General features: G+C 72.8%; 108 protein-coding genes, 7 tRNA genes and 1 pseudogene (2 of these 116 running past the window's edge). 24 read left to right on the top strand and 92 right to left on the bottom strand.

Going from position 1 to position 112,994, the window contains the following annotated elements; translation table 11 throughout:
• The 15 genes from E4198_RS24125 to pgsA all read right to left on the bottom strand — a co-directional run.
• On the bottom strand, positions 1-1,514 hold the 5' portion of the coding sequence (locus E4198_RS24125) for a bifunctional (p)ppGpp synthetase/guanosine-3',5'-bis(diphosphate) 3'-pyrophosphohydrolase (RefSeq protein ID WP_136185012.1). 1,018 nt of this gene lie to the left of the window's left edge; the window shows 1,514 of its 2,532 coding nt (coding positions 1-1,514); the start codon lies at positions 1,512-1,514; its stop codon lies beyond the left edge, outside the window.
• A gap of 141 nt (positions 1,515-1,655) precedes the next feature.
• Positions 1,656-2,207 (bottom strand): adenine phosphoribosyltransferase, encoded by a 552-nt coding sequence (locus E4198_RS24120; RefSeq protein WP_136185011.1) that lies wholly within the window; start codon positions 2,205-2,207, stop codon positions 1,656-1,658.
• 5 nt (positions 2,208-2,212) lie between these two features.
• A complete protein-coding gene (gene secF / locus E4198_RS24115) occupies positions 2,213-3,325 on the bottom strand; it encodes a protein translocase subunit SecF (RefSeq protein WP_136185010.1) in 1,113 nt (370 codons plus the stop codon).
• Positions 3,326-5,119, bottom strand: coding sequence for a protein translocase subunit SecD (secD, locus tag E4198_RS24110; protein WP_136185009.1), 1,794 nt, complete (start codon positions 5,117-5,119; stop codon positions 3,326-3,328). It lies immediately after the preceding gene.
• Between the two features lie 135 nt (positions 5,120-5,254).
• Positions 5,255-5,719 (bottom strand): preprotein translocase subunit YajC, encoded by a 465-nt coding sequence (gene yajC, locus E4198_RS24105; RefSeq protein ID WP_281728002.1) that lies wholly within the window; start codon positions 5,717-5,719, stop codon positions 5,255-5,257.
• 172 nt (positions 5,720-5,891) lie between these two features.
• Entirely contained in the window at positions 5,892-6,974 is a 1,083-nt protein-coding gene (gene ruvB / locus E4198_RS24100; RefSeq protein WP_136185007.1) for a Holliday junction branch migration DNA helicase RuvB, read from the bottom strand.
• Positions 6,975-7,046: 72 nt separating this feature from the next.
• Positions 7,047-7,676 (bottom strand): Holliday junction branch migration protein RuvA, encoded by a 630-nt coding sequence (gene ruvA / locus E4198_RS24095; protein WP_136185006.1) that lies wholly within the window; start codon positions 7,674-7,676, stop codon positions 7,047-7,049.
• A complete protein-coding gene (gene ruvC, locus E4198_RS24090; RefSeq protein WP_136185005.1) occupies positions 7,673-8,239 on the bottom strand; it encodes a crossover junction endodeoxyribonuclease RuvC in 567 nt (188 codons plus the stop codon). The genes ruvA and ruvC overlap by 4 nt, the downstream gene beginning before the upstream one ends.
• Positions 8,240-8,396: 157 nt before the next feature.
• A complete protein-coding gene (locus tag E4198_RS24085; protein ID WP_136185004.1) occupies positions 8,397-9,149 on the bottom strand; it encodes a YebC/PmpR family DNA-binding transcriptional regulator in 753 nt (250 codons plus the stop codon).
• A gap of 56 nt (positions 9,150-9,205) precedes the next feature.
• Positions 9,206-9,796 carry a pyridoxal 5'-phosphate synthase glutaminase subunit PdxT gene (gene pdxT / locus E4198_RS24080; protein ID WP_136185003.1) on the bottom strand — a complete coding sequence of 197 codons (591 nt, stop codon included), beginning with the start codon at positions 9,794-9,796 and terminating at the stop codon, positions 9,206-9,208.
• 264 nt (positions 9,797-10,060) lie between these two features.
• Positions 10,061-10,984, bottom strand: a complete 924-nt coding sequence (gene pdxS / locus E4198_RS24075) for a pyridoxal 5'-phosphate synthase lyase subunit PdxS (protein WP_136185002.1) — start codon at positions 10,982-10,984, stop codon at positions 10,061-10,063.
• Between the two features lie 155 nt (positions 10,985-11,139).
• Positions 11,140-11,697, bottom strand: coding sequence for a hypothetical protein (locus E4198_RS24070; protein ID WP_136185001.1), 558 nt, complete (start codon positions 11,695-11,697; stop codon positions 11,140-11,142).
• Positions 11,698-11,704: 7 nt separating this feature from the next.
• Positions 11,705-12,868, bottom strand: a complete 1,164-nt coding sequence (locus E4198_RS24065) for a glycosyltransferase family 4 protein (protein ID WP_136185000.1) — start codon at positions 12,866-12,868, stop codon at positions 11,705-11,707.
• Positions 12,865-13,839 carry a phosphatidylinositol mannoside acyltransferase gene (locus E4198_RS24060; protein ID WP_136184999.1) on the bottom strand — a complete coding sequence of 325 codons (975 nt, stop codon included), beginning with the start codon at positions 13,837-13,839 and terminating at the stop codon, positions 12,865-12,867. The genes E4198_RS24065 and E4198_RS24060 overlap by 4 nt, the downstream gene beginning before the upstream one ends.
• Positions 13,839-14,534, bottom strand: a complete 696-nt coding sequence (gene pgsA, locus E4198_RS24055) for a phosphatidylinositol phosphate synthase (RefSeq protein WP_247597820.1) — start codon at positions 14,532-14,534, stop codon at positions 13,839-13,841. Before pgsA ends, E4198_RS24060 begins: the two co-directional genes overlap by 1 nt.
• A gap of 233 nt (positions 14,535-14,767) precedes the next feature.
• Between pgsA and E4198_RS24050 the strand changes: the two genes are divergently transcribed.
• Together E4198_RS24050 and E4198_RS24045 are read left to right on the top strand one after the other, a co-directional pair.
• Positions 14,768-16,966, top strand: a complete 2,199-nt coding sequence (locus E4198_RS24050) for an elongation factor G-like protein EF-G2 (protein ID WP_136184997.1) — start codon at positions 14,768-14,770, stop codon at positions 16,964-16,966.
• 140 nt (positions 16,967-17,106) lie between these two features.
• Positions 17,107-18,783, top strand: a complete 1,677-nt coding sequence (locus tag E4198_RS24045) for a hypothetical protein (RefSeq protein ID WP_136184996.1) — start codon at positions 17,107-17,109, stop codon at positions 18,781-18,783.
• A gap of 47 nt (positions 18,784-18,830) precedes the next feature.
• Here the strand turns inward: E4198_RS24045 and E4198_RS24040 are convergent, their stop codons facing one another.
• From E4198_RS24040 to E4198_RS24015, 6 genes and pseudogenes are all read right to left on the bottom strand, one after another.
• Complete coding sequence (locus E4198_RS24040) at positions 18,831-19,394, bottom strand: HIT domain-containing protein (RefSeq protein WP_136184995.1); 564 nt, start codon at positions 19,392-19,394, stop codon at positions 18,831-18,833.
• 81 nt (positions 19,395-19,475) lie between these two features.
• On the bottom strand, positions 19,476-21,449 hold the full coding sequence (thrS, locus tag E4198_RS24035) for a threonine--tRNA ligase (RefSeq protein WP_136184994.1): 1,974 nt from the start codon (positions 21,447-21,449) through the stop codon (positions 19,476-19,478).
• Between the two features lie 181 nt (positions 21,450-21,630).
• Positions 21,631-21,702 (bottom strand) — tRNA-Val (locus E4198_RS24030).
• 60 nt (positions 21,703-21,762) lie between these two features.
• On the bottom strand, positions 21,763-22,257 hold the full coding sequence (locus E4198_RS24025; protein ID WP_136184993.1) for a polyketide cyclase: 495 nt from the start codon (positions 22,255-22,257) through the stop codon (positions 21,763-21,765).
• A gap of 79 nt (positions 22,258-22,336) precedes the next feature.
• A tRNA-Val gene (locus E4198_RS24020) sits at positions 22,337-22,408 on the bottom strand.
• Between the two features lie 94 nt (positions 22,409-22,502).
• Positions 22,503-22,773: pseudogene (locus E4198_RS24015) on the bottom strand (TIGR02611 family protein); the annotation flags it as partial.
• Positions 22,774-22,969: 196 nt separating this feature from the next.
• On the opposite strand from E4198_RS24015, the gene E4198_RS24010 reads away from it, so the two are divergent.
• Both E4198_RS24010 and E4198_RS24005 read left to right on the top strand, forming a co-directional pair.
• A complete protein-coding gene (locus tag E4198_RS24010; RefSeq protein WP_003959770.1) occupies positions 22,970-23,383 on the top strand; it encodes an SsgA family sporulation/cell division regulator in 414 nt (137 codons plus the stop codon).
• 174 nt (positions 23,384-23,557) lie between these two features.
• Positions 23,558-24,121, top strand: coding sequence for a CGNR zinc finger domain-containing protein (locus E4198_RS24005; RefSeq protein ID WP_136184992.1), 564 nt, complete (start codon positions 23,558-23,560; stop codon positions 24,119-24,121).
• A gap of 40 nt (positions 24,122-24,161) precedes the next feature.
• Here E4198_RS24005 and E4198_RS24000 read toward each other — a convergent pair whose 3' ends face one another.
• Both E4198_RS24000 and E4198_RS23995 read right to left on the bottom strand, forming a co-directional pair.
• Positions 24,162-24,425 (bottom strand): hypothetical protein, encoded by a 264-nt coding sequence (locus tag E4198_RS24000; RefSeq protein WP_136184991.1) that lies wholly within the window; start codon positions 24,423-24,425, stop codon positions 24,162-24,164.
• 69 nt (positions 24,426-24,494) lie between these two features.
• Positions 24,495-25,043, bottom strand: a complete 549-nt coding sequence (locus E4198_RS23995; protein ID WP_136184990.1) for a hypothetical protein — start codon at positions 25,041-25,043, stop codon at positions 24,495-24,497.
• 117 nt (positions 25,044-25,160) lie between these two features.
• Here E4198_RS23995 and E4198_RS23990 point away from each other — a divergent pair, with 117 nt between their 5' ends.
• Positions 25,161-25,679, top strand: coding sequence for a DsbA family protein (locus E4198_RS23990; protein ID WP_136184989.1), 519 nt, complete (start codon positions 25,161-25,163; stop codon positions 25,677-25,679).
• 28 nt (positions 25,680-25,707) lie between these two features.
• Here the strand turns inward: E4198_RS23990 and E4198_RS23985 are convergent, their stop codons facing one another.
• The 3 genes from E4198_RS23985 to E4198_RS23975 are packed head-to-tail and all read right to left on the bottom strand — an operon-like array spanning position 25,708 to position 28,491.
• A complete protein-coding gene (locus E4198_RS23985) occupies positions 25,708-26,565 on the bottom strand; it encodes a GNAT family N-acetyltransferase (RefSeq protein WP_136184988.1) in 858 nt (285 codons plus the stop codon).
• 4 nt (positions 26,566-26,569) lie between these two features.
• Positions 26,570-27,391, bottom strand: a complete 822-nt coding sequence (locus E4198_RS23980) for an aminodeoxychorismate lyase (protein ID WP_136184987.1) — start codon at positions 27,389-27,391, stop codon at positions 26,570-26,572.
• Positions 27,388-28,491, bottom strand: a complete 1,104-nt coding sequence (locus E4198_RS23975) for a chorismate-binding protein (RefSeq protein WP_168711496.1) — start codon at positions 28,489-28,491, stop codon at positions 27,388-27,390. The genes E4198_RS23980 and E4198_RS23975 overlap by 4 nt, the downstream gene beginning before the upstream one ends.
• Positions 28,492-28,644: 153 nt before the next feature.
• On the opposite strand from E4198_RS23975, the gene E4198_RS23970 reads away from it, so the two are divergent.
• The 5 genes from E4198_RS23970 (at position 28,645) to E4198_RS23950 (ending at position 29,089) form a co-directional block, all read left to right on the top strand.
• Positions 28,645-28,717, top strand: a tRNA-Gly gene (locus tag E4198_RS23970).
• 26 nt (positions 28,718-28,743) lie between these two features.
• A tRNA-Cys gene (locus E4198_RS23965) sits at positions 28,744-28,814 on the top strand.
• A gap of 1 nt (position 28,815) precedes the next feature.
• Positions 28,816-28,887 (top strand) — tRNA-Val (locus E4198_RS23960).
• A 48-nt stretch (positions 28,888-28,935) separates the two neighbouring features.
• Positions 28,936-29,007, top strand: a tRNA-Val gene (locus E4198_RS23955).
• 10 nt (positions 29,008-29,017) lie between these two features.
• A tRNA-Val gene (locus E4198_RS23950) sits at positions 29,018-29,089 on the top strand.
• Between the two features lie 54 nt (positions 29,090-29,143).
• Here E4198_RS23950 and E4198_RS23945 read toward each other — a convergent pair.
• The 3 genes from E4198_RS23945 to E4198_RS23935 all read right to left on the bottom strand — a co-directional run bounded on the left by E4198_RS23945 (position 29,144) and on the right by E4198_RS23935 (position 30,890).
• Positions 29,144-29,422 (bottom strand): zf-TFIIB domain-containing protein, encoded by a 279-nt coding sequence (locus tag E4198_RS23945; protein WP_136184985.1) that lies wholly within the window; start codon positions 29,420-29,422, stop codon positions 29,144-29,146.
• Between the two features lie 45 nt (positions 29,423-29,467).
• Positions 29,468-30,505, bottom strand: a complete 1,038-nt coding sequence (locus E4198_RS23940) for a phosphotransferase (RefSeq protein WP_136184984.1) — start codon at positions 30,503-30,505, stop codon at positions 29,468-29,470.
• A 172-nt stretch (positions 30,506-30,677) separates the two neighbouring features.
• Positions 30,678-30,890, bottom strand: coding sequence for a hypothetical protein (locus E4198_RS23935; RefSeq protein WP_136184983.1), 213 nt, complete (start codon positions 30,888-30,890; stop codon positions 30,678-30,680).
• 588 nt (positions 30,891-31,478) lie between these two features.
• Between E4198_RS23935 and E4198_RS23930 the strand changes: the two genes are divergently transcribed.
• Positions 31,479-32,717, top strand: coding sequence for a serine/threonine-protein kinase (locus tag E4198_RS23930; RefSeq protein WP_136184982.1), 1,239 nt, complete (start codon positions 31,479-31,481; stop codon positions 32,715-32,717).
• Between the two features lie 92 nt (positions 32,718-32,809).
• Here the strand turns inward: E4198_RS23930 and E4198_RS23925 are convergent, their stop codons facing one another.
• The 6 genes from E4198_RS23925 to E4198_RS23900 form a co-directional block, all read right to left on the bottom strand.
• Positions 32,810-33,925, bottom strand: a complete 1,116-nt coding sequence (locus tag E4198_RS23925; RefSeq protein ID WP_136184981.1) for a MerR family DNA-binding transcriptional regulator — start codon at positions 33,923-33,925, stop codon at positions 32,810-32,812.
• A 70-nt stretch (positions 33,926-33,995) separates the two neighbouring features.
• A complete protein-coding gene (locus tag E4198_RS23920; RefSeq protein WP_136184980.1) occupies positions 33,996-34,814 on the bottom strand; it encodes an RNA methyltransferase in 819 nt (272 codons plus the stop codon).
• Positions 34,815-34,821: 7 nt separating this feature from the next.
• On the bottom strand, positions 34,822-36,036 hold the full coding sequence (cobA, locus tag E4198_RS23915; protein WP_136184979.1) for a uroporphyrinogen-III C-methyltransferase: 1,215 nt from the start codon (positions 36,034-36,036) through the stop codon (positions 34,822-34,824).
• 238 nt (positions 36,037-36,274) lie between these two features.
• On the bottom strand, positions 36,275-39,532 hold the full coding sequence (gene cobT / locus E4198_RS23910) for a nicotinate-nucleotide--dimethylbenzimidazole phosphoribosyltransferase (RefSeq protein ID WP_136184978.1): 3,258 nt from the start codon (positions 39,530-39,532) through the stop codon (positions 36,275-36,277).
• 281 nt (positions 39,533-39,813) lie between these two features.
• Positions 39,814-41,037, bottom strand: a complete 1,224-nt coding sequence (gene cbiE / locus E4198_RS23905; protein ID WP_136184977.1) for a precorrin-6y C5,15-methyltransferase (decarboxylating) subunit CbiE — start codon at positions 41,035-41,037, stop codon at positions 39,814-39,816.
• 160 nt (positions 41,038-41,197) lie between these two features.
• Positions 41,198-41,836: a GNAT family N-acetyltransferase gene (locus tag E4198_RS23900; protein WP_136184976.1), complete on the bottom strand. Its 639-nt coding sequence runs from the start codon at positions 41,834-41,836 to the stop codon at positions 41,198-41,200.
• A 345-nt stretch (positions 41,837-42,181) separates the two neighbouring features.
• Between E4198_RS23900 and E4198_RS23895 the strand changes: the two genes are divergently transcribed.
• Together E4198_RS23895 and E4198_RS23890 are read left to right on the top strand one after the other, a co-directional pair.
• The gene (locus E4198_RS23895) at positions 42,182-42,550 is read left to right on the top strand and encodes a hypothetical protein (protein WP_136184975.1); all 369 of its coding nucleotides are present in this window, start codon (positions 42,182-42,184) and stop codon (positions 42,548-42,550) included.
• Between the two features lie 31 nt (positions 42,551-42,581).
• Complete coding sequence (locus tag E4198_RS23890) at positions 42,582-43,016, top strand: hypothetical protein (RefSeq protein WP_136185592.1); 435 nt, start codon at positions 42,582-42,584, stop codon at positions 43,014-43,016.
• Positions 43,017-43,067: 51 nt separating this feature from the next.
• Here the strand turns inward: E4198_RS23890 and E4198_RS23885 are convergent, their stop codons facing one another.
• From E4198_RS23885 to E4198_RS23875, 3 genes are all read right to left on the bottom strand, one after another.
• On the bottom strand, positions 43,068-43,577 hold the full coding sequence (locus tag E4198_RS23885; protein ID WP_136184974.1) for a GNAT family N-acetyltransferase: 510 nt from the start codon (positions 43,575-43,577) through the stop codon (positions 43,068-43,070).
• Positions 43,578-43,662: 85 nt separating this feature from the next.
• Positions 43,663-44,232: a sigma-70 family RNA polymerase sigma factor gene (locus E4198_RS23880; protein ID WP_136184973.1), complete on the bottom strand. Its 570-nt coding sequence runs from the start codon at positions 44,230-44,232 to the stop codon at positions 43,663-43,665.
• A gap of 164 nt (positions 44,233-44,396) precedes the next feature.
• The gene (locus E4198_RS23875) at positions 44,397-45,548 is read right to left on the bottom strand and encodes a glycerophosphodiester phosphodiesterase (protein WP_136184972.1); all 1,152 of its coding nucleotides are present in this window, start codon (positions 45,546-45,548) and stop codon (positions 44,397-44,399) included.
• Between the two features lie 252 nt (positions 45,549-45,800).
• Between E4198_RS23875 and E4198_RS23870 the strand changes: the two genes are divergently transcribed.
• Entirely contained in the window at positions 45,801-46,481 is a 681-nt protein-coding gene (locus E4198_RS23870; protein WP_136184971.1) for a lysophospholipid acyltransferase family protein, read from the top strand.
• A 70-nt stretch (positions 46,482-46,551) separates the two neighbouring features.
• On the opposite strand, the gene E4198_RS23865 is transcribed toward E4198_RS23870, so the two are convergent.
• The 14 genes from E4198_RS23865 to E4198_RS23800 form a co-directional block, all read right to left on the bottom strand.
• Positions 46,552-46,818 (bottom strand): DUF4235 domain-containing protein, encoded by a 267-nt coding sequence (locus E4198_RS23865; RefSeq protein WP_136184970.1) that lies wholly within the window; start codon positions 46,816-46,818, stop codon positions 46,552-46,554.
• Positions 46,819-46,830: 12 nt separating this feature from the next.
• The gene (locus E4198_RS23860) at positions 46,831-47,127 is read right to left on the bottom strand and encodes a DUF3618 domain-containing protein (protein ID WP_136184969.1); all 297 of its coding nucleotides are present in this window, start codon (positions 47,125-47,127) and stop codon (positions 46,831-46,833) included.
• The gene (locus E4198_RS23855; RefSeq protein ID WP_136184968.1) at positions 47,124-47,546 is read right to left on the bottom strand and encodes a phage holin family protein; all 423 of its coding nucleotides are present in this window, start codon (positions 47,544-47,546) and stop codon (positions 47,124-47,126) included. The genes E4198_RS23860 and E4198_RS23855 overlap by 4 nt, the downstream gene beginning before the upstream one ends.
• Positions 47,547-47,650: 104 nt before the next feature.
• Positions 47,651-49,120: an MFS transporter gene (locus E4198_RS23850; RefSeq protein ID WP_247597981.1), complete on the bottom strand. Its 1,470-nt coding sequence runs from the start codon at positions 49,118-49,120 to the stop codon at positions 47,651-47,653.
• Between the two features lie 71 nt (positions 49,121-49,191).
• Positions 49,192-49,743 (bottom strand): TetR/AcrR family transcriptional regulator, encoded by a 552-nt coding sequence (locus E4198_RS23845; protein ID WP_136184966.1) that lies wholly within the window; start codon positions 49,741-49,743, stop codon positions 49,192-49,194.
• Positions 49,744-49,807: 64 nt separating this feature from the next.
• Positions 49,808-51,241, bottom strand: coding sequence for an argininosuccinate lyase (gene argH, locus E4198_RS23840; RefSeq protein ID WP_136184965.1), 1,434 nt, complete (start codon positions 51,239-51,241; stop codon positions 49,808-49,810).
• Between the two features lie 98 nt (positions 51,242-51,339).
• Positions 51,340-52,539: an argininosuccinate synthase gene (locus tag E4198_RS23835; RefSeq protein ID WP_136184964.1), complete on the bottom strand. Its 1,200-nt coding sequence runs from the start codon at positions 52,537-52,539 to the stop codon at positions 51,340-51,342.
• A 118-nt stretch (positions 52,540-52,657) separates the two neighbouring features.
• The gene (locus tag E4198_RS23830; RefSeq protein WP_136184963.1) at positions 52,658-53,029 is read right to left on the bottom strand and encodes a DUF488 family protein; all 372 of its coding nucleotides are present in this window, start codon (positions 53,027-53,029) and stop codon (positions 52,658-52,660) included.
• Between the two features lie 72 nt (positions 53,030-53,101).
• Positions 53,102-53,629 carry an arginine repressor gene (locus E4198_RS23825; protein ID WP_027762691.1) on the bottom strand — a complete coding sequence of 176 codons (528 nt, stop codon included), beginning with the start codon at positions 53,627-53,629 and terminating at the stop codon, positions 53,102-53,104.
• Positions 53,630-53,658: 29 nt separating this feature from the next.
• The gene (locus E4198_RS23820) at positions 53,659-54,846 is read right to left on the bottom strand and encodes an acetylornithine transaminase (RefSeq protein WP_281728001.1); all 1,188 of its coding nucleotides are present in this window, start codon (positions 54,844-54,846) and stop codon (positions 53,659-53,661) included.
• The gene (gene argB / locus E4198_RS23815) at positions 54,843-55,775 is read right to left on the bottom strand and encodes an acetylglutamate kinase (protein WP_136184962.1); all 933 of its coding nucleotides are present in this window, start codon (positions 55,773-55,775) and stop codon (positions 54,843-54,845) included. Before argB ends, E4198_RS23820 begins: the two co-directional genes overlap by 4 nt.
• Positions 55,772-56,923 (bottom strand): bifunctional glutamate N-acetyltransferase/amino-acid acetyltransferase ArgJ, encoded by a 1,152-nt coding sequence (gene argJ, locus E4198_RS23810; protein WP_136184961.1) that lies wholly within the window; start codon positions 56,921-56,923, stop codon positions 55,772-55,774. Before argJ ends, argB begins: the two co-directional genes overlap by 4 nt.
• Positions 56,920-57,948 (bottom strand): N-acetyl-gamma-glutamyl-phosphate reductase, encoded by a 1,029-nt coding sequence (gene argC, locus E4198_RS23805; RefSeq protein ID WP_136184960.1) that lies wholly within the window; start codon positions 57,946-57,948, stop codon positions 56,920-56,922. Before argC ends, argJ begins: the two co-directional genes overlap by 4 nt.
• Positions 57,949-58,414: 466 nt before the next feature.
• Complete coding sequence (locus E4198_RS23800; protein WP_136184959.1) at positions 58,415-58,981, bottom strand: histidine phosphatase family protein; 567 nt, start codon at positions 58,979-58,981, stop codon at positions 58,415-58,417.
• A gap of 144 nt (positions 58,982-59,125) precedes the next feature.
• On the opposite strand from E4198_RS23800, the gene E4198_RS23795 reads away from it, so the two are divergent.
• On the top strand, positions 59,126-59,329 hold the full coding sequence (locus tag E4198_RS23795; protein WP_027762698.1) for a DUF1918 domain-containing protein: 204 nt from the start codon (positions 59,126-59,128) through the stop codon (positions 59,327-59,329).
• A 69-nt stretch (positions 59,330-59,398) separates the two neighbouring features.
• Here the strand turns inward: E4198_RS23795 and E4198_RS23790 are convergent, their stop codons facing one another.
• On the bottom strand, positions 59,399-60,664 hold the full coding sequence (locus E4198_RS23790) for a family 10 glycosylhydrolase (protein ID WP_136184958.1): 1,266 nt from the start codon (positions 60,662-60,664) through the stop codon (positions 59,399-59,401).
• A 275-nt stretch (positions 60,665-60,939) separates the two neighbouring features.
• Between E4198_RS23790 and E4198_RS23785 the strand changes: the two genes are divergently transcribed.
• Together E4198_RS23785 and E4198_RS23780 are read left to right on the top strand one after the other, a co-directional pair.
• Positions 60,940-61,800, top strand: coding sequence for a 3-hydroxybutyryl-CoA dehydrogenase (locus tag E4198_RS23785; protein ID WP_136184957.1), 861 nt, complete (start codon positions 60,940-60,942; stop codon positions 61,798-61,800).
• A 131-nt stretch (positions 61,801-61,931) separates the two neighbouring features.
• A complete protein-coding gene (locus tag E4198_RS23780) occupies positions 61,932-63,476 on the top strand; it encodes an MFS transporter (protein ID WP_136184956.1) in 1,545 nt (514 codons plus the stop codon).
• Positions 63,477-63,548: 72 nt separating this feature from the next.
• Here the strand turns inward: E4198_RS23780 and E4198_RS23775 are convergent, their stop codons facing one another.
• The 12 genes from E4198_RS23775 to infC form a co-directional block, all read right to left on the bottom strand.
• Positions 63,549-66,446 (bottom strand): NHLP bacteriocin export ABC transporter permease/ATPase subunit, encoded by a 2,898-nt coding sequence (locus E4198_RS23775; RefSeq protein ID WP_247597980.1) that lies wholly within the window; start codon positions 66,444-66,446, stop codon positions 63,549-63,551.
• A 64-nt stretch (positions 66,447-66,510) separates the two neighbouring features.
• Complete coding sequence (locus tag E4198_RS23770; RefSeq protein WP_247597819.1) at positions 66,511-68,628, bottom strand: NHLP family bacteriocin export ABC transporter peptidase/permease/ATPase subunit; 2,118 nt, start codon at positions 68,626-68,628, stop codon at positions 66,511-66,513.
• Between the two features lie 191 nt (positions 68,629-68,819).
• Complete coding sequence (locus E4198_RS23765) at positions 68,820-69,626, bottom strand: HlyD family efflux transporter periplasmic adaptor subunit (protein WP_136184954.1); 807 nt, start codon at positions 69,624-69,626, stop codon at positions 68,820-68,822.
• 212 nt (positions 69,627-69,838) lie between these two features.
• Entirely contained in the window at positions 69,839-70,030 is a 192-nt protein-coding gene (locus tag E4198_RS23760; protein WP_136184953.1) for a type A2 lantipeptide, read from the bottom strand.
• A gap of 406 nt (positions 70,031-70,436) precedes the next feature.
• A complete protein-coding gene (locus E4198_RS23755; RefSeq protein ID WP_037789200.1) occupies positions 70,437-70,661 on the bottom strand; it encodes a hypothetical protein in 225 nt (74 codons plus the stop codon).
• A 317-nt stretch (positions 70,662-70,978) separates the two neighbouring features.
• Positions 70,979-73,489 carry a phenylalanine--tRNA ligase subunit beta gene (gene pheT, locus E4198_RS23750; protein WP_136184952.1) on the bottom strand — a complete coding sequence of 837 codons (2,511 nt, stop codon included), beginning with the start codon at positions 73,487-73,489 and terminating at the stop codon, positions 70,979-70,981.
• Positions 73,489-74,619 carry a phenylalanine--tRNA ligase subunit alpha gene (gene pheS, locus E4198_RS23745; RefSeq protein ID WP_136184951.1) on the bottom strand — a complete coding sequence of 377 codons (1,131 nt, stop codon included), beginning with the start codon at positions 74,617-74,619 and terminating at the stop codon, positions 73,489-73,491. The genes pheT and pheS overlap by 1 nt, the downstream gene beginning before the upstream one ends.
• A gap of 147 nt (positions 74,620-74,766) precedes the next feature.
• Entirely contained in the window at positions 74,767-75,897 is a 1,131-nt protein-coding gene (locus E4198_RS23740) for an ATP-binding protein (protein WP_136184950.1), read from the bottom strand.
• 51 nt (positions 75,898-75,948) lie between these two features.
• Complete coding sequence (locus tag E4198_RS23735; RefSeq protein ID WP_136184949.1) at positions 75,949-76,791, bottom strand: RNA methyltransferase; 843 nt, start codon at positions 76,789-76,791, stop codon at positions 75,949-75,951.
• A gap of 124 nt (positions 76,792-76,915) precedes the next feature.
• The gene (gene rplT, locus E4198_RS23730) at positions 76,916-77,299 is read right to left on the bottom strand and encodes a 50S ribosomal protein L20 (protein ID WP_136184948.1); all 384 of its coding nucleotides are present in this window, start codon (positions 77,297-77,299) and stop codon (positions 76,916-76,918) included.
• Between the two features lie 77 nt (positions 77,300-77,376).
• Positions 77,377-77,571: a 50S ribosomal protein L35 gene (gene rpmI, locus E4198_RS23725; protein ID WP_027762709.1), complete on the bottom strand. Its 195-nt coding sequence runs from the start codon at positions 77,569-77,571 to the stop codon at positions 77,377-77,379.
• Between the two features lie 105 nt (positions 77,572-77,676).
• On the bottom strand, positions 77,677-78,309 hold the full coding sequence (gene infC / locus E4198_RS23720; protein ID WP_027762710.1) for a translation initiation factor IF-3: 633 nt from the start codon (positions 78,307-78,309) through the stop codon (positions 77,677-77,679).
• Between the two features lie 394 nt (positions 78,310-78,703).
• On the opposite strand from infC, the gene E4198_RS23715 reads away from it, so the two are divergent.
• Positions 78,704-79,021 carry a DUF1844 domain-containing protein gene (locus E4198_RS23715; RefSeq protein WP_247597979.1) on the top strand — a complete coding sequence of 106 codons (318 nt, stop codon included), beginning with the start codon at positions 78,704-78,706 and terminating at the stop codon, positions 79,019-79,021.
• 59 nt (positions 79,022-79,080) lie between these two features.
• Here the strand turns inward: E4198_RS23715 and E4198_RS23710 are convergent, their stop codons facing one another.
• The 4 genes from E4198_RS23710 to E4198_RS23695 form a co-directional block, all read right to left on the bottom strand.
• Entirely contained in the window at positions 79,081-79,833 is a 753-nt protein-coding gene (locus E4198_RS23710; protein WP_136184947.1) for an MIP family channel protein, read from the bottom strand.
• A gap of 138 nt (positions 79,834-79,971) precedes the next feature.
• Positions 79,972-80,712: an SseB family protein gene (locus E4198_RS23705; protein WP_136184946.1), complete on the bottom strand. Its 741-nt coding sequence runs from the start codon at positions 80,710-80,712 to the stop codon at positions 79,972-79,974.
• Positions 80,713-80,736: 24 nt separating this feature from the next.
• Positions 80,737-81,987, bottom strand: a complete 1,251-nt coding sequence (gene mycP, locus E4198_RS23700; RefSeq protein WP_136184945.1) for a type VII secretion-associated serine protease mycosin — start codon at positions 81,985-81,987, stop codon at positions 80,737-80,739.
• Positions 81,988-82,737: a hypothetical protein gene (locus E4198_RS23695; protein WP_136184944.1), complete on the bottom strand. Its 750-nt coding sequence runs from the start codon at positions 82,735-82,737 to the stop codon at positions 81,988-81,990.
• Between the two features lie 713 nt (positions 82,738-83,450).
• Here E4198_RS23695 and E4198_RS23690 point away from each other — a divergent pair.
• Complete coding sequence (locus tag E4198_RS23690) at positions 83,451-84,665, top strand: amino acid deaminase/aldolase (RefSeq protein WP_210732889.1); 1,215 nt, start codon at positions 83,451-83,453, stop codon at positions 84,663-84,665.
• Between the two features lie 34 nt (positions 84,666-84,699).
• On the opposite strand, the gene E4198_RS23685 is transcribed toward E4198_RS23690, so the two are convergent.
• The 4 genes from E4198_RS23685 to E4198_RS23670 are packed head-to-tail and all read right to left on the bottom strand — an operon-like array spanning position 84,700 to position 89,276.
• Positions 84,700-85,623, bottom strand: a complete 924-nt coding sequence (locus E4198_RS23685; RefSeq protein ID WP_168711495.1) for a DUF2510 domain-containing protein — start codon at positions 85,621-85,623, stop codon at positions 84,700-84,702.
• A gap of 58 nt (positions 85,624-85,681) precedes the next feature.
• Positions 85,682-86,491, bottom strand: coding sequence for a 3-oxoacyl-ACP reductase (locus tag E4198_RS23680; RefSeq protein WP_136184942.1), 810 nt, complete (start codon positions 86,489-86,491; stop codon positions 85,682-85,684).
• The gene (locus E4198_RS23675; RefSeq protein ID WP_136184941.1) at positions 86,488-87,900 is read right to left on the bottom strand and encodes an aldehyde dehydrogenase family protein; all 1,413 of its coding nucleotides are present in this window, start codon (positions 87,898-87,900) and stop codon (positions 86,488-86,490) included. Before E4198_RS23675 ends, E4198_RS23680 begins: the two co-directional genes overlap by 4 nt.
• A gap of 8 nt (positions 87,901-87,908) precedes the next feature.
• Positions 87,909-89,276, bottom strand: coding sequence for a glutamine synthetase family protein (locus E4198_RS23670; RefSeq protein WP_136184940.1), 1,368 nt, complete (start codon positions 89,274-89,276; stop codon positions 87,909-87,911).
• Between the two features lie 82 nt (positions 89,277-89,358).
• Here E4198_RS23670 and E4198_RS23665 point away from each other — a divergent pair, with 82 nt between their 5' ends.
• From E4198_RS23665 to E4198_RS23655, 3 genes are all read left to right on the top strand, one after another.
• Positions 89,359-90,102 carry an FCD domain-containing protein gene (locus tag E4198_RS23665; RefSeq protein WP_136184939.1) on the top strand — a complete coding sequence of 248 codons (744 nt, stop codon included), beginning with the start codon at positions 89,359-89,361 and terminating at the stop codon, positions 90,100-90,102.
• A 138-nt stretch (positions 90,103-90,240) separates the two neighbouring features.
• A complete protein-coding gene (eat, locus tag E4198_RS23660) occupies positions 90,241-91,710 on the top strand; it encodes an ethanolamine permease (RefSeq protein ID WP_136184938.1) in 1,470 nt (489 codons plus the stop codon).
• 8 nt (positions 91,711-91,718) lie between these two features.
• Entirely contained in the window at positions 91,719-92,471 is a 753-nt protein-coding gene (locus tag E4198_RS23655) for a gamma-glutamyl-gamma-aminobutyrate hydrolase family protein (protein ID WP_136184937.1), read from the top strand.
• A 67-nt stretch (positions 92,472-92,538) separates the two neighbouring features.
• Here E4198_RS23655 and E4198_RS23650 read toward each other — a convergent pair whose 3' ends face one another.
• Positions 92,539-93,279 carry a helical backbone metal receptor gene (locus E4198_RS23650; RefSeq protein WP_136184936.1) on the bottom strand — a complete coding sequence of 247 codons (741 nt, stop codon included), beginning with the start codon at positions 93,277-93,279 and terminating at the stop codon, positions 92,539-92,541.
• 82 nt (positions 93,280-93,361) lie between these two features.
• Between E4198_RS23650 and E4198_RS23645 the strand changes: the two genes are divergently transcribed.
• On the top strand, positions 93,362-94,270 hold the full coding sequence (locus E4198_RS23645) for a 5'-3' exonuclease (RefSeq protein WP_136185587.1): 909 nt from the start codon (positions 93,362-93,364) through the stop codon (positions 94,268-94,270).
• A gap of 12 nt (positions 94,271-94,282) precedes the next feature.
• On the opposite strand, the gene E4198_RS23640 is transcribed toward E4198_RS23645, so the two are convergent.
• The 12 genes from E4198_RS23640 to E4198_RS23585 form a co-directional block, all read right to left on the bottom strand.
• Positions 94,283-95,446, bottom strand: coding sequence for a phosphatidylinositol-specific phospholipase C1-like protein (locus tag E4198_RS23640; RefSeq protein WP_247597818.1), 1,164 nt, complete (start codon positions 95,444-95,446; stop codon positions 94,283-94,285).
• A gap of 132 nt (positions 95,447-95,578) precedes the next feature.
• Entirely contained in the window at positions 95,579-98,392 is a 2,814-nt protein-coding gene (locus E4198_RS23635) for a DEAD/DEAH box helicase (RefSeq protein ID WP_136184934.1), read from the bottom strand.
• A gap of 41 nt (positions 98,393-98,433) precedes the next feature.
• Positions 98,434-99,342 carry a diacylglycerol kinase gene (locus E4198_RS23630; protein ID WP_136184933.1) on the bottom strand — a complete coding sequence of 303 codons (909 nt, stop codon included), beginning with the start codon at positions 99,340-99,342 and terminating at the stop codon, positions 98,434-98,436.
• 18 nt (positions 99,343-99,360) lie between these two features.
• On the bottom strand, positions 99,361-100,305 hold the full coding sequence (gene tatC, locus E4198_RS23625; protein ID WP_136184932.1) for a twin-arginine translocase subunit TatC: 945 nt from the start codon (positions 100,303-100,305) through the stop codon (positions 99,361-99,363).
• A 56-nt stretch (positions 100,306-100,361) separates the two neighbouring features.
• The gene (gene tatA / locus E4198_RS23620; RefSeq protein ID WP_136184931.1) at positions 100,362-100,652 is read right to left on the bottom strand and encodes a Sec-independent protein translocase subunit TatA; all 291 of its coding nucleotides are present in this window, start codon (positions 100,650-100,652) and stop codon (positions 100,362-100,364) included.
• A 166-nt stretch (positions 100,653-100,818) separates the two neighbouring features.
• Positions 100,819-101,010 (bottom strand): hypothetical protein, encoded by a 192-nt coding sequence (locus E4198_RS23615; RefSeq protein ID WP_136184930.1) that lies wholly within the window; start codon positions 101,008-101,010, stop codon positions 100,819-100,821.
• A 34-nt stretch (positions 101,011-101,044) separates the two neighbouring features.
• Entirely contained in the window at positions 101,045-101,995 is a 951-nt protein-coding gene (locus E4198_RS23610; RefSeq protein WP_136184929.1) for a WYL domain-containing protein, read from the bottom strand.
• 18 nt (positions 101,996-102,013) lie between these two features.
• Positions 102,014-102,988 (bottom strand): WYL domain-containing protein, encoded by a 975-nt coding sequence (locus E4198_RS23605; RefSeq protein ID WP_136184928.1) that lies wholly within the window; start codon positions 102,986-102,988, stop codon positions 102,014-102,016.
• Between the two features lie 139 nt (positions 102,989-103,127).
• Positions 103,128-103,502: an FKBP-type peptidyl-prolyl cis-trans isomerase gene (locus E4198_RS23600; protein ID WP_136184927.1), complete on the bottom strand. Its 375-nt coding sequence runs from the start codon at positions 103,500-103,502 to the stop codon at positions 103,128-103,130.
• Between the two features lie 61 nt (positions 103,503-103,563).
• Positions 103,564-104,505 (bottom strand): FKBP-type peptidyl-prolyl cis-trans isomerase, encoded by a 942-nt coding sequence (locus E4198_RS23595; RefSeq protein ID WP_136184926.1) that lies wholly within the window; start codon positions 104,503-104,505, stop codon positions 103,564-103,566.
• A 158-nt stretch (positions 104,506-104,663) separates the two neighbouring features.
• Positions 104,664-106,025 (bottom strand): Pup--protein ligase, encoded by a 1,362-nt coding sequence (gene pafA / locus E4198_RS23590; RefSeq protein WP_136184925.1) that lies wholly within the window; start codon positions 106,023-106,025, stop codon positions 104,664-104,666.
• A 9-nt stretch (positions 106,026-106,034) separates the two neighbouring features.
• The gene (locus tag E4198_RS23585) at positions 106,035-107,339 is read right to left on the bottom strand and encodes an MFS transporter (protein WP_136184924.1); all 1,305 of its coding nucleotides are present in this window, start codon (positions 107,337-107,339) and stop codon (positions 106,035-106,037) included.
• Between the two features lie 117 nt (positions 107,340-107,456).
• On the opposite strand from E4198_RS23585, the gene E4198_RS23580 reads away from it, so the two are divergent.
• Positions 107,457-108,515 (top strand): LacI family DNA-binding transcriptional regulator, encoded by a 1,059-nt coding sequence (locus tag E4198_RS23580; protein WP_247597817.1) that lies wholly within the window; start codon positions 107,457-107,459, stop codon positions 108,513-108,515.
• A 57-nt stretch (positions 108,516-108,572) separates the two neighbouring features.
• Here E4198_RS23580 and prcA read toward each other — a convergent pair whose 3' ends face one another.
• From prcA to arc, 6 genes are all read right to left on the bottom strand, one after another.
• Positions 108,573-109,337 (bottom strand): proteasome subunit alpha, encoded by a 765-nt coding sequence (gene prcA, locus E4198_RS23575; protein ID WP_136184922.1) that lies wholly within the window; start codon positions 109,335-109,337, stop codon positions 108,573-108,575.
• A gap of 32 nt (positions 109,338-109,369) precedes the next feature.
• Positions 109,370-110,215, bottom strand: coding sequence for a proteasome subunit beta (prcB, locus tag E4198_RS23570; protein WP_027762736.1), 846 nt, complete (start codon positions 110,213-110,215; stop codon positions 109,370-109,372).
• Positions 110,167-110,598, bottom strand: a complete 432-nt coding sequence (locus E4198_RS23565; protein ID WP_348771320.1) for an endonuclease VII domain-containing protein — start codon at positions 110,596-110,598, stop codon at positions 110,167-110,169. Before E4198_RS23565 ends, prcB begins: the two co-directional genes overlap by 49 nt.
• Positions 110,599-110,802: 204 nt before the next feature.
• Complete coding sequence (locus E4198_RS23560) at positions 110,803-111,021, bottom strand: ubiquitin-like protein Pup (RefSeq protein WP_136184920.1); 219 nt, start codon at positions 111,019-111,021, stop codon at positions 110,803-110,805.
• Positions 111,022-111,174: 153 nt separating this feature from the next.
• Positions 111,175-112,686: a depupylase/deamidase Dop gene (dop, locus tag E4198_RS23555; protein WP_136184919.1), complete on the bottom strand. Its 1,512-nt coding sequence runs from the start codon at positions 112,684-112,686 to the stop codon at positions 111,175-111,177.
• 88 nt (positions 112,687-112,774) lie between these two features.
• Positions 112,775-112,994, bottom strand: the end of a protein-coding gene (gene arc, locus E4198_RS23550) for a proteasome ATPase (RefSeq protein ID WP_136184918.1). It continues 1,547 nt past the right edge of the window; 220 of the gene's 1,767 nt are visible here — the last part of the coding sequence; its start codon lies beyond the right edge, outside the window — the gene reads right to left on this strand; it ends in the stop codon at positions 112,775-112,777.

The raw sequence follows: 112,994 nt of genomic DNA, 5'->3' as shown, positions 1-112,994 counted from the left end.
AAGACCTCGTGGCGCGACAGGTCGAAGCGCAGGGACTCCAGGAACTCGCCGGGGTCCTCGGTCTCCTTCTGCCAGTCCAGCAGCTGCCGCAGCCAGGCCATGTCGTTGACGGCGTCCTTGTCGCCGCCCTTGCCGGCCTTCTTCGGGACGTCGGTGCGCACCTTGGAGGTGCCGGCGACGGCTTCCTGCTTGTACTTCCAGTGCGCGGCGATGCCGTACTCGGCGCGGCGGTGCATGTCGAAGGTGCGGATCTGCAGCTCGACCGGCTTGCCGCCGGGCCCGATGACCGTCGTGTGCAGCGACTGGTACATGTTGAACTTGGGCATCGCGATGTAGTCCTTGAACCGTCCGGGCACCGGGTTCCACCGGGCGTGGACGGTGCCGAGCGCCGCGTAGCAGTCGCGGACGGTGTCGACGAGGACGCGGATGCCCACCAGGTCGTAGATCTCGGCGAAGTCGCGGCCCCGCACGATCATCTTCTGGTAGACGCTGTAGTAGTGCTTGGGACGTCCGGTGACGGTGGCCTTGATGCGGGCGCCGCGCAGGTCGGTCTGGACCTCGTCGGTGACGATGGCGAGGTACTCGTCCCGTTTGGGGGCGCGCTCGGCGACGAGGCGGACGATCTCGTCGTACATCTTGGGGTAGAGGATCGCGAAGGCGAGGTCCTCCAGCTCCCACTTGATGGTGTTCATGCCCAGCCGGTGGGCGAGCGGGGCATAGATCTCGAGGGTCTCGCGGGCCTTCTGCTCCTGCTTCTCCCGGCGCAGGTAGCGCATGGTGCGCATGTTGTGCAGCCGGTCGGCGAGCTTGATGACCAGCACCCGCGGGTCGCGGGCCATGGCGACGACCATCTTGCGGACGGTCTCGGCCTGTGCGGCCTCCCCGAACTTGACCTTGTCAAGCTTGGTGACGCCGTCGACCAGCAGCGCAACCGAGTCCCCGAAGTCCCGGCGCAGCGTGTCCAGGCCGTACTCGGTGTCCTCGACGGTGTCGTGGAGAAGGCCGGCCATCAGCGTCGCGGGGTCCATGCCCAGCTCCGCGAGGATGGTCGTGACGGCGAGCGGGTGGGTAATGTACGGGTCGCCGCTCTTGCGCTTCTGGCCGCGGTGCCAGCGTTCGGCGACCTGGTAGGCCTGCTGGATCTGCCGGAGCGTGGCCGACTCGATCTTGGGGTCGTTGCCGCGGACGATGCGCAGCAGCGGCTCCAGGACCGGGTTGAAGGGGCTGGAGCGCTGGACACCGAGGCGGGCCAGGCGGGCGCGGACCCGGTTGGAGGAGCCGGAGCGGCCGGAGACGCCGGAGACCGGCCGGGGCGGGGCGTTCCGGCCGCGCGAACCGTCACCCCCGCGCCCGGACGCGGCCGTGCCCGCCGGGGCCTCCTCGCGGCCGGTCGGCGGGGCGGTCCGGTCGGCGCCGCCGCCCTCCGCCGACACCTCCGCGGGGGACGCGGCGGCGTCGGCAGCCTGCGCGTCCCGGCCCTGGGAGGCGGTGAGCGGCTGGGCCTCGTCTGGCACGTGCACTCCTCGTTGGACACCAGGTCGGAATGCCATGGTAGCGATCCGGCCGCGGCCCGCCGCGAGGACGGCCCGGCCGGACGACCGCGGGCCGGCCCGGAGCTGCCTCCGTGACCGGCCCGCGCGCGTGTACGGTCCGCCCTACACGGTGACCAGGGCCTCCAGGGGGGCGCCGTCGAGGGAGGGCTCCAGCCGGGAGCGGCCCTCGAGGAAGCCGAGCTCGAGGAGCACCGCGACGCCCGCGACCTGTGCCCCGGCCCGCCGGATCAGCTCCAGCGAGGCCTCGGCCGTGCCACCGGTGGCGAGGACGTCGTCGATCACCAGCACGCGGTCGCCTGCGCCGAGGTCCTCCGCATGCACCTCGATCTCGGCGGTGCCGTACTCCAGCTCGTAGGCCTGGCCCAGAGTGGCGCCGGGCAGCTTGCCGGCCTTCCGGACCGGGATGAAGCCCACCCCGGCCCGTACGGCCGCGGGAGCGGCGAGGATGAAGCCGCGTGCCTCCAGGCCGACGACCTTCGTCGCGCCGTGCTTCTCGCACAGCGCGGCCAGGGCGTCGGTGAGCGCGGAGAACGCCTCGGGGTCCGCGAGCAGCGGTGTGATGTCCTTGAACATCACACCGGGCTTGGGGTAGTCCGCGACGTCTCGGATGCGGCTGAGGAACAGGTCGCGATCGCCACGCGTCAGGGCGCTCATGCGGCTCACCTTCCCCGGCCCGTGGCGGAACCGGCTCCGTGGCCTCCGGCCACGCGGCGCTCCGCGAGGCCCGTACGGCCGGAACCTCCCGCTCCGGCCGCTCCGCCGCCGGCTGCGGTGTCCTCACGCTCGTCGGCGCCGCCGCGGGCGTCGGCGCGTGCGCGGCGGGCGAGGATCCGGCGGTCGTGGTCCTTGATCTCCGGCTGGCGCAGCTTCAGCTCGGTGGCGACCGGTGTGGCGAGCACGATGGAGGAGAGCGTTCCGGCGGCGAGGCCGATGAACAGGGGGAGCGAGATGTCCGTGAGCGTACCGCCGCCCAGCAGACCGCTGCCGATGAAGAGCAGGCCGGCGACGGGCAGCAGGGCGACGATCGAGGTGTTGACCGAGCGCACCACGGTGGCGTTGATGCCCAGGTTCGCCAGCTCCCCGTACGTGTAGCGGTCCTGCTTGGTGAGGTTCTTGGTCTTCTCCTTGACCTTGTCGTAGACCACGACCGTGTCGTAGAGCGAATAGCCGAGAATCGTCAGCATGCCGACCACCGTGCCCGGCGTCACCTCGAAGCCGACGAAGGCGTAGACGCCGATGGTGATGATGAGGTCGTTGAGCAGAGCGACGAGGGCGCCGACCGCCATCCGCCACTCGAAAGCGAAGGCCAGATAGAGCGTGACCAGCGCCAGGAAGATCAGGATGCCCTTGACCGCCTGGTCGGTCACCTGTTCGCCCCAGCTGGGCCCGACCAGGTCGGCGTTGATCTGCTGCGTCGGGACGCCGAGTTCCTCGGCGAGCGCCGCCCGCGTCTCTCCGGACTCCTCGGTGTCCAGCCCGGTCACCTGGATGCGCAGGGCCCCGCTGCCCAGCTTCTGGACGTCGGCGCTGCGGCCCGAGGTGTCCTCGGCGACCTCTCGCGCGTCCGCCTCCGAGAGCGAGGTGGGGGGTGTGGTGAGGACCGCTCCGCCCTGGAAGTCGATGCCCATCGTCAGCCCGCGGACGCCGAGGCCCATGAGGGCGGTGACGACGAGGAGCAGCGTGATCCCGTACCAGAGCTTGCGCCGGCCGACGAAGTCGTAGGAGGTCTCTCCCCGGTACAGCTTGGCGCCGAGGTTACCCAGCCTGGACATTCAGGCCTCCTTCGGTTCGGCGGAAGTGGTGAAACGACGGCCGCGGCCGCGCAGCGGCGGCCGTGCGCCGAGCCGCTTGGGGTCGAGCCCGGACCAGGGACGTCCCTGAGCGAAGTACTTCCGCCCCGACAGGATGACCATGAGCGGCTTGGTCAGCAGGAAGACGACGGCCACGTCGATCGCCGTGGTGAGCCCGAGCACGAAGGCGAAGCCCTGCACGGAGCCCACCGAGACCGCGAAGAGCACGACGGCCGCGAGCACCGAGACCACGTCCGAGACGACGATGGTCCGCCGCGCGTGCGGCCAGGCCCGCGTGATGGCGGAGCGGACGCCGCGCCCGTCCCTGACCTCGTCCCGCACTCTCTCGAAATAGACGATGAACGAGTCGGCGGTGATGCCGATGGCGACGATGGCGCCGCAGACCGCGGGCAGGCTCAGCGCGAAGCCGACGGCCGGGCCCAGCAGGGTCATGATCGTGTACGTGAGAATGGCGGCGACCACCAGGCTCCCGATGGCGACCAGGCCCAGCAGGCGGTAGTAGAACATCAGGTAGGCCACCACCAGTGCCAGTCCGATCGCGCCGGCGATGAGCCCCGCCTGGAGCTGGTCGGAGCCGAGCGAGGGCGAGATGGTGGTGACGTTGCTCTCCTCGAAGGTCAGCGGGAGAGCGCCGTAGGACAGGATGTTCGCCAGGTCCTCGGCGGACTGCTGGGTGAAGCTGCCCGAGATCTGGGCGTCGCCCGCGAGCCTCTCCCGCACGCTGGGGGCGGAGACGACCTCGCCGTCCAGCACGATGGCGAACTGGTTCTGCGGCTGGGGGTTCTTGGAGAGCTTGCCGGTGATGTCGGCGAAGGAGTCCTGACCTTTGCCGTTGAACGACATGTTGACGATCCAGCCCTGGCCCTGCTGGCTGTCGAACACGGCGCCGGCGTCGTCCACGTTCTTGCCCTTCACGGCCACCGGGCCGAGGGCGTACTTGAACAGGGGCTGGTCCTTCTCCTTGGCCCCGCAGTTCACACTCGCCTCGCCGGGCTTGGCCTGGGCCGCGGCTCGGTTGGCCTTGGCGCGCTTCTCGGCCGTGGAGCAGTCCAGCTTCTGCAGCTTCTCGGCCACGTCGGCCGGGACCCCGCCCGGCGGGGCCGGTGCGTTCGGTGAGGGCTCGGGGTCGGCGGCGCCGGAGGCGCTGGGGCTGGGAGATCCGGAGGGGTCGTCGGCCGTGAGGCCGTCGGTCACCGCGCGGCCCTGGGGCTCACCGGACGGGCTCGCCTCTGCCCCCTGGGAGGGATCGTCCGCGGGCTCGTCCCCGGGCTTGCCCTCCTCACCGGACTGCTCCGGGTCGCCGGCCGAGGGAGACGGGCTGGGCTGACCGGCGTCCGGCTTCGTGCCGGGCGCCACGGCGAGCACTGGGCGGAAGTTCAGCCGGGCGGTGGTGCCGACCTGCTCCCGGGCCTGCTCCTCGTCGGTGCCCTCCGGGATGTTGACGACGATGTTCTTGCCGCCCTGGGTCTGCACTTCGGCTTCCGAGACGCCGAGGCCGTTCACACGCCGCTCGATGATGCCCACGGCGGTGTTCATGCTCGTCGGGGTGATCGCGTTCTCCGCGCCCTGCTGTTCCCGCGCGGTGAGCGTGATGCTGGTCCCTCCGGCCAGGTCGATGCCCAGGCGCGGAGTCGTGGTCCCGGAGAGGAACATCCCCCCGGTGAGGCCCACGACGGCGATCAGCAGAATGACCAGGGACCGCCCCGGCTTTCCCTGCGCGCCCGGGGACCTGCGGCCCTTCTTCGGTGCTGCCACCTTGTCGTCTCTCCTGTCCGGCCGCCCGCACCGGCCCGGCCCGTGCCGGGACCGCAGCGCGAGGCGCGAAGTGGTCTGGTCGAGCCCGCGCGCCGGGGCCCGGCCGCGACGGCCCGGCCCCGGCGACGGCGGGTGTTACTTGGAGTCGGTGTCGCCGTCGCGCCTGGCGTCGGTCCCGGCGTCCTCGTCCGCCTTCGACCCGGAGTCCTTGCCGAGGTCGAGCTTGCCGTCCTCGGCCTGCTCGTGGGCGTCCGCCAGCTCGGACGCGTCGTCGGGGACGACCGGGGCGCTGCCGCTCTTGAGATCGCCGGAGGTGCCGCCGTGCACGATGCGCTCGTACTCCTCGGGCTCCAGTACGGCGCCGACGGCGTTCTTGGCGAAGAGGGAGTGCTGACCGGGGGCGACCTCGAGGAGGACCGTGTCCTCGCGGACCTCCTTGACGGTGGCGTACAAACCGCCGATGGTGCGCACGCCGGTGCCCGGCTCCATCTGGTCGCGCATCGCGGCGGCCTGCTGCTGCTTCCTCTTCGCCGAGCGCGTCATCAGGAACATGACCCCGATGAGCACGATGAAGGGGAGGAGGGTGACGAGTCCATTCACGGCGGGTAATCCTTCTTGCGACCGCCTGGGCGCGGCCTGCTGTGCGGGGGTGGGTATGCCGTCCCGGAGGTACGGCATCGGCGGAGTCTAAGCGAGCTGTCGCCGATGGAACAACGTCAAGCATGGCACTCGGGTTCCGGGTCCGGCGACCATGCAGGTCATCACCATCCGATCACGCTTCGAAGAGCCCGGTCTGCCCGGTTGCTCCCGGAGCGTTCTGAGGCGCGGGGAGGCCCAGGTGGGCCCAGGCGGCGGGCGTCGCTACGCGGCCCCGCGGCGTGCGGGCGAGCAGCCCCTCGCGCACCAGGAACGGCTCGGCGACCTCCTCCACGGTCTCGCGCTCCTCGCCGACGGCGACGGCGAGGGTGGACAGGCCGACCGGGCCGCCGCCGAAGAGCTTCAGCAGGGCGGAGAGCACAGCGCGGTCCAGACGGTCCAGGCCCCGCTGGTCCACCTCGTAGACCTCCAGGGCGCGGGCAGCGATCTCGCGGGTGATCCGCCCGTCGGCCCGGACCTGGGCGTAGTCGCGGACCCGCCGCAGGAGGCGGTTGGCGATACGGGGGGTGCCGCGCGAACGGCCGGCGATCTCCACGGAGCCGTCGCCGTCGGTGGTGACGTCCAGCAGCCGGGCGGACCGGTGGACGACCTGCTCGAGCTCCCCGGGGTCGTAGAACTCCATGTGCGCGGTGAAGCCGAAGCGGTCGCGCAGCGGCGGGGGCAGCAGCCCGGCCCGGGTGGTGGCGCCGACCAGGGTGAACGGCGGCAGTTCGAGCGGGATGGCGGTGGCGCCGGGGCCCTTTCCGACAATCACGTCGACCCGGAAGTCCTCCATGGCCATGTACAGCATCTCCTCGGCGGGCCGGGACATCCGGTGGATCTCATCGAGGAAGAGCACCTCCCCCTCCTGGAGGGAGGACAGGATCGAGGCGAGATCGCCGGCATGCTGGATGGCGGGCCCGGAGGTGATGCGGATCGGGGCGCCCATCTCCGCTGCGATGATCATGGAGAGGGTGGTCTTGCCGAGTCCGGGGGCGCCGGAGAGCAGCACGTGGTCGGCCGCCGCGCCGCGAGCCCGGGCGGCGCGGAGCATCAGGTCCAGCTGTTCGCGCACTTTGGGCTGGCCGACGAACTCGGCCAAATCCTTGGGGCGCAGGGCGGCCTCCACCGCGGAGTCCTCGCCGTCCGCGTCGGCTCCCACCAGGCGGCCGGCGGGGTCGGTGTCGGTGCCGGCGGCTTCGGCGTCGTCCCAGTTCATCGCGTGTGCCTCGGAGTCGTTCGGGCGTTCGGGCGTTCGGGGTGACCGGCGGACAGATGCGGCGGCGGCACGTCAGCGTGCGCGGTTCAGCGTCTGCAGCGCGGCGCGGAGGAGCTGCGGCACGGCGGGGGTACCGCCGTCCGCGGCGGCTGCCTCCGCCTGCGGCCGTACGGTCTCGACGGCGTCCTCGGCCTCGCGGGGCGCGTACCCGAGACCGACGAGGGCCTCATGCAGCTGATCGCTCCACGGAAGCGGTCCGGCCGCGGCACGGCCGCCGGACGGGCGGGATGCGGTGCCGAGAGGTTCGCCGAGCCGGTCCTTGAGTTCCAGCAGCAGCTTCTGAGCGCCCTTCCGGCCGATGCCGGGCACGGCGGTCAGCGCCTTCTCGTCCCCCGTGGCGACGGCGGTGCGCAGCGCGTCGGGCCGGTGGACGGCGAGCATCGCCTGCGCGAGCCGGGGACCGACGCCGCTGGCGGTCTGCAGCAGTTCGAAGACCTGCCGTTCGTCGTCGTCGGCGAAGCCGTAGAGGGTGAGGGAATCTTCCCGGACGACGAGGGAGGTCGCGAGCCGTGCGGCTTCCCCCGTGCGCAGCCCGGAGAGGGTGTCCGGGGTGCACTGGACAGCCATGCCGACACCGCCCACCTCGATGACGGCGGAGTCGGGCGCCAGGGCGGCCACGGGTCCGGAGACGAAGGCGATCATGCGGTGCGGCCTTTCGACGGTCCGCGCCCTGCCTGGCGGCGGGGCGCGCGGGAGACGGCGGCGGCTCGGGCCTGCTGGAGACGGTCGAGTGCGGGGGCCCGCCATATGTGGCAGATGGCGAGTGCCAGGGCGTCCGCCGCGTCGGCGGGCTTCGGTGGCGCGTCCAGCCGCAGGAGGCGGGTCACCATCGCGCCGACCTGGTCCTTCCCCGCGCGGCCGGAGCCGGTGACGGCGGCCTTGACCTCACTGGGGGTGTGCAGGGCGACGGGCAGGCCGCGCCGGGCGGCGCAGAGCATGGCGACCGCGCTGGCCTGGGCGGTGCCCATCACCGTGCTCACGTTGTGCTGGCTGAAGACCCGTTCGACGGCGACGACATCGGGCCGGTGCGCGTCCAGCCACTTCTCCACGCCGCGCTCGACGAGGACCAGGCGCTCGGCGACGGGCGCGTTCGCGAGGGTGCGGACGACGCCGACCGCGGCCATCCGCAGCGGGCGCCCGGCGCTTCCCTCCACCACGCCGAGACCACAGCGGGTCAGTCCCGGGTCCACCCCCAGCACGCGCACCTGCGTCTCCCCTTCCCCGTTCGACCGGCCGTGACGGCAGGCTATCGGCCGGGACCGACAACGCCGACGGGCCGCGCGGAGAGGGGACGCACACGGCGTGCCCGAGTGCCGCCACGCGGCCCCGTCGGGGCGTCGGGCTCGTGCCGGGCGCCGGGGGTCAGGTGTCGACCTTGGCCATCGTGTCGTCGTCGACATCGAAGTTGGCGAAGACGTTCTGCACGTCGTCGCTGTCCTCCAGGGCGTCGATCAGCTTGAAGATCTTGCGGGCGCCCTCCTCGTCCAGCTCGACCTGCACGCTGGGGAGGAAGTTCTGGTCGGCCGACTCATAGTCGATGCCGGCGTCCACCAGGGCGGTGCGCACCGCGACGAGGTCGGTGGCCTCGCTGATGACCTCGAAGTTCTCACCGAGGTCGTTGACCTCCTCGGCGCCCGCGTCGAGAACGGCCGCGAGCACGTCGTCCTCGGACAGCTCGGCCTTGGGGACGATCACGACGCCCTTGCGGTTGAAGAGGTAGGAGACCGAGCCGGGATCGGCCATCGAACCGCCGTTGCGGGTCATCGCGACACGCACGTCGGAGGCAGCGCGGTTGCGGTTGTCGGTCAGGCACTCGATGAGCACGGCCACGCCGTTGGGGCCGTAGCCCTCGTACATGATCGTCTCGTAGTCGGCGCCGCCCGCCTCGAGGCCGGCGCCGCGCTTGACCGCGCTGTCGATGTTCTTGTTGGGGACGGAGCTCTTCTTCGCCTTCTGGATCGCGTCGTACAGCGTGGGGTTGCCGTCGATGTCGGCGCCGCCCATCCGCGCGGCGACCTCGATGTTCTTGATCAGCTTGGCGAAGAGCTTGCCGCGCTTGGCATCGATCACGGCCTTCTTGTGCTTGGTGGTTGCCCACTTAGAGTGGCCGGACACAGCCTTGCTCCTTCACAGTCTCCAACAACGTGTTCCGGGATCCTACCGTCCTGCCGTCACCGGGCGGCCCGCACGAGGTCGGCGAAGGCCTCGTGCACGCGGTGGTCGCCGGTGAGTTCGGGGTGGAACGAGGTGGCGAGCAGGTTCCCCTGGCGCACGGCCACCGCGTGCTCCTCGTAGCGGGCGAGGATCTCGACCTCGGCACCGGTGGACTCCACCCAGGGCGCCCGGATGAACACCCCCTCGACGGGGCCACCGGGGACGCCTTCGACATCCAGGGCCGCCTCGAAGGACTCGTTCTGCCGGCCGAAGGCGTTGCGGCGCACGATCATGTCGATGCCGCCGACCGTCTCCTGCCCGGACCGCGGGTCGAGGATCTTGTCCGCGAGCATGATCATACCGGCACAGGAGCCGTAGGCGGGCATGCCCGCGCGGACACGGGCGCGCAGCGGCTCCATGAGGCCGAAAGCGTGGGCCAGCTTGGACATGGTGGTGGATTCGCCGCCGGGCAGCACCAGGCCGTCGACGCGCGCGAGTTCCTCGGGGCGCCGTACCTGCACGGCCTCGGCTCCCGCGCCGGCGAGGGCGGCGAGGTGCTCGCGCACGTCCCCTTGCAGGGCGAGGACGCCGATGACGGGTGAGCTCACGTGTCGTTACCTCTCCAGGACTCCAGGGCGTGTTTCGAAAGTAGCACCGTCCGCCCGGAGGGCGGGCGGGGCGGCGTCAGGTGCGCGCAGATGCTTGTGCAAGGCGGAGGGAGGAAAGCGCAGCGGGCTGCGCTGACGACGACAACGCAGCAGATGTGCGTGCATGGCGCCGCCCCGCAGTCGGGACCTTCGAACACGCCCCACACGCCCCAGGGAAGTACCGCGCGCGGTGGTCCGGGCCCCGGACCACCGCGCGGGAGGGCTTCACCAGCCGCGGGACGCGTACCGCTCGCTCTCGGGGAGGGTGTCGCAGTTGATGCCGACCATGGCCTCGCCCAGACCGCGGGAGGCATCCGCGATGATCTTCGGGTCATCGTAGAAGGTGGTGGCCTTCACGATGGCGGCGGCGCGCTTGGCCGGGTCGCCGGACTTGAAGATGCCGGAGCCGACGAAGACGCCCTCGGCGCCGAGCTGGCGCATCAGCGCGGCGTCCGCCGGAGTGGCCACGCCGCCGGCGGAGAAGAGGACGACCGGCAGCTTCCCCAGCGCGGCGACCTCCTCGACCAGCTCGTACGGGGCGCGCAGCTCCTTGGCGGCGGCGTACAGCTCGTTGTTGTCCAGGGCCTTCAGCCGGCCGATCTCGCCGCGGATCTGACGCATGTGCCGCACGGCCTCGACGACGTTGCCGGTGCCGGCCTCGCCCTTGGAGCGGATCATGGCCGCGCCCTCGGCGATGCGGCGCAGTGCCTCGCCCAGGTTGGTGGCGCCGCAGACGAACGGGGTGGTGAAGGCGAACTTGTCGCTGTGGTTGACCTCGTCGGCCGGGGTGAGGACCTCGGACTCGTCGATGTAGTCGACGCCGAGGGCCTGGAGGATCTGCGCCTCGACGACGTGACCGATGCGGGACTTGGCCATGACCGGGATGGAGACGGCCTCGATGATGCCCTCGATCATGTCCGGGTCGGACATGCGGGCCACGCCGCCGTCCTTGCGGATGTCGGCGGGGACGCGCTCCAGCGCCATGACGGCGACGGCGCCGGCGTCCTCGGCGATCTTGGCCTGCTCGGGCGTGACGACGTCCATGATCACGCCGCCCTTGAGCTGCTCGGCCATGCCGCGCTTGACGCGGGCGGTGCCGGTCTCGGGCGACGGGCTGGCGGCGGACGTGGCGGAAGACGTGCTCGACACGGTGGTGACCTCACTCGACGGTAAAAGTGCGACCGGACCATGGTAGGCCCGCTGTCTCACACTCTCCGATCGGGCGTCGGGCGGGAAAGGGCCAATCCGAGGCGGTGGCCTGCCGGGGCGGGCGGGCACGCTCGGCGGGCACCGGGGATGTCAGGTCAGGCCGCGTCGTCGGCGCGGGCGATGAGGGCGGGCGGTGGCTCGTCGTCCATCTCGAAGGCCAGCGGGAAGGGGGCGTGGCCCGCCAGCCGCAGCCAGCGGACCTTGCGGTGGCGGCGCAGGGCCCGCGCGGCCCGGACCGCGTCGTTGTGGAAGCGCCGGGCCATCGGCACCCTCCGCACCGCGGCAACGAGCTCGGCGGCTGACTCCTCGCCGCCCGGCGCCTCCCGGACGGCGTCGATCTGGGCGCGGTCGGCGAAGACGGCGCGCAACGCCTGGCTCAGCTCGCTCTCCGCGACCTCCCGGTGGTCCTCCTCGGCCTGCCTGGCGTCGTGGGCCGACTGGTAGAGCACGATGGAGGCCGCCGGGTCCAGGACGCCGGCGGTGGCCAGTTCCTGCGCGACCGAGGCCCGACGCAGCAGTTGGGCGTCCAGCGCGGCTTTCGCGGCGTCGATGCGGGCGTGCAGGCGGTCCAGCCGTCCGGCGGTCCAGCTGAGGTAGATGCCGACGAGGGCGAGTGCGACGACGGTCCAGAGCAGGGTCGTGAGTGCGGGCATCACGGCATCAGTCCCTGGCCAGGCCGAACCGGGCGCGCAGGCCGGTGCGTTCGTCGGGGGCGACGGAGGCGGCGCCGTCGGCGACCGTCTCGTAGACGGCGAGGATGTCCGCGCCGACGGTGTCCCAGTCGAAGCGGCGGACGTGGCGTTCGCCGCGCGCGCGCAGCTCCGCGAGCCGTTCGCGGTCGCCGAGCAGCCGTACCGCTTCGGCGGCGAGGGCGTCGGCGTCGCCGGCGGGGAAGAGTGCGCCGGCCTCTCCCCCGTCGAGCACCTGGGCAAAGGCGTCCAGGTCGCTCGCGAGCACGGGCGCGGAGGCGGACAGGGCTTCGACGAGGATGATGCCGAACGACTCGCCGCCGGTGTTGGGCGCGACGTACAGATCGACGCTGCGCAGCAGCCTCGCCTTGTCCTCGTCGCTGACCATGCCGAGGAACTCGACGCGGTCGCGCAGCCCTTCGTCCGGCAGGTGTTCGAGGGCCTCGTCGGTGTCGCCGCGGCCGGCGATGAGCACGCGAGTGCCGGGAAGTTCCTTCAGGATGCGGGGCAGCGCCCTCATCAGCACCGGAAGGCCCTTGCGGGATTCGTCGATCCGGCCGATGAAGCCGATCGTGCCGCCCTGCCACGCGGGCTCGGGTTCGGCGCGGGCGAAGAAGCCGACGTCCACCCCGTTGGGGATGACGACCGCGTCGCCGCCCAGGTGCTCGACGAGGGTGCGCCGGGCGTACTCGCTGACGGCGATGCGGGCGCTGATCTTCTCCAGTGCGGGCTGGAGGATCGGGTACGCGGCGATCATGGCGCGGGAGCGCGGGTTGGAGGTGTGGAAGGTGGCCACGATGGGGCCCCGAGCCGCCCAGCAGGTCAGCAGGGCGAGCGACGGGGTGGCGGGCTCGTGGATGTGGAGCACGTCGAAGTCGCCGTCGTGCACCCAGCGCCGGACGCGGGCCGCGGAGAGGAAGCCGAAGTTGAGCCGGGCCACCGAGCCGTTGTACGGCACGGGCACGGCGCGTCCGGCGGACACCACGTAGGGCGGCAGCGGCGTGTCGTCGTCGGACGGGGCGAGCACGGACACCTGGTGGCCGCGGCGCAGCAGGTGTTCGGCGAGGTCGCGGATGTGGAACTGGACTCCGCCGGGGACGTCCCAGGAGTAGGGGCAGACGATGCCGATCCTCACCGGCGCTCCTCCGTCCCCGAACCCGTGGTCTCCCTGCCCGCAGACCCGGCGTCCGGCTCCTTCGCGGGTTCCGGGCGGAGTGAAAGGTCGGCGGTCCAGAGCCGTTGCAGCATGTGCCAGTCCTGCGGGTGGGCGGCGATCCCGTGGGCAAAGGCGTCCGCCATGGCCTGCGTCATGGCCTGCGCCTTCTCCCGGCGGGTTCCGGCGGCGGGCGGTTCGAGCGGTGCGTGGACGCGGCCGCGCAGCACGGGCGCGTCGTCATACCAGAGGGTGACGGGGAGCAGCAGGGAATTCGTCTGGAGCGCGAGCATGGCGGGACCGGCGGGCATGCGTGCCGCCTCGCCGAAGAACGAGACCTCGACCCCGGAGGCGGACAGGTCACGGTCGGCGACCAGGCAGACCAGACCGCCGGCCCGGAGACGGCGTGCCAGGGTGCCGAACGCCTCGGCGCCCTGGTGGGCCAGGACCTCCATGCCGAGGCTCTCCCGGTAGGCGACGAACCGGTCGTACAGCGACTCGGGGCGGAGGCGTTCGGCGACGGTGGTGAAGGGCGTGCCGAGATGGGTGGTGACCCACGCGCCCGCCAGGTCCCAGTTGGCCAGGTGGGGCAGGGCGAGCACGACCCCGCGGTCGGAGGCGATGCCGTCGGTGAGGTGGTGGATGTCGTCCGGCACGAAGGAGTCCCGCACCCGCTCCGGGCTCCAGGCGGGCAGGCGGAAGGACTCCATCCAGTACCGCAGGTACGAGCGCATGCCGTCCTGCGACAGCGCGCGCAGCCGCTCCGGCGGGGCGTCGGGCACGACGCGCGCGAGGTTGCGTTCCAGCTGCAGCACGCCCTTGCCCCGGCGCTGCCAGGCGGTGTCGGCGATGCGGCGGCCCAGTGCGTTCGCGGCCGGCTCGGGCAAGCGCTTCACCCCGCCCCAGCCGGCCCGGTACAGCGCGTCCGTGACGCGCCCACCGAGGCCGCCCATCAGGCCTCTCCCTGCGGGGAGGCGGAGTTCCCCTGCTGCGGGGGCGTCTCTCCCGGCCGTGCCGCCGCGTCGGCCTCGGCGGCCTCCCGGCGCACCGTCACCACACGCTGGCCGAGGGTCACCAGGGAGCCCACGGCCACCACCCACAGGGCGATCGGCAGCAGCCACTCGATGTAGGGCACGCCGAAGGTCTCCAGGCCCGCGAAGCCGGCCGCGACGAGGGAAATCACCAGCCGCTCGGCGCGTTCCACCAGACCGTTCACCGCGACCGGCAGGCCGATGCTCTCGCCGCGGGCCTTGGTGTAGGAGACGACCTGGCCGCTGGCCAGGCAGAAGAGGCTGACCGCGCAGAGCGTCAGGTCGTCGCCGCCGCCCGCGTACCAGAGCGCGATCCCGCCGAAGATGGCAGCGTCGGCGACGCGGTCGAGTGTGGAGTCGAGAAAGGCTCCCCACCGGCTGGCCCGCCCGAGCTGGCGCGCCATGTTGCCGTCCACCAGGTCGGAGAAGACGAAGAGGGTGATGACGACGGTGCCCCAGAAGAACTCGCCCTGCGGGTAGAAGACCAGCGCTCCCGCCATCACCCCGCCCGTCCCGACCAGGGTCACCGCGTCGGGGCTGACGCCCAGACGCAGCAGGAGAGCGGCGAACGGTGTGAGAACACGCGTGAAGAAAGCACGCGCGTACGTGTTCAGCATGGCCTTCCCGAAGGTTCGAAGCGTGACCGGGCGGCCGAGACGCCCCCGGGCGCCCATCGTAGCCAGTGCTCCCGGCCCGGGTCCCGGTGCCCGGTGACCGCGCGGACACGGGGCGCGGCGTGCGACGTATGGACGCCCACCGATACCGGTGGAAAGCTGGAATTTCCGCGCATCTCTCGCGGGGCCCGGGCGCGGACAGGCAGCCGGCAGGTGTCGACCGGAAGGCGGGACACATGGGCGACAAGGCGAGCACGCACCCCGGGGCCGCCGGCAGGGCGACGGCGGCCGACCGGCCCTCCTCCCTGAGGAACGTGGTCCTGGTCGGCCACAGCGGCTCCGGCAAGACGACGCTGGTCGAGGCTCTGGCCCAGGCCACGGGCGCGGTGAAACGGCCGGGCAGAGTCGAGGACGGGGGCACCGTCTCCGACCACGACGAGATCGAGCACCGGCAGCAGCGGTCCGTACAGCTGTCGCTGGTGCCCGTCGAGTGGGACGGTATCCGCGTCAACCTGCTGGACACCCCCGGCTACGCGGACTTCGTCGGGGAGCTGAGGGCCGGTCTGCGTGCGGCGGACGCGGCCCTCTTCGTGGTCTCGGCGGCTGACGGCGTGGACGGGTCGACCCGCATGGTGTGGGAGGAGTGCGCCGCGGTGGGCATGCCGCGCGCCCTCGTCGTCACCCATCTGGACGCGGCGAGGGCCGATTTCGACGAGATGGTCGCCGTCTGCCGGCGCGTCTTCGGCGGTGACGACCCGGACGCGGTGCTGCCGCTGTATCTGCCGCTGCACGGGGAGGAGGGACGTGACGGCCACGCTCCGGTGGCGGGGCTGATCGGTCTCCTGTCGCAGCGGATCTTCGACTACTCCTCCGGTGAACGGACCGACCGGGAGCCGGACGCGGAGCACCTGCCGCTGATCGCCGAGGCGCGGAACCGACTGATCGAGGGCATCATCGCGGAGAGCGAGGACGAGTCCCTCATGGACCGGTATCTGGGCGGCGAGCCGGTCGACGTCGAGACGCTCGTCGCGGACCTGGAGAAGGCCGTGGCCCGCGGCACCTTCCATCCCGTGCTGGCGGCGGCGCCCGCGACCGACGGCGGACGGCAGGGGCTGGGCACGCTGGAACTGCTGGAGCTGGTCACCGGCGGCTTCCCGACACCCGAGGAGCACCCGGTGCCGGCCGTGACGTCGCCGGGCGGCGCCCCGCGCCCCCCGCTGACCTGCGACCCCGACGGCCCGCTGGCCGCGGAGGTGGTCAAGACCTCCTCCGACCCGTACGTGGGCCGGCTGTCACTGGTGCGGGTGTTCTCCGGGACGCTGCGGCCGGACGAGACGGTGCACGTGAGCGGGCACGGCCTGGAGGACCGGGGGCATGAGGACCACGACGTCGACGAGCGCGTGGGCGCGCTGTCCGCGCCGTTCGGCAAGCAGCAGCGCGGGCTGAGCCACGCAATCGCCGGCGACCTGGCCTGCGTGGCGAAGCTGACCCGCGCCGAGACGGGCGACACCCTGTCGGCGAAGGGCGACCCGCTGCTGATGGAGCCGTGGGTGATGCCCGACCCGCTGCTACCGGTGGCCGTGGTGGCGCACAGCAAGCCGGACGAGGACAAGCTGTCGCAGGGTCTGGCCCGGCTGGTCGCCGAGGACCCGACGATGCGGCTGGAGCAGAATCCGGACACCCGCCAGGTGGTGCTGTGGTGCCTGGGCGAGGCGCACCGGGACGTGGCGCTGGAGCGGCTGCGGGCCCGCTACGGGGTGCAGGTCGACGCGGTGCCCTACCGGGTGTCGCTACGGGAGACCTTCGCGGAGCCGTCGCAGGGCCGGGGGCGGCATGTGAAGCAGTCCGGCGGGCACGGGCAGTTCGCGGTCTGCGAGATCACGGTCGAGCCGCTGCCCGGCGGTTCGGGCATCGAATTCGTCGACAAGGTGGTGGGCGGCGCGGTGCCGCGGCAGTTCATCCCATCGGTGGAGAAGGGCGTACGGGCGCAGGCCGCGCGCGGTGTCACGGCGGGATACCCGCTGGTGGACGTGCGGGTGACGCTGCTGGACGGCAAGGCGCACTCGGTGGACTCCTCTGACGCGGCCTTCCAGACTGCGGGCGCGCTGGCGCTGCGCGAGTGCGCCGGGGCCGGGCGCATCCATCTGCTGGAGCCCGTCTACGAGCTGCGCGTGGTGGTCGCCGACGACTACGTGGGCCAGGTGATGAGCGACCTTTCCGGACGGCGGGGCCGGGTGATGGGCACCGAGCAGATCGCCGGCGGGCACACCCTGGTGCGGGCGGAGGCGCCGGAGGTCGAGATCGGCCGGTACGCGGTGGACCTGCGGTCCCTGTCGCACGGCACGGGACGGTTCACCCGCGCCTACGTCCGGCACGAGCCGATGCCCCAGCAGGTCGCCGACCGCGTCCGGTCCGAGCAGACGAACGAAGGCTGAATCCGTACGGTTTCCGCTTCGCCGCCCCCGACCCGGCCCGTACGCTGGGGTGCTGACCGGACATCAGGTGTGACGGCCCGGGCGCCGGGTAGAACGGCGGGAGCCGGCACGCTTCAGCACACGGCAAGGGTGGGGGCACGGTGGCGGGCTTCGACGACCGCAGCGAAAGCACCAGCGCGACGGGGTACGACTTCTCCCCCGGGGCGGAGATACCTCTCACCGGCTCCTCCGGCGGTACGGTCGCCACGCATGCGCTTGCCTCGGCCGCCTACCGGGACCGCCCGGTCAAGGACCTGCTGGCGGCCAACCCGGACACCAAGGTGAAGCCGCCGAAGCTGTCGCTCTTCGAACCCAACCTGGGCGAGGCGTTCTCCCGAGCGGTGCAGACCCGGCTGCTCGGGGGCGCACGGAAGGCGATCATCCAGTCGTTCGGCAGCGAGCCGGCCGCCGTGGTCGAGCACTGCCTGGCGGCCACCCGCATCCGCAAGGAGCGGGACGCCCACCTGACCGTGGTCATGCTGGTGTCCGGGCTGCTGTTCCTGCCCGGCGTGCTGCTGTGGCTGCTGGTCTTCCAGCTGCGCCGGTCCCTTGCCGGGGCGCAGAACAAGCGGGTCGGCGCGTTCGGCGTGGCGGCGATGGTCGCGCTGGGCGTGCTCGCCGTGGTCTTCCTGCTCCGGCTGCCGCTTGACGGGTTCTGGGCGCTCTACCTGCGGGCGATGCTGGTTGCTCCGGTGCTCGGCTGGCTCTGGGCCAAGCGGATCTGCGAGCGTTACGCCAAGGACCTTCAGGGCCGCTGGGCGGGTCTGCTCTCCGGCGGTGGCGTGGGCGCGAAGATCCCCGAGGCGGTGCCACGCACCCCGGGTGACGCCGGCGCCGAACGCATCCGGCTCGCCCTGCGGAAGCTCAGCGCCGAGCAAGCCAGCAATCTGGTCTTCTACGCCGGCCCCAAGGGGATTCTCGGCATGGGGACCCGCTGGGGAAGCTGGCAGCTCGCGGAGGAGCTGAGGCCGTCCGACCCGGCCAAGGACATCGACCCCTTCCGCAGCTGGGACGTGGTCCGCGCGATCCAGGACCGGCTGCGGATGCTGGAGCGCAGCCCCCTGCACACCGGCGGCTTCCCCCCGCCGACGATCCGGCACTGGGTCGTCTCGCCCATCGGCGAGAAGGCCACGGAGGTGGAGCGCCGGGAGGGCCAGGAGGTCGAGGCGTTCCGCATCAAGGACTTCGAGATCCAGCGGATCTGCGACCAGCAGCAGTTCGGCAGCGGCGACCGGCACTACCTGGGCGTGCAGTTCGTGCTCTGGGACGGGCAGTTGGTGATCACCATGCTGATCACGGTGACGATGCTGCACCACACGCTGCGGATCGAGGTGACCGGCCACGCCCTCGGGCCGGTGCACCCGCTGTTCACCACCAAGCCGAAGGCGCGGACCAAGGAGGTCTCCAAGAGCGTGCGCTTCTGGGAGACCAAGGAGGTCACCCTGCCGCTGGTGGAGACGAAGGAGGTGGTGCGCCTGGCCGCGCGCGCTCCGTTCACCTGGTACCCGCCGCTGCTGGACTTCCTCGGCGGCAAGCTCACGCTGCCGGAGCCGTTCGGGCTGCGCCACACCTGGGCGGACAAGCCGTGGCGGCACCGCTTCATGGCGGACGACGCGCTGCGTGCGGCGACCCCTGTGCTGCGGGCGGTGCACGCGGCGACGATCCACCTGCTCGAGGAGAAGGGCTGCGCGACGCAGCAGTTCGGCACCCGCTCGGACGTTCTCAGCGGCCTGGTGCAGGGCGTGGAGCCCAAGCGGGCGGACGTCTACGACGTCTGAGCGCGGGCGGAGGCCGTGGCCGTCGGAGGCCGCCCCCCGCCCGGCGGTCACGCCCCGGGCCAGGCCTCCGCGAGCAACCGCCGGGTGTCGGCGAGGAGCTGCGGAAGGATGCGGGTGTGGCCGACGACCGGCATGAAGTTGGTGTCGCCGCCCCAGCGCGGCACCAGGTGCTGGTGCAGGTGCGCGGCGATGCCCGCGCCGGCGACGGATCCCTGATTCATGCCGATGTTGAAGCCGTGCGCACCGGACACCTTCCGCAGCGTGGTCATCGCCCGCTTGGTGAACTCGGCGAGTTCGGCGGTCTCCTCGCGGTCGAGTCCGGTGTAGTCCGCGACGTGCCGGTAGGGGACGGTCATCAGGTGACCGCCGTTGTAGGGGTACAGGTTGAGGACGGCGTAGACCTGCTCGCCGCGGGCGACGATCAGCCCGTCCTCGTCGCTTTTGGAGGGGATCGAGCAGAACGGGCAGCCGTCACCGGAGCCCGGCCCGTTGGGCTTGTTCTCCCCCTGGATGTAGGCCATGCGGTGCGGGGTCCACATGCGCTGGAACGCGTCCGGCGCGCCCACTCCGATCTGCTGCTCGGGCTGCTCGCTGCTCATGGGTGCCAGCATATGGCGAGAGCCCCGGGGGGATGCCCCAGGGCCCTCACGTGATCGGTGCGTGTGCCCGGCACGCCTGCCGGTGCGCTGCGGTCAGGCCCGCTGCTCCACCGCGGCGCGCAGCTCGGCGAGGGCGTCCTCGCGGGCCACGCCGTTCTTCTGCGAACCGTCGCGGTAGCGGAAGCTGACGGCGCCGGCGGCGACGTCGTCGTCACCGGCGATGATCATGAAGGGGACCTTCGACTTCTGCGCGTTGCGGATCTTCTTCTGCATCCGGTCGGAGGAGCTGTCGACCTCGACCCGGAGCCCCTGCCGCTTGGCCTCGGCGGCGAAGTCCTCCAGGTACGGGACGTGGGTGTCGCCGATGGGGATGCCGGTGGCCTGGACGGGGGCGAGCCAGGCCGGAAAGGCACCGGCGTAGTGCTCCAGCAGGACGGCGAAGAACCGCTCAATCGAGCCGAACAGGGCCCGGTGGATCATCACCGGCGTCTGTCGGGAGCCGTCGGCCGCGGTGTACTCCAGCTCGAACCTCTTGGGCTGCTGGAAGTCGACCTGGATGGTGGACATCTGCCAGCTCCGGCCGATGGCGTCCTTGGCCTGCACCGAGATCTTCGGCCCGTAGTAGGCGGCGCCGCCGGGGTCCGGGACGAGCGGCAGCCCCTGCTTGTCGGCGGCCTGGCGGAGCGCCTCAGTGGCCTCCTCCCACTCCGCCGGCTCGCCCATGAACTTGTCCGACTCGTCGCGGGTGGACAGCTCCAGCTCGAAGTCGGTGAGACCGTAGTCGCGGAGGAGGTTCAGCACGAAGGTGAGCAGACCGTCCAGTTCGTCCGCCATCTGCTCCTTGGTGCAGTAGATGTGGGAGTCGTCCTGGGTGAAGCCCCGGGCGCGGGTGAGGCCGTGCACGACGCCGGACTTCTCGTACCGGTAGACGGTGCCGAACTCGAACATGCGCAACGGCAGTTCCCGGTACGACCGCCCGCGGGAGCGGAACACCAGGTTGTGCATCGGGCAGTTCATGGCTTTGAGGTAGTAGTCCTGCCCCTCGAACTCCATGGGCGGGAACATCGACTCGGCGTAGTTCGGCAGGTGGCCGGAGGTCTCAAAGAGACCCTTCTTGCTGATGTGCGGGGTGTTGACGAAGTCGTAGTCGGCCTCTTCGTGCCGCCTGCGCGAGTAGTCCTCCATCACGCGGCGGACGATGCCGCCCTTGGGGTGGAAGACCGCGAGGCCGCTGCCCAGCTCCTCCGGAATGGAGAACAGGTCGAGTTCGGCGCCCAGTTTGCGGTGGTCGCGCTTCTCGGCCTCGGCGAGGAACTCCAGGTGGGCCTTGAGCTCGTCCTTCGTGGGCCAGGCGGTGCCGTAGATGCGCTGGAGCTGCTTGTTCTTCTCGCTCCCCCGCCAGTACGCGGCGGCACTGCGCATCAGTTTGAAGGCGGGGATCAGGCGGGTGGTGGGCAGGTGCGGACCGCGGCAGAGGTCCTTCCAGCACAGCTCGCCGGTCTTGGCGTCGAGGTTGTCGTAGATGGTCAGCTCGCCGGCGCCGACTTCGGCGGAGGCGCCCTCGGCGGCGTCCGCGGCGGCGCCCTTGAGGCCGATCAGCTCCAGCTTGTACGGCTCGCCGGCCAGCTCCTCGCGGGCGTCGTCGTCGGTGGTGACGCGGCGGGAGAAGCGCTGGCCGCGCTTGACGATCTCCTGCATCTTCTTCTCGATGCGCTTGAGGTCGTCGGGGTGGAAGGGCTGCTCGACGTCGAAGTCGTAGTAGAAGCCGTCCTTGATGGGCGGGCCGATGCCGAGCTTGGCCTCCGGGAAGAGTTCCTGGACCGCCTGAGCCATGACGTGCGCGGTGGAGTGCCGGAGGATGTCCAGTCCGTCGTCGCTGCCGAGGACGACCGGCTCGACCTCGTCGCCGTCGGCGAGGGGGTGAGTCAGGTCGCGCAGCAGGCCGGCGACGCGGGCGGCGACGATCGTACGGTCGCCCTCGAAGAGCGCGGCGGCCGTGGTGCCCGTGGTCACCACGCGTTCTTCCCGCTCGGAATCGCGTCGGATGATCACACGGACGTCTGTCACCGGTCTCTCCTGAATGTCTCGACGTGACGGCGCCGGAACGCTCACCGGCCGCCGCGGGAATCGTACCGAGGGCTGGGGGCGCACTGCGAAAGCCCCACAGGACCCCGCCGGGCGCCGTACGCGGTCCCGGCACGCGAGAAGGCCGGCCCGTCGGACAACGGGACCGGCCTTCGGCTGAGGGTGGGCGATACTGGGTTCGAACCAGTGACCTCTTCGGTGTGAACGAAGCGCTCTCCCACTGAGCTAATCGCCCTCGAAGTGCGGCCCCGGAGGTGCTCCGGCGTCCGGCACGAGCAGCACCATACCCCGCTGGTCACCCTTCGTCCAAACCCCTTAGCCGGGCGGTGAGTCCACGGCGTCCGGCGCGCATCATCCATGCGTGGTTGGCGCGCAGCAGGGGGCGGGCGGGCAGCGCGACGAGCCGCAGCAGGGGCGTCGCCACCTCGGTGTACTGCTCGAAGTCCACGCGGCTCCCCCCGCCGGAATCAGCGCGCACCGTGCAACGGACCCAGCCCCGCATGTCCCCGTCCATGGCCACGGCCAGGTCACCGCCGTCCGGTCCGGGCGGGTGCGGCTCCCGTCGTTCGGCCCGCAGTGTGACGCGGTGCTCCAGCGGCAGGAAGGAGCGAAGGCGGATCTCGGCCGTCTCCCTGTTACGGACCGCGACCGCCGGTGACGCCGCCCGGGTCTGCGGCCACCAGACCGGGTAGTCCTCGACCCGCTGCAGCTCGGCGTAGATCCGGGCGGGCGGGGCCGGCAGGCGGCGCCAGGAGCTGCGGAAACGGAAGCGGTGCCAGGGTCTCGTCACGGCACCCTCCGGGACCTGGGGACGGCAGAAAAAAGCCGGGTGGCCGGAACCTTCCATTCCGGCCACCCGGCCTCGACTGTGGGCGATACTGGGTTCGAACCAGTGACCTCTTCGGTGTGAACGAAGCGCTCTCCCGCTGAGCTAATCGCCCGGGCGCGGCGCCCACATTACCGCATGTCAGGGGGTGCTCATGACCGCGCGCGAGCCGCACGTGCCGCCCGGCGGTGCTTGAGCCACTCCCTGCCCTGGTGGAGCTTCCTCCGGGCCCAGTGCATCACCAGCTGGGCCAAACGAACTCGGTCGCCCAGATGGCCATGCCCGCGAAGGCGGTGAGCCAGCCCGGCCCCGGAACCACCAGCATGACGACTCCGGCGACCACCACGGCCAGGCCGACCAGGAAGACTCCGACCTGCCAGCTCAGGTGGAGCGGACGCGCCCGCGGACGAAGCGCGGGGCACGGGAGCCCAGCGGCCGCTCGACCCTCGCCCCGGGCCCAGCATCCTGCTCCACACGCATGGGCACCAACCTACCGGACGCCGCTCACCCACACGTCACCCGAATGGACGTACGAGGAAAATGCCGATCGGCCACGCGAACGACCTCAAGCCTTACAAATCGGTCAGAGGGGTTTACAACCGGCCGGTAGGTGGCATGTCGATTGCGCCGACGTGCGAACCCCCGAGCGCACACTGAGCGAAAGGCCCTGGCGCTTATGAACACCACGGTCAGCTGCGAGCTGCACCTGCGCCTCGTTGTTTCGAGCGAGTCCTCACTGCCTGTACCCGCGGGCCTGCGGTACGACACGGCCGATCCCTACGCCGTGCACGCCACCTTCCACACCGGCGCGGAGGAGACCGTCGAGTGGGTTTTCGCCCGCGACCTCCTGGCCGAGGGCCTGCACAGGCCCACGGGCACCGGTGACGTCCGCGTCTGGCCGTCCCGCAGCCACGGTCAAGGAGTCGTGTGCATCGCCCTCAGCTCCCCGGAGGGAGAAGCCCTGCTCGAAGCGCCCGCCCGGGCGCTCGAGTCGTTTCTCAAACGGACCGACGCCGCTGTGCCGCCCGGCACGGAGCACCGCCACTTCGACCTGGACACCGAGCTCTCGCACATCCTCGCGGAGAGCTGAGACTCCGCCGGTCCGCCGCAGCCGTCCGACTCGGGGCGACGGCTGCGGTGGCCGGTGGCCGGGCCCGGCCGACGGCGCCGCCGCCGCGCGCACCGCGCGGGGGCGGCGCCGTCGCGCCCGGGCAGCGGCTAGGCTCGGGCGGCATCGGACACCCGCCGAAGGCCAGGAGCGACGGTGCAGATCAACCACGACACCCGGTGCGCACTCGACGACGTCGTCGACCTGCTCAACACCGCGCCGGACGGTGACACGCCCGACGGTCTGCTCTCCGTCGACGAACTGCGCGCATATGTGGACCGCAACGCGGTCAGCGACGTCGGCGCGCTCGGAGAGGACGACCTCAAGGCGGTCCGCTCGGTGCGGGACCGCTTCGCCGGCGTCTTCGCGGCGCCCGACGCCCGCACCGCCTCGAAGCTGATCAACGCGCTGGTCGCGGAGGCCGGCACGACGCCGCAGCTCACCGACCACGACGGCTACGACTGGCACGTGCACTACTTCGCGCCCGGCGCCTCCGTGGCGGACCACCTCGCCGCGGACGGCGGGATGGCGCTGGCGTTCATCCTCGTCGCCGGGGAGCGGGAGCGCCTGCGGCGGTGCGAGGCCCCGGACTGCGGGCGGGCCTTCATCGATCTCTCCCGCAACCGCTCCCGCCGCTACTGCGACAGCCGTACCTGCGGGAACCGGCTGCACGTGGCCGCGTACCGGGCGCGGCAGCGGGAGTCCGCGGACGCCGGCTGACCCGCCGGACGGCGCCGAAGGCGTCCGGGCCCCGCCGAGGTCACAGGATCAGCAGGTCGTGCACCCCGCACAGGCCCAGCAGCGCGCCGATCACGGCGAGGAAGAGCATCAGCGGCGGCTGGGAGAGCGCGAAGAGGCAGCCCCGCGCCTCCTCCTCCGGCTCCCGGCCGACGACCTCGGGCGGGACGGGGAGCGCCGCGGACGGCGGAACGGGGACCGGCGTCGAAGTGGGGGCGGGGGCCGGCGCGAGGGCTCGGCCCGGGTCGTCGATGTCGCCTGGAAGGGCGTGGGTGGTGCGCTGCATCTCGCGCCGATGATGACGCAGACGGACCCCGCGGCGCCGGTCAACACGCCCGGTGCCGCGGCGGGTTGGTCAGATGCCGTGCTTCTTCAGGATGGCCTCGATGTCGGAGAAATCGTCCTCGCCCCCCGCCGGACGGCCGCCCCTCGCTTCGCCGGAAGCCGTGGCCGGCTCCGCCGCACGGCCGGCCGCCTGTGCACCAGCTGTGGCTCCGGACGCGGTGCCCAGCGCTCCGGTGGACGCCTGCGGGGCACTCGCCGTGCCGAGCCCCTTCCGCTCGGCGCGGGCCGTGGCACGCCGCTCCCGGCGGGACGGCTGCCGCTCCCGGCCGGAGCCCCGGCCGGCGGCGACGCGAGCGATCACGTACAGGACGACCGCGAGAGCGAGCACGCCGAAGCCGGCCCAGACCTCCGGGTCGAGCACCAGGTCGGTGGCCCAGCCGCCGACAGCCCGGCCCACCTTCCCGGCGAGGCTGATCAGGCCCGCCATGGCCAGCCCGATCGGTACCAGAGCGAATGCCGCGATGCGCGTCGCAGCGGCGAACCGGCGCCGGTAGGCCGTGAGGAGGGCGATGGCGAGGCCGGCCGCGGAGAGGGCGGCGCACACGGTCGTGGTGAGCATGTCTCCATCGTGCACCCCGGACCGCCCGAGCGGCCATGCCTCCAGGGAACGCCGGGGGCGGAATCCGGGGGAAGTCAGGGTCCGGGGCGCCGCCCGCGGGGTGCGAGACTGTCCGCCATGAACGCTTCCTCCCCCGCCATTCCCCCGGTGCTCGACGTGTGGTGTGAGCTCCAGTGCACGGACTGCCGCCGCGCCCAGGACGACCTGCGTGCCCTGCGCGAGCGGTACGGCGACGCTCTGGAGATCAGGTGGCGGCACTTCCCGCTGGAGAAGCACAAGCACGCCTTCGCGGCGGCTCAGGCGGCGGAGGAGGCCTACGTGCAGGGCAGGGGCGACACATTCGTGGCGGCCGTGCTGGAGCGTGCCGAGGAGCTGGGCGGGCGCGGCGAGGAACTGCTGCTGGAGGTGGCCGCCGAGGTGGGGGTGGACCCCGACGAGGTCGCGACCTCCCTGGTGGACGGCCGGCACCTGCTGGTGGTGGACGCCGACCAGGCGGAGGGGCAGGCGATCGGCGTCACCGGCACGCCGACGTACGTCATCGACGGCGAGCGGATGGACGGCGGAAAGAGCCAGGAGGGCCTGCGGGAGCGCATCGAGGAGATCGCCGACCGGCTCCTCGGACGCGCCCGGTCGTGAGCCACTGGCCCGGGCCGGCTCCGGCCGGTCACAGCAGCGGCTTGGCCAGGTGGTGTTCCACGGGCCGGTAGCCGAGGGATGCGTACAGCTTGCGGGCCGGGGTGTTGCCGCTGTGCACGTTCAGGCCGAGTACCCGCGCGCCCGCCTCGCGGCACACGTCCTCGGCGGCCCGCATCAGGGTGCGGCCGTGGCCACGGCCGCGTTGCTCCGCGTCGACCTCGACCGCGTACACCCAGGCGTCGGCGTCCGGGCGTGGTGCCCCATCGAGACGCAGCCAGAGGACTCCGACCGCGCTGTCTTCGTGTAGCAGCTGGTGGAAGGACATCCCCGGCGTGTCGGGACCGTCCGGCAGCAGGGCGCGCTGGGCGCGTTCGGCGTCCAGCGCGGCGCGTTCCGGTGCGGCGCCGTCGGCGGTCAGCGCCGCGGCGAGCTGGGTCAGGTCGCGCGCGCTCCACTCCCGGAAGTGGTCGTCCGTCATCGGCCGCAGGCGGACGCCGTCGGGCGGGACGGCCGGCGGGCCGTGCGGGTGGAGCTCCGTGAGCAGGTGGCGAGCCAGCTCGGTGTAGCCGAGGGCTGCCGCCAGCCGCAGTGCGGGCTGTGCGGCGGCCGGGACGGCGAGGGCGAGGCGTACGCAGCCCCAGCCGCGCAGGAGTTCCTCGGCGGCCAGGGCGGCCACGGTCGCGCGGCCCCGGTGCCGGTCTGGCTCGTCCACCTCGATCGCGGCGATGCGGCCGGTGCGCAGCCCGTGCTCGTCGGCCGCGGTGACGTGGAGGCCGCCGGCCCGGCGCCCGTTGACGCAGATGTCGTAGCGGCGGCTGCGGGAGGTGCCCGGGGACGCGACGTCGCCGGGCTCCTCCGGGCCTGCGGGGCGGAGGGTGGTGGTCACCTGCTCACGGCTCCGGGACGGCGGCGGAGCGCTCCTCGAAGAGCCGCATGGCCTTGGCGGTGACCGGCCCGGGGGCGGCGCCCAGGGCGCGGGGCCCGACGCGGTGGACGGCCTGCACATCGCGCAGTGAGGAGGTCAAAAAGATCTCGTCGGCGCGGTCCAGGACGTCCATCGGGAGGTCGGTCTCGCGGGCGCCGGACCACTCGGCGACCAGGGCGCGGGTGATGCCCGCCAGGCAGCCGGAGGTGAGCGGCGGGGTGTGCAGTTCGCCGTCCAGGACGACGAAGACGTTCGAACCGGTCCCCTCGCACAGCCGGCCGGCGGTGTTGGCGAACAGCGCCTCGGTGGCGCCGTCCTGCCGGGCACGGGCGAGGGCGATGACGTTCTCACCGTAGGACGTGGTCTTGAGGCCGGCCAGGGCGCCGTGCTCGTTGCGCGTCCAGGGGACGGTGACGACGGCCGTGGTGTCCGGCCGGCGTGCGGCCTCGCCGAGCGCGACGACCAGGGTGGGGCCGGCGTCACCGCGGTCGGAGCCGAGCGGCGAGTGTCCGCCGGTGTAGGTGATACGCAGGCGGCCGAGCGGCATCGGATTGCCGTCGAGTACGGCCGCACAGGCACGGCGGACCTCGTCCAGGTCGGGTGCGGGCAGGCCCATGCCTCGGGCGGAGACGGCGAGCCGGTCGAGGTGGCGGGTGAGGGCGAAGGGGACGCCGTCGGTGGCCTTGACCGTCTCGAAGACGCCGTCGCCGACGGTCAGGCCGTGGTCGAACACGGAGACGCGTGCGTCGTCGACCTCCCGCAGGGAGCCGTCGAGCCAGATCCTCACGTGGTGGTCCTCTCCTCCTGCCGGTTGCCCGGTACGGGCTCCGCCGGGCCTGTACCCGACGCTACCGCGAGCAGCCGGGATGCCTTGAGCTCGGTCTCCGCCCATTCCCGCTCCGGGGCGGAGTCCCAGGTGATGCCGGCCCCGGTGCCGAAACGCAGCACGGGCCCGGCCGGGTGGGCACGGTCGATCCAGAACGTACGTATCCCGACGGCGAGTTCACCCGTTCCCCGGTCGGCGTCGACCCACCCGACGCCGCCGCAGTACGGGCCGCGCGGCGCGGTCTCCAGCGAGCGGATGACGTCCAGCGCGCTGCGCTTGGGGGCGCCGGTGACCGAGCCGGCCGGGAAGGTGCCGTCCAGGAGCCGGGCCCAGGTGCGGCCGTCACCGGCGTCGGCGATCCGGCCGCGAACGGTGGAGACCAGGTGGACGAGCCCGGGGTGCGCTTCTACCGCACACAGGTCGGGGACGGTCACCGAACCGGTGGCGCAGACCCGGCCGAGGTCGTTGCGGACCAGGTCGACGATCATCACGTTCTCGGCGTGGTCCTTCTCCAGCAGGTCGGCGGCGGTGCGGCCGGTTCCCTTGATCGGGCCGGAGGTGACCGTGTCCCCCTCGCGCCGCAGGTAGAGCTCCGGGGAGGCGGTGGCGACCTCGACGCCGTGGGCGGGGAGGCGGACGGTGCCCGCGTACGGCGCCGGGTTCCCGGCAGCGAGGAGCGCGCCGAAGGCGTCGACGTCGGATGCTTCGAGCCGCGGGTCGGGGAGCGGGGCAGTCAGGATGCGGCAGAGGTTGGCCTGGTAGACGTCGCCGGCGGCGATGTGCTCGCGGATACGGCGGACGCCCGCGGTGTAGCCGGCGCGGTCCAGGGAGCTGGTCCAGTCCCCGGGGGCGGGCCCCCGCCAGCGGGCGTGGTGCGGGCGCCGGGAACGGGCCGGATCGGACCGGACGTCACCGAAGCGGGCACAGGTCAGCCCGCCCTCGAAGTCCGCGACGACGGCCCACCAGCCCCGGGAGTCGAGGGCCTCGGGGTCACCGGTGACCTCGCGCAGGTCCGTGGCGAGGAGACCGCCGAAGCGGGCGAGAGGCGGCAGATCGTGCACGCGTACGAGTGTAGGAGGCGCGCCTGAGCGGCCACGCTGCGCAAACGGAATTTGAGCCTGGCCCGGAATCCGATAGAGTTCACCACGTCGCCGGGTCGCGGAAGTGGGCCGGAGGCGGGTGGCTTCCGGGCGCGCGGCCTGGTGGAGACCCACGCGGACGTGGCTCAGTTGGTAGAGCATCACCTTGCCAAGGTGAGGGTCGCGAGTTCGAATCTCGTCGTCCGCTCGGATGGGGCCCTGCGTCCCCGTCATGGTGGAGTGGCCGAGAGGCGAGGCAACGGCCTGCAAAGCCGTCTACACGGGTTCAAATCCCGTCTCCACCTCGGACGATTAGCTCAGCGGGAGAGCGCTTCCCTGACACGGAAGAGGTCACTGGTTCAATCCCAGTATCGTCCACTGGTCCTGCACTCCGCCGCCCTCGCGGGCGGTGGGGGTGACGGTCCCGCGCGATTAGCTCAGCGGGAGAGCGCTTCCCTGACACGGAAGAGGTCACTGGTTCAATCCCAGTATCGCGCACGCATGTCCCGGACGATTAGCTCAGCGGGAGAGCGCTTCCCTGACACGGAAGAGGTCACTGGTTCGATCCCAGTATCGTCCACGCGTCATGACAGCCCTCGGCTTTTCGGCCGGGGGCTGTCGTCGTTCCGGGGCGTCAGGAGGAGAAGAGCATCCTGCCGAAGCCGCGGTGGCCGTGTCCGCGATGGCCGTGGTGCGGAGCGCCCCAGGCGGGTGCGGCCGGGTAGGACTGCGGTACGGGGGCGGCGGGCGGCGCCGGCGGCGGCGCCTGGCCCGACCACTGCGACTCGAAGCGACTCAGCGCCTCGAGCTCCCCGTAGTCGAGGAAGATCCCCCGGCATCCGCTGCACTGCTCGATCTGCACGCCGTTGCGGTTGTAGGTCTGCATCGGCGCACGACACTTGGGACACTGCATCGTCTGCGTCAACTCCTCGCCTGTCGTTTCACTGGATCCCCCAGCCTACGGCCGGGCGGGGCAGGGGAGTTCGACGATTCTGCAACAAGCCTCGACGAGCGCGCGCTCGTCCACGTCGAGGGCCCGCACCTCCGGTGTCGCCTTGGCCACGGCGACCGCCGCGGTCTGCACCGTGAGAGCCCGCGCGGGCTCGTCGAGCCAGTCCCACAGGTCGTCCACCGGCGGGCGGCGGACGGCGAGGTAGCCCAAGAGCAGCCGCTCCCAGGCGGCGGGCGGCAACAGCCCGGCGGCGAACCAGGCGGCGGGCCGTGCCAGGTCCCAGGCGGGGTCTCCGAGCCCGAGGTCGTCGATGTCGATGAGCTGCCACCGGCCCTCCGGCGGGGGGTGGCGGACGAGTTGACCGAGGTGGAAGTCGCCGTGGCACAGCGCCCGGGGCCGACCCGGGGGCGGCGCGGCCTCCGCGCGGCACCAGGCGGGCAACCGCGCCCAGGCGCCTTCCACCGCGTGGCGCGCGGCGTCCAGCGAGGCGTGCGCATCCTCCGGTGCGGCGCGGCCCGTCGTCCCGCCGACGGGCGCGACCGGAGCAGCGGGCGCGGCATCAGCCGCCTGGGCGGCGCGCATCCGCGTCACGGCGGCCGCCGCCTTGAGGGGGCCGCGCATCGGCGGCAGCGGACCGTGACGGCGGGCGATCTCGTCGTGCGGCGCGGTGTGCAGCCGGGCAAGAAGCGTCCCGGCCTCCTCCCACGGCGCCGCCTCCGGATCGGCCGGGTCGACGGGGACGCCGTACGGCCAGGCCGTGGCCGGACGCCCGTCGTGGAGCAGGCCGACCGGTGCCGGGCACAGCGGCGGCAGCAGGACGCCGCGCAGGGCGGGGTCGGCGGCGACCCGCAGCCGTACGGCGAGCGCGGACGGGTCCACGTCGGGCGCGTGGGCCTTCGCCACCGCTCCCCCGGCACGGACGACCGTGCCGTCGGGGCGGTCGGCGAGCAGCACGGGCTCCCGGCGCGGCGGGGGCAGAAGGGCGGCGAGCTCCGCGGCCGGCGACGGGCGGGACGGCGGAGGAGACGGGGCGTGCTGCTGCATGCGCACGGATCGTACGCGGCGGCCGCGACGGACGGCACGGGCCTGGACGGCGTGGAGCCCGGGCAGCTCCCCAGCTGCCCGGGCTCATCTGCCGTCCGCCGCACCCCCGTCCCCACGGGGCTGATGGCCGGCTGTCCCCGGCTCGGGCCGCTCTCCCGAGCCCCGGGGCGCCTCAGCGCCCCAGTATTCCGGCCACGGACGACGCCTGGGTGACGACCGCCTCCACGCCGCCGAAGACGACGGCGAGGAGCAGGGCCATCGGAAGGACCATGACGGCGGCGGCAACGGGATGCCGGCGGCCGCCGCGGCGGGCGCCGAAGGCGGACGTCGCCGCCGCCAGTCGTCCCTGCACCCGGGACGCCGTACGCCCTGCTGTGTGCGCCATGGCTCCAGCTCCTGTCCGGTTCGGGGCGGCGGGCGTCTGACCTCGGGGGACGAGTACGTTCGCCCGCCGCAGGAAAACCACACTAGGCGCGGGAGGGAGCGGGTGCGTCATGCCCGCGTACCGACTGCGGGGCCTCCCGCAGGATGACGGCGCAGGCGGTGGACTACTCCCCTGGGTGGAGACGCGTCGCGCCAGGTCGGGGGTCTCCCGGAGGGGCAGGGCCAGGACGTGCGGGTCACCTCCTGCTGCCGGGGGAGCGTCGCCGTCGGTGACTTCGCTCACGGAAGCGGCGGATCAAGGCCACCGGGAGGGCGGAGGGCCCGGCGGTACGGAGACACCGGAGTCGCGCGATGCCAAGACGACGACCTGTCAGAAGAAGTCATGCGCGCGGCAGTTGGGACGCAGGGCGGCCGCGGGGGACGGCTCGGCCGGGCCAGGGAACGGCGGAGAAGGCCACCGGCCCGTACTGACACGGAGTCTGACGGCACGTGTGCCGCCTCTCGTTGCCGGGCGCCCGTAGTCCGTAAGCTGTCCTCGTCAGCAGGACGGCGGCGGTTGGGGTCTCCCACCGGAGGTAGGGGAACGACTATGGCGATGATGCGGCTCCGGCGCGAGGACCCGCGAGTCGTCGGCTCGTTCCGGCTGCACCGGCGGCTGGGGGCCGGCGGAATGGGCGTCGTCTACCTGGGGTCGGACAAGCGGGGCCAGCGCGTGGCACTGAAGGTCATCCGGCCCGACCTGGCCGAGGACCAGGAGTTCCGGTCCCGGTTCGCCCGGGAGGTGTCTGCCGCGCGACGGATCCGCGGGGGATGCACGGCCCGGCTGGTCGCCGCGGACCTGGACGCCGGGCGTCCGTGGTTCGCCACGCAGTACGTGCCCGGCCCCTCCCTCCACGACAAGGTGACCGAGGAGGGCCCACTGCCCGCCTCGCAGGTCGCATCCGTCGGCGCCGCCCTCGCGGAAGGGCTGGTCGCCGTACACGAAGCGGGGGTCGTGCACCGCGACGTGAAGCCGTCCAACATCCTGCTGTCCCCCAAGGGCCCGCGCATCATCGACTTCGGCATCGCGTGGGCCACGGGAGCGAGCACCCTCACCCACGTGGGTACGGCCGTCGGCTCGCCCGGTTTTCTCGCTCCCGAGCAGGTACGGGGCGCGGCGGTGACCCCGGCCACCGACGTGTTCTCGCTCGGTGCGACGCTCGCCTACGCCGCAACCGCGGACTCCCCCTTCGGCCAGGGCAGTTCGGAGGTCATGCTCTACCGCGTCGTCCACGAGGAACCGCACCTGGACGGGGTGCACGCGGCGCTCGCCCCGCTCATCGAGGCGTGCCTGGTGAAGAACCCCGAGGAGCGGCCGAGCACGTTGCAGCTCTCGCTGCGGCTCAAGGAAATCGCCGCCCGCGAGGCCCGCGGTCTGCCGGACGCCGCCGTGCCGGCGGAGCCGACCGCGGTGGGGCGCGCTCAGCGCCGGCCGACGGGGTCCCGGGCGGAGGAGTACGCGCGGCAGCGCACCGAGCACGACGGGGGCGGTCCGGCGTCGCGCACCGGTGCGTCGCCGCGCACGGGGGCACGGCGTCCGGCGCAGCGGCCGTCCGCGCAGCGCGGCGGCCCGGCGCGGAAGCCGGCCACCGCCGGCCGCTCGGGCGGCCGGCCCGCACCAGCGGCCCGCGGCGGCGGACCCGACCGGCGGCTGCTGCGGCAGCGGATCTTCGTCTTCGTCACGGTGACGCTGCTGGTCGCTCTGGGCATCGCGGCGGCCCAGGGCTGCGAGAGCTCCCTCGACGCGCTGGGCGCTCCCCGGCCCGCCCCGGCCACCGCGCCCCGCTGATCCCCCCGCCACGCGCACGGCGGCGTCCCGGCCATGGCCGTGGGGTGGCCGGTGAAGCCGTGGGGCGACTCGTGCCGTGCCGGCGCACGGGCTCAGGCCACGAGCAGGCGCAGGCCCAGCTCTGCCGCGTCGAGGGAGACGAGGTCCCGGTGACGTGCGGCCCAGCGGCCCGAGGAGAGGTCGTCGCGGAGGCTGTCCACCGCCCGCTGCTCAGCCTGAGGCCCGACCCTGGTCCATACCGATACCGCACGGCGCACAGGGTCCTCCAGGTACGCCTCGGGCCTGCGCCAGTGGGCCTCGAAGAAGCCGTCGGCACAGTCCCACGGGATCAGCACCGGCTGGGCGCGGCCCCCGATCGCGCGGGTCATGTCGGCCAGTGAGGGCCAGCCGACGAGAAGGCCGGCGAACTCGGGCAGGTAATCGCGGGTCAGCCAGAACCGGTCGAGTCGGCCCGGCGAGCCGGCGTCGTAGGTGAACACCACCACGCGCCGGGCCACTCGCCGCATCTCGCGCAGCCCGGCGATCGGGTCCGCCCAGTGGTGAACGGTGCTGACCGCCATCGCGGCGTCGAACGACTGATCGGCGAAAGGCAGGCGTTCCGCTCCGGCGGCCACGCACGGCGCCGCACCCGGGGGGCGCTGCGCCCGCATCACCGCCGACGGTTCCACCGCTGTGACCTCGCGGTCCGGGGGCTCGTAGGAGCCGGTGCCGGCCCCGACATTCAGGACCGTACGGGCTTCTCCGAGCGCATCCCAGATCCTCACGGCGATCCGCCGCTCCGTGCGCCGCGTCGCCGGGTAGGCGGACCCGATGGATTCGTACAACTGCGCGCCGAACACTGTCAGTTGATCCTCCGGCTTCGTCCGGATCCCCATCGCTCGTGCCTCCAGCTCCTCGTCGATGGCCGCCACCGTGGCGGCCAGACGGTCGCGCTGCTCCTGCAGCAGGCCGCGCAGTCGGCGCAGGCGGGCGACCGCGTCGGTGGTCGGGGCGTCCACCAGGTCCGCGATCTCCCGCAGGCCGAAGCCCAGCCGCCGGTAGCCGAGCACCTCCCGCAGCCGCTCCACGTCGCCCGCCGAGTAGGCCCGGTACCCGGTCGCGGTCCGCGCGGACGGCGGCACGAGACCGATTTCGTCGTAGTGATGCAGCGTGCGGACGCTCACGCCGGCCAGCTCGGCCACGCGGCCCACGGTCAGGTGTTCCTCCATGCCGACGACGATGCGGCATCACGCCGCGTGAGGGTCAAGCGGATGACCCGACCGGGCGGCCGCGACGGTGTCACCCGGGGGAGCCGGAGGCCACCGCGTAGAAGGCCACGGCGGCGGCCGCGGCGACGTTGAGGGAGTCCACGCCGGCCGCCATGGGGATGCGCACGCGCCGGTCCGCGGCACGCTGGGCGCGCTGTGTGAGGCCGTCGCCCTCGGCGCCGAGCAGCAGCGCGACCCGCGCGCCGGTCCGTACGGAGGCGACCTCGCCGAGCGGCTCCGCGCTGCCACCGGGGGTGAGGGCGAGCACCTCGAACCCGGCGGCGCGCACCGTGTCGAGACCTTGCGGCCAGGCGTCGAGGCGGGCGTAGGGGACGGAGAAGACCGCGCCCATCGAGACCTTCACCGAGCGCCGGTACAGCGGGTCCGCGCAGGACGGCGACAGCAGCACCGCGTCCATGCCCAGGGCCGCAGCGCTGCGGAAGATCGCACCGATGTTGGTGTGGTCGTTCACGGCCTCCATCACGGCGACGCGCTGCGCGCCGTCGAGGAGCCGGTCCGGTGCGGGAAGCGGTCTGCGTTCCATGGAGGCGAGGGCGCCGCGGTGCACGTGGTAGCCGGTGACCCGTTCGGCCAGTTCGGGGCTGACGACGTACACGGGGGCGGTCGCGGCGGTGATGACGTCGGCCATCGCGTCGGCCCACTTGGGCGTCAGCAGCATCGACCGCATGCGGTAGCCGGTCTGCAGGGCGCGGCGGACGACCTTCTCGCCCTCGGCGATGAAGAGGCCCTCGGCGGGTTCGCGGCGGCGCCGCAGTTCGACGTCGGTGAGGGAGGTGTAGTCGTGCAGACGGGGGTCGTCGGCGCGGGTGAGGGTGAGAGGTTCGGGCATCGGCCGGTCAGTCCTCCGCGCCGACGCCGACCACCGGGCCGACGACGATGACGGCGGGGGGCCGTACTCCCTCGGCCTCGATCACGCCGGCCACGGTCTCCAGTGTGGCGTCGACGCGCCGTTCGGCGGCCATGGTGCCTTCCTGGACGACGGCGACGGGCGTGCCCGGGGCGCGGCCGTGCCGGACGAGGGTGGCGGCGATGGCGCCGATCTTCTCGACGGCCATGAGCAGCACGAGGGTGCCGCGCAGCCGCGCGAGGGCCTCCCAGTCGACGAGGGACTGCGGGTCGTCGGGGGCGACGTGGCCGCTGGCGACGGTGAACTCGTGGGCGACGCCCCGGTGGGTGACGGGGATGCCGACGGCCGCAGGGACGCTGACGGAGCTGGAGATGCCCGGCACCACCGTGACCGGGATGCCTTCGCGGGTGAGCTGCTGCACCTCCTCCATGCCGCGGCCGAAGACGTAGGGGTCGCCCCCCTTGAGCCGGACGACGAAGCGGCCGGCGCGGGCGTGTGCGACGAGGGCGTCGTTGATGGCCTGCTGCGCCATGGCGCGGCCGTAGGGGATCTTCGCGGCGTCGATGACCTCGACGTGCGGCGGGAGTTCGTCGAGCAGGTCGCGCGGGCCGAGGCGGTCGGCGACGACGACGTCCGCCTCGGCGAGGAGGCGGCGGCCGCGCACGGTGATGAGGTCGGGGTCGCCCGGGCCGCCGCCGACGAGGGCGACGCCGCCGGAACGGGCGCGGCGGTGCGGCGCGCCGAGGCTGCCGTCCCGGAGGCCGTCGACGATGGCGTCGCGCAGCGCGGCGGAGCGGCGCGGGTCGCGACCGGTGAGGACGGCGACGGTGACACCGGAGGTGCGTCCTGTGGCGGGCGTCCAGGCGGTGGCGGCCTCGGCGTCGTCGCTGCGCACGGCCCACACACGGTGGGCCTCGGCCTCGGCGGAGGCGCGGGTGTTGGCGGCATCGTCGTCGGTGGCGATGAGCGCGTACCAGGCGTCGGCGAGGTCGCCTTCGCGGTAGCGGCGCCGCTCCCAGGTGATCTCGCCGGCTTCCGCCATGGCTTCGACGGAGGGAGTGACGGAGGGCGAGATCACGGTGATGTCCGCGCCCGCCACGACCAGCGCGGGGAGGCGGCGCTGGGTGACGGTGCCGCCGCCGAGGACCACGACGCGGCGTCCGGCCAGGCGCAGGCCGACGGGGTAGGCGGGGGTGTCGGGCATCGCGTGCGGCTCTCCTTGCGGGGTGGCGCGGTGCCGCTGCGACGTCGGAGCGGCGGGTGAGGTGCGGTCGGGCGGTGCCGCGCGCTCCCGGCGGTGCTCGCCCGGCCGGACGGTCCCGGCCTGCGGGAACGCGTGGGACACAGCTTATGGCGGGGCGGCTCGGGGTGCTGTACCGCGGATCACTCGCCGACGGGTCCGGGCGCCGGAGAGGTGCGGCGGTCCGGACCCGTCGGAGGGGTCAGTTCTTCTCGGTGACCCCCGCCGAGTCGAACGTGGCGACCTCGTGCATGGCGCGGGCGGCGCTCTGCACCATGGGGAGGGCGAGCAGCGCTCCGGTGCCCTCGCCGAGGCGCAGGTCGAGGTCGATCAGTGGGCGCAGGCCCAGCTTGGTGAGTGCGGCGACGTGCCCGGGTTCGGCGCTGCGGTGACCGGCGATGCAGGCGGCGAGGGCCTCGGGTGCGATCTGCCGGGCGACCAGGGCGGCGGCTCCGGCGCTGACGCCGTCCAGGACGACCGGGGTGCGCAGCGAGGCGCCGCCCAGGATCATTCCGGTCAGCGCGGCGTGTTCGAGTCCGCCGACGGCGGCGAGCATGCCGATCGGGTCGGCCGGGTCGGGCTGGTGCAGCGCGAGCGCCCGCCGGACGACGTCGATCTTCCGGGTGTGCGTCTCGTCGTCGATGCCCGTGCCGCGTCCGGTGACGTCGGCGGGGTCGGCACCGGTGCAGGCGGCGATCAGGGCTGCGGAGGCCGTGGTGTTGGCGATGCCCATCTCGCCGGTGACCAGCGCCTTGTTGCCGGCGGCGACGAGGTCGCGGGCGGTCTCGATGCCGACCTCGAGGGCGCGCAGCACCTCCTCGTGGGTGAGGGCGGGCCCCTGTGTCATGTCGGCGGTCCCGGGGCGGACCTTCCGCGGCAGCAGGCCGGGCGAGGCGGGGAGTTCGGCCGCCACGCCCACGTCGACGACGCAGACCTCGGCACCGACCTGACTGGCGAAGGCGTTGCAGACGGCGCCGCCACCGAGGAAGTTGGCGACCATCTGCGCCGTCACCTCCTGCGGCCAGGGGGTGACGCCCTGGGCGTGCACACCGTGGTCGCCCGCGAAGACGGCGACGGCGGCGGGCTCGGGCACGGGCGGCGGGCACTGCCGGGACAGCCCGCAGAGCTGCGCGGAGATGATCTCCAGCATGCCCAGCGCGCCGGCGGGCTTGGTCATCCGCTTCTGGCGTTCCCACGCTTCGCCGAGCGCCTTGGCGTCCAGGGGGCGGATCTTCTGGAGCGTCTCGGCGAGCAGGTCGTGTGGTTCGGCTCCGGGCAGGGCGCGGCGGCCGTAGGACTCCTCGTGCACGACCCAGGACAGCGGGCGGCGCTTGGACCAGCCGGCCTGCATCAGCTCGGGTTCCGCCGGGAACTCGTCGACGTAGCCGATGCACAGGTAGGCGACGACGTCGAGGTGCTCGGGCAGGTCGAGGGTACGGACCATCTCGCGCTCGTCGAAGAAGCTGACCCAGCCGACGCCGAGGCCCTCGGCGCGGGCGGCGAGCCACAGGTTCTCCACGGCGAGGGCGGAGGAGTAGGGCGCCATCTGCGGCTGGGTGTGGCGCCCGAGGGTGTGCCGGCCGCCGCGGGTGGGATCGGCGGTGACGACGATGTTGACCGGCGTGTCGAGGATGGCCTCGATCTTCAGTTCCTTGAACTGCTTGGCGCGCGCCTTGGGCAGCGTCCTGGCGTACGCCTCCCGCTGGCGCTGCGCGAGTTCGTGCATCGTCCGACGGGTCTCCTCCGAGCGGATCACCACGAAGTCCCAGGGCTGGCTGTGACCGACGCTGGGTGCGGTGTGCGCCGCCTCCAGGACGCGGAGCAGCACCTCGTGCGGGATCGGGTCGGGCCGGAACCCGTTGCGGATGTCGCGGCGTTCGCGCATGAGGCGGTGCACGGCCTCGCGGTCCGCCTCGTCGTAGCCGGGGGCGGCGGGTCCGCGCTCGGCCGCGGGCGTGGCCTCGGCGGGCGGCTCCTCGGTGGGATCGGGGGCCGGGTCGGTGGCCGGATCCTCCGTGGCCTCCGTGGCCTCGGAGGCCTCGGCCGGGAGCTCCTGGACGGTCGGCCCGTCGGTGGGAGCACCGCCGTCGGACGGCGCGGCGGCGGAAGCCGTGCCGTCCTCGCTTATGGGCGGAGCGGTGTCGGCCGGAACCTCGGGATCTGCTTCCGCGGCGGGTTCCGCCGGGGAGGGCGGGTCGACTTGTTCGGCGGGCGGTTCTTCGCCACCGGTCGCCGCCGGGTCGAGGACTGCCGCGGGCTCTTCCGCGACGGCGTCGTCGACCGGTGCCTCACCGACGGGGGCGTCGGGCGCCTCCGTCGCGATGGCGGTCTCGTGTGCGGCCGCCGAGTCGGGACCGTCGGCGCCGGGTGCCGGGCCGGGCCCGGGGGTGTCCGGCAGGTCGTCCCCGTGTGCGCGAGGCAGGGGGACGACTGACCCGGCCTGCTCGAGCGCGGGTTCCTCGGCCAGCGCCGGCGCCGGCACGTCGGCCGGCGCGCCGGCATGAGCTGCCGCGTCCTCGGCGCCGTGCGGCGCCACGGTCCCGGCGGGCCCGGACTGCTCGTCGGCGCCCTGCTCCGAAGCCTGCTCAGGGGCTTCATGCTGCGTCTCGGTGGGTGCCGCCGAAGCGGCGGCACCCTCGGCGCCGGCACGGCCGGCCTGTTCCGCCCCGGTGGCCACGTCCTGCTCGGACACGTCCGATGCGACGACGGGGTGCTCCGGTGCGGCGACGGCCGGCGCCGAGGGCTCCGCCACCGCAGGGGCGGGCTGCTCGGGGTGCTCCGGCACGGCGGCCAGGTCAGGACCCGGCAGCGGCTCGGCGGCCAGGTCAGGACCCGGCAGCGGCTCGGCGGCCGCGTCGTAGCCGGCTGCGGGCTCCTGCGCCGGGGCCGCGAAAGGTTCCTGCGACGGAGCGACGGTCCAGGGCTCGCTAAGGGAGGGCTCCTGGCCGAGCTGGGGGCCCGGCGGCGTCTCGCCGCCGGGGTAGCCCACGTCCAGGTACTCCGGGCCGGGGGCGGCGGGGGCCGCGTGCTGCCCGGGGTACGACGCGGGCGGCGTGACGTGGACGGACGGCTGGGCCGACGGCGGGGAGCTGGGGCCGCGGTCGGCGAGCGTGCGCACGGCGCCGGACTGCTCGGGCACCGGCGGACCGAGGTGCAGCGGGCGGCGCGGCTGGCTCTGCTGCGCGGCCGCCTGCTGCGGCGGATGCACGGCGGTCTGGACGTCGTACTGACCCGAGGAGGACTGTCCGTCGCTCCACGCACTCTGCGCACCCGGCATCAGCAGGTCCTCGTCGTCCTCGAGCGCCTCGGTGTGGACCGCGTGCGGGTCGTGGACCGCGTGCGGGTCGTGGTCGGCGTAGGCGTATCCGCCGTGGACGGCCGCCGTGGGCTGCGGCTGCTCCGGCTGTGCGTCCGCGTACCCCGGCAGTTCCTCGCCGGGGACCTGGCCGCTGTCGGTCATGCGTACCCCTCGCCCCATCCGTAGTCCCTCTTCACCCACCCGGCGGATGACCGCCGCGTCCCAGGAGGAAGAACGAGCGCGCGCTCGTTGCGGCACGTGTCTCCGCCGGCGCCCACCGGACATCGCTGGACGAATCCTCACGTGTCCGGGGCGGCACAACGGTCCATCAGCCTACCTGCCGCGGGCTGCCGCACCGGCCACGGGTGAGTGAGAAGCGGCACTTCGCCGCCGGTGCGCCGCCAAGTGCGGTACGCGGCGCGGGCGGTGGCGGCGGCCGGCGGTCAGCCGCGTACGCCCGAGAGCAGGAAGACGACCGTGCGTTCGGTCTCCTGCCAGCGCTCGGTGTCCAGTTCGACGGACTGGAGCAGGGCGCACTCGACGGCGTACCCGCCGTCGGCGAGAGCGCGGCCGACGGCCTCCGCCTCGTCGCGCGTGGCGGCGTGCGTGACGATGCGGGCCGGCCTCCGGTCGGCGACCGCGGCGACCGTACGGATGCCGCCGCCGCCCACCCGGACGACGTCCGGCTCGGGCAGTTCCTCGAGGATCTGCGGGGCCGCCCCGGAGACGGTCTGCACCTGCACGCCGAACCGGCGCGCGGCAGAGGTGACGCGGGCGCAGGCGCGCGCGTCCCGGTCGACGGCGATGACGGCGGCGCCGAAGCGCGCGGCCTCGACGGCGAGGGCGCCGGTGCCGCAGCCGATGTCCCACACGAGGTCGCCGGGGCGGGGACCCAGCCGGGCGAGTTGAGCGGCGCGCAGCCGGTCCGAGGCGCCGGCGGAGGGCGGCGTCTGCTGCTCGGGGAAGGCCGCGGGCGGTAGCGCCCAGCCGCGCGGTCCGCGCTGGTGGCCGGGCTCCTGGCCAGCGCGCCACGCGCCGTCCTGGTCGGCGTTCTCCCCCGCCGGGCTTCCGCCCACCACGATGACGACGTTGGGGTCGCGCCAGGTGTGGTCGGCAGCCTTGTCGGAGGTCAGCACGCTGACCTCCTCCGCATCGGTCCCGAGGGCCTCGCAGACCACGAAGGTGCGGTGCACGTCGCCGAGCATCAGCGCGAGTTCGGCGGGGCCGGCTCCGGGCGAGGTGAGCACCGCGACCTTGGCGTGCGCACGGCAGACGTTGACGGCGCGTCGCAAGGTGCGGCTCTGCGCGACGACGACCTGCGCGTCGTCCCAGGGCATGCCGGCCCGCGCGAACGCGGAGGCCACCGCGGACACGGCGGGCGCGACCTCGACCTCGAGGCCGTACTCGGGAGCGCGCAGCGTCCGCACGACGCCGAAGAAGCCGGGGTCGCCGTCGGCGAGCACGACGGCGGTGCCGCGGTGCCGGGCGATCCGGCGGGCGGCGAGGGCGACGCTGCCGAGCCGGATCCGTTCCGCCTTCTCCGGGACCTCCGGGAGAGCGAGGTGGTGGGCGGCGCCGGCGACGAGGGTGGCCGCGCCGAGTGCGGCGCGCGCGGAGTCGCTCAGCGGGGAACCGTCCCACCCGATCACGGTGACGCGGTCGGCCATCGGCGGGTCACTCCTGGTGTGGGCGCGGAGGCGGGGGCGTGCCGAAGACTACCGCCGGGAGCCCGTGGCGGACCCGCCGGGTGCGGGCGGGCTCGGAGGTGCGCGGTCGTGGAGCGCCGGCGGAGATGCGGAGGACCGGAGGCCGCCCGCACCGGGAGGCTCAGTTCCAGTCCGCGTAGGGAACCGTTCCGCCCGCCTCGGCCATGCGCTCGGGCAGGCCGTCCAGGTCCTCGGGGAGCAGGCTCCACACGATGAGGTCGGTCCGGGCCTCGGTCCAGCCGGTGTCGGCGTCGCGGGCGCGGGTGATCCAGGCGTTGCGCAGCACGCCCTCGCTGACGCAGCCGAGCTTCTGCGCGACCTGCTGGGCTGCGGTGTTGTCGGCGGCGGTGCGCAGTTCCAGCCGTTCGAACTTCTGGTCCTGGAAGAGCCACTGGACGAGGGCGAGGACGGACTCGCATGCGTAGCCCTCGCCGCGTGCCCAGGGCGCGGTGGCGTAGGTGACCTCGGTGGTGCGAAGCCGCCAGTCGGTGCGCTTGAGCCGGACACTGCCGACCAGGCGCTGGGTGAGGAACTCGGTGACGGCGAAGACGATCCCGTCGCCGCGGGTGCGGGACGCGGGGGCGCGGCGGGTGACCCAGTCCCGGGCGTCGGCGTCGGTGTAGGGGGCGGGTGCGGAATTCCGGGAGGCGACGAGTTCGTCGTTCATCATCTCGGTCAGCGCGGGAACGTCGGCGTCGTCGAAGGGGCGCAGCACCAGCCGTTCCGTGCTGATCGAGATGTCCGGAAAGGTGGGTGTCATGCGCCGCTCCATGCCGATGCCTTGGGGATCTGGGCGGGTCCCAGGGGTTGCAGCAGTGCACAAGCATGCAGCATGCGGCGGCGGTTGTGCAGCGCCGGGCCCAGGTTGCGGGCGGGGTCCGGCGCTCCGGGTCGACTTGTCGACGTCGCGACTCGCGGTGCGGGACGGGACCGGGACCGCGAGTCCGGGCGCCTCGGGCGTCGTCACGGACCGTCGCCGTCGGTGACGCGGCACAGGAGCCGGAGGCCCGGTACCGGCCGTTGGTGGTCCACCCCGGGTCGGAGTCCGCTCACGGCGGGCAGGGGCCGCGGGGGGACGGTCGGGGACGGCTCCTAGACTCGGAGCATGCTCACCCCGCTGACGGCCACACTCGCCGTGGCCGCGCTGCTGCTCGCCGCTTGGTGCGGTCATGCGGCCTACCGCGACCAACCGACCAAGGACTGGCACTTTATCGGCATGGCGGTGGTGACGCTGCTCGCGCTGGTCCAGCTGGTGATCGGCGTCGTCCAACTGGCGACGGGGGGCGAGCCCGTCGGCGGTACCGCGGTCTTCGTGGCCTACCTGGTGGGGGTGCTGTGCTGCGTCCCCGCGGTGGCGGTGGTGTCGCTGTCGGAGCGGACCCGCTGGGGATCGGTCACCGTCGCCGCGGGCGCGGTGGTCCTGGCGGTGCTCCAGGCACGGCTGCACGAGGTGTGGGGAGGCGGCGGTGCCTGACCGCGCGGACCGCGGCACGCGCGCCGAACGGCTGTGGCGACGGCGTACGGCCGGGCGCGGGCCCGGCCTGCCGGGCATCGGCACCGGCCCCGGCCGGCTGCTGGTCACCCTCTACGGGATCTTCGCGGTCGGCGCCACCTCCCGCGCGGTCTTCGAGCTGACCACGAAGTACGGCGAGGCGCCGCTGGCCTACGTGCTGTCGGCGGTGGCGGCGGTGGTGTACGTGTTCATCACCGTCTCGCTGGTCCGCGGCGGGGAGGGTGCCCGCCGCCTCGCGCTGGTCTGCTGTTCGGCTGAACTGCTCGGGGTACTCGTCGTGGGCACCTGGACGCTCGTGGATCCCGCCGCCTTCCCGGACAGCACCGTGTGGTCGGACTACGGCATGGGCTACCTCTTCCTGCCACTGGCCCTGCCGGTGACCGGCATGCTGTGGCTGCGCCGCTCGCGGCAGGGCCGCGCGGTCTGACCCTCGCGGGCCGTCCGGCGGGCACGGCCCGCGACGATCGGAACGCGCGGCTCAGGCTCCGGTGGTCAAGGCCTGCGCGGAGGCCTCCTTCTCCATCGTGACCAGTGTGACGCGCCCCGGCCCGGTGTCGGTCTCGGTGCCGACGGCCGCGTAACCGCAGCGCCGGTAGAGGCGCAGATTCAGCTCGCTGCGGCGCCCGGTACGCAGCCGGTAGCGCTTCGCGGCGCGCTCGGCGGCCAGCTGTTCCTCGATCCGGGTGAGCAGCCTGCCGCCCAGGCCGTGGCGGCGCATCCGGGGGTGCACGCAGAGCCTGCTGATGGCGGCGGTGGAGTCGGCGTCGACGGTGGCGCGCACGGAGCCCACGACTTCGTCGCCCAGTCTCGCGACGAGTACGCAGCCGCCGGCCAGTTCGCCGCGCAGGTCGGCGAGGGTCTGGGTGAGCGGCTCGATGCGCCAGTCCCCGTAGAGCTCGGCCTCCGACTGGTAGCAGAGGTACTGGAGTTTGAGGATCTGTTCGGCGTCGTCGTCGGTCGCCGCAGAGATGGTCACGCTCGTGCCCATGCGCAGGCCCTCTCGATCGCTGGTGTCGGCGGGGCGCGCGGTGCGGGAGCCGCGCCCACGCCCGTGACCTGGTGGCGCAGGTCGCCTACCGCACCCTTCCCCGGACGGCCGGGGCCGCAACCTCCGTGCTGAGCATTCTGCGCAGGCAGGCCAGGCAACGGGAACGCAGTGGGCCGATGCTGCCCTGTGAGATTCCCGATGCGGCGGCGATCTCCCGGTAGGTGCGGTCGCCGCCATCCAGCAGTGCCGCGAGCACCTGTGGGCAGCGGCCGGGCAGCCGGGTGACGGCCGTGCGCAGCACGTGCCGTCGTTCGGCTGCCAGGAGCGGTGCCTCCGCGGCGGTGGCGGGGTCGTGGTAGCCGTCGGCGGCGAGCACGAAGGTGGGTGCGGGCGGGGACGGAGGGCCGTACGGCTGCTCGTGCAGGGGCACTTCGCGGCGGCTGCGCCGCCGGGTGTGCCGCATCTCGGCCCGCACGGCGGCGCGGAGCCAGGCGGCTGGGGCGGACGGCGGGGCGCCCTCCCGGACGTGCTCCAGCCAGCGCAGGCGCACCGCCTGGCGCACGTCGTCGGGATCGGCGCCGGTGCCGTGCGACTCGGCGGTGCACTCCGCCGCCAGCAGGACGTCGAGGTGCGCGGGGAGTTCGCGAGTGGTCATGTCTGTGGTGACGGCCGGACACCCGCCGCGGTTTCCGCCGCCGGCCGTGCTCACTCCCGCGGGTGGCCTTCCCCGGCGCGTACGGGCGAACCGCGCACGCCGGGGTGACGCCGGGCGGCGGCGAACCGGCAGCCGCCGTCGCGGACTTCGGTGGTCGCCCGGCTTCAGCGGTCGCGGAAGTCCTCGGCGGCGAGCAGGCCCGTGTCGGGGTTGTCGGTGAAGATCGCGTCGATGCCGGTCGCGAAGTAGGCACGGAAGGCGCCGAACGCGTCACCGTACGCGTTCGGGTCCTCGCCGCGGCGGAACTCCGTGGGCAGGAAGCCGTTCTCGTTCCGCATGGTGTACGGGTGCAGCACGAGTCCCTGCGCGTGGGCGTCGCGGACGAGGGTGGTGGGCTCCCCGAGGGAGCCGTCCGCGTTTTTCGGGATGACCAGGTCGGCGACCGGGCCGATGCCGCGGGCGAAGCCCGCGATCCATTCCAGACCCTCGGGCGTGACCAGGTCGGCCACCGTGCGCGGGTCGCCTGCCTGCACGAAGTCCCAGGGCCGGGAGTCCGCAGTCCACAGCAGCACCACACCGGGGCAGTCCACCAGGCGGTGCATCCGCTCGATGCTGCTGGGCTCGAAGGACTGCACGAAGTTGGGAGCGTGGCGCCGGTGGCGGCCGAAGCGGCGCATCAGCCGGGCGAGACGCTCCTCCAGGCCCAGGTCGAGGGAGCGGAAGTAGGAGGGGTGCTTCGTCTCGATGTGCAGCCACACCGGGCGGCGCCGGCGCCGGCCCTCCTCCTCGGCCCAGCGCAGCACCTCCTCGAAGGACGGCACCTGCCAGCGGCCGTCGTAGAGGGTGTTGTGCTGCCGCTGCTCCGGGAGACGTTCCACGGCGCGCAGGGTCTTGAGCTCGGCGAGGGTGAAGTCCTCGGTGAACCAGCCGGTGATGTCGGTGCCGTCGATGGACTTGGTGGTGCGGCGGCCCGCGAACTCGGGGTGGTCCGCGACGTCCGTGGTGCCGGTGATGTCGTTCTCGTGGCGGCACACCAGGTGGCCGTCGCGCGTGGCGACGAGGTCCTGCTCGATGACGTCGGCGCCCATGTCCAGGGCGAGCTGGTAGGCCCCGAGGGTGTGCTCGGGCCGGTAGCCGCTGGCGCCGCGGTGGGCGACGACCGCAGGCACGGGCAGGTGCCGACCGCCGCGGCCGGGGCGGTCCTTCCCGCGGTCGTCGGCCCGCGCGGTGCCGGCGGCGCCGAGGGCCGCCGCCCCGGCTCCGAGGGCCGCGGCGCCCAACACGCTTCTGCGGCCGGGACGCTGGTGGTCGTCCATGCGCTCTCCCCTGTTGCTTCGGTCTTCCGTCGGTGCGCGTCGTCCGCTTCAGTCGCGGTCGCGGGCGCGGGCCGATGGTAGGGGCGGCGGGGTCCCGGCGGGAGACGGCAGGCCGAACATGGCGGAAACAGCACGGGCGGTACCGGCGCCGGGCACGGGCCGGTTCGGCTCGCGGCGCCTTCGGCGAGTATCGTCCTCACCTGCGTGGCTCCATCGGACGGGCCGCGTCACAGACGTCGACCGGAGGATCCGTTGTCCCGCTTCCTGCTGATCAAAACGGTGCTCGGCTCGGTGCTGCGCCTGCTGTTGCGGCCGCAGGTGGAAAACGCGGAACGTATCCCCGGCAGCGGACCGGTCATTCTGGCGGGCAACCACCTGACGTTCATCGACTCGATGATCCTGCCGGTGGTGACCCGCCGTCAGGTCTTCTTCATCGGGAAGGACGAGTACGTCACCGGCAAGGGGCTCAAGGGCCGCCTCATGGCGTGGTTCTTCACCGGCGTGGGGATGATCCCGGTGGACCGGGACGGCGGGCGCGGCGGTGTCGCGGCGCTGATGACAGGGCGCCGGGTGCTGGACGGCGGCAACGTCTTCGGCATCTACCCGGAGGGCACCCGCTCCCCCGACGGCCGCCTGTACCGGGGCCGTACCGGGATCGCCCGGCTGGCGTTGATGACGGGCGCTCCGGTGGTGCCGTTCGCGATGATCGGCACCGATCGGGTGCAGCCCGGCGGCAGCGGGCTGCCACGCGTCGGCGGCGGCCGCCGCATCCGGGTGCGCTTCGGCGAGCCGCTGGACTTCTCCCGCTACGAGGGCATGGACCGCGACCGCTATGTCCTGCGCGCCGTGACCGACGAGGTGATGAGCGAGGTCAGGGAGCTCTCCGGTCAGGAGTACGTGGACATGTACGCCACCAAGGCGCGGGCGGCCTGACCCCGCGAACGCGGCGCACGGTGCCTCCGCCCGGCACCGGCCCGTCCCGGGCGGCACGGCCCGGCGGAGGTCAGGCCGGCCAGGTGCCGGTCAGCTTGCGGACGCCCTTGGCCCCGCCGCGGTTGAGGATCGCCTTGGTGAGCCCGAGGAGTGCGCCCTGGAGTGCCGCGGCCATGAGGATCTCGGCCCAGGCGCGCTCCTCGTCGGTCGCGTCCGGAGCGTCGTCCTCGTGCGCCGCCAGTTTCCAGACCTTCTGGAACACCGCTCCGGCCAGCATGCCGCTGGTCAGCGTGACGGCCATGGTGAAGGTCTTGTAGAGGGCCTGATCCGTCTGCATGGGGCCCGCCTCTCAGGTCCGGCGCCGCTTGTGGAGCAGCGCGGCGACGACGGCCAGGAGCAGCACGCCGCCTCCGGCCGCGGCCATCGCCCCCTGTCGTCCGCCTCCCTGGTCGGCGGCGTGCCGGCCGTGGTGCTGCATCCGGGTGCGGGCGTCCTGGGCCTTCCGCTGGGCACGTGACTTGATGTCGGCCTTGGCGGCGAGCTGGGAGACGGTGACGGCGAGTTGTTCGCGGGCGTGCTCGACCTCGGCCCGCAGTTCCGCCGGGGAGGCCGTGGTCTGTCCTCCGTTGCGGGATGCGCGGCTCATCGGTGCGCTCCTTCCCTGATCGCCTGCACGTCGGCGCGTACGCTGCCGATCGTCCGCTCGGGTTTCGGCGGCGTCGCCCGCCGGATCTCGGTCCTGCCGATCAGCGCCAGCAGACCGGCGACCAGCAGCAGACCGGCCGCGACGACCAGAGCGGCGAGCCACACGGACAGCACCAGCGCGACGGCCGCCACGGCGGCCGCGACCAGTACCTGGAGGGCGAGGAGGGCGAACAGCGCGGCGCCGCCGAACATGCCGCCGCCGAGGCCGGCCCGCTTCCCCTTCTCTTTCATCTCCGCCTGAGCGAGCCGCATCTCGCTGCGCACGATCTCCGACAGCTGCTCGGATGCCCGCTTGACCAGCTCTCCGACCGGGGCCTGCTCCGGCTGGTGGTCCGTTCGGTCGCGCACGGTGGTGGCCATGGGTCTCTCCTCGTCTCACGTCTCACGTGTGGGACGTGCGGCGGGTGCCCCGCTTCGGGGGAACTACGCGTCGCGCCTCTCCGGGGGCCTTCCGACGGGTGTGGTCAGTCCTCCAGGCGCTGGTCGCGGAGCAGGCGCCAGGAGGCCGCGGCCGCTGCCAGCAGCACCACCGCCGCGACGGAGGCTCCCGCGCGCAGCCCTTCGGTGAAGGCGTCCTGTGCGGTGGTGAGCAGCTGCTCCCCCGCCGGACCGGGCAGGCCGCGGGCGGCCTCCACCGCCCCTCCGAGGGAGGATCTGGCCTGTTCGGCGACTTCCGCGGGGATACCCTCGGGGACCGCGTGGCCCCGGTAGAAGCCGGTGACCACGGAGCCGAGGAGGGCGATGCCGAGCGCCGAGCCCAGCTCGTAGGCGGTCTCGGAGACGGCGGAGGCCGCTCCGGCCTGCTCCTTGGGCACGGTGGACAGCATGATGTCGGCTGTGACGGTGAAGGACAGCCCGGCGCCCAGGCCGAGCACCAGCAGCAGCAGCCCGAGCACCCAGTAGTCGCTGACGGGGCGCAGTCCGACGACGGCGCCCAGGGCGAGGGCGACGGCAGCCAGGCCCCCGGAGACGGCGCCGCGCACCGAGGTGCGACGGGCCACCAGCCCGGCGACCAGGCCCGCGGCGATCGCACCGACCCCGGCGGGCAGCTCCGCGAGCCCGGCCTCGAAGGGCGAGCGCATCTGTACCAGCTGGAGGAACTGGGAAAGGAAGAACACCAGGCCAGCGAGCCCGAAGATGGTCAGCAGGTCGGCCAGTACGGCTCCGGAGAATCCGCGGCGGCGGAAGAGGCGCATGTCCAGCAACGGCTTGGGGAGGCGCAGCTGGCGGCGGACGAAGGCTGCCAGCGACAGGGCTCCGAGGGCGGCCGCGGCGGCGATGTCCCAGCGCAGACCGTACGCTGCCGCCTCCTTCACGGCGTAGACCACACCGATGATGCCGATCATGGAGAGGGCGACGCTGGGCAGGTCCCACGGGCCGGGGGCCGGGTCGCGGGACTCGGGCAGCAGCCGGACACCGACGACCACGAGCACCGCCATGACCGGGAGGTTCAGCAGGAAGACCGAGCCCCACCAGAAGTGCTCCAGCAGAAACCCGCCGACCACCGGGCCGACCGCCGCACCGGCTGAGGCCATGGCGCCCCAGATGCCGATGGCGACGCTGCGCTCGCGGGGGTTGGAGAAGATGTTGCGGATCAGGGCCAGAGTGGAGGGCATCAGGGTCGCTCCCGCGACGCCCATCAGCGCCCGCCAGGCGATCATGGCCTCGGCGCTGTGCGCGTAGGCCGTCAGGGCGGACAGGACGCCGAAGATCACCGAGCCGGTGAGCAGCAGCCGCTTCCGGCCGACCCGGTCGCCCAGGGAGCCCATCGAGACCAGCAGGCCGGCGATGACGAACGAGTACACGTCGCCGATCCACAGCAGCTGGGTGCTGGAGGGGTCGAGGTCCTCGCTCAGGAAGGGCGTGGCGAGGGCGAGCACCGTGGCGTCGATGCACACCAGCAGCACGGCGAGGGCGAGCACGGACAGCGCCAGCCAGCGCTGCCGCCGGGTGAGTTCACGGGTTCCCGTGCGGCCGTCCCCGACGGCCTTGTCCGTCCGCGCGGTCACCGGGGTTCCCTCCGCAGCAGGCCGCCGAGCAGCAGCTCGGCGGTCATCGGGCCCGCGTCGCGTTCGGCGACGCGGCCCTCCTGCACCGCCCAGGCGGATGCGGTGACCAGGGCGTACAGGGCTTCGGTGAGGAAGGCAGCGGTGAGGTCGACGCGGAAGACGCCGGTCTCCTGGCCGCGCCGGAACAACGCGGCGATCCGCTCGTCGGCCTCGGTCCAGCCCGGCTCGACGGCTCCCGGCTCGAAGAGCTGGCTCTCGGACATCAGGAAGCCGAGGAAGCCGGCGAAGGACTCCGCCTCGGCGATCAGGCGGCGCAGCGCGTCGCCCGGGTCGCCCTCCTCCAGCCGGGCGGCGTCCACCGCGGCGCGCACCCGGCTGATGCCGAGCTGCTCCAGACCGCGCACCAGCGCGCCGCGGCCGGCGAACCAGCGGTGCAGTGTGGCACGGCTGATGCCGGCAGCGCGGGCGATGTCGTCCATCGACGCGGTCGGGTGACGGCCGAGGTGAGCGGCCGCGGTGTGGAGGAGCGCTTCTCGGTCCGGGAGCATGACACGAGTCTATCTCTGATGAGACACGAGCGTCTCACCAGAGACATCGATGGTGCGCGGGACGTCAGTCGCGGGCGGCGGCCCACTCACGCTGCACGGCCAGATCGGCCGTGACCTCGGCCAGCTGACGTGCGACCGCCGCCGGAGCGGTGCCGCCGCGCCCGTCCCGGGCGGCGAGCGCGCCGGGCACGTCGAGTACGACCCGGACCGCGGGCGTCAGGTGCGGGGAGATCTTCGCGAACTGCTCGTCCGTCAGTTCGTCCAGCTCGATACCTTGCTGCTCGCAGACCTTGACGCACTCCCCCGCCACCTCATGCGCGACACGGAAGGGCACGCCCTGCTTGACCAGCCACTCGGCGACGTCGGTGGCCAGCGAGAAGCCGGCGGGGGCGAGTTCGGCCATGCGCTCCCGGTTGACGGTGAGGGTGGCCATCATGCCGGTGAAGGCGGGCAGCAGGATCTCCAGCTGGTCGCAGGAGTCGAAGACCGGCTCCTTGTCCTCCTGGAGGTCGCGGTTGTACGCCAGCGGCAGCGCCTTGAGGGTGGCGAGCAGGCCGGTCAGGTTGCCGATCAACCGCCCGGACTTGCCGCGGGCCAGCTCGGCGATGTCCGGGTTCTTCTTCTGCGGCATGATCGAGGAACCGGTGGAGAACGCGTCGTGGAGCGTCACGAAGGAGAACTCCTTGGTGTTCCACAGGATCACCTCCTCCGCGATGCGGGAGAGGTCCACGCCGATCATGGCCGTGACGAAGGCGAACTCCGCGACGAAGTCGCGCGACGCGGTCCCGTCGATCGAGTTGCCGGCCGAGCCGCGCTCGAAGCCCAGCTCGGCCGCCACGACCTCCGGGTCCAGGCCGAGGGAGGACCCGGCCAGGGCACCCGAACCGTAGGGCGAGACCGCGGTGCGCTCGTCCCACTGCCGGAGGCGTTCGGCGTCCCGGGAGAGCGCCTGTGCATGGGCCAGTACGTGGTGCGCGAAGAGCACCGGCTGGGCGTGCTGGAGATGCGTGCGGCCGGGCATCGCGACGTCCGGGTGGGCCCGGGCCAGACCGGTCAGTGCCCCGTTCAGGTCCGCGAGCAGACCGCCGATGATCCGGGCGTGGTCCCGCAGGTACATCCGGAACAGGGTGGCGACCTGGTCGTTGCGGGAGCGGCCGGCGCGCAGTTTGCCGCCGAGGTCGGGACCGAGCCGTTCCAGCAGGCCCCGCTCCAGGGCGGTGTGCACGTCCTCGTCGGCGACGGTGCCGGTGAACGTGCCGTCAGCGACGTCGCGTTCGAGCCTGTCCAGGCCGGCGAGCATCTTCTCCAGCTCGTCGTCCGTGAGCAGGCCGGCCGCGTGCAGCACGCGTGCGTGGGCACGGGAGCCGGCGATGTCGTAGGGGGCGAGGCGCCAGTCGAAGTGGACGGAGGCGGAGAGCTTCTCCAGTGCCTCGGAGGGTCCGTCCGCGAACCGGCCGCCCCAGAGGCGTACGTCGTCGGTGTGGTCGCTGGTGCTCACTGCTCTGCTCCTGAGATGCCGGCGCCCCCGGGCGCCCGGACCGGCGGACCGGCCGGGCGCCCGAGGACCGCGAGAGGTCGGTACGGGGTGGCCCGAGGCTACGCCTGGTGCAGGTCCCGCTTCGCGGCGATCTTGCTCGACATGCCGAAGATCTCGATGAAGCCCTTGGACAGGGACTGGTCGAAGGTGTCGCCGCTGTCGTACGTCGCCAGGTTGAAGTCGTAGAGCGAGCTCGCCGACCGCCGGCCGGTGACGACGGCCCGGCCGCCCTGGAGCGTCATCCGGATGTCGCCGCTGACGTGCTCGTTGGCCTGCTCGACGAAGCCGTCCAGGGCCCGCTTCAGCGGGGAGAACCACATGCCGTCGTAGACGAGCTCGGCCCACCGCTGCTCGACCTGCCGCTTGTAGCGGGCGAGTTCCCGCTCGACGGTGACGTTCTCCAGCTCCTGGTGGGCGGCGATGAGCGCGATGCCGCCGGGCGACTCGTACACCTCCCGCGACTTGATGCCCACGAGCCGGTCCTCGACCATGTCGATCCGGCCGACGCCGTGCGCACCCGCCCGTTCGTTGAGCTGCTGGATGGCCTGCAGCACGGTGACCCGCGTGCCGTCGATCGCGACCGGGACGCCCTTGTCGAAGGTGATCGTCACCTCGTCGGCCTCCCGGGGGACGGCCGGGTTCTCGGTGTACTCGTAGACGTCCTCGATCGGCGCGTTCCAGATGTCCTCCAGGAAACCGGTCTCCACGGCCCGCCCGAAGACGTTCTGGTCGATGGAGTACGGGGACTTCTTGGAGGTGGCGATGGGCAGGCCCTTCTCCTCGCAGAACGCGATCGCCTTGTCCCGGGTCATCGCGTAGTCCCGGACCGGGGCGATGCACGTCAGGTCGGGGGCGAGAGAGGAGATGCCGGCCTCGAACCGCACCTGGTCGTTGCCCTTGCCGGTGCAGCCGTGGGCGACGGTGGAGGCGCCGTGCTTCCGGGCGGCGGCGACCAGGTGCTTGACGATGGTCGGCCGGGAGAGCGCCGAGACCAGCGGATAGCGGTCCATGTACAGGGCGTTGGCCTTGATCGCCGGGAGGCAGTACTCCTCGGCGAACTCGTCCTTGGCGTCGGCGACCTCGGCCTCGACGGCACCGCAGGCGAGCGCACGCTTGCGGATGACGTCCAGGTCCTCGCCGCCCTGGCCGACGTCCACCGCGACGGCGACCACCTCTGCTCCGGTCTCCTCGGCGATCCAGCCGATGGCGACGGAGGTGTCCAGGCCGCCGGAGTATGCGAGTACGACGCGCTCGGTCACGGGAGTCTCCTTAGGAAGCATGCACTGATGGGTATAAGTATGCACTCCACTGCATGCTGCGTCAAAGGCGCGGCGCGGCGCGGGCGCCGCATCCGGAGCCTGGTGGTCAATCCGCAGGTCAGCGAGGCGCCGACAGCTCCTCGGCGAGGACGGTGGCGTGGCTGTGGCCGATGTTCCGGGTCGCGGTCAGCAGCGTGAGGGGTCCGGTGGCGGCGCGCTCACGCAAGCCCTCCAGCGCCTCCGCGCGTCCGGACTCGGCCAGCTCCGCCCGGTACCGGCGGGCGAAGCCGGCATAGTGCTCGGGATCGTGGCGGTACCAGCGGCGCAGCTCGTCGGACGGTGCGACGTCCTTCACCCAGTCGTCGAGCCGCGCCTTGTCCCGGGACATCCCGCGCGGCCAGAGGCGGTCGATCAGGACCCGGGCGCCGTCCGCCTCCTCCGGCTCGTCGTAGATCCGCCGGATCCGCACGTTCCGCTGTGATGCACCCATGGGACCAGCACAGCACAGAGACAGCGTGCCCGCGCCCGGCAGCCGTCCGCCGGGGGCATACGGGGTTGCGGTTCAGCGTTCCTTCTGGGCCAGGTGCAGCAGGTGGTCGGCCAGTGCCTGGCCCCCGTCGGGGTCCCGGCTGATCAGGAGCAGGGTGTCGTCGCCGGCGATGGTGCCGATGATCTGGTGCACCTCGCCCTGGTCGATCGCCGAGGCGAGGAACTGGGCGGCACCGGGCGGGGTGCGCAGCACCACCAGGTTGGCCGACGCCTCGGCCGAGATGAGCAGTTCGCCCGCCAGCCGGGCCATCCGCGCCTCGCTGGCGGACTCCCCCAGCGGAGCGCGCGGCCTCCTGTCGCCGCCCTCGCCCGGCACGGCGTAGATCAGCTCACCCCCCGTGTTGCGGATCTTCACCGCACCCAGTTCGTCCAGGTCGCGGGAGAGCGTGGCCTGGGTGACGGAAAGGCCGTCGTCGGCGAGGAGCCTGGCGAGCTGGCTCTGCGACCGGACCGGCTGCCGGTTCAGGATGTCCACGATGCGGCGGTGCCGGGCCGTGCGCGTGTGCGGCACGGCCTGGCCGCTGTGCTGCTCCTCGGTCATCGTCCCCGTTTCCTCGTCGGGCGGTGCTGTCAGCCGGCGCCGCGGGCTGTGTCGAGGACCGCCGGGAGCGCCCGGACGAGCGCGTCGGCGTCGTCCTCCCCGATGATCAGCGGCGGAGCGAGCCGGACGACGTCCGGCGCGACCGCGTTCACCAGGAACCCCGCGTCCTGAGCCGCCTGCTGCACGCGAGGCGCGAGGGGCTCGGTGAGCACCATACCGAGCAGCAGTCCGGCACCGCGGACGTGGTCGAGCAACGGGTGGCCGAGTGCGGCGAGGGATTCCCGGAGCCGCGTACCGACGCGTTTGACGTTCTCGAGCACGCCGTCGGCGGCCAGGGTGTCGAGAACGGCCAGGGCCGCGGCGCAGGACACCGGATTGCCGCCGAAGGTGGAGCCGTGCTGGCCGGGGGCCAGCAGGCCGGCGGCCTGCCCGAAGGCGAGGGTGGCTCCGATCGGCAGCCCGCCGCCGAGTCCCTTGGCGAGAGTGAGGACATCGGGTTCCACGCCCTGGGCCTGGCACTCCAGCCAGTGGCCGGTGCGCCCGATGCCGGTCTGGATCTCGTCGACGACCAGCAGCGTGCCGGTCGCGCGGGTGATCTCGCGGGCTGCGGCGAGGTAGCCCTCCGGCGGCACCACGACGCCGTTCTCACCCTGGACGGGTTCGACGACGAACAGTGCGGTGTCGGGGGTGACGGCCTCACGCAGCGCGTCGGCGTCACCGAACGGGACGTGCGTGACCCTGCCGGGCAGCGGGAGGAACGGCTCCTGCTTCGCGGGCTGGCCGGTGAGGGCCAGAGCCCCCATGGTGCGGCCGTGGAAGCCGCCGGCGGTGGCCACCATGTGGGTCCGCCCGGTGCGGCGGCCGATCTTGAAGGCGGCCTCCATGGCCTCGGCCCCGGAGTTGGCGAAGTACACCCGGCCCGGCAGGCCGGCGATCTCCAGCAGCCGTTCGGCCAGCGCGAGCGGCGGCTCCGCGGCGAAGAGGTTGGACACGTGGCCGAGGGTGGCGATCTGGTCGGAGACGGCACGGACCACGGCCGGGTGACCAGTGCCCAGGGCGTTGACCGCGATGCCGCCGGTGAAGTCGAGGTAACCGCGGCCGTCGGCGTCCCACAGCCGCACTCCCTCACCGTGCGTCAGCGGAAGGCGCGGAGTGCCGTAGTTGTCCATCAGCGTCCGCTGCCAGCGGTCCAGCTGTGCGGCGTTGTGACCCGTCACGATGCCGCCTCCTCGGGCGTCGGGGCGGGCGGGTCCGGCACGACCATGGTGCCGATGCCCTCGTCGGTGAAGATCTCCAGCAGGATCGAGTGCTGCACGCGGCCGTCGAGGACCCGGGCGGTGCGCACGCCGTTGCGGACGGCGTGCAGGCAGCCCTCCATCTTGGGCACCATGCCGCTGGCCAGGTCCGGGAGCTGCTTCTCCAGTTCGCTCGCGGTGAGCCGGCTGATCACGTCGTCGCTGTGGGGCCAGTCCGCGTACAGGCCCTCGACGTCGGTGAGGACCATCAGCGTCTCCGCCCCGAGCGCCGCGGCGAGTGCGGCAGCCGCGGTGTCGGCGTTGATGTTGTAGACGTGTTCGTCGTCGGAGCTGCGGGCGATGGAGGAGACGACCGGGATGCGCCCGTCCTCCAGCAGCGCCTCGACGGCGCCGGCGTCCACGCCGACGATGTCGCCGACCCGGCCGAGGTCGACCTGCTCGCCGTCGATCTCCGCCAGCCGCTTGGTCGCGGTAAGGGTGTGCGCGTCCTCGCCGGTCATGCCGACCGCGAAGGGCCCGTGCCGGTTGAGCAGCCCCACCAGCTCCCGCTGCACCTGGCCGGCCAGCACCATCCGCACCACGTCCATTGTCTCCCGCGTGGTGACCCGCAGGCCGGCCCGGAACTCCGACTCCAGTCCGAGACGGTCGAGTTGGGCGCTGATCTGCGGGCCGCCACCGTGTACGACGACGGGGCGCAGTCCGGCGTGCCGCAGGAAGACCACGTCCTGCGCGAAGGCGGCCTTCAGCTCCTCGTCGACCATGGCGTTGCCGCCGAACTTGATCACCACGGTCCTGCCGTGGTGCCGGGTCAGCCAGGGCAGCGCCTCGATGAGGGTCTGCGCCTTCGGCAGGGCCGTGTGCCTGCGCGTCGAGGTCCGCAGGGCGGTCATGAGCTGTACGCGCTGTTCTCGTGGACGTATTCGGCGGTGAGATCGTTGGTCCAGATCACCGCGGATTCGGTTCCGGCGGCCAGGTCGGCGGTGATGCGAACCTCGCGGTAGCGCATGTCGACCAGGTCGCGGTCCTCGCCGACCGCGCCGCCGCGGCACACCCACACGTCGTTGATGGCCACGTCGAGCCGGTCCGGCTCGAAGGCGGCGGAGGTGGTGCCGATCGCGGAGAGCACGCGGCCCCAGTTCGGGTCCTCGCCGTGCACGGCGCACTTGAGGAGGTTGTTGCGGGCGACGGCGCGGCCGACCTCGACGGCGTCGTCCTCGGTGGCGGCTCCCGTCACCTCGATGCGGATGTCCTTGGACGCCCCCTCCGCGTCCCCGACAAGCTGCCGCGCCAGGTCGGCGCACACCTCCCGTACGGCCTCGGCGAAGGCCTCGTGCCCGGGGGCGACGCCGGAGGCGCCGGAGGCGAGCAGCAGCACGGTGTCGTTGGTGGACAGGCAGCCGTCGGAGTCGACGCGCTCGAAGGTGGTGCGTGTGGCGGCGCGCAGCGCCTTGTCCAGTTCGGCGCTCTCCAAGTCGGCGTCGGTGGTGAGCACGACCAGCATGGTGGCCAAACTCGGGGCGAGCATGCCGGCGCCCTTCGCCATGCCGCCCACCGTCCAGCCGTCGCGTTCGGCGACGGCCGTCTTGTGCACGGTGTCGGTGGTCTTGATGGCGAGGGCGGCCTTCTCCCCGCCGTGCCGGGACAGTTCGCCGGCGGCGGTGTCGATGCCGGCGAGCAGCTCGTCCATCGGGAGCCGGGCGCCGATGAGGCCGGTGGAGGCGACGGCGATCTCGGCTGCGCTGTGCCCCAGCGTCTCAGCCGCCTTCTCCGCGGTGGCGTGGGTGTCCTGGAAGCCGGTGGGGCCGGTACAGGAGTTGGCGCCGCCGGAGTTGAGCACGACGGCGGAGACCTGGCCGCCGCGCAGGACCTGCTCGGACCACAGGACGGGGGCGGCCTTCACGCGGTTGGCGGTGAAGACGCCCGCCGCGGCCCGGCTGGGGCCCTCGTTGACGACCAGGGCGAGATCGGGTCCGCCGCTGTCCTTGATCCCGGCTGCGACGCCCGCCGCGGTGAATCCTGCGGGTGCGGTGACACTCACGGCGACACTCCGATCGTGGGAAGTCCGGTCTCCTCGGGGAGCCCGAGGGCGAGGTTCATGCTCTGCACCGCGCCGCCGGCGGTGCCCTTGGTCAGGTTGTCGACGGCCGCGATCACGACGATGCGGCGGGCGGCCTCGTCCAGCGCGGTCTGCAGCTGCACCGTGTTGGAGCCGTACACCGCTCCGGTGGCGGGCCACCGCCCTTCGGGCAGCACCTGCACGAACGGTTCTTCGCAATAGGCCTTCTCGTAGGCGGCGCGCACGTCGTCCGCGCCGGTGCCCGGCCGGGCGGCGGCGGTGCAGGTGGCGAGGATGCCGCGGGGCATGGGGGCGAGCGTCGGCGTGAACGACACGGTCACCTCCTCGCCCGCCGCGGCGGACAGGTTCTGTGCCATCTCCGGGGTGTGCCGGTGCACGCCCCCGACGCCGTACGGGCTCATGGAGCCCATCACCTCACTGCCCAGCAGGTGCGGCTTGAGCGCCCTACCGGCGCCGGAGGTGCCGGTCGCGGCGACCACCACGGCCTCCGGCTCGGCGAGCCCGGCGGCGAAGGCGGGCGCGAGGGCGAGGGAGACGGCCGTCGGGTAACAGCCCGGGACCGCGACGCGCCTGGATCCCTTGATCGCGTCGCGGGCCCCGGGCAGCTCGGGCAGACCGTACGGCCAGCTGCCGGCGTGCGGCGTGCCGTAGAAGCGCTGCCACGCCCCGGCGTCGGTGAGCCGGAAGTCGGCGCCGCAGTCGATCACCAGCACGTCGTCGCCGAGCGCGTCGGCCACGACGGCGGACTGGCCGTGCGGCAGCGCGAGGAAGACCACGTCGTGCCCGCTCAGCACGTCCGCGGTGGTCGGCTCCAGTATCCGCTCGGCCAGCGGGAGCAGCTGCGGCTGCAGCTCCCCGATCCGGCGCCCGGCGTTCGACCCGCCGGTCAGCGCCCCGATCTCGACCTCGGGATGCGCGCAGAGCAGGCGCAGCAGCTCGCCCCCCGCGTACCCGCTCGCCCCCGCCACGGCCACTCGCCACACCATCGGCAACCCTCCTCCTCGATGGCATGACTATACGAGCATCCGCAGTTTTATGCAATATTGGTCCTGGGGTGCCTCGATAGGCACTGGGCAGAGAGCGCCGAGAGCTCTAGCCTCACCCGCATACCCAGCCCGAGTACGGAACCCCCGCGCGACGCGCCCCCGGACCGCAGCACGCCTCCGGCTGGTGCCCGGACCGGAGGAGATCACCCACCTCGTGTGCTGCCGCCAGACGCCCTGGGTACAGGCGTTGCGGGCCGCGGGACGAGGACCACATCAATCCGGTTCCCGAAATGATCTGCACGATGTGCGTCGAGGCCGTCGAGGCCATGACCTCCGGCCACGGCCCGGCCCTGGAAGGCATCTGCCCGTCGACGCACAGCCGTGCCCGGACGAGCACGAGATCGACCACCGCATCGCGCGCGAAACCGACCCGGGCGCCTGAGCCCCCTCGGCTCAGCCGGGGCACTCAGCCGAGGCTGAGGCACCACTCACCCGCACGGCCGGTGAAGGTAACCGTCGACAGGGGCTGCGCGTCGACGCGCCAGTACGCGTGGGGAGGCACGCGCAGCACGTAGCACAGGGCGGCCCGCACGACGGAGGGTTCCGCGACGGCCACCACCCGGTCGTCCTCGCCCGCGGGACGAGTGTCGAGCCAGCCGCCGACCCGGGAGATGAAGCTCAGAAGGGATTCACCGCCGTGCGGCGCGGCGCGCGGGTCGGCGAGCCAGGCGTCGACGGCGTCGGGTTCGCGGACGGCGACCTCCCGCAGCGTGCTGCCGCGCCAGCGCCCCATGTCGCAGTCCCGCAGGGCGGGCTGGGCGACGACGGGCAGGCCGAGGGCGTCGCAGGTCTGCCGGCAGCGGACGGTGGGCGAGCAGTACCGCAGTTCGGCGGAGGCGAGGGAGACCAGCTCGGGGGCCGTACGCAGGACCTCCAGACGCCCGGCGTCGTCGAGCGGGCGGTCGTCGTCGAAGCGCACGTCCAGCACGGAGGAACTGCGTGCGGCGGCGAGCAGCGTCACGCGTATGTGCATCCGGTGATCGTAGGGTGACGAGCCCCGTTCGTGGAGGCCCGTGCAGGAACCGTCTGCGGGGGTGTGCGCACGGGCCCGGGCCTACACTTGTGACCTGCGGCACAGCCGCTCCCGACCAGCTCCCGCGCAGAAGGAGGGCCGCCGATGCAAGCGGAAACGGGTGACCGGCTCCTGGTCCACGGCCGGACCGTCGGCCAGCACGACAGGGTCGCGGAGATCGTCGAGGTGATGGGCACGAACGGGGAGCCGCCCTACCGGGTGCGTTTCGAGGACGGTCACGAGGCGGTCATGTCGCCAGGGCCGGACTCGGTCGTGCGCCACGAGCCGGGGAGCGGGCCGCAGGTCTGACCGGCGGTCCGCCCGGCGCAGCCGGGGGCGCTGCCCGCGCCGAGGCGCGGGCAGCGCCCCCGGCACGTCTCAGCGCGGCGGACGGACCCGGCAGCGGTAGTGGTCCTCCACCACGCGGGTCATGGCGCCGATGGGATCGGCCCCGACCTGCCGGGCGGAGAAGAACACGTGGCCCCGCACCTCGGGGTGGTCCTCGCAGAAGGTGAGGTGCGAGGACAGCTCCCCGGGGTTGTGCCACGGTGGGCCCTGCGCGGGGTCGGCGACCTTGTAGAGGGCCTCCCCGACGAACAGGTCGGTGCCGGTGCCCCGGACCACATCGGCCCACCAGGGGACCAGCACGGCGTAGTCGGCGACGGTGAAGCCGATGTTCCAGTACACCTGGGGGACGACGTAGTCGAGCCACCCCTCGCGCACCCACTTCCGGGTGTCCGCGTAGAGGTCGTCATAGGTCTCGACGCCGCCCTGGGTGTCGGAGCCCCGGCCGGGGTCGGTGGAGGCGTTGCGCCAGATCGCGAACGGGCTGACGCCGAAGCGCACCCCCGGGCGGGTGCGGCGCAGCCGCCGGGAGGTCTCCTCGACGAGCCGGTCGATGTTGTCGCGGCGCCAGGAGGCGCGGTCGGGGAATCCCGCGCCGTGCTGCGCGTAGGCCGCGTCGTCGTCGAAGACCTGGCCGGCGACGGGGTACGGGTAGAAGTAGTCGTCCCAGTGCACGGCGTCGACGGCGTAGTGCTCCACCGCGTGGAACATCGCGTCCTGCACCAAGGCGCGGACCTCGGGGAGCCCGGGGTTGTAGTAGAGCTTGCCGCCGTAGGGCACCACCCATTCGGGGTGCTGCCGCGCGGGGTGCCCGGGGACCAGTCGTGCGGGGTCCTGGTGATTGGCGATCCGGTAGGGATTGAACCAGGCGTGCAGTTCGAGGCCGCGCCGATGGGCCTCCTCGACGGCGAAGCCGAGCGGGTCCCATCCGGGGTCGCGGCCCTGCTGGCCGGTGAGGAAGGCCGACCAGGGCTCCAGGGGCGAGGGCCAGAACGCGTCGGCGGTGGGCCGCACCTGAAGGATCACGGTGTTCAGCCGTCGCTCGACGGCGAGGTCGAGGAGGCCGAGGAGTTCCCGCTGCTGCTCGGCGGCGGGGAGCCCGGGGCGGCTGGGGAAGTCGATGTTCGCGACGGTGGCGACCCACATGCCGCGCAGTTCCCGCCGGCCGCGCCGTCGGTGCGCGGGGTCCCAGTGCGCGGCGGCAGGACCCGGGACCGCCCAGCCGGGGGTGGCGAGTGCCGCCCCGGACAGGACTCCGGCCGCCGCCGCGCCGAAGAGTCTTCGTGAGATACGGCTCATGATGTGCTCCTCCTGATCGCCGTGGACCGGTGCAGCGTCCTGCGCCGACGGATCACCGGCAAGCAGGCAAAACGGCACATCCGGGGCCCCGGGTCGCTCCGGGTCGTCCTCTTGACACCGTGCGGCACCGGAGGGTGAGGCGTAGACCACTCCGGTCCGCCCCGGACCGCCGGACGGGTGAAGCGGCGCGGTAACGTCGGCTCTCGCGAGGCGGCGCGGCCCGGGGAACCCACGGCCGTCACGCCCGGGACCCGAAGATCTGCGAAAGGCACGATGTGACCGACATCGAACACGTCGGAGTGGTGGGCTGCGGCCAGATGGGCGCCGGCATCGCCGAGGTGTGCGCGCGCGCCGGACTGGACGTCAAGGTCGCCGAGACCACCGGCGAGGCCCTGGAGCTGGGCCGTACCCGCCTGGTGAACTCGCTGGACAAGGCCGCCGCCCGCGGCAAGATGTCCGCCGAGGAGCGGGACGCGACACTGAACCGGCTGACCTTCACCACCGACCTCGGCGAGTTCGCCGACCGCGACCTGGTCGTCGAGGCGGTCGTGGAGAACGAGCAGGTGAAGACGGAGATCTTCCAGGTGCTCGACCAGGTCGTCACGCGCCCGGACGCCATCCTGGCATCGAACACCTCCTCGATTCCGCTGGTGAAGCTGGCCGTGGCGACCTCCCGCCCGGACCAGGTCATCGGCATCCACTTCTTCAACCCGGCGCCGGTGCAGAAGCTGGTCGAGCTGATCCCCGCGCTGACCACCGGCGAGGAGACCGTCAAGCGCGCCGAGGCGGCGGTGACGTCGCTGCTGGGCAAGCACGCCATCCGCGCACAGGACCGCTCCGGTTTCGTGGTGAACGCGCTGCTCATCCCGTACCTGCTGTCCGCGATCCGGATGTTCGAGTCGGGCATCGCCTCGCGCGAGGACATCGACAACGGCATGGAGATGGGCTGCGCCCACCCGATGGGCCCGCTGAAGCTGGCGGACCTGATCGGCCTGGACACGGTCGCCTCGGTCGCGGACTCGATGTACGCGGAGTTCAAGGAGCCGCTGTACGCCGCGCCGCCGCTGCTGCAGCGGATGGTGGACGCCGGACGACTGGGCCGCAAGGCGGGCGCGGGCTTCTACGCGTACGGCTGACGCCGGCCGGGCTCCCACCGGCCCGTGGACCGCGGGCGGCCCCGCCCGCGGTTCACCCGGGTGGTGGCGCCCTCGGGGTGGGCTTACCGTCGTCCTAGTGGCAACCAGCGGCAACGGCCACGGGACGCACCATGACGAACCCTCAGCCCGCCCCCGCCCTCTCCCCCTCCACCCGACGGAAGGGCGGCAGCGGCACAGCACTGCTGGTCATCGCCTCGTGTCAGCTGATGGTGGTGCTCGACATCACCATCGTGAACATCGCGCTGCCCCACATCCAGACATCGCTGGGCTTCTCCACCGAAGGGCTGTCGTGGGTGATCAACGCCTACACGCTCACCTTCGGCGGACTGCTGCTGCTCGGCGGCAGGTCCGGGGACGTCCTCGGACGCCGGCGGATGTTCGTCACGGGCGTGGTGCTGTTCGTCGTCGCGTCGCTGCTGTGCGGGCTGGCGCAGAGCCCGTGGGAGCTGCTCGCGGCCCGTTCGGTGCAGGGCATGGGCGGGGCGATCGCGTCCCCGACGGCGCTGGCGCTGATCGCGACGACCTTCACCGAGGGCCCGGAACGCAACCGGGCGTTCGGCGTGTTCGCGGCGGTGTCGGCGGGGGGCGGCGCGATCGGGCTGCTCGCGGGCGGAGTGCTGGTCGAATTGCTCGACTGGCGCTGGATCTTCTTCGTGAACGTGCCGATCGGTCTGCTCATCGCCTTCGCCACGCCTCGCGTCATCCGTGAGTCCGAGCGCCGGCCGGGCCGTTTCGACGTCACCGGCGCGCTGACCTCCACGCTCGGCATGGTGTCACTGGTGTACGGCTTCATCCGGGCGTCCGAGGACGGCTGGCGCGACCCGGTCACCCTTGCCGCGTTCGCGGCGGCCGTGGTGCTGCTGTCAATTTTCCTGCTGGTGGAACGGCGCTCCCGGCAGCCGATCACACCGCTGCGGATGTTCCGGGACCGCAACCGCGCCGGGACGTACGCCATGATGCTCTGTCTGGCCGCGGCGATCTTCGGGATGTTCTTCTTCCTGACGCTGTACGTACAGAACGTGCTGGGCTTCGGGCCGCTGGCCGCCGGGCTGGCGTTCCTGCCGGTGAGCGCGGTCATCGCGGTCGGCGCGGCCCTGGCGTCGCAGCTGCTGCCCAGAACGGGGCCGAAGCCGTTCATGGTGGTCGGCGGACTGTTCGCCGCGGCCGGGCTGTCGTGGCTGACGCTGACCGACATCGACAGCACCTACGCGGGCAGTGTGCTGGGGCCGATGCTGCTGTTCGGCTTCGGGATGGGCATGGAGTTCGTGTCGCTGACGCTGATGGCGGTTTCCGGGGTCGCGGAACACGAGTCGGGAGCGGCGACCGGACTGCTCAACGCGAGCCAGCAGGTCGGTGGGTCGCTCGGGCTGTCCATCCTGGTGACGGCCTTCGGCACGGCGGGCCGCAACGAGACGGAGTCGGTGCTGCCGCGGTTCCTCGCACAGGCCACGCCGCAGGAGAAGGCGCAGTTGCGGCGCACCGGGGAACTGCCCGGGGTGTGGGGCGACCGGGTGCTGACCTCCGGCGTCAGCGCGGCGTTCGTCGTGGCGGCGGTGATGGCCGGGCTGGCCGCGGTGATCGCGCTGTTCGTGATCCAGGTGCGCGCCTCCGACCTGGAACGGCTCCAGGGCGCCCGGGACACGAGAGGCCCGTGACCGCGCCCCGGCCCGGCGCGGGCGACGTGCCGACGGCGTGCCGGGCCGGGTGCCGGCGGACGGGTCGCGGGCTCACTGGAGCTGACGGCGGACCAGTTCACGGAACAGGCCACCCGCGTCCGCGAGCAGTTCGTCGGGACGGCCCTGCTGGACCACCCGTCCTTGCGACATGACCACGATCCGGTCGGCGTCCATCACGGTCGACAGCCGGTGTGCGATGACCACGCGGGTGGCGTGCAGCTCCCGCGTGCTGTCGGTGACGATGCGCTGCGTCTCGTTGTCGAGGGCGCTGGTGGCCTCGTCGAAGAACAGGATGCGGGCGCGGCGGATCAGCGCCTGAGCGATCATCAGGCGCTGCCGCTGGCCGCCGGAGACGCTGCCGCCGCCGTCGGAGAGCATCGTGTGCATGCCCATCGGCATGGCCTTGATGTCCTCGGCGAGCCCGGCCATCCGGGCCGCCTGCCATGCCTCCTCCAGCGTGTAGGTCTCGGTGCCGCAGATGCACTCCAGGATCGAGCCCGTGAACGGCTGGGAGTTCTGCAGCACCACTCCGCACTGCCGCCGGACGGCCGCCTGGTCCAGCGCGGCGAGGTCCTGGCCGTCGTAGCGCACCTCGCCGGAGGTGGGCTTGTCGAAGCCGATGAGCAGCCGCAGCAGGGTGGACTTGCCGCAGCCGCTGGCTCCGACGATGGCGACGAACTCGCCCGGCTCGACGCGGAAGGAGACGTCGTCGAGCACCAGCGGCTCGCCCTCGCCGTACCGGAAGGACAGGCCGCTCGCCTCGATGGCGCCGGTGAGGACGCCCGGCTGGGTGCTGCCGCTGGCCACCTCGGGCCGTTCGTCGAGAATGGGGCGCAGCTGCTCATACATGGGCAGGGCGGCGACGGCGGTGATCAGCGCGCCGGTCAGCTGGGTGGCGGAGGTCAGCAGCATGGTCACGGCTGCGGTGAAGGTGAGGAAGGCGCTGGGGCTGAGGCTGCCGCGGGCCGGACCGGCGAGCAGCATGAACAGGATGAGCATGCTCAATGGCAGGTGCACCGCGCCGAGCACGGCACTCAGGTTGCGGATGCGGCCGACGCGGCGCTGTAGTTCGCGGCTGCGGGCGAACTCGCCCGCCCAGGCGCCGTACGCGAAGCTCTCGGCCGCGGCGACGCGGAGTTTCGGCAGTCCGCGCAGGGTCTGGAACGCCTGGTTGTTGAGCTTGTTGTTCAGGGCGACCAGCCGCCGCTGCCAGCGCACCTGCAGCAGGCCGGCGACGAGAAAGATCGAGGCGACCACGACCAGCATGCCGAGGGCGACCAGGGCGAGGGGGACGCTGAACCAGAGCAGGAGCGCCAGGTTGACGGCGGCCATGGTGACCGACTGCACGGCTACGGAGCTGATGCCGGAGATGACCTTGCGGATGGCGCTGACGCCCATGGCCGCGCTGGCCAGTTCGCCGGTGGAGCGGTGCTGGAAGAAGCGGGTGGGCAGGCGTAGCAGACGGTCCCACACGGCGGGTTGGAGCGTGGCCTCCAGGCGCCCTTCGAGGCGGAGGATGGAGGTGTTCTGGAGCAGCAGGAAGGCGGCCGACACGGTGACGACTGCCACCAGGGCGGCCGAGGTCTGCACGATGAGGCTGGTCTCCGCGTTGGGCACGAAGACGCCGAGGACCTGCCCGGTGGCGATGGGCACCAGGGCGCCCAGGCCGACCGCGGCGAGCGAGCTGAGGATCAGGTTGCGCACATCCAGCCGGGTGCCGCGAACGGCGAAGAGCAGCAGCCGCTTCTTGGACATCGGCCGGTCCGGGAGCGGGCGGTAGAACATCACGCCGCGCCGCTCGAAGCGGGCCTGGTTGCGCTTGGTGACAGGTGTCCGTTCGCCGGTCCCCGGGTCGACCGCCTCGTACCGGCGGCGCCGCCAGAGCAGGGCGACGGGGGTGTCGTTGCCGCGGCGGCCGACGAGCGGCCCGGCGTTCTCCCGCCACCAGTCGCCGTCCAGCCGCACCACTCGGGTGCGGACACGGGCGGCGGTGGCGATGCGTTCCACCGGGCTGAGCCGGTCGTTGCCCGGCCCGTCCGGGACGGTGGTCGGGAGGGAGATGCCGGTGGCGCGTGCCACCAGGCGGCAGGCGGCCAGTGTGGCGTCGTCGCCCGCCCGGCCGGTGCGGGAGGGTTCCCCCCGTGGGCGTCCCATCGAGTCCAGCAGGGCCTGGTCGGCCTGTTCCCGTACGGCCTCGCCGGCCTCGATGCCGGCGGCGGTGCGGTCCTCGTGGGCGCGTTCGAGGCGTTCGATCCAGCGGTCCAGGGCGCGCAGCAGCCGGGCCTGCTGGTTGACCATGTGCTGCCAAGTCGCGGGGTCGATCAACAGGTCGTGGGAGCCGTCGTCGTAGGCCGCGGCGTGCTGGACGCAGCCGGCGGCGACGGGCATCCACAGGATCTCGTCGTCCACGGCGTCCTGCGGCCCGGGGACGCTCCCGGCGGGCTGTTGCACGGGCTGCCCGTCGAGCGGCGCCTCGAAGAGGATGCGCAGGCCACGCCCGACGCCGCGGGCGAAGGCGTCCTCCAGCGGCCCGGTCCCGCCGTACTGGTTCCACTGGCCGGTGTTCCACTGCGTCCACTGCCCGGTGCCGTCGTCGCCGTACCCCGCAGCGGCGGGCCACTGGCCGGTGTCGTTCCACTGGGCGGTGTCGTTCCACTGGCCGTCGGAGGGGTACGGGAGTTCGCGCAGCGGGATGCGGCGGAGCGCGCAGTCGGCGAGGGGACGGCCGACGAGGGTGTGCCGGGGGCCTTCGACGGGGCCGAGGAGGAGGGTGCCGGGCTCCAGCCGGCCGAGGAAGTGCCAGTGGCCGTGCTCGCCGACGTCGACGGCGAACACGTCCATGGCCCCCTGGACGACGAGCCACAGGACGTGCGGCCCCTCGAGGGAGAGGCTGCGGACGCCACTGGCGTCGACCGGCTGCCCGAGGGATCCGAGGTGGCCGACGACCACGTCGTCACCGGGCCCGGGGGTGCCGGGCCCGCCGGTGGCCGCAGGCTGCTGTGCGTGGGTCACCTCAGTGCTCCTTGACCAGCTCGGCGTAGGTGCCTCCGGCGGCGACCAGCTCGTGGTGGCGGCCGCGTTCGACGACGGAGCCGCGGTCGAGGACGACGATCTCGTCGCTGTCGCGGACCGTGCTGAGCCGGTGGGCGATGACGATGCAGGCGCAGCCGCGGCGCCGCAGGTTGTCGATGATGACGGCCTCGGTCTCGGCGTCCAGGGCGCTGGTGACCTCGTCGAGGACGAGGATGCTGGGACGGCGGACCAGTGCGCGGGCGATCTCGAGGCGCTGCCGCTGGCCACCGGAGAAGTTGCGGCCGTCCTGCTCGACCCGGCTGCGGATGCCGCCGGGGCGCCGGGAGACGACGTCCAGGATCGCGGCGTCCTCGAGGGCGGCGTGCACGGCGTCGTCGGGGAGGGAGGGGTCCCACAGGGCGATGTTGTCGCGGACGGTGCCCTCGAAGAGGAAGACGTCCTGGTCCACGAAGGAGACCGAGGCGGCGAGTTCGCTGCGGGAGATGTCCTCCAGCCGGCGGCCGTCGATGCGGATGATGCCGTCCCAGGGGCTGTAGAGGCCCGATATCAGGCGCGAGACGGTGGACTTGCCGCTGCCCGAACCGCCGACGAGGGCGACCTGCCGACCGGGGCCGACGTTCAGCGAGAAGCCCTTGAGCAGGGGTTCGTCCAACGGGCTGTAGCCGAAGGTGATGTTCTCCAGGCTGACGTGTCCCTTCAGCCGGCGGGTGCTCGCCTCGGGTTCGCGGCGGGTGTAGAGACGGTCGGCGGGGAAGGTCTCGACGTCCTTGAGCCGGGCGACGTCGGCGGCGAAGTCCTGGATGCGGCCGACGATGCCGTTGAGCCGGGTGATGGGAGCGGTGAAGCTGGTGACCAGGGCCTGGAAGGCGACGAGCAGGCCGACGGTGATGGCGCCCTCGACCGCACGCAGGCCTCCGATGAGGAGGATCATGGCGCTGTTGAGGGCGGCCAGGCTGGGGGCGACGATGGCCAGCACGGCGGTGGGGACGCCGAGTTTCTGCTGCTCGTCCAGAGTGGTGGCGTGCTGTCCCGCCCAGCGGCGGAAGTAGCCGTTCTCCCCGCCGGTGGCCTTCATCGTCTCGATGAGCTGGAGGCCGCTGTAGGAGGTGTTGGTGAGCTTCGCGGAGTCGGCCCGCAGCTTCTGGGTGCGGGTGGCGCGCAGCCGGATGACGATCCGCATGGCGACGACGTTGAGCAGCGCGATCGACACGCCGACCACGGTCAGCTGCGGGTCGTAGGTCCACAGCAGCACCGCGTAGAGCACGACGACCACGGTGTCCACGCCGGCGGCGGCGAGGTCGCGCGCCAGTGTCTCGGCGACGGAGTCGTTGGAGCGCAGCCGCTGGACGAGGTCGGCGGGGTTGCGCTGCGCGAAGAAGGTGACGGGCAGCCGCAGCAGGTGGCGGAAGAAGCGGGCGCTGCTGAGGGTGGAGGAGATGATGCGCCCGCGCAGCAGGTTGGCCTGTTGCAGCCCGGTCAGCACGGCGGTGAGCACCACCGCGGCACCCATCGCGCCGAACAGCACGCTCAGGAGCGAGGTCTGGCCGCCGAGTAGGAACATGTCGATGTAGGTACGGCTGAGCGCGGGAATCGTCGCACCGACCACGACCAGCAGGAAGCTGGCCACGAGCGCGGCGAGCATGGTGCCGCTGGTGCCGCGCAGACGCGCGGGCAGGGCGCGGGCCACCCCAGGTTTCCTGCCGCCGCGGCGGAACCCGTCGGAGGGCTCGAAGGTGAGCACGACACCGGTGAAGCTGGTGTCGAACTGCTCCATGGAGACGAACCGCCTGCCCTTGGCGGGGTCGTTGATGTGGACGCCGGTCCTGCCGAAGCGGCGCCCCACGCCGTCGAACACGACGTAGTGGTTGAACTCCCAGAACAGGATGGCCGGCGCACGGACCTCGGCGAGTCCCGCCGGTTCCATCTGCATGCCCTTGGCGGTGAGGCCGTAGGAACGGGCCGCCTTGAGGAGGTTGCTGGCGCGGGATCCGTCCCGGGAGACGCCGCACGCGATGCGCAGTTCCTCCAGGGGCACGTGCCGCCCGTAGTGGGCGAGAACCATGGCGAGCGATGCGGCCCCGCACTCCACGGCCTCCATCTGGAGGACGGACGGCGTACGGACGCTCCGCTGCCGCCCGGCCTTCGGCGGCGGGCCGGGTCGCGCGCGGGTGGGGCGTCGCCGCCGGCCGCCGGGGGCCGGGGCAGGGCGGCGGCTGGCGCCCGCGGAGCGGCTTCGGCGACGGCCGGGCTCGGAGTCCGGCCGTATGCCGCCGGGGGCTTCGGAGGAGGTCACGGGAGGAGCCATTCGGCAGGGTGCTGGGAGTCGAGGCGGATGGCGCCGCTGACCGTCGTGGAGGATTCGAGCCCGAAGGGAGGGCCGCCGTCGACGGACCAGCGCAGACCGGACTCCGTGCCGGGAGCCTTCTCCAGGCGGACGCGCACCGCGACCGGCGGGCCGTCGCGGGTGAACTGCTCGGCGAGGCGGGCGTCGCCGACGAAGGAGGCGATCTGCTCCGCTCCGCGGGGACTGCGGCCGACGGATTCCACGGTGCCGCGCAGCACTCCGTACTGCTGGGTGGACACCGACTGGACGGTGAGGTCGACGGGGTCGCCCTCGGACACGCCCTCCGAATCGGCGCCGGGTATGTAGAGGGTGGCGACCAGGGGGTCGTCGGGGCCGCGGACGCGTTCGAGAAGTGCGACGTCCGCTCCGGCGGTGACGACGGAGCCGATCCCGGCGGCGACGGTGGTGACGCGTCCCGGGGCGACGGTGCGGATGGCGGTGACGCCGGCCTCCGTACGGACCCGGACCAACGGCTCGTCGGCGCCGAGGAGTTCGCCCTCCTTGGCCAGCACCTCGGTGACCTGGCCTGCAACGGGGCTCTGCAGCAGGTAGGTGCCCCCGCCGTGGGTGAGGACCCCGGGTGCGTGGAGCTTGGAGGAGACGGTGCCGGTGACCGACCAGACCGCTGCCGCGACCATCACCACGACCGTGACGAGAAGGACGATGCGGCCCTGCGGCCTGGCGAATCGCACCGGCACGTCGAGTTCTTCGGGCGACTGCAGCTTGGAAAGCGCCTTCTGCCGGAATTGCACGTCACTTTTCCTTCGCTGCGCTTGCCTTCACCGGTGACCTGGCGGAATCGGTGGACGAACTTAACACACAGGCCCCGGAACGTGAGTTCCGGGGCCTGTGCTTCTCGCTTCCGGTGAGCGGAACTCACCGTTCGCCGCGAGTGCGGGTGCGGGTGCGGGTGCGGGTGCGGGTGCGGGTGCACGGACCGTACGGCCCGTGCGCCAGGGGACCGTCAGAGGTTGAGGCCGGTCTCCGGGCCGACGTTCAAGCCGCCCAGGTCGGTGGCCACGCCGCCGAGGTCCGCGCCCAGCACGTTCTCGACGGTGGTGCCGACCTGGCCCACGGCGCCGTCGAGCAGACCACCGGAGATGTTGTCCAGCTCGGCGTCGGCGAACTCGGCGGTCTCGATGTGGTCGTTCCGCATGGGAAGTGCTTCCCTTCATTGCTTCGTTCATCGGGGGAATCACCCGGTTCGAGATACCGGTCCGAATGAGGGGCAGGCGCGAAGAAGGTTTCCCGCGAGGGAAATTGCTCTCCCCCGTCGCCCGCCGGACGATCAGAACACGTGAGCGGAACGTCATGCCACTCGATGAGCCCCGGGTCGTCACATCTTCACACCCGGCATGGACCCGGTGACGAGCCCTCACGACCTCGTCCCATCCGCGGGGCTCGCGGCTCCGAATACCTGTCCCACGCGCCCGGCGGGCGCCGACAGCGTGCCGGGCACGCGGAAGGGGCGCCCCAGGTACCTGGGGCGCCCCTTCGTGCGCGATGCTCGCGGCCTCTCCGTCAGGCGTCGACGCCGACGGGCCGGTCGCGGACGGGCATCGTCAGACCAGGCCGCCGGTGAGGCCGGAGACGGTGCCGGTCACGCCGTCCAGGCCGGGGACCGGGAGGGCGTCCAGGCCGAGGCCGTCGACGCCGGCGGAGACGCCGCCGCCCAGCTCGGTGCCCGCAACGCCGACAACGCCCTCGGCGGCGACGCCGACACCACCGGAAACCTGGTCCAGCTCGGCGTCGGCGATCTCAGCGGTCTCGATCTTGTCGTTCAGCATGGGAAGCGCCTTCCATACATCGTTCTCGTGAGGGGAAACAACATGCCGGCACCTGGCGGATGCCGACGCCCGCAGGGCGACCGCACAGATCCTTGGGGGGTGTCTGTCCGGCCGGTGACCCGCCGGAGGTTGGATCAGATCACGGTCGGCCGAGCACTGACCACCCAGGACGGGACAGGTCGTCAGATCTTCACGTCATCCGCCTGGGGGAATCCCATTCGGTGCACGGAGTTCACGAAACGCCAACCGGGGGTGGTTCCGGTTGTCCGGAACCACCCCCGGTTTTCAGGGATGTGGCGGAGTGTCGCCGATTCCTCTTACGCCCCGCGCAGGGTCGCCCCGGTGCGCTCCACCGCGGCGGCGACGGCGGCATCCCGGGCCGCAGACGCCTCGTCGGCCTTCAGCGTGCGGTCCTCGGCACGGAACCGCAGTGCGTACGCGAGGGACTTGCGGCCCTCGCCGAGCTGCTCGCCGGTGAACACGTCGAACAGCCGCAGCGACTCCAGCAACGGTCCCGCGCCCTCGCGCAGCGCCGCCTCCACCTCCGCGGCGGCGACGTCCGCGCCGACCACGAGGGCGACGTCCTGAGCAGCCACCGGGTAGGCCGACACGCTCGGCGCCCGCACCGGGCCGGTGGCGTCCTCCTCCAGCGCGTCCAGATCGACTTCCATCGCGCTGGTCCGCTCCGGAAGGCCGAAGGCCTTCACGACCCGCGGGTGCAGCTCGCCGGCATAGCCGACGGTCCGCTCCCCCACCGAAAGCCGGGCGCAGCGCCCCGGGTGCCAGGGGCCGTACCGCCCCTGCTCCACCACCAGGTCCGCCCCGGCCTCGCGGGCGACCGTACGGGCCGCCTCCACGGCGTCGGCCCAGCCGGACGGCCGGCCCTCCCCCCACCAGCCGGCCTGCTCGCGCGGGCCGGACAGCACCGCGGCGACGTGCCGCGGCTGCCGGGGCAGGGCCGCGTCCAGCGCCGCGATCTCCTCGTCGGACGGGCGGTCCGCCACACTGGGGCGCGGAGCGTCGCGCTCCTCGCCCGTCGGGTGGAACACCAGACCGGTCTCGAAGAGGGCGAGTCCGCCCTGAGCGCCCTGGCTGCCGCGCCCGTGGTTGCGGCGCAGCGCGGTCAGCAGGCCCGGCAGCAGCGCGGTGCGCAGCGCCGGTTCCTCGTCGGAGAGCGGGTTGACCAGCTTCACCGTGCGGCGGCAGGGGTCCTCCGGGTCGAGCTGGAGTCCGTCCAGCGCTGAGGAGCCGATGAAGGGGTAGTTCAGCGCCTCGGTGTACCCGGCGCCCGCGAGGGCACGCCCGACCCGCCGGTGCAGCCGCTGGCGTTCGGTCAGCCCGCGGCCGGCCGGGGGGCGGGGCAGGGTGGAGGGCAGGTTGGCGTAACCCTCCAGCCGGATGACCTCCTCCGCGAGGTCGTTGGGGTCGGTGAGGTCGGGCCGCCAGGACGGCACGGTCACGGTCAGCTCGTCCTGCCCGGACACGTCGCAGCCGACCTGCTGGAGCCGCCGTACGACGGTCTCCCGCCCGTAGGCGACGCCGGCCACGCGGTCCGGGTGGTCGGCGGCGATCCGGACGGTGCGCGGACCGCCGGGGGCGACGAACCGGGTGACGCCGGCCTCGGCGGAGCCGCCGGCGAGCAGCACCAGCAGGTCGACGGTGCGCTGCGCCGCGGCGGCGGCGGCCTCCGGGTCGACGCCGCGTTCGAAGCGACGGGAGGCCTCGGAGGAGAGGCGGTGCCGGCGCGCGGTGCGGGCGATCGAAACCGGGTCGAAGTGGGCCGCCTCGATGACGACTTCGGTGCTGCCCTGCTCGCCGCCGGCCGCGTCGGCGATCTCGGTGTCCGCCCCGCCCATCACGCCGGCCAGCCCGATGGGGCCGCGCGAATCGGTGATGACCAGGTCCTCGGGGTGGAGCGTGCGCTCCACGTCGTCGAGGGTGGTCAGCTTCTCGCCCGGCTCCGCGCGGCGCACCCCGATCGGCCCGTCGACGCGGGCGCGGTCGTAGGCGTGCAGCGGCTGACCGAGTTCGAGCATCACGTAGTTGGTGACGTCCACGGCCAGCGAGATGGGGCGCATCCCCGCCTTCTGGAGGCGGCGCTGCAGCCAGATCGGCGAACGGGCGTCCGTGCGCAGCCCGGTGACCGCGCGGGCGGTGAACCGGTCGCAGCCGTGCGGGTCGGCGACCTCGACCTTCGGGCCGTGGTCGTTGGCGGCGGGCACGTCGAGCAGCGCCGGATCGCGCAGCGGCAGGCCGTAGGCGGTGGCGGTCTCCCGGGCGAGCCCGCGCAGCGAGAGGCAGTAGCCGCGGTCGGGGGTGACCGCGATGTCCAGCACCTCGTCGACCAGTTCCAGCAGCTCGATGGCGTCGGTGCCCGCCTCGTACTCGGGCGGGAGGACGATGATGCCGTCGTGGTCGTCGCCCATGCCCAGCTCGCGGGCCGAGCAGATCATGCCCTCCGAGACCTTGCCGTAGGTCTTGCGGGCGGAGATGGCGAAACCGCCGGGCAGTTCGGCGCCGGGCAGCACCACGACCACCTTGTCGCCCACGGCGAAGTTGGTCGCGCCGCAGATGAGGTTCTGCGGCTCCCCGGTGCGGTTGGCGTCGCCCACGTCCACCTGGCACCAGCGGATGGGCTTCTTGAACTCGGTCAGCTCCTCGATCGCCAGCACCTGCCCGACGACGAGCGGGCCCTTGAGCCCGGCACCGAGTAGGTCGACGGTCTCGACCTCCAGCCCGGCCTCGATCAGCTTCGCCGCGACGTCGCGGCCGGTCTCACCGGCCGGCAGATCGACGTACTCCCGCAGCCAGGAAAGCGGCGCCCGCATCAGATCTCCATCCCGAACGGCCGGGTGAAGCGCACGTCACCCTCGACCATGTCTCGCATGTCCTCGACGTTGTGGCGGAACATCAGCATCCGCTCGATGCCGAACCCGAAGGCGAAGCCGCTGTAGCGCTCCGCGTCGACACCGCAGGCGGTCAGGACGCGGGGGTTGACCATGCCGCAGCCGCCGAGCTCGATCCAGCCCTCGGAGGAGCATGTCCGGCACGGACGGTCCACGTTGCCGACGGACTCGCCGTGGCACACGTAGCAGACCATGTCCATCTCGGCGGACGGTTCGGTGAAGGGGAAGTAGTTGGGCCGCAGCCGCGTCTTCATGTCCTCGCCGAACAGCGACTGCACCATGTGGTCCAGCGTGCCCTTGAGGTCGGCCATGGTCAGACCCTCGTCGACGGCGAGGAGCTCGACCTGGGTGAACACCGGGGTGTGCGTGGCGTCCAGCTCGTCGGTGCGGAACACCCTGCCGGGGCAAACCACGTACACCGGCAACTCGCGGTCGAGCAGGGAGCGGATCTGCACCGGGGAGGTGTGCGTGCGCAGCACGACCCCGGACTCGTCGCCGCTCGCCTCGCCCTTGCGGCCCTGTACGAAGAAGGTGTCCTGCATGGTGCGGGCCGGGTGGTCCGGCGGGATGTTGAGCGCGTCGAAGTTGAGCCACTCGGCCTCGACCTCGGGCCCTTCGGCCACCTCGTAGCCCATGGCGACGAAGACGTCCTCGATGCGCTCGGACAGCGTGGTGAGCGGGTGCCGGGCGCCGGCCGGGTGCCGGTCGTGCGGCAGCGTCACGTCCACCGCCTCCTCGGCGAGGACGCGCTCGTCGCGCTCGGCCTCCAGCTCCTCCTGGCGCTTCTTCAGCGCCTGGCCGACCGCGCCGCGGGCCTGGCCGACGCGCTTGCCCGCCTCGGCCTTGGCGTGCGGCGGCAGGGCGCCGATCTCACGGTTGGCCAGGGCGAGCGGCGAGCGGTCGCCCGCGTGGGCGGCCTTCACCTCGCGCAGCGCGTCCAGGTCCGTGGCCGCGGCGACGGCTTCGAGCGCCTCGTTCCGTGCCCGGTCGATCTCTTCCGGTTTCAGTGCCTCGACCTCGACAGGGTCGTACGACTTGTTGGGTGCCGACATCTCTTCCCGTGCTTCCGATTGGCGTGGCTGCGCATGCGTGCCGCTGACCGAGTCTACGGCCCTGGCCTGTCGGTCTTCGCCGGTCGGCGGGCGCGGGCGGGGCTGCGGCAGGTGCGCGGGGGCTGTGCGGAGAGCCCGTGGTGCCGGTCAGGCCATGAAGGCCGGGGCGCCCACGGGCAGGGTAAATCGGAACTGCGCGCCGCCGCCCTCGGCACGGGAGACGGTGATGCCGCCGCTGTGGGCCTCGACGATGCCCTTGACGATGTACAGGCCCAGCCCGGTGCCGCCTCGCTTGCTGCCCCGCCAGAAGCGGGTGAAGACGCGGCTCATGGACTCCTCCGGAATGCCGGGGCCCTCGTCACTGACGGTGACCGTGGTGCCGGTGCACTCCCGCGGGTGCGGGGACGGCGAGGGCGCCACTTCTATCGTGACGGTTCCCTCGCCGTGTCGCACGGCGTTTTCCAGCAGGTTGCCCAGCACCTGGTCGATCTTGTCCGGGTCCGCCCACAGCTCGGGCAGCGGCTCGACGATGCGGGTCACGAAACGGTCGGGGGGCTGCCCGGCCGCCGTGTGGGCCTCGACGTGGCGGCGCACCGCGGCGACCATGTCGACGGGCTGCCGGCGTACCTCGAGGCGGCCGGAGTCGATGCGGGAGATGTCCAGCAACTCGGTGATGAGCCGGGTGACCCGGTTGGCGTCGGCGTCCACCGTCTCCAGCATCAGCCGCTTCTGGTCGTCGGTGAAGCGTTCCCACTTGGCCAGCAGGGTGGCGGTGAAGCCCTTGACGGAGGTCAGCGGCGAACGCAGTTCGTGGGCGACCGTGGCGATGAGTTCGGCGTGGCTGCGCTCGGTGCGGCGGCGGGCCTCGGTGCCGCGCAACGAGACCACCAGGCGGTCCACAGGGCCGGTGGGACGCTCGCGGACGTACCGGGCGGAGACCAGCACCTCGCGTCCGTGCAGTAAGAGATGGCGTTCGGGCTGACCGGTGCGGGTGGCGAGGCCCCCGTACGGGTCGGTCAGCGGCCACCACCGGCGGCCCTTGAGGTCCTCCAGCGGGAGCGCACTTTCCAGCGGCTTGCCGAGCACGTCGGCGGCGTCGGTGTGGCAGATCCGGGCGGCGGCAGCGTTGAAGCAGACGACGTGGCCGGTGGCGTCGGCGATCACCAGGCCGTCGGGCAGCTCGTCCGGGTGCACGCCAGGGCTGCGGGGGCTGCCGGGGCGCGGGCGGGCGTGCGGGCGGGCGTGCGGGCGAGACTCCTCGCTCCCCTCGGCTGCCATCCCCGCACCCTTCCGTCCGGCTCCCCCGGTTCCGGTCCCCGTCGGCCCACCTTAACCGCTGGAGGTCACGGAGCGGCACCCTCCAGGTGCACGCTGCGCACGGGCGGAGGCGTAGAGGCACACTGCGGCGGCGGTGGCCAGGTTGAGGCTCTCGGCCCGGCCGTGGATCGGGACGCCGACCACGTCGTCCGCCAGCGCCCGGGTCGCCTCGGGCAGGCCCCACGCCTCGTTGCCGAACATCCAGGCGGTGGGGCCGCTCAGGGTGCCGGCGTCGAGTTCCGCGTCCAGGTCGCGGTCTCCGGCTCCGTCGGCGGCGAGCACCCGCACCCCGGCGGCGCGCAGACCGGCGACCGCCTCGGGCGCGGGGACGCCGACGGCGACGGGCAGGTGGAAGAGGGAGCCGACGGAGGCGCGTACGGCCTTGGGGTTGTAGACGTCGACGGAGGCGTCGGTGAGGACGACCGCGTCGGCGCCGGCCGCGTCGGCGCAGCGCAGGACGGTCCCGGCGTTGCCGGGGTCGCGCACGTGGGCGAGGAGGGCGACCAGCCGGGGGCGGGCGGCCAGCACGTCCGCGAACGGCCGGTCCAGGAAGCGGCACACGCCCACCAGGCCCTGCGGGGTCACGGTCCGGGCCAGGGAGGCCAGGGTGTCCTCGGGGGTCAGGTGGAGGCGCGCGCCGGCCGTGCGGGCCGCGTCCACGATGTCGCCGTGCCGGCCGGCGGCCTCCTCGGTGGCGAAGAGCTCGGTGAGTACGGGTTCGCCGTCCATCCGGTGGGCAGCCGCCTCCCGCACGGCCTGCGGGCCCTCTGCGAGGAACCGGCGGTCCCTGCCGCGCAGACTGCGGCGGGCGAGCCGGCGGGCGGCGGCGATCCGGGTCGCGGACGGGGGGATCACGGGTGTCTTCGTCTCCGGGGATTCGCGGGCGCTTCTGGTGCGAGGGCGGGGCCGGACAGCAGCGGACCCGCAGGCCGGGGGTCTGCGGGTCCGGTGGCGTCGGCGGCGACGCTCAGGCCGTGGTTCAGGCGGCCTTCGGGGCGTTGACGTCGCTGGGGAGGGCCTTCTGGGCGACCTCGACCAGCGCGGCGAACGCGGCGGTGTCGTTGACCGCGAGGTCGGCGAGGATCTTGCGGTCCACCTCGACGTTGGCGGCCTTCAGACCCTGGATGAAGCGGTTGTAGGTCATGCCGTTGGCGCGGGCCGCGGCGTTGATCCGCTGGATCCACAGCTGACGGAAGTCGCCCTTGCGCTTCTTGCGGTCGTTGTAGTTGTAGACGAACGAGTGGGTGACCTGCTCCTTCGCCTTGCGGTACAGGCGGGAGCGCTGGCCGCGGTAGCCGCTGGCCTGCTCGAGGATCGCCCGGCGCTTCTTGTGGGCGTTGACTGCCCGCTTGACGCGTGCCACTGGTGTGTCTCCTTGGAGGCGGGGCCGTGGCGGTGTTCACACGGCCCGGATGGAAAAGGGTCCCGGTCGAGCGGGGATTACTTACCGAGAAGCTTCTTGATCTTCTTGGCGTCGGCCGGAGCCATCTCCTGGGTGCCCGCGAGGCGGCGCGTCAGCGTGGACGGCTTGTGCTCGAGGTAGTGGCGGCGGCCGGCCCGCTGGCGCAACACCTTGCCGGAGCCCGTGACCTTGAAGCGCTTGCGGGCACCACTGTGCGTCTTGTTCTTCGGCATGTCGCCGTCTTCTCCTCGTCGGTGGCGCCTGACGTGCCCGTTTCCGGGCAGCCGGAAGCGCCGGTCGGTTCGGTTGCTTGGTCCTGGGCGTGCGCCCGGGAGGGCTCACGCCTCGGCGGGCTCCTCGGCAGGGCTGCTGTCCTGCTGGCGGCCGGCCTTGCGTGCGGCCTGCGCCTCGCGGGCTTCGGCCATCGCCTCGGTCTTCTTCTTGTGCGGACCGAGAACCATGATCATGTTACGGCCGTCCTGCTTGGGGTTGGACTCCACGAAGCCCAGCTCCTGGACGTCGTCCGCGAGGCGCTGCAGGAGCCGGTATCCCAGTTCGGGGCGGCTCTGCTCGCGACCGCGGAACATGATCGTGATCTTGACCTTGTCCCCCTGCTTGAGGAACCGGACGACATGACCCTTCTTGGTGTCGTAGTCGTGCGGATCGATCTTCGGCCGGAGCTTCATCTCCTTGATGACCGTGTGCGCCTGGTTCTTGCGCGCTTCACGGGCCTTCATGGCCGACTCGTACTTGAACTTTCCGTAGTCCATGAGCTTGCACACGGGCGGGCGGGCGTTGGCCGCCACCTCGACGAGGTCGAGGTCGTACTCCGTGGCGAGCTCCAGGGCCTTGGCAAGCGGCACGATGCCGACCTGCTCGCCACTGGGACCGACGAGTCGCACCTCGGGGACACGAATCCGGTCGTTGATGCGGGGCTCGGCGCTGATGGGGCCTCCTCGGGTGCACCACACGGCCATCTGGCGAACGGCCGCGCAAGAGTTAAGTTGAGTTCTCGACCCCCGCGCCCTGACGTGCGAAACGCCCCGGACGGGACACAGGCGGGGCTCCACGGAAGGGGAGCACCGCCGCGTTTCACCGCGGGGCGCAGCCTGACCGTTGACCCGAGGTCCCGGGGGGACCACAGGGTGGGAGAACGGAGCCTCCACTTGCGGGCCGGAGTCGGTCCTCGGTGGCGGTCTTCCGCTGCGAGGGTCCGGACGTCCGGCCGGTCGGTTCTCGAGCATACCAGGGTTCGGCGGACGAGGTCGCACGCCTACCCTGGGCACCATGAGCGACGCCGCTGACGACCAGCACCAGAACCAGCCGGAGGCCTTGCAGGGCGAGCAGCCCGTCGGCTTCGACACCATGACCCGCGACATCGCGGACGTGCCCGCCGTGGAGGTGATCACGACCGTGGCCGTGCACCTGATGAGCTCGGCGGCGGTCAAGTGCGGGCTGGCCGAGGAGGGCGACGCGCACAAGGACCTGGACGAGGCGCGCAAGCTGATCCACGCGCTGGCCGGTCTCGTCACGGCGAGCGCGACCGAGATCGGTTCCTACCACGCCGCGCCGCTGCGGGACGGGCTGAAGTCGCTCCAGCTGGCGTTCCGCGAGGCGTCCGTGGTGCCGGACGAGCCGGGGCAGGGGCCGGGCGAGAAGTTCACCGGGCCCGTGATCGGCTGAAGCCGGCCGACGGTCCCACCACGCCGGGACCGCGGCGGCGAGGACTCCGGGGGTGCCTCTCAGGCGCGCACGTCGTCGCCCGGCAGCAGACCCTCCCGGTGGCCCACTTCGTCCTGCGGGTGCGTCAGGCGATGGACGAGCGCCGCCAGCGCCCCGCCGGCCAGCGGAGCCACCAGGAACAACCACACCTGGGTCAGCGCGGCGCCGCCCGCGAACAGCGCGGGCGCCAGGCTGCGCGCCGGGTTGACCGAGGCGCCGGTCAGCGGGATGCCGATCAGGTGCACCGCGGCGAGCGCCAGTCCGATCGGTACGCCGTCGACGCCGGTCACCGCGAGCCGGTGGGTGACCGACAGCCACACGTAGACCAGCAGGAACGTCAGCACGATCTCCGTGACGAGGGCGCCGAAGGTGTTGAGCTGGACGGCCGAGCGGTCGCCGAAGCCGTTGGTGCCGAAGCGTTCGCCGATCTCCAGGTCGGGGATCTGGTGGGCGACCAGGAACAGCAGCAGGGCGCCCAGAATCGCGCCGACGAGCTGCGCGACCCAGTACCGCACCGCGGTGGTCACGTCGATGCGGCGGGCCACCAGCATGCCCAGGGTGACGGCAGGGTTGAGGTTGGCACCCGAGAGGGAGCCCAGGGCGTAGGCGAGCGCCAGCATGGTCAGACCGAAGGTGAGGGCGATGCCAAGGGTGCCGATGTACTCGCCGGCCACGACGGCGGCGCCGACGCCGAAGAAGACCAGCAGGCCGGTTCCCAGGCATTCGGCGACCAGCGGCCGCGTGTCCGTCACGGTCAGGGTCTCCGCCCGCATGACGCCTCCCGTCGGGGACGATCGAAGATCGCGATGTGTCCCCGAGTGTCGGTCCGGCCGGCGCGGCACGCATGTGCAGCGCGCCAAGCGGGTGGCGCGTCCGTCGGCGGCCGTCCGCCGCCGTTCCGGTGTCCGCCGTCACCTCCGGTAGAGGGCGTTCTCGGGGAAGCCGCTGCCGGCCGGGAGGACCGCCAGGTCCAGCCCTCGTACCAGTGCGGCGCGCAGCGTCTCGTCGGCGGCCAGTGCGGTGGCCATCCGGCGTGCCGCGGCAGCGGGGTCGGCGTCCGGGGCGAGAGCCACGGCGAGCGTGCCGTCGGTGTCGCCGCGGGGCGGCAGCAGGTACGCGCCGTGAACCGCCTGCTCGGCGGCGAGCACCCGGCGCAGGGCGTCGGCGACGTCCGCGTCGTCGAGGGGCCGGGGGCGGTCGGCGCCGCCCGCCGCGAGTCCGCGCAGCGCGGCGCCCGTCAGTTCGTACGGGACCGGGCCGGCGAGGTCCAGTACCACGGTGTCGGCGCCCTCGTGGGCGGCCGCGAGCAGCGCCTGGCGGAGCGGGACGGCGACCGGACGGGCGTCGGGCTGCCAGCGCGCCAGGGTCTCGCTGGAGGTGAAGGCCGGCAGGGCACGACGGCCGCCGGGGGCGTTCAGGGTGGGGACGGCCATGTCGCTGGACTTGTCGCGGCGCAGTCCGTCCGTGCCGGTCTCCGCCTCACCCAGAACGGCGACGACGGGCACCAGCAGCCGCGCGCCGCGCAGTGCGTCCAGCAGCGCGTCCTCCCGCGCGGGGTCCTGCCGCCAGGCGGCGAGGGCGTCGGCGAGGACCGGGTCGGCCCGGCCGTCGTCACCGGAGAAGCCGGGATCGGGAATGTTCTTGAGCGCCACGGACACGAGGCTAACCGGACGGGGTCAGCGGGTCCGGCTCCGGGCACCCCGCTGGAGGGCGACGGCCCCCGCGATGAGGAGCGCGCCGCAGGCGGCGCCGGTCAGCGCGAGCCAATCGAAGCCGCCCGAGGTGTCGTCCGGCCCGGCGCCGAAGTAGCGCTCGGGGTAGGGCTGCACGCCCTTCTCGAGGGACTGCGGCCGGACGGTGGCGCCCATCTCGATGGCCGCGGCAGCGTCGACGACGCCGGTGCCGAGCGCGTCGCTGCGGCCGCCCGGCGGCGTGTTCTGCGCGGTGTCCGCGAGGAGTTGCCTGACCTGGGCGGGCGTGAGGTCGGGATGGGCGGCGGTGACGAGGGCGGCGGCGCCGGAGACGAAGGCCGCAGCGACGCTGGTCCCCCAGCCCTCGTAGTAGAGGCGGTCGGGTTCGGTGATGATCACGTCGTCGCCGGGTGCGGCCACGGTGGCGTACCAGCGGCGGGTGGAGAAGTCGGCCCGGCGGCCGTTCTCATCGACGGCGGTGACGGCGATCACGCCGGGGTAGGCGGCCGGGTAGGAGACGTGGTCGCCGTCCTTGCCGTCGTTGCCGGCGGAGGCGACGACCACGACGCCCTTGCGCAGCGCGTAGCGGACGGCGGCGTCCTGCTGCGGGTCGGGGTGCGCGGAGTCGCTGTCGTCGCCGAGGGAGAGGTTGATGACGTCCGCGCCGTTGTCCGCGGCCCAGCGGATGCCCTCGGCCAGGGCGTCGCCGCGGGTGCGGCGGGCCTCGTCGCGGGCGGCGTCGTCCTCTTCCAGCAGTACCCGCACCGGCAGGATCTTCGCGCCGGGCGCGACGCCCAGCACTCCGTGCGCGTCGCCCGTGTCGTGGCCGTGGCCGGCGATGACGCCGGCCATCGCGGTACCGTGGCGCGCCCAGGCGGGGTCGCCGCGCTGCGCGCCGAAGCCGACGAGGTCCTTCCCCTCCAGCACCGAGCCGGTGAGATCGGGGTGGGTGGCATCGACGCCCGTGTCGAGGACGGCCACGGTGACGCCCTCGCCCCGGGTGGTCTCCCAGGCCTCGCGGACGTTGACGGTGGCCAGGCCCCACTGTCGGTCCTGGAGCCCCTCCCCGGCCGCGTGCGCTGTGTCGGAGGTGAGTGGCACGGCCACTAGGGCGACGGCCGCCAGCAGCGCCGCGGCGCGGCGGACCGCCGCTGTGCCCGTGACGGCACCGCCGGCGGTGCCGGAGGAGGCGCCGGAGGGAGTGTCGGCTGTCGGGGGCCCGGCGAGGCGGTCCATTCAGTTCTCTTCCTTCGCGGACTCGGGCAGCCGGGCGCGCAGCGCCTGCTCGATGCGGTCGGCCAGGCCCCGGGCGTCGTGACCGAGACCCGCCTGGGCCGGCGCAGAGGTCGCCTCCGGGTCGACGGCGTCGTCGGCGGGACGCGGCTCGGCCACGGGACGGCCGTCGGCGAACCCGGACACGGCAAAGACGATCACCGGCGCCCCGGTGAGCACGCGGACCGTCCAGCTGGCGCGCTGTGCGTCGCCGAAGCTGGCAGCGACCGTGCCGCGGGGCGGGAACGTGCGGGGCATCAGGTCGGTGCGCTCCGCGAGCCCCTCCTCCTCGAAGCGGGCCCGGAGGGCGCGCATCCCGGTCCGGTCGGCTTCGGTGAAGACCAGGCCGACGGTGACGACGCTGGTGCTGGTCTCGTCCGCGTAGGTGGCCCGGACGAGCCGCCGACAGCCCACGGGTGAGACCGCCTTGGCGAGCAGGGGGTCGAAGGCCTGCCGGCAGGGGCCGTCGGGGGCCACCGCGAGCCGGGTCCACCGGCGGTCGGCGCCACCGGGGCCGGCGCCCTCGCCGTCGACGGTGCGGGGGAAGAGCCCGTCGACGGGGACGTTGCGCCACAGGCCGCGGGCCTCGTCGAAGACGGCCTGCGCCGCGGACGGTCCGGCCTCGGCGTCGTCGGCGAGGAGGGTGCCGGCGGTGGTGCCGCCCAGCAGGCCGACGCCCAGCACCAGGCAGGCGGCCGCCGCGACGGTGCGCATCGGGAGGCGCCGTGGCTCCTCGTCGCGGATGGGTCGCAGCCGGAAGGTGGGCGGACCGGCGATGTCGTCGTCGAACAGCGGCGCCGCCGGCGCGGGGCGCGGCGGGTGGGCGGGCCGGGGCGGCGGGGCTCCGGCGGACGGTGGGGGCGGCGTCGCCGGGACGGCCGGCCGGCGCGGGGGGCGTGGCGGCGGAACCGGCGCGGCGGGCGTGCCCGGAGACGCATTCCCCGCGGTGCCCGTGTGGGTCGTGGCCGTCCTCGCGGCGGCGCCGGGACGGCTCGCGTCACGTGGCGCGGTGCGGGGGGCGACGCGGGTGGTGGGCTCGTCCTCGGGGATCGGCTCAGCGCCGGGCGACGGCCGCCCGCCCTTCCCCGCCGGATCGTTCCACCGCGCCTCCCGCGCCGGATCTCCGGGCGCGGGAGGTGCGGTCCGTGGGCGCGGTGGGACGGTGGGCCGGGGAGGTGCGGCGGGCGGCAGCGGCACGTGCGGGTTGCGGGGGCGACCGGCCTCCGAGCTCATGCGCGCCCTCCCGCGGCCATGGCGGCGCGCACGCCTGCGCGCGACCGGATGACGTGTGACGTGGTGTTCTGCCGAACGGCACTCCGGCGCTGGTGCGACGCGGTGTGCGCCGTCACTCTACGGTGCCTCCCGGTACCCCCGGCAACCCGCGGTGCGGGGTGTGCTGCGGGCACGGACTCTGGCAAGCTGCCCGCGTGTTCGATACGTCCGTGCCGCTCGCCGACGTCCGTGCCCGCTACGACCGTGCCACGGCGGACCTCGAGGCGCCGCTGGCCGTCGTGGACCTGGACGCCTTCGACGCCAACGCCGCCGATCTGGAGCGCCGGGCCGGGGGCCTGCCGTTGCGGGTGGCGAGCAAGTCGGTGCGCTGCCGGGCCCTGCTGGAGCGGGTGCTGGCCCGTGACGGCTTCTCCGGGGTGATGGCGTTCACACTGGCGGAGGCGCTGTGGCTGGCCCGTTCGGGCTTCGACGACGTGCTGCTGGCGTACCCGTCCGCGGACCGCGGCGGCTTCGCCGCACTGGCCTCCGACCCGGCCCTGGCCGCCGCGGTGACGGTGATGGTGGACGACCCGGCGCAGCTGGACCTGATCGACGCGGCCCGCTCCGGCGGACGTGAACGGGTGCGGGTCTGTCTGGAACTCGACACGTCGCTGCGGCTGTTGGGCGGGAGGCTGCGCGTCGGGGCGCGCCGTTCCCCGCTGCACTCCCCCACCGTGCTGACGGAGGCGGCCCGTACGGTGCTGCGCCGCCCAGGGTTCGCCCTGGTGGGGCTGATGGGGTACGAGGGCCATGTGGCGGGCGTGGGGGACGCCGTGCCCGGGCGCCCGCTGCGCAGCAGGGGCATACGGCTGATGCAGGCGACCGCTCGGCGGGAGCTGGCCCGGCGCCGCGCAGAGGCGGTCCGGGCGGTGCGGGCGGTCGCCCCCGGTCTGGAGTTCGTCAACGGCGGCGGCACCGGCAGCGTGCAGCACACCGCGGCGGAGCCCGCGGTGACGGAGGTCGCCGCGGGATCCGGACTCTTCACCCCGCGCCTCTTCGACTCCTACACCTCCTTCACCGGCCGCCCGGCGGCACTGTTCGCGCTGCCGGTGGTGCGGCGGCCCGGTGCCGGCGTGGCGACCGTCCTCGGGGGCGGCTACCCGGCCTCCGGCGCGGCGGGAACGGACCGACTGCCGCAGCCGTACCTGCCCGGCGGGCTGCACTACGACCCGATGGAGGGCGCGGGAGAGGTGCAGACCCCGCTGCTGGGAACGGCGGCGGACGACCTGCGGATCGGGGACCGGGTGTGGTTCCGCCACGCGAAGGCGGGCGAGCTGTGCGAACGCTTCGACACCCTGCACCTGATCGAGGGCGACCGGGTGACCGCGACCGTCCCCACCTACCGGGGCGAGGGCCGGACCTTCCTCTGAGCCCCCGCGCGGCTGTTCCGTCTCCGACGTCGTGTCAGATCGACTCGTTGCTGTCGTCGTCGACGACCGAGCCCTGCTCCACGCCTTCGAGTAGTTCGTCGAGGACGTCCGTCGAGGGGGCCTCGTCGTGTATGTCCAGGCCGGCCCGCAGGACGAGCATCTGCCCGCTGCCGTCCGGGTGCGGGAAGGCCACCGACTCCACGTAGGCGTCCGGGTCCTCTTTGTTGTCGATCTTCCAGCGGACGAGGTAGCCCTCCTGGCCGGCGACCTCGACCGCCTCGGAGGCGACCTCCTCGTGCGAGGTGATGCCGCCGTAGTAGTCCGCGCCGTAGGAGGAGTCGGCGTTGGCCTCGATGTCGGCCTTGGCGACGGTCTCCGGGTCGCCGTCCTCCGGGGTGACGTACACGGCCGCACCGGCCCGTACGCAGCGCTCCCGCTTCAGCGGGCAGCTGTAGGAGGTGGTGTTGACGGCGGCGCCGTAGGTGCCGTCGACCCGGGTCCAGCCGGACGGCAGCGGCAGCTTGACGCCGCTCGCGAGCGGCAGGCGCTCCTCACCCGGTGCCGGCGTGGACCCGTCGTCGTCCGGTCCGGTGCTCTCCTCAGTCGCCGGGGGCCCGGTGGACGCGGACGGCGCGGGACCGGCGGCACGCCCGCCCTCGTCCCCGCCGACGAGCACAGCGCCCACGACGATCGCCAGGACCACGGCGACGGCCGCGACGATGCCCGCCGCCAGAGGCCCCTTGGGCTTGCCCCGGGGGTACGGCGGCGGGAAACCCCCGGGGGCGCCGTGCTGTTGCGCGGAGCCGCCCTGCGGCGGGTATCCGGGCGGCACGGGGCCGGCGGAGGCGGCGCGGCGGTGTTCCGTCCACGTCGCGCCGTCCCACCAGCGCTCCGGGGCGGGGCCGAAACCTGTGTGCCCTGGGTCTGGGTACCAGCCGGGCGGAGTCGTCGTGCTCACCCTCAGCACACTAGGGCAACACCTGTGCGAACCGAACCGCCGTGCGGTACCGGTGCCGTCACAACGGTGTCACATACGCGCCGGAGATCCCGCCGTCGACGAGGAAGTCGGTGGCGTTGACGAACGAGGAGTCGTCGCTGGCGAGGAAGGCCACCGCGGCGGCGATCTCCTCGGTCTCGGCGAACCGTCCCACGGGCACGTGCACCAGTCGGCGCTGCGCCCGCTCCGGGTCCTTCGCGAACAGCTCGCGCAGCAGCGGGGTGTTGACGGGCCCGGGGCACAGCGCGTTGACCCGGATGCCCTCCCGGGCGAACTGCACGCCCAGTTCCCGGGACATGGCCAGCACGCCGCCCTTGGACGCGGTGTAGCTGATCTGCGAGGTGGCGGCGCCCATCACGGCGACGAACGACGCGGTGTTGATGATCGACCCGCGTCCCTGCCGCCGCATGTAGGGCAGCGCCGCGCGGCAGCACAGGTAGACGGAGGTGAGGTTGGTCTGCTGCACCCGCTGCCAGGCGTCGAGGCCGGTGGTGAGGATGGAGTCGTCGTCCGGCGGCGAGATGCCCGCGTTGTTGAAGGCCACGTCGACCGAGCCGTACCGCTCGTACGCGGCGGCGAACAGCGCCTCGACGGCGGCCTCGTCGGTGACGTCCGTCTCGACGAAGAGCCCGCCGGTCTCCTCGGCGGCGGCCCTGCCGCGTTCGGAGTCCAGGTCGGCGCACACCACGTGCGCGCCCTCGGAGGCCAGTCGGCGCACCGCGGCGAGTCCGATGCCGCTGCCCGCTCCGGTGACGACGGCGGTGCGGCCGACCAGCCTGCGGCAGACGGGCGCCTGCGCGGTGCCGGCGGGGGTCGTGGCTTCGGTCACGTGAGCTCCTCGGTGTTCAGGAAGACGTTCTTGGTCTCGGTGAAGGCCTCCAGCGCGCCGGGGCCGAGTTCGCGGCCGAGCCCGGAGAGCCGGTAGCCGCCGAAGGGGGTGGAGTAGCGCACGCTGCTGTGCGAGTTGACCGAGAGGTTCCCGGCGGCGACGCCGCGCGAGACGCGCAGCGCGCGCCCGAGGTCGCGGGTCCACACCGAGCCGGACAGGCCGTACGGCGTGGCGTTGGCGAGCCGGATCGCGTCCGCCTCGTCGTCGAAGGGCAGCACTACGGCGACCGGTCCGAAGATCTCCTCGGTCGCGGTCCGGTCGGTCTCGCCGGCCTCCAGCACGGTCGCCGGGTACCAGAATCCGGGGCCTTCGGGGGCCTCGCCGCGGATGAGGGCGGGCGCGTCGCGCGGGACGTAGGAGGCGACGCGGTCGCGTTGCGCCGCGGAGATCAGCGGGCCCATCTGTGTGGCGGGGTCGGCGGGGTCGCCGACAGTGAAGCCCTTCACCTCGGGCTCGAGGAGTTCGAGGAAGCGGTCGTAGACGCTGCGCTGGACGAGGATGCGGCTGCGGGCACAGCAGTCCTGGCCGGTGTTGTCCAGGAACGAGCCGGGGGCGGCGGAGGCGGCGCGTTCGACATCCGCGTCGGCGAAGACGATGTTGGGGCTCTTGCCCCCGAGCTCCAGGGTCACCGGTTTGACCTGGGCCGCGCACGCGGCCATCACACTCCTGCCGACCTCGATGGAGCCGGTGAAGACGACCTTGGCGACGTCCCGGTGGCGCACCAGCGCCGCTCCGGCGACCTCGCCCGCACCGGGGACGACCTGGAAAAGGTGCTCGGGCAGCCCAGCCTCCAGGGCGAGTTCGGCCAGGCGGAGAGCGGTGAGCGGCGTCGCCTCGGCAGGTTTGAGGAGGACGGCGTTCCCGGCGGCCAGGGCGGGGGCGGTGCCCCAGGCAGCGACGGGCATGGGGAAGTTCCACGGGGCGATGACGGCGACGACGCCGAGGGGTTCGGCGAAGGTGACGTTCACGCCGCCGTCGACCGGGATCTGACTGCCGGTCAGGCGCTCCACGCCGCCCGCCGCGTAGTCGAGGAGATCGCGTACGTTGCCCGCCTCCCAGCGGGCGTTGCCCACTGGGTGCCCGGCCTCGCGCACCTCCAGGCGCGCCAGCTCCTCGAGGTGCTGGTCGACCACCGCGGCGAAGCGGCGCAGCAGGCGGGCGCGGTCGGCGGGGGCGAGGGCCACCCAGCGGCACTGGGCGGCCCTCGCGCGCCGCACCGCCTCGTTGATTCCGGTCTCCGTGGTCGCGGGGACCGTCGCGACGCGTTCCCCGGTCGCCGGGTCGAGGACGTGGTGTTCGGCGGCCGCGGGCCGGCCGGCCCGGCGGTCGTCCTGGTCGTTCGGCTGCAAGTGGTGCCTCACATGCGTTCGAAGGAGCGGAAGCGTTCCCAGTCGGTCACGGCTGCGTCGTACGCCTGGAGTTCGACGCGGGCCGCGTTGGCGTAGTGCCGGACGACGTCGTCGCCGAAGGCGTCACGGGCGAGGGCGCTGCCCTCCCACAGTCCGGCGGCTTCGCGGAGGGTCGCGGGCACGTGGTCGGCGTCCCCGGTGTAGGCGTTCCCGGTGCAGGCGGGGGCGAGTTCGAGGCCCTCTTCCACCCCGTGCAGTCCGGCGGCGATCATCCCGGCGACGGCCAGGTAGGGGTTGACGTCACCGCCGGGCACCCGGTTCTCCATGCGGTGCGAGCCGCCGTGGCCGACGACCCGGTAGGCGCAGGTGCGGTTGTCCGGGCCCCAGGCGACGGCGGTGGGGGCGAAGGAGCCGGGCTGGAAGCGCTTGTAGGAGTTGATGTTGGGGGCGTAGAGGAAGGTGAACTCGCGCAGTGCCGCGAGCTGGCCCGCGAGGAAGCGCCGCATCACCTCGGACATGCCGTCGGGCCGGTCGTCGTCAGCGAGTACCGGAGAGCCGTCGGCCTCCCGCAGGGACAGGTGGATGTGGCAGGAGTTGCCCTCCCGCTCGTCGTACTTGGCCATGAAGGTGAGCGCCCGGCCCTCCTGGGCGGCGATCTCCTTGGCTCCGGTCTTGTACACGACGTGCTGGTCGCAGGTGGTGAGGGCGTCGGTGTAGCGGAAGGCGATCTCGTGCTGGCCGAGGTTGCACTCGCCCTTGGCGGACTCGACGGTCATGCCGGCCGCGCCCATCTCGTTGCGGATGCGGCGCAGCAGCGGCTCCACCCGTCCGGTGCCGAGCACGGAGTAGTCCACGTTGTACTGGTTGGCAGGGGTCAGGCCGCGGTAGGCGCTGTTCCAGGCTTCCTCGTAGGTGTCCTGGAAGACCATGAACTCCAGCTCGGTGCCGACGTGCGCGGTCCAGCCGCGTTCGGCGAGCCGGTCGAGCTGACGGCGCAGGATCTGCCGCGGCGAGGCGGTCACGGGGGCGCCGTCGTGCCAGGCCAGGTCGGCGGTGATCATGGCGGTGCCGGGGTTCCAAGGGACGCGGCGCAGGGTGCCGTGGTCGCCGTGCATGGCGAAGTCGCCGTAGCCGCGCTCCCAGGAGGACATCTCGAAGCCGTCGACAGTGTTCATTTCGGCGTCCACGGCCAGCAGGTAGTTGCAGCCCTCGGTGCCGTGGTCGAGCACCTCGTCGAGGAAGAAGCCTGCGGCGAAGCGCTTGCCCTGGAGTCTTCCCTGCATGTCAGTGAAGGCGAGGACCACGGTGTCGATCCGGCCCTCCTGGACGAGCCATCGCAGCTCGTCCACGGAGAGCGGGGGCGTGGGGTCTGCCACGGTAGGGCCTCCTGCCGTCTCGCCTGGGTCGTCCGGGCTTCTTAAGGTAGGACACGAGACCATTGCTGGGGAAGTGGGGACGATGAAGGATTCGGTGAGCGGGCCGGGCGCCGGAATCGCGCGCACGGGAGATCCACTGGCGCCGGTACTGCGCCCTGTGCGGGCGGGCAACGGCTTCGAGGAGGCGCTGGAGCAGATACTCCAGGTCCTGCGGCTCGGCCTGATTCCCGCCGGTGGGCGGCTCCCGGCCGAACGCGAACTCGCCGAACGACTGGGGGTGAGCCGGGTGACGCTGCGCGAGGCGCTGCGCGTACTCACCGACGAGGGCCTGGTGGAGAGCCGCCGCGGACGGTACGGCGGCACGTTCGTCTGCGAGCCGCCGGAGGGCGGCGGACCGCCGGCCGCGCTGGACGCGGCGGGCCTGGAGGACGCGCTGCGGTTCCGGGAGGTCCTGGAGGCGGGCGCCGCCGAGCTGGTCGCCGCACGGGGGCTGACCGGCGAGGACGAACGACGGCTCCGGGCGGCGCTGAACGCCACCCGGGACGCCGCACTCGGCGACTACCGGCGGCAGGACACCCTGCTGCACCTCACCCTGGTCGAACTCGCCGGCTCGGCCACCCTGACCGCGCAGTACGCGGCGGCCCGCGCCACGCTCAACGACCTGCTGGGCCGCATCCCGCTGCTGGTGCGCAACCTGGAGCACGCCCAGCAGCAGCACACCGCGCTGGTCGAGGCGGTCGCCGCGGGCGACCCGGAGGCCGCCCGCGCCGTCGCCCGCGAGCACTGCGCCGGCACCGCCGCCCTGCTCCGCGGATTCCTGCTGTAGCAGCCCGAGGCGGCAGCCGCGAGCCGTTCGGCGAGCCGGACTGTGGCAGGTGTTGCGTCACGGGTCTTGCGCGGGGACCGGGACGGCGCAATGGTATGGGGTCACACCAATGACGTCGTACGCACGCGGGAGATGCTCATGGCCGAGGACACCGGACTGCGCGGCCGGGGCGCCGGCTCCCCCGCGCCGGCCTCCGAGAGGGCGTATCTGCAACGCCGCACCCTGCGCCGGGGCAGTGCAGGATGGCTGCTGCTCACCGGGCTGGGCGTGGCCTACGTGGTCTCCGGTGACTACGCCGGCTGGAACTTCGGCCTGGCCGAGGGCGGCTTCGGCGGACTCGCCGTCGCCACCGTGCTGATGGGCCTGATGTACGCCTGCATGGTGTTCTCGCTGGCCGAGCTGTCCTCGATCCTGCCCACCGCCGGGGGCGGTTACGGCTTCGCCCGCCGGGCCCTGGGCACCTGGGGCGGGTTCCTGACCGGCACGGCCATCCTCATCGAGTACGTCCTGGCGCCGGCCGCCATCTCGGTGTTCATCGGCGGCTACGTCGAGTCCCTGGGTCTGTTCGGCCTGGAGTCGGGCTGGCCGGTGTACCTGGCGTGCTTCGTGCTGTTCACGGGCGTGCACCTGTGGGGCGTGGGCGAGGCGCTGCGGTTCAGCTTCGTGGTCACGGGCATCGCGGTCGCCGCGCTGCTGGTGTTCTGCGTCGGGGCGCTCACCCACTTCGACGGCGGGTCGCTGAACGACATAGCCGTGGACTCCTCCGCCTTCGGCTCCGGGTCGTGGCTGCCGTACGGGCTGCTCGGCATCTGGGCGGCGTTCCCGTTCGGCATGTGGTTCTTCCTGGGCGTGGAGGGTGTGCCGCTGGCGGCGGAGGAGGCGAAGGACCCGGAGCGGACGCTGCCGCGGGCGATGGCGGCTGCCATCGGCATCCTGGTGCTGCTGGCGCTGCTCACGCTGCTGCCCGCCGCCGGGGCGGCGGGGTCGGAGGCCATCAAGGACGCCGACAACCCGCTGGTCGCGGCGCTGGAGACGGCGACCGGCGGCGACCCCACGACGCTCAGCCGGATCGTCAACTACGCGGGCCTGGCGGGCCTGGTGGCGTCGTTCTTCTCGCTGATCTACGCCGGCTCGCGGCAGCTGTTCGCCCTGTCCCGGGCGGGCTACCTGCCCCGCTTCCTGTCATTGACCAGCCGCCGCAAGGCCCCCTACCTGGGCCTCATCGTGCCCGCGGCCATCGGCTTCGGGCTGGCGGCGGCCACCGGCGACGGGGCGCGCATGCTGAACATCGCCGTGTTCGGCGCGGCGGTCTCCTACGTGCTGATGTCGCTCTCGCACATCGTGCTGCGCCGCCGGGAGCCGGGCCTGCACCGGCCGTACCGCACGCCGGGCGGCGTGTGGACCTCCTCGGTCGCCTTCGTGCTGGCGTGCTCCGCGGTGGTGGCAACGTTCCTCGTCGACCCGACGGCCGCGGGGATCGCACTGATCCTGTACGTCGTGGCGGTGGGCTACTTCGCCTTCTACAGTCGGCACCGGCTGGTGGCGGGCGCGCCCGAGGAGGAGTTCGCCGCCCTGGCCGAAGCAGAGGCCGAGCTGGAAAAGGGATAGTCGGACACATGGCACCTCCGCTGATCGGTGTGAGCACCTACCTGGAACCGGAAGCACGGTGGGGTGTGTGGCAGCTGCCCGCCGCCCTGCTGCCGGCCGGGTACCACCAGCTGGTGCAGGCCGCCGGCGGACTGGCCGCGCTGCTCCCCCCGGACTCCGGCCCGCACGCGGCCGACGCCGCCGTGGCCCGTCTGGACGGCCTGGTCGTCGCGGGCGGCCCCGACGTCGAGCCCCTCCGGTACGGCGCGGAGCCCGACCCGCGGACCGGTCCCCCGGCCCGGGAGCGCGACGCGTGGGAGCTGGCGCTGATCGACGCCGCGCTGGAGTGCGGGGTACCCCTGCTCGGCATCTGCCGGGGCATGCAACTGCTCAACGTCGCCTGCGGGGGCACTCTCGTCCAGCACCTGGACGGTCACGCCGGGGAGCCGGGGGTGTTCGGCACGCACGCCGTCACGCCCGTTGCCAGCACCCGGCTCGCCCGCGCCCTGGAGGGCCCGGTCGTCGTGCCCACCTACCACCACCAGGCGGTACGGCGGCTCGGCTCCGGCCTCGTGGCATGCGCACACGCCGAGGACGGCACCGTGGAGGCGGTGGAGATGCCCGGCGCCCCCGCCTGGACTCTGGGCGTGCAGTGGCACCCGGAAGCGGCAGGGACCGACCTGCGGGTGATGCGGGCCCTGGTGAAGGAGGCCGCCTGCCGGCAGGAACGGCAGGCCGGGCTCGCGTGGCGGGACCGGCCCGAGCGGCAGACGCAGCGCTGACGGCCGCGCTGCCGGGCCCCGCCGGCGCGCGGTGCGTGCGGGGGCGACGGTCCGGCCCCGCACTCCGTCAGCCAAGGGCCTCGCGCACGGCGCCGGCCAGCACTTCGGGCGCCTCGGTCAGCGACGGTCCGTACCAGGTGAGATACCGTCCGTCGACCAGCGCCGCGGGCAGCCCGGGGAAGGCCTCCGGCCCGTCGTCGGCGGCGAACGCGTACGGCTCGTCGGGCAGCACGACGAGGTCGGCGGCCCGGGGGTCGGCCAGCTCGGGCAGCGGGACCCGCGGGTAGCGCTCGGGGTGGCGGGCGTAGCGGTTGCGTACCCCGAGGTGCGCGAGGACCGCCCCGGCGAAGGTGTCCCGGCCCAGCACCATCCACGGCCGGCGCCACACGGGCACCACCGCCACCGCGTCGAACTCGGCGCGCACGTCCGCCCACGCCGCCTCCGCCTCGTCCAGCCACGCGGGACGGGGCAGGCCGCAGCCGTCGACCAGGGCGCGGTGCAGTTCACCGAACGCCTCCGGCACGCTCCGGACCTCGGTGACCAGCACGGCGATCCCGGCGGCCCGCAGCGCCTCGAGGTCGGCGGGGCGGTTCTCCTCCTCGTTGGCCAGCACCAGGTCGGGTTCCAGCGCGGCGATCCGCTCCAGGTCCGGGTTCTTGGTGCCGCGCACCCGCGCGACATCCAGCCCGGCGGGGTGAGCGCACCAGTCGGTGGCGCCGACCAGCAGGTCCGGGCCGGACACCGCCACCGCCTCCGTCAGCGAGGGGACCAGCGAGACGACGCGCCGTACGGCGGCGGGGGGAGTCATGAAGGCACGGTAGCCGAGGGTGCGGGTCCGCCCCGTTGTCGGAGGCATGCGGCATCATCGGGACGTGACCACACCACGGCTGATGCTCCTCGACACCGCTTCGCTGTACTTCCGGGCCTACTTCGGGGTTCCGGACTCGGTCCGCGCCCCGGACGGCACGCCGGTGAACGCGGTGCGCGGTCTGCTGGACTTCATCGCCCGGCTGGTGCAGGACCACCGGCCGGACGAACTGGTCGCCTGCATGGACTTCGACTGGCGCCCGCAGTGGCGGGTGGACCTCATCCCCTCCTACAAGGCGCACCGCGTCCTGGAGGAGACGGAGGCGGGCAGCCCCGACACCGAGCAAGTGCCGGACACCCTCTCCCCGCAGGTCCCGGTGATCGACGACGTGCTGGACGCGCTGGGCATCGCCCGGATCGGCGCGGACGGGTACGAGGCGGACGACGTGATCGGCACCCTGACCGCCCGCGCCGCCGGGCCAGTGGACATCGTCACCGGCGACCGCGACCTCTTCCAGCTGATCGACGACGCGCGCGGGGTGCGCGTGCTCTACCCGGTCAAGGGCATGGGCAACCTCGCCGCGTTCGACGAGGCGGCCCTGCGGGAGAAGTACGGCGTGGACGGACCGGGGTACGCCGCCCTGGCGACGCTGCGCGGGGACCCGAGCGACGGCCTTCCCGGAGTGCCCGGCATCGGGGAGAAGACCGCCGCGAAGCTGCTGACGGCCTACGGCGACCTGGCCGGCATCGAGGCCGCCGCCGCGGACCCGAAGTCGAAGATCACCCCGGCGCAGCGCCGCAGACTCCAGGAGGCCGCGCCGTATCTGGCGGTGGCGCCGAAGGTGGTCCGGGTCGCGGACGACGTGCCGCTGCGCGGCTTCGACGCCACCCTGCCGGACGAGCCGCACGACGCGACGGCACTGCTCGCCCTGGACGAGCGCTGGGGGCTGCGCAGTTCACTCAACCGAGTGCTGTACGCGCTCCAGCGGTGAGGGGCGGGCCGGTCACGGTTCCAGCGGCCCGCGCGGGCACTGCCACGTCCGTACCGTGACCGGGTTGCAGCGCACCGGGCCCTCCCCGCGCGGAAGTTCGGCGACGTAGTCGGAGCCGTAGCGCGCGGCGAGCCCGGGCACGGGGAAGTCCGTGCTGACCATCTGCGCCCCGGAGGACAGGGCGTCCCGCAGCATGCCGTCCTCTCCGCTGGTCGCCTGGTCGAGCGGCACGTCCGAGCGGGTCCGCACGAAGTAGCCCCGCCGCACCAGGTCGCGGATGACGGCCTTGTTGCCCCCGGTCGGGTCGTTGACCTTCATGAACGCGGCGTCCGCCCGCCCCGGTTCGGAGTCGGTGAACAGCACCCGGCCCTGGAGGCTCTCGCGCCCACCCGCCCGGTAGGCGTCCTGGAGCTCCTGGTCGTCGTTGTCCATCAGGAACATCACCTTGCCGCGCACCGCGGACAGCCGGGGCCAGCCCTGCGTGAGGACGGACTCCTCCAGGGTCTCGCCGCGGTGCCGGACGTCGTCGGGGGTCACGGTAGTGCGGTCGGGGAAGACCCGGCGGATCGCGGCGTCCAGCGCGTCGAGCATGGCCGTGTCCCACGGCGGACTGACCGCTCCGCCGCGTTCCTCCAGCCGCGGGTCGGTCTGCTTCAGCTCCAGGAGAACCGGGACGGTGACGTGCTGCGGGTGGCGCTGCGACCACTCCTTCACCTGCGTGAGGCAGCCGGTGAGGGTGATGCACGAGGTGCGGTAGTCGAAGTCCGCCCAGTGCAGGACCTTGAAGCCGGGCTCGTGCCAGGCCGGATCCTCCGGCAGCGGCAGACCGGCGGCCTTGCGGATCAGCGGGTCCGCGTACAGGCCGCCCTCCGGGTCGGGGAAGACGTCGAGCTCGATGCCGCGCACCCGTTGGCGGGCGAACTGCTGCGGCAGCGAGGCGTGGCTGTAGAGCAGCGTGCGGAAGTTCGGGTCGTTCGCCTCCATGACCTTCTGCTCGGCGAACGACACCTCACGGTGGTAGCTGTTGTGCGTGGCCATGGTCTGAATCTGATTGAGCCGCAGGTCGTGCCCGTGCCGGTCGTCGTCGGGGCGTGCCTGCGCCGCCGAGGTGAGCGTCGCCACGGCGGCGACGGCGACCGCGGCGGCGAGCCATCGGCGGAACCTGTTCCCGGGCACGTTCCTGACGGGGTGTCTGCGCACTGCTCGCCTCCGGTGGGAGCGGGACGGACGGGACGAAGACAACATGCCGCCGGCCCGGCGGGCGGTCAACCGCGCCTGCCGGGCCGGTGGTCGAACGGACGTGAAACGTCAGCCGACGGACGTGTACGCGACGACGCCGCGCAGCATGGCCTCGATCGCGCGCCGCGCGTTCTTCGCCACCGTGCCGCCCTCGGGCGCCGCCGCGGCGAGCTGCCCGAGGACGTCGAGGACCTGCTTGCACCAGCGCACGAAGTCGCCTGCGGGCATGTCGGTCTCGCGCAGCACCGCGTCCAGACCGTGCCCGTCCGCCCATTGGTGGGCCGCCCACGCGAAGCCCAGGTCCGGTTCGCGCTGGCCGACGCCCTCGGTCGCGCTGACGCCGTGCTGCTCCTCCAGCGCGTCGAGCCGACCCCAGATGCGTACCATCTCGCCCAGTGCGGCCTTCACCCGGCCGCCGCCCGGCAGCTGTGGCGGCATGGCGTCGTCGGCCGCCCGCGACTCGTACACCAGGGCGGACACGCAGGCGGCGAGCTCGGCGGGTGGCAGGCCCTCCCACACGCCCTCGCGCAGGCACTCCGAGGCCAGCAGGTCCAGCTCGCCGTACAGCCGGGCCAGCCGCCTCCCGTCGTCGGTGACCTGGTCGCCGTGCAGGTAGTCCAGCTCCGACAGCAGGGCGTAGACCCGGTCGAAGGTGCGGGCGATGGTGTTCGTGCGCCCCTCGATGCGCCGCTCGAGCTGGCGGGTGTCGCGGCGCAGCCGGTGGTACCGCTCCGCCCACCGGGCGTGGTCCTCGCGCTCGTCGCATCCGTGGCAGGGGTGGCGGCGCAGGTCGGCCCGCAGCCGGGCGATCTGCTCGTCGTCGGCCGCCCCCGAGCGCTGACGACGGTGCCGCTGCGGCTCGTAGTGGCCGGCCTTGGTGCGCAGCGCGGACGCCAGGTCGCGCCGCGACTGCGGGCTGCGCGCGTTGAACGACTTCGGCACCCGCATCCGTTCCAGCGGCTCCACGGGGACCGGGAAGTCGAGCGCGGCCAGTCGTTTGACCTGCCGCTGCGCGGTGAGCACCAGCGGGCGGGGCCCGTCGTACTGCTCGAAGCCGCGCCGGTGGCCGGGGCTTCGCCCGGCGCCCGTGCCCGGGTCCAGCACCAGCGCGAGGCCGGCGAACTTGCCGGTGGGCACGTGGATGATGTCCCCGGCCTTCAGCTTCTCCAGAGCGGCCGCGGCCTGGGCGCGGCGCTGCGCGGCGCCCTGCTTGGCCAGCTCCGTCTCGCGGTCCTTCAGCTCGCGGCGCAGCCGCGCGTACTCGTCGAAGTCGCCGAGGTGGCAGGTCATCGAGGCGCGGTAGCCCTCCAGGCCCTCCTCGTTGCGCTGCACCTGGCGGGAGATGCCGACGACGGAGCGGTCCGCCTGGAACTGGGCGAAGGAGGTCTCGAGCAGTTCCCGGGAGCGGTGCCGGCCGAACTGCGAGACCAGGTTGACCGCCATGTTGTAGGACGGCTTGAACGACGACCGCAGCGGGTACGTGCGCGCGCCCGCGAGCCCTGCCAGGGCGCCGGGGTCCATGCCGCGCTGCCACAGCACCACGGCGTGCCCCTCCACGTCGATGCCGCGCCGACCCGCACGTCCGGTGAGCTGGGTGAACTCGCCGGGGGTGATGTCGGCGTGCTGCTCACCGTTCCACTTGACCAGCTTCTCCAGCACCACCGACCGGGCCGGCATGTTGATGCCCAGCGCCAGGGTCTCGGTGGCGAAGACGGCCTTCACCAGCCCGCGGACGAACAGTTCCTCGACGACCTCCTTGAAGGTCGGCAGCATGCCCGCGTGGTGGGCGGCGACGCCGCGTTCCAGGCCCTCCAGCCACTCGAAGTAGCCCAGGACGTGCAGGTCCTCGTCGGGGATGTCCGCAGTGCGCTCCTCGACGAGTTCCCGGACCCGGGTGCGCTCGGCCGGACCGTTGAGCCGGAGCCCGGCCGCGAGGCACTGCTGGACGGCGGCCTGGCAGCCGGCCCGGCTGAAGATGAACGTGATCGCCGGGAGGAGGCCCTGTGCGTCGAGGCGGTCGATGACCTCGGGCCGGCTCGGCGTCCAGATCCGGGCACGCTGCCGCCGCTCGCGCTCCCGGTCGGCCTCCCGCTTGGGACGGCCGTTGCGGCGGCGGTCGCGGTTGGAGAGGGGGCGGCTGTTCTCCATCCGCGCCATCCGCACCAGGTCCGGGTTGACCTCCTTGCGGTCGCCCTTCTCCTCGAACAGGTCGTACATCTTCCGCCCGGCGAGGACGTGCTGCCACAGCGGGACGGGGCGGTGCTCGGAGACGATCACCCGGGTGTCGCCGCGCACGGTGTCCAGCCAGTCGCCGAACTCCTCGGCGTTCGACACCGTCGCGGAGAGCGACACCAGTGTCACCGACTCGGGCAGGTGAATGATCACTTCCTCCCACACGGCGCCGCGGAAGCGGTCGGAGAGGTAGTGGACCTCGTCCATCACGACGTAGCCGAGGCCGAGCAGGGCGCGCGAGCCCGCGTAGAGCATGTTGCGCAGGACCTCGGTGGTCATCACGATCACGGGTGCGTCGCCGTTGACGCTGTTGTCGCCGGTGAGCAGGCCGACCTGCTCCGGCCCGTAGCGCGCGGCGAGATCGTTGTACTTCTGGTTGGACAGCGCCTTGATCGGCGTGGTGTAGAAGCACTTGCGGCCCTGCGTGAGGGCCAGGTGGACGGCGAACTCGCCGACGATCGTCTTGCCGGAGCCGGTCGGCGCCGCGACCAGCACTCCCTTGCCGGCTTCGAGGGCTTGGCACGCCTCGATCTGGAAGTCGTCCAGTCCGAAGTCGTACAGGTCACGGAACGGGGCGAGAGCGGTGGCTTGCTCCTCGGCCCGCTTGCGGGCCGCGGCGTACCGCTCTGCGGGGGACAGATCCTCGGTCATCGTGCTCCCGAGCCTACCGGCCACCCCCGACAGCGATCGATCTATTGCGGCAGCAGGAGGCGCGCGGCGCTGGGCATGCTCTGGACCGTGAGCGGCAGCGCGCCCGCGGGCTCCCCGTCGGCGTACCCTGTGACGCCCTCGGCCTCCAGGGTGAGGGAGCGCACCCGGTGGACGGTGACCGAGGGGTGGCTCAGGTGGGTGCCCTTGTAGACACGGGGGAAGACCCGGAGCAGGGTGGTGCGGCTGCACTCCCCCACCACGGTGACGTCGAGGAGGCCGTCGTCGAGCGCGGCGTCGGCGCAGATCCGCATGCCGCCGCCGTAGCTGGGCCCGTTGCCCACGGCGACCAGGGTGGCGGCGACCTCCTGCGGCGGGCCGTCGTCGAGGGTGAGCCGGTAGCGGACGGGACGGAGCGCGGCGAGTTCGGCGAGCATAGCCAGGTCGTAGCGGCGGGGTCCGGTGGGCCACCGCATCCGGTTCGCCCGGTCGTTGACGCGGGAGTCGAACCCGGAGGCAAGCACGCATCCGAACAGGCGTTCCGTACCGTCGGCGCAGGTGACCCGGCCCAGGTCGACAGGCCGGGTCCGGCCCGCCTTGAGGGCGTCGGCGAAGAGGCGACCGGCCGCGTCCGGGTCCCGCACGGGCAGGCCGGTGGCGCGGGCGAAGTCGTTGCCGGTGCCCACGGCGACCACCCCCAGCGGCGTGTCGGTGCCCGCGACGGCCTGGAGCGCGAGGTTGGCCATGCCGTCGCCGCCGACGGCGATGAGGGCGCCCGTCCCCTCGGCGACGGCCTCCCGGGCGCGGCGCAGCGCGTCGGGGGCGTCGACGCCGACGACGGTGCGGACGGAGAAGCCGGCGCCGCGCAGCGCGTCGGCAGCGGGCTGCGCGGCCTGCGCTCCGCGGCCGCGTCCGGCGGTCGGGTTCACGAGGAGGGTGATCTCGCTGGTCACCCGCCGGACACTAGCGCGTCAGGTGGCGTCGCCGTAACCGTCGGGACGGCGGTCGTCGCCCGCATCCGGAGTGTCGTCGCGCAACGGTGCTGCGGCGGCGACCGGCTCCGGCGCGTGGTCCAGCTCCGACGCCTCGTCGTCGTCCAGGCCACGGTACGGATCGTTCCGCTCGCGCCGCCGGTCGTTGAGCAGGGCGACACCGACGGCGCCGAAGTAGAGCAGCACGATCGGCGCGGCGAGTGCCCCCATGGTGAGCGGGTCGCCGGTCGGGGTGGCGACGGCGGAGAAGACCGTGATGCAGACGACCATGATGCGCCACCAGCCGAGCATTTGCCGGCCCGTGACGAGCCCACCCATGTTCATCATGACCAGGACGAGGGGCAGCTCGAAGGCGAGGCCGAAGACGAGCACCAGACGCGCGATGATGTCGACGAACTCCCCCAGGTCGATGAGGTTGTTCGCGCCTTGGGGCGTGAATCCGATGAGCGCTTCGGCCGCGGTGGGCAGGATCAGGTAGGCGACGTAGGCGCCCGCCAGGAAGAGGGGGACGCCGGTGCAGACGAAGGCTCCGGCGTACTTCTTCTCGTGACGGTGGAGGCCGGGCGCCAGAAAGCCCCAGAACTGGTAGAGCCAGACCGGCGAGGCGAGGACGACGCCGACGGTCAGGGCGATCTTCAGCATGACCGTGAAGGGTCCGACCAGGCCGTTGATCGTGAGGTTCGCGCAGGCCTCACGAGTCGCCGACGCGCCGAAACCGTCCTCACAGCCGATGCGGTCCAGCATCGGCTCGGTGAGGAAGTCCGCGACCTGCTCGTAGAAGACCATGCCGAGGACGGTCACGGCCAGGATCGCCAGGACCGCCTTCATCAGGCGGTTCCGCAGCTCCCGCAGATGCTCCACGAGGGGCATCCGCCCCTCGGGATCCTTCGGCTGATTACCCTGCTTGCGGGCGGACTTGAGCAACCCGTGTCCTCGTCAGTCAGTTGTGCCGCACGGACGACCGTGCAGGCTGCCGGGGGTCAGTTCTGCTGGGACTGCTTGGCCTGCTCGTTCACCGGGCGCGAGCTGCTGACGTCGCCGGGTGCCGCCTGGATCGTCTTGGGCGCGGGCTGCTGCGCCTCGGCGTTGCCGTCCTTGTCGCCGTCACCGCCGCCGTCGCCGCCGTCCTTCTTCATGGCCTTGGCCTCACTCTTGAGGATGCGGGCCGACTTGCCGAGGGACCGGGCCATGTCCGGAAGCTTCTTGGCCCCGAACAGCAGCAGGATGACCAGTACGATCAGCACGATCTCCATGGGCCTCAGGTTGGGCATGTCTCACTACCTTCTCGCGGGGACAGCGTGTGTCCTGTTGCCTGCCGTATGCGTCGGACTGGCTGGTCTGCTGCGCACGATCGTAACCCTGAGGAGTGAACACGGGGCAATGCCCGTGCATCCTCCACCTTCCGGGCCGCGACCGGAGCGGCAGCAGCTACCAAGCCTACCGCCGAAGACCCCGGCCGCAGGAGGCCGCCGCGTGCTCCAGGTCGTCGGCGGCCCGGGCGATGCGCTCGGAGCCGTCTCCGACGGCCTGGGCGAACCGCCGCACCTCCAGGCCGACGCGGACGGCGAGGACGCCCAGGACGGCGGTCCCGGCGAAGGCGAGCGCGAGGAAGAGCATCGGCCACAGCATGCGGGCGAGCCTAGTCCGTCCGGTCGGTGCCGCGTCACTCGCCGTAGGCCGCGAGCGCGGCGCGGGCGGCCTCCCGAGCGCTCTCGGCCAGCTCGCGCGGCGCGGTGATGCGGCCGTCCGGCCCGAGCCGCAGGGCCAGCCTCCGCAGCGAGGCGGGGTCGGGGGTGCGCAGGGTGATCCGCAGGCCGCCGTCGGGCAGCTCCTCGGCGCTGTCGTGCGGGTAGTACTCGGCGACCCAGCGGCCGCCGGGCGAAACCTCGACGACGACCTCCGGGTCGTCCGGGGCGGGCTGCACCAAGCCCTCGGACAGGTCGCGGGGGGTGATCGGCGGCGGGTCGGCGGCCTCGTCCAGCAGCCGGATCTCCGCGACCCGGTCGAGCCGGAAGGTGCGCCGGGCCTCACTGCGGCGGCACCAGGCCTCAACGTAGGTGTGTCCCACGGCGAAGAGGCGGATGGGGTCGATCTCCCGCTCGGTGAGCTCGTCCCGGGCGGGCGAGTAGTACCGCAGCCACACCCGGCGGCGCTCGGCGATGGCCCGGTCGACGTCGGCGAAGACACCACCCTCGGACTCGAAGGTGACCGACAGCCGGGCGCTCGCGCCAGCGCTCTCCCCCGCCGCCGCCTCCAGCTTCGCGGTCGCGCGCAGCAGCGCCTCCCGGTCGCTCTCCCGCAACCCGGGGAGGGTAGCGACCGCACGGGCCGCGACCAGCAGCGCGGTGGCCTCGTCGGCGGCGATCCGCAGCGGCTCGGCGACATCGTCGGCGTTGCGCCACCAGATCCGCTCGCCGTCGGTGTCGATCTCCAGCAGGTCGCCGCCCCGGAAGCTGGTGCCGCACATGGGCAGCACGTCCAGGTCGCCGATCAGCTCGTCGACGCTGATGCCGAAGGCGCGGGCGACGTCCTCGACGCGGGCGCCGGGCCGGTCCCGCAGATAGGTGACCAGCGACAGCATCCGCCGGGTCTGGTCGATGGCGTTGGTCGCCACGTCTCTCCTCGACTCCCCTCAGCCCTTGGCGACGGCGCGCAGCCGGTCGACCACGTCCGCCCGCAGCTCGGCGGGCTCCAGTACGACGACGTCCGGGCCGAACTCGACGAGCCAGGCGTCGAGTCCGTGCCCGTACGGGATCTCCAGCTCGTCCCAGCCGCCGTCCGTCTCCCTGATCTCGCCGACCGCACGGGCACGCAGCGGGTAGCCGCTCTCGCGGCGCAGCCGGATGCGGGCGCGGCCGGTGGCGGACTCACCCGCCCAGCGTTCCACGGCCTCCCGCACCGTCACCTGGTCGGGGACGGGCACGGAGAACGCGGCGGCCCGGGAGCGGACGGGGCCGGTGATGCGGGAGAGGCGGAAGACACGTTCGGCGCCGCGGTCCCGGTCGTGCCCGGCCAGGTACCAGTGGCCGCGCCAGCACTCCAGGGTCCACGGTTCGACGCTGCGTCGCTCGGGCCGGGCGGCGTTGGAGCGCCGGTAGTCGAAGACGACGAGGCGGCGGTCGCGGCAGGCCAGCATCAGCGGTTCGAAGGCGGTCTCGCGGGCCGGGATGCGCGGTTCGAGAGTGCTGTGCGGGTGGAGGTCGCCGTAACCGCCGTCCTCGTCGGCCTGCGGCATGCCGCCGGCGGCGCGAAGCTTGTGCAGGGCTCCGCTGGCCGCTCCGGCGAGCCGGGCCTGCTGCCAGACGCGGGCGGCGAGGCCGAGGGCGGTGGCCTCGGCGGCGTCCAGGGTGACGGGCGGCAGGCGGTTGCTGTCGCGGCGGGCGAGGTAGCCGGTCTCGCCGTCGAGGTTGTCGACGGTGTCGATGACGAGGCCGAGCTCGCGCAGGTCGTCCTTGTCGCGCTCGAACATGCGGTTGAAGGCGTCGTCGCCGGCCGCTTCGAGGTAGGCCTCGATGGACGCCCGCAGTCCACGCTTGGACAGCGGACGCCGGGCTCCCAGCAGGCACAGCGCCAGGTTCATCAGCCGCTCGGCCTTGGCAATCGCCATGGAACCCTTGCCTCTCTCATGCAACTTGAGGCTACGAACGTACCGCTCTTCGGGGCGTGGGACCAAAGCCGAAGGACCGCGGGAAGCCGCGTGGGCCCCCGCCGCGGCGGGGACCCACAGGGTCGTACGAGAGGTGTCCTCAGACGGCGACCAGGTCGCAGACGAAGATCAGCGTCTCGCCCGGCTTGATACGACCGCCGCCGGCGCCCGCGTCGCCGTAGGCGAGGTGCGCGGGAATGGTCAGCCGCCGCCGGCCGCCGACCTTCATGCCCTGCACGCCGCGGTCCCAGCCGGCGATGACCTGGCCGGCGCCGAGCTGGAACTGCAGCGGCTTGCCGCGATTCCAGCTGGCGTCGAACTCCTCACCGGTGGAGAAGGAGACGCCGACGTAGTGCACGGAGACGTTGTCCCCGGCCTTGGCCTCGGGGCCGTCGCCCTCCCAGAGGTCCCGGATCTCCAGGTCGGCGGGGGGCTCGCCCTCGGGGAAGTCGACCTCGGGCTTGTCGATGCTCACGAAACTGCTCCTGTGAAACGAATCCGTCCTTGACAACCGTCCCAGTGTGGCAGACGCGTGATCACTGGACCTTCATGATGTCCACGACCATCACCACGTCGTTCGCCTGCTTCTGCTGCTCCTTGGGGAACTCGCTCTTCGGCACCACGATCAGCACCCGGCTGCCGACGGTCTGGCCGACCAGGCCCTTCTCCCAGCCCGGCATCTGGCCGACGGGGATCTCCTGCGGGCCGCGCGGCATCTGCGCCGCAGGGTTGCCCTCCCAGGTGCTGATCTCCGACTCGGGCTTGTTCCACTCCACGGCACGGTAGTTGACCAGGACGGTGTCCTTGGCCGTGACCTTCTCGCCGGTGCCCTCGATGATCGGCCGGCTGACGAGCTCGCCGGGCGCCTGAGCGTCCTCGGGGATGGTGACCTTCGGCGCCTTCGCGTCGGTGTTGGTGCCGACCGTGGGCAGTGCGGAGTCGTCCTGCGGGACCTCCTCGCCCTTCGGCGCCATCGGCACCGATTCCTTGATGTCGATGGTGAATACCAGCGTGTCGCCCTTGCCGATGGCGCTGCCCTGCGGCGGATTGTCGCCGTAGGCCATCTCCGGCGGGATCACCAGCTCGACGCGGCTGCCGACGGTCTTCCCGACGAGGCCCTTGTCCCAGCCCTCGATGACACCGCCGGTACCGATCGGGAAACCGGACGGCAGCTTGCGCTGGTAGCTGTCGTCGAAGGGCTTGCCCTTCCATGTCTGCCCCGCGTAGTGGGCGGTGATGAAGTCCGCCTTCCGGACCGTGCGGCCGTCGCCCTCCTCGAGGACCTTGACCTTGAGCTTCCCGGGCGGGTCGCCGACCCCGGCCTCGATCTCGGGCTTCTTCTTGCCGTCCTCCCAGGACACGGCGGGCACGGCGCCCGGCGTCCCGGAGTCGTCACCGCCGCAGGCGGCGGCCGAGGCGATGAGCAGGGGCACGGCCAGGGCCGCGACGAAGCGGCGGGCAGTCGTGGAGCGCGTCATGTGGTCACTCTTGGAGGTAGGGGGTCCCGGCACGAGCCGGGCATCGAGACCCCAGCCTACGACTCCGCCGGCACCACCCGGGGGCGCACGACACGGTGAATCACGCCCGCCGTGGGTGACGCCCCTCACCCGGCGCGTCACCCACGATCACGAGCCCGTCACATTCCGGCGATCAGCTTCTCCACCCGCTCGTCGACCGAACGGAAGGGGTCCTTGCACAGTACGGTGCGCTGCGCCTGATCGTTGAGCTTCAGGTGCACCCAGTCGACGGTGAAGTCCCGGCGCTGCTCCTGGGCGCGCCGGATGAAGTCGCCCCGCAGCCGCGCCCGGGTCGTCTGCGGCGGCACCGACTTGCCCTCGAAGATCTTCAGGTCGTCGCAGATCCGGGCGGCCTGCCCCTTGCGCTCCAGGAGGTAGTACAGGCCGCGACGGCGGTGGATGTCGTGGTATGCGAGGTCTATCTGCGCGACCCGCGGGTGCGACATGGTGATGTTGTTCTTCGCGCGGTACCGCTCCAGGAGCTTGTACTTCATCACCCAGTCGATCTCCGTGCCGACCTTGTCCAGGTCCTGGGAGCGCACGGCCTCCAGTGTGCGCCCCCACAGGTCCAGGACCTGCTCGACCATGCCGGTGCGGATACCGCGCCGCTCGCAGAAGTCCTCCGCCTTCTCGTAGTACTCCTGCTGCACCTCCAGCGCGGACGCCTCGCGGCCGCTGGCCAGCCGGACCTTGCGCTGCCCGGTGATGTCGTGGCTGACCTCGCGGATCGCCCGGATCGGGTTCTCCAGCGTGAGGTCGCGCATCACGGTGCCGGCCTCGATCATGCGCAGCACCAGGTCGGTGGCGCCGACCTTCAGCAGCGTCGTGGTCTCCGACATGTTGGAGTCGCCGACGATGACGTGCAGGCGGCGGTAGCGCTCGGCGTCGGCGTGCGGCTCGTCGCGCGTGTTGATGATGGGCCGGGAGCGGGTCGTCGCGGAGCTGACGCCCTCCCAGATGTGCTCGGCGCGCTGGCTCACGCAGTAGACCGCGCCGCGCGGGGTCTGCAGGACCTTGCCCGCACCGCACACCAGCTGACGGGTGACCAGGAAGGGGATGAGAACGTCGGCGAGACGCGAGAACTCGCCGTGTCGGGCCACCAGGTAGTTCTCGTGGCAGCCGTAGGAGTTCCCCGCCGAGTCGGTGTTGTTCTTGAACAGGTAGACGTCGCCGGCGATGCCCTCCTCGTGCAGGCGGCGTTCGGCGTCGACGAGCAGACCTTCGAGGATGCGCTCGCCGGATTTGTCGTGGGTGACCAGTTCGGTGACGCTGTCGCACTCCGGCGTGGCGTACTCCGGGTGCGAGCCCACGTCCAGGTAGAGGCGGGCGCCGTTGCGCAGAAAGACGTTGCTGCTCCGGCCCCATGACACGACACGGCGGAAGAGGTACCGCGCCACTTCGTCAGGGGACAGACGCCGCTGTCCCCGGAACGTACACGTGACGCCGTACTCGTTCTCCAGCCCGAAGATTCGGCGGTCCATGACTGAACATTACGCCTTATGGCCTGTTCTGAAACCGGGTTCGGGTGCCGCGTGCCGATCATTTTCGTTCGCCGGGGACTCCGCCTTCACCGGGGCGCCGCCGCCCGGCACGGGATCCGGGAGACGGCCGGGAGCAGCGGTCCGGGGCGAGAGCACACCACGGGTGGCCAGCAGCACCAGGAAGGCGGCGACTCCGCCCGCGCCGGCCACACCGAAGCCCGCCGCCGTCCCTGCCTCCTCCAGCACCGGTCCGACCACGGCCGTACCGGCCGCGGCGCCGACGCCGAAGGTGGTGACGAGCCAGGAGAACGCCTCGGTCACGGTGCCGGCGGGCGCGTGCCGGTCGACCACCACGAAGGAGCAGGCCAGTGCCGGGGCGAGGAACAGGCCGGAGAGGCCTGCGAGCGCGGTCATCGCCACCGGACCCGGCACCAGCAGCAACGGCAGGTACCCGGCGGCCAGCGCGGCGACCAGCACCTGCAGCCGGTTCTCCGGGCGGCCCGGCCAGACGCGGGCGCCGTACAGCACGCCGCCGACCAGGGCGCCCGCGCCGAGTGCGGACAGCAGGTAGCTGGAGATCAGGCTGTCGCCGTACCCGTCGGCGTACGCCACGGCGGCCACCGCGATCGAGCCCAGCGCCAGGCCGACGAAGAAGAACGCCCCCAGCAGCGCGAGCAGTCCGCCCGAGCGCAGCGCCCCCAGCCAGTGCGCCTCCCGGGGCTCGGAGCGCCAGTTGCGGGAGGGCGGCGAGACGACCACCGACAGGGCACCGAGAACACCCAGCGCGTTGATCACCAGCAGGGCGGCCGCCTCGTTCCACCAGGCGACGAGCAGGGTGACGAGCAGCGGGCCGACGGCGAAGATCACCTCCTGAGCGACGGCGTCCAGCGCGTAGGCGGCGTGCACCCGGTCCTGCCGCTTGAGCACGCTGGGCCACAGCGCACGCAGGCCGCCCTCCAGCGGCGGCGTGAAGAGACCCGCGACGAGGACCGCACCGTAGGAGACCACCGGGTCCGCGATGCCGGCCAGAGCGAAGACGCCCATGCCGAGGGCGGAGAGCACGGCGGCCGGGAACATCACACGGGGCTGGCCGTACAGGTCGACGGCGCGGCCGAGCGAGGGCTGGCCGACGGCGGTGGCCAGGCCGTACACCGCGGACAGTACGCCGGCGAGGGTGTAGCTGCCGCCCTCGGCGCGGACGAACAGCACGATGGCCAGGGCGGCGGTGGCGTTGGGAAGCCTCCCCACCAGCGTGCCGGCGAGAAGACGCACGGCGTGCTTGGCGCGGAGGAGTTCGGCGTAGCCGGTCGCCACGATGCGGTTCCTCTCGGTCGGATGGAAGACGCGTGGGTAATACGTATAACGTGCTGCGTCATACGTACCATGGCGGCTGACCGAGGTCCACACCACCCCCACAGGGGAGGAGCACGCGTGACGACGAGGGGGACGCGGAACGGCGGTGCCGCCGCACCCCGCGGTACGGCACCCACCAGCCGCGACGTCGCCCACCGGGCAGGCGTCTCCCAGGCGACGGTGTCCCTGGTGATGGGCGGGAAATGGCGCGGCCGCGTCTCCGCACGCACCGCGGAATCCGTCCGCGCCGCCGCAGGCGCACTCGGCTACCGCCCCAACCTGGCCGCCCGCAGCCTGCGCCTCGGCTCCACCCGCACCGCCCTGCTCGTCGTTCCCGCCCTGACCAGCGACTTCTTCGCCCGCGTACACAGCGGAGCCGCCCGCGTCGCCGCCGACCACGACTTCGGCATGGTGCTCTACCCCTCCCCCGAGGGCATCGGCCCCGCCCCCGACCCCTTCGCCTCCGCCCAGGCCTCCCTGGACGGCGTCATCGCCTCCTCCATGGCCCCCGAGGCACTCGCCGCCCTCCGCGGCGGCGGACTCCCCCTGGTGATGCTCGACAGCGACCCGGACGGCGACTCCGACGGCGACCGGCCCGCCGCCACCGTCAACCTCGACATCGCCGGCGGAATGCGCGCCACCGCGACCCACCTGCTCCGCCTCGGACACCGCAGGATCGCCCACCTCGCCGCCGCCGTGGACTCCTGGACCTTCCGGGTACGCGCCCGTGCCCTGGCCGACGCCCTCACGGGCACCGGCGCCGCCCTGACAGCCACCGAACCCGCCGAACTGAGCGTGACCGGCGGGCTCCGCGCCGCCGAACGGCTCCTCAGGCGCGACACGCCCCCCACCGCCCTGGTCTGCGACGACGACCTGCTCGCCGCCGGAGCGTGCAAGGCCGCCCGCCGGCTCGGCCTCCGCGTCCCCGGAGACGTCTCCGTCACCGGCTTCGACGACCTCGCCGTCGCCACCGCCGTCGAACCGGAACTCACCACCGTCCGGCTGCCCGCCGAGCACATCGGCGCCTCCGGCATGCGAGCCCTGCTCACCGTGCTGGACAGCCGCGTGCCGGACGCCGACGTCCTCCCCGTCGAACTCGTCGCCCGCGGCTCCACCGGGCCGCCCCGCGTCCCCTGAGAACGCCTGTCGGCCCCGCCCGCAGGGGGACGGGGCCGACAGGCCGGCAGGCGTGGATCACTCCGAGGCGTCGTCCTCCTCGTCCGCGTCCGCGTCATCCGACCCGGCCGACGCGGACGACGGGGTCTCGTCCAGCAACGTCGCCAGCCGACGGCCCAGAACCCGCTTGAACTTCCGCTGCTGGGAGCGCGTACGGTCCAGCACCGCCACCTCCAGCTGCTCGGAGGTCAACGACCGCTCCCCGCCGTTGTTGTCACGCGACAGCGAATCCACCGCCAGCTTCAGCGCCTCACTCAACGACATGTCGTCCCGGTGACGCTGCTCCAGGTAGCTGCCGATCTGCTCCGCGTTGCCGCCAACGGCGACGGAACCGTGCTCGTCCACGATCGACCCGTCGTGCGGCAGCCGGTAGATCTGGTCGTCCTCACGCTCCGCACCCACCTCCGCCACGATCAGCTCTACCTCGTACGGCTTCTCCGCCGCCGACGAGAAGATCGTGCCCAGCGTCTGCGCGTAGACGTTCGCCAGGCCGCGGGCCGTCACATCGTCCCGGTCGTAGGTGTAACCCCGCAGGTCGGCGTACCGCACACCGCCGATGCGCAGATTCTCGAACTCGTTGTACTTGCCGACCGCGGCGAACGCGATGCGGTCGTAGATCTCGCTGACCTTGTGCAGCGCCCGGGAGGGGTTCTCGGCGACGAACACGATGCCGTCGGCGTACTGCAACACGACCACGCTCCGGCCGCGCGCGATGCCCTTGCGGGCGTACTCCGCGCGGTCCGCCATGGCCTGCTGGGGTGAGACATAGAACGGCGTCGACACCGGCTATCCGTCCCTTCCTTATCGACGAGTGACTAGAGAACCGGGGCCTGCGGCCCGTTGGGCTGCTGCAGACGGCCCTCGTGCACCGTCCGGGCGATCTCGGACACCTCGGCCTCGCTCAGCCGCCGGTAGCCGTCCTCCGTGATCACCGCGACCACGGGGTAGATGCGCCGCGCCAGGTCCGGCCCACCGGTCGCGGAATCGTCGTCCGCGGCGTCGTACAGGGCCTGCACGACGGCGGTGGCCGCCTGCTGCTCCGTCAGGTCCTCGCGGAACAGCTTCTTCAGCGCACCGCGCGCGAACACCGAGCCCGAGCCCACGGCGGTGAAGCCCGTCTCCTCCGAACGGCCGCCCGTCACGTCGTAGCTGAAGATGCGGCCCTTCTCGCGGTCCACGTCGTACCCCGCGAACAGCGGCACCACGGCGAGGCCTTGCATGGCCATGCCCAGGTTGCCGCGGATCATGGTGGACAGGCGGTTGGCCTTGCCCTCCAGCGACAGCTGCGAGCCCTCGACCTTCTCGAAGTGCTCCAGCTCCAGCTGGAACAGCTTGACCATCTCGACCGCCAGGCCCGCCGTGCCCGCGATGCCGACCGCCGAGTACTCGTCGGCCGGGAACACCTTCTCGATGTCCCGCTGCGCGATGACGTTGCCCATCGTCGCCCGCCGGTCGCCGGCCAGCACCACGCCGCCGGGGAACGACGCCGCGACGATCGTCGTGCCGTGCGGCGCCTGCACGGCGCCCTCCACCGGCGGCAGCGGACGACTGCCCGGCAACTGCTCCGGCGCGTGCGCCGACAGGAAGTCCATGAACGACGACGAGCCCGGCGTCAGGAAGGCAGCCGGTAGACGCCCGGTGCCACGAGTTTCGGCTTCCACGCGTTTCCTTCCAGATAGCTGATGGCCCGCTGCATCACCTCGGGCCGGTCCTTGAACTGCCCCAGGGCAGCGTTGCAGCTGAAGCACAGTACGCCTCGGACCCTACCCGTCTCGTGACAGTGATCCACATGTTCTGCGGCGGCAGAAAGGCAGATTGCGCAGACGCCGACCTGCTCGGCGACGAGGGCGTCGCGCTTTCCCGTGGTCATGCCGTGCTGCCGCTTCAGATGACCGGCGCGCCCCTGGACGGCCTTGCATGCCCTGCAGCGCGTCGACAGCACGTCAGATGCTGTGGCGTTCCGGTGCCATGCGCGATGGGGCTTGATCTCCCCGCACCCCCGGCAGAGCCTGTGCCCGGAGGGCACCTCCACCTTCTCGCGCACGGGCTTACCGAAAGCAGCACGGCGGTGCCGGGAGTACGCGGCTCCGTCTCGGGCCACGCACTCCCGGCACCGCACCTGAAGACCGTCCTTGCGGTTTCTGTCCGCCGCGAAGGCTGCGAGCGGCATGACGCGCTTGCAGCCGCTGCATCGCTTGTCGCGATTTCCTGGACTCATACCCCCGATTCCTTCGAAAAGAAGGTAGCTCTACTGCCCGCCCTTCTGAACGAAGCTTCGCACGAAATCCTCGGCGTTCTCTTCGAGTACGTCGTCGATTTCATCGAGGACGGAGTCCACATCTTCGGACAGCGCCTCCTGGCGCTCCTTGAGGTCCTCGGAGACCTGCGCGTCCTGCGTCTCCTCCTCGGTCTCCTCGGTCTGGCGTGTGGCCTTCTGCTGGCCGCCGTCGGTGTCCTTGGTCGCCATTTCCCTCACCCCGCTCGGGTCGGTGTACGCGAGAGGTACAAGATCAGAGCCTACAAGCAGTGGCTGACATCGGCGCTTCCTTTGCCCCCCGTCCTCGGGTCGAGGGGATCATTCCCCGCGAGGAGGACGGGTAGCCCTTTCCGGCCCGATCTATCAGCTGCCGGAGAGCGCCTTGACCAGCTCTTCCGCGGTACGGCAGCGATCCAGCAGGTCCTTGACGTGTTCCCGGGTGCCGCGCAGCGGCTCCAGCGTGGGAACCCGTTGCAGGGAGTCACGGCCCGGTAGATCGAAGATCACCGAGTCCCACGAGGCGGCAGCGACGTCGTCGGCGTACTTGTCCAGGCAGCGGCCCCGGAAGTAGGCACGGGTGTCCTCCGGGGGCTGCGCCATGGCGCGGCCGACCTCGGCCTCGTCCACCAGGCGCTGCACGCGGCCGCGCGCGGCGAGGCGGTTGTAGAGGCCCTTCTCGGGGCGCACGTCGGCGTACTGGAGGTCGACCAGGTGCAGGCGGGAGGCGTCCCAGTCCAGGCCGTCGCGGCGGCGGTAGCCTTCCATCAGCTCGCGTTTGGCGACCCAGTCCAGTTCGCGGGACAGGCTCATCGGGTCGGACTCCAGCCGGCCGAGCACGTCCTCCCAGCGGGTCAGGACGTCCTTGGTCTGCTCGTCGGCGTCGGCTCCGTACCGGTCCTCAACGTACTTGCGGGCAAGTTCGAAGTACTCCATCTGGAGCTGTACGGCGGTGAGTGTCCGGCCACTGCGCAGGGTCACCAGACGCTTGAGCGTGGGGTCGTGGGAGACCTGGTGGAGGGTGCGGACGGGCTGGTCGACGGCGAGGTCGACGGCGATGAAGCCGTCCTCGATCATGGAGAGGACGAGGGCCGTGGTGCCCAGCTTGAGGTAGGTGGAGATCTCCGAGAGGTTGGCGTCGCCGATGATCACGTGCAGGCGGCGGTAGCGCTCGGCGTCGGCGTGCGGCTCGTCGCGCGTGTTGATGATGGGCCGCTTGAGGGTGGTCTCCAGGCCGACCTCGACCTCGAAGTAGTCGGCGCGCTGGCTGAGCTGGAAGCCGTGGTCGCCGCCGTCCTGGCCGAGACCGACGCGTCCGGCGCCGCAGACGACCTGGCGGGAGACGAAGAACGGCGTCAGGTGGCGCACGATCTCCGAGAACGGTGTCTCCCTCTTCATCAGGTAGTTCTCGTGGGTGCCGTAGGAGGCGCCCTTGTTGTCGGTGTTGTTCTTGTACAGGTGGATGGGCTGGGAGCCGGGGACCTCGGCGGCGCGCCGGGCGGCTTCGGCCATGACGCGTTCGCCGGCCTTGTCCCAGAGCACGGCGTCGCGCGGGTTGGTGACCTCTGGGGCGCTGTACTCGGGGTGGGCGTGATCGACGTAGAGGCGGGCGCCGTTGGTGAGGATGACGTTGGCGAGGCCGATGTCCTCGTCAGTGAGCTGGCTGGCGTCGGCAGCCTCGCGGGCGAGGTCGAACCCGCGGGCGTCGCGGAGCGGGTTCTCCTCCTCGAAGTCCCATCGTGCCCTCCGGGCCCGGTGCATCGCCGCCGCGTAGGCGTTGACCACCTGGGAGGAGGTCAGCATGGCATTGGCATTCGGGTGGCCGGGCACGGAGATGCCGTACTCCGTCTCGATGCCCATTACTCGCCGTACGGTCATACGACCCTCCTTGCCCGGCAGTGTCCCGTCGCCAACCGACCGGCTGCGGGTGCCCCGGCCGGGGCGCCCGCAGCCGGTCGGTCCGTCCTTACAGGTACTGTCCGGTGTTGGCCACCGTGTCGATGGAGCGTCCCGTGTCCGCACCCTGCTTTCCGGTGACGAGGGTACGGATGAACACGATCCGCTCGCCCTTCTTGCCGGAGATGCGAGCCCAGTCGTCGGGGTTGGTGGTGTTGGGAAGGTCCTCGTTCTCCTTGAACTCGTCGACGCAGGCCGCGAGCAGGTGAGAGACGCGGAGTCCCTTCTGG

The organism is Streptomyces sp. RKND-216 (assembly GCF_004795255.1).
Lineage (GTDB): Bacteria > Actinomycetota > Actinomycetes > Streptomycetales > Streptomycetaceae > Streptomyces > Streptomyces hazeniae.
The sequence above is the reverse complement of the archived record's forward strand: the minus strand, read 5'-3'. Positions and strand labels throughout refer to the sequence as shown.

Coding starts and splice junctions, on each gene's coding strand:
- E4198_RS23635 (WP_136184934.1), bottom strand. CDS start 98,392: ATGACCGAGGATCTGTCCCCCGCAGAGCGGTACGCCGCGGCCCGCAAG.
- E4198_RS24000 (WP_136184991.1), bottom strand. CDS start 24,425: ATGCAGCGCACCACCCACGCCCTTCCAGGCGACATCGACGACCCGGGC.
- pheS (WP_136184951.1), bottom strand. CDS start 74,619: ATGTCGGCACCCAACAAGTCGTACGACCCTGTCGAGGTCGAGGCACTG.
- tatA (WP_136184931.1), bottom strand. CDS start 100,652: ATGCCCAACCTGAGGCCCATGGAGATCGTGCTGATCGTACTGGTCATC.
- eat (WP_136184938.1), top strand. CDS start 90,241: ATGGCCGAGGACACCGGACTGCGCGGCCGGGGCGCCGGCTCCCCCGCG.
- E4198_RS23920 (WP_136184980.1), bottom strand. CDS start 34,814: ATGCCCGAACCTCTCACCCTCACCCGCGCCGACGACCCCCGTCTGCAC.
- E4198_RS23935 (WP_136184983.1), bottom strand. CDS start 30,890: ATGGCGCACACAGCAGGGCGTACGGCGTCCCGGGTGCAGGGACGACTG.
- dop (WP_136184919.1), bottom strand. CDS start 112,686: ATGACCGTACGGCGAGTAATGGGCATCGAGACGGAGTACGGCATCTCC.
- E4198_RS23755 (WP_037789200.1), bottom strand. CDS start 70,661: ATGCTGAACGACAAGATCGAGACCGCTGAGATCGCCGACGCCGAGCTG.
- E4198_RS24010 (WP_003959770.1), top strand. CDS start 22,970: ATGAACACCACGGTCAGCTGCGAGCTGCACCTGCGCCTCGTTGTTTCG.
- ruvA (WP_136185006.1), bottom strand. CDS start 7,676: ATGATCGCCTTCGTCTCCGGACCCGTGGCCGCCCTGGCGCCCGACTCC.
- E4198_RS23780 (WP_136184956.1), top strand. CDS start 61,932: ATGACGAACCCTCAGCCCGCCCCCGCCCTCTCCCCCTCCACCCGACGG.
- E4198_RS23875 (WP_136184972.1), bottom strand. CDS start 45,548: ATGGACGACCACCAGCGTCCCGGCCGCAGAAGCGTGTTGGGCGCCGCG.
- E4198_RS23695 (WP_136184944.1), bottom strand. CDS start 82,737: ATGCGCACCGTCGCGGCGGCCGCCTGCCTGGTGCTGGGCGTCGGCCTG.
- E4198_RS23865 (WP_136184970.1), bottom strand. CDS start 46,818: ATGCAGACGGATCAGGCCCTCTACAAGACCTTCACCATGGCCGTCACG.
- E4198_RS23760 (WP_136184953.1), bottom strand. CDS start 70,030: ATGCGGAACGACCACATCGAGACCGCCGAGTTCGCCGACGCCGAGCTG.
- mycP (WP_136184945.1), bottom strand. CDS start 81,987: ATGGACCGCCTCGCCGGGCCCCCGACAGCCGACACTCCCTCCGGCGCC.
- E4198_RS23925 (WP_136184981.1), bottom strand. CDS start 33,925: ATGGAGGAACACCTGACCGTGGGCCGCGTGGCCGAGCTGGCCGGCGTG.
- E4198_RS23860 (WP_136184969.1), bottom strand. CDS start 47,127: ATGAGCCGCGCATCCCGCAACGGAGGACAGACCACGGCCTCCCCGGCG.
- E4198_RS23940 (WP_136184984.1), bottom strand. CDS start 30,505: ATGCAGCAGCACGCCCCGTCTCCTCCGCCGTCCCGCCCGTCGCCGGCC.
- E4198_RS23880 (WP_136184973.1), bottom strand. CDS start 44,232: ATGACCACTCGCGAACTCCCCGCGCACCTCGACGTCCTGCTGGCGGCG.
- pafA (WP_136184925.1), bottom strand. CDS start 106,025: ATGGACCGCCGAATCTTCGGGCTGGAGAACGAGTACGGCGTCACGTGT.
- E4198_RS23990 (WP_136184989.1), top strand. CDS start 25,161: ATGAACGCTTCCTCCCCCGCCATTCCCCCGGTGCTCGACGTGTGGTGT.
- E4198_RS23995 (WP_136184990.1), bottom strand. CDS start 25,043: ATGCTCACCACGACCGTGTGCGCCGCCCTCTCCGCGGCCGGCCTCGCC.
- secF (WP_136185010.1), bottom strand. CDS start 3,325: ATGTCCAGGCTGGGTAACCTCGGCGCCAAGCTGTACCGGGGAGAGACC.
- E4198_RS23790 (WP_136184958.1), bottom strand. CDS start 60,664: ATGAGCCGTATCTCACGAAGACTCTTCGGCGCGGCGGCGGCCGGAGTC.
- E4198_RS24050 (WP_136184997.1), top strand. CDS start 14,768: ATGGGCGACAAGGCGAGCACGCACCCCGGGGCCGCCGGCAGGGCGACG.
- E4198_RS24120 (WP_136185011.1), bottom strand. CDS start 2,207: ATGAGCGCCCTGACGCGTGGCGATCGCGACCTGTTCCTCAGCCGCATC.
- E4198_RS23615 (WP_136184930.1), bottom strand. CDS start 101,010: ATGCTGTGGCCGATGCTCTTCCTCGCGCTCGCCTTCGCCGGGACCGCC.
- E4198_RS23645 (WP_136185587.1), top strand. CDS start 93,362: ATGCTCCTCGACACCGCTTCGCTGTACTTCCGGGCCTACTTCGGGGTT.
- E4198_RS24070 (WP_136185001.1), bottom strand. CDS start 11,697: ATGCCCGCACTCACGACCCTGCTCTGGACCGTCGTCGCACTCGCCCTC.
- E4198_RS23795 (WP_027762698.1), top strand. CDS start 59,126: ATGCAAGCGGAAACGGGTGACCGGCTCCTGGTCCACGGCCGGACCGTC.
- E4198_RS23830 (WP_136184963.1), bottom strand. CDS start 53,029: ATGGGTGCATCACAGCGGAACGTGCGGATCCGGCGGATCTACGACGAG.
- E4198_RS24060 (WP_136184999.1), bottom strand. CDS start 13,839: ATGGGCGGCCTCGGTGGGCGCGTCACGGACGCGCTGTACCGGGCCGGC.
- E4198_RS24040 (WP_136184995.1), bottom strand. CDS start 19,394: ATGCTGGCACCCATGAGCAGCGAGCAGCCCGAGCAGCAGATCGGAGTG.
- E4198_RS23595 (WP_136184926.1), bottom strand. CDS start 104,505: ATGACGCGCTCCACGACTGCCCGCCGCTTCGTCGCGGCCCTGGCCGTG.
- rpmI (WP_027762709.1), bottom strand. CDS start 77,571: ATGCCGAAGAACAAGACGCACAGTGGTGCCCGCAAGCGCTTCAAGGTC.
- E4198_RS23825 (WP_027762691.1), bottom strand. CDS start 53,629: ATGACCGAGGAGCAGCACAGCGGCCAGGCCGTGCCGCACACGCGCACG.
- E4198_RS23895 (WP_136184975.1), top strand. CDS start 42,182: ATGCTCACCCCGCTGACGGCCACACTCGCCGTGGCCGCGCTGCTGCTC.
- E4198_RS23560 (WP_136184920.1), bottom strand. CDS start 111,021: ATGGCGACCAAGGACACCGACGGCGGCCAGCAGAAGGCCACACGCCAG.
- E4198_RS23855 (WP_136184968.1), bottom strand. CDS start 47,546: ATGGCCACCACCGTGCGCGACCGAACGGACCACCAGCCGGAGCAGGCC.
- ruvB (WP_136185007.1), bottom strand. CDS start 6,974: ATGAACTGGGACGACGCCGAAGCCGCCGGCACCGACACCGACCCCGCC.
- pgsA (WP_247597820.1), bottom strand. CDS start 14,534: ATGCTGAACACGTACGCGCGTGCTTTCTTCACGCGTGTTCTCACACCG.
- E4198_RS23770 (WP_247597819.1), bottom strand. CDS start 68,628: ATGGAGGCCGTGGAGTGCGGGGCCGCATCGCTCGCCATGGTTCTCGCC.
- E4198_RS23845 (WP_136184966.1), bottom strand. CDS start 49,743: ATGCTCCCGGACCGAGAAGCGCTCCTCCACACCGCGGCCGCTCACCTC.
- E4198_RS23900 (WP_136184976.1), bottom strand. CDS start 41,836: ATGACACCCACCTTTCCGGACATCTCGATCAGCACGGAACGGCTGGTG.
- E4198_RS23605 (WP_136184928.1), bottom strand. CDS start 102,988: ATGGCGATTGCCAAGGCCGAGCGGCTGATGAACCTGGCGCTGTGCCTG.
- E4198_RS23930 (WP_136184982.1), top strand. CDS start 31,479: ATGGCGATGATGCGGCTCCGGCGCGAGGACCCGCGAGTCGTCGGCTCG.
- E4198_RS23800 (WP_136184959.1), bottom strand. CDS start 58,981: ATGCACATACGCGTGACGCTGCTCGCCGCCGCACGCAGTTCCTCCGTG.
- E4198_RS23945 (WP_136184985.1), bottom strand. CDS start 29,422: ATGCAGTGTCCCAAGTGTCGTGCGCCGATGCAGACCTACAACCGCAAC.
- E4198_RS23885 (WP_136184974.1), bottom strand. CDS start 43,577: ATGGGCACGAGCGTGACCATCTCTGCGGCGACCGACGACGACGCCGAA.
- cbiE (WP_136184977.1), bottom strand. CDS start 41,037: ATGGCCGACCGCGTCACCGTGATCGGGTGGGACGGTTCCCCGCTGAGC.
- E4198_RS23715 (WP_247597979.1), top strand. CDS start 78,704: ATGACCCGCGACATCGCGGACGTGCCCGCCGTGGAGGTGATCACGACC.
- cobA (WP_136184979.1), bottom strand. CDS start 36,036: ATGCCCGACACCCCCGCCTACCCCGTCGGCCTGCGCCTGGCCGGACGC.
- argB (WP_136184962.1), bottom strand. CDS start 55,775: ATGACCGCCCTGCGGACCTCGACGCGCAGGCACACGGCCCTGCCGAAG.
- argC (WP_136184960.1), bottom strand. CDS start 57,948: ATGGTGTGGCGAGTGGCCGTGGCGGGGGCGAGCGGGTACGCGGGGGGC.
- cobT (WP_136184978.1), bottom strand. CDS start 39,532: ATGACCGACAGCGGCCAGGTCCCCGGCGAGGAACTGCCGGGGTACGCG.
- E4198_RS23665 (WP_136184939.1), top strand. CDS start 89,359: ATGAAGGATTCGGTGAGCGGGCCGGGCGCCGGAATCGCGCGCACGGGA.
- E4198_RS23740 (WP_136184950.1), bottom strand. CDS start 75,897: ATGGCAGCCGAGGGGAGCGAGGAGTCTCGCCCGCACGCCCGCCCGCAC.
- E4198_RS23650 (WP_136184936.1), bottom strand. CDS start 93,279: ATGACTCCCCCCGCCGCCGTACGGCGCGTCGTCTCGCTGGTCCCCTCG.
- E4198_RS23655 (WP_136184937.1), top strand. CDS start 91,719: ATGGCACCTCCGCTGATCGGTGTGAGCACCTACCTGGAACCGGAAGCA.
- E4198_RS23710 (WP_136184947.1), bottom strand. CDS start 79,833: ATGCGGGCGGAGACCCTGACCGTGACGGACACGCGGCCGCTGGTCGCC.
- pheT (WP_136184952.1), bottom strand. CDS start 73,489: ATGCGGGCGCCGCTTTCCTGGCTGCGGGAGTACGTCGATCTGCCGGCC.